The following is a 111,940-nucleotide window of genomic DNA, read 5'->3' as shown; positions in this document are numbered from 1 at the left end:
AACCCGACCGCGACGCGGGTCTCGTCGGCTGTGGAGGGTCCACGCGCCGTCGAATGCGGCGACCCGGACCGCGGCTCGCGTCCCAGCTGCCGATCGGCCCGCCGTCGAGCCGCCAGGCGACCACCACGCCCGGCTTGGCGACGCCGGGTGGTCACAGGCGTTGCCGCAGCGGTACAGGCAGGTCATGGCGGTACGGCTGCCGTGGCGACGGGTGCGCCGAGCCCGTCTGAGCTGGGCTGAACCGAATCGGTTCGTGGCACGTACTCCCCGGCGACCGCACCTGCGCACTCGTCGGAGCGAGGAGACGACCATCAGCGACCACGACGCCCATCTGCTCCGCGCGCTGCACGACGAACACGCGGAGGCGCTCCTCGCGCACGCACTGCGGTTGGTCAACGGGGACCGCCAACGCGCCGAGGACCTGGTGCAGGAGACCCTGCTGCGGGCCTGGCGGCACCCCGACTCGCTGGACCCGCAGCGCGGGTCGGTGCGGGCCTGGCTGTTCACCACCGCCCGGAACCTGGCGATCGACGCCTGGCGTCGGCGGTCCAGCCGCGTCGGTGAGGTGTACACCGACGAACTGCCCGAGCCGCCCCCGGCGGTCGACGAGACGGAGCGTGCGGTGGAGGCCTGGACGGTCGCCGAGGCGTTGAACCGACTCAGCCCCACCCACCGGGAGGTGCTTGTCGAGTGCTTCTACCAGGGGCGATCGGTGACCGAGGCCGCCTCCCGTCTCGGGGTTCCGCCCGGCACCGTGAAGTCCCGCACCCACTACGCGCTGCGCTCACTACGGTTGGTCCTGGCTGAGATGGGAGTGACCGGATGACCGGGTGCGAATTCGCCTTCGACGACGGCGCGTACGTGCTGGGGGCCCTGCCGCCGGGGGAACGGGTGGCGTACGAGCGACACCTGTCCCGCTGCTCGGCCTGCCGGGAGTCGGTCGCCGAGATCGCCGTCCTCCCCGGCCTGCTCAGCCGACTCGACCCCAACGCCGTCGACCAGTTCCTGCCCCCGCCGTCGGAGCCGTCCCGGGTGCCCTCGCTCCTGGACTCCGCGCAGCGGCGCAGGCGCGGCGAACGTCGGCGCAACCGTTGGCGGCATGCGGGCACCGGGCTGGTCGCCGCCGCCCTGGCCCTGGTGGTCGGCTTCGGCGCGGCGACCTTCCTCCAGGAGACCGAGGCACCTCCCTCGGAGATCCGGATGGTGGCCATGCAGCCGGTGGCCGGGACGGTCCCGGTCTCCGCCGAGGTCGGGCTGACCGCCAAGGGCTGGGGCACCGAGGTCACCATGCGCTGCGGGTACGACCCGAACGCCGGCCACGGCAAGGCGTTCACCTTCCGACTGGTGGCGTACGGGCCGGACGGCGCGCAGGAGCAGATCGGCTCCTGGCTCGCCGCCCCCGGCGACGACCTGCGGATCTCCGGGGCGACCCGGTTCACCGGGGCGGAACTGGTCCGACTGGAACTGCTCCGGGCGGACGGGACCGCGGTGCTCGGCTACGACATCAGGTGACCCGCGCCGAACTCGGCGGCGATCCGGGTGACCCGTCGACCCAGGTGGGTCGGGGGGCGGGCAGCGGCGTGGGGGCGACGATCCGGTGCCGCCGGGCGTGCCGTACCGCGTCCACCGTGAAGGCGACGAGCGCGGCCCAGACCAGGACGAACCCGGCCAGCCGGGCCGGCGGCATCGGCTCGTGGAAGACGAGCACCCCGATGCCGAGCTGGAGGATCGGGGCGAAGTACTGCAACAGGCCGAGGGCGCTCAGCGGCAGCCGGTTCGCCGCCCCGGCGAAGAGCAACAGCGGAATGGCGGTGACCACCCCGGCCAGCACCAGCAGCACGGTGTGCCCGGTGGAGACCCGGCCGAAGGTCGTCCCGCTGGTGAGGGACAGCCACCCCAGGTAGCCGAGGGCGGGCAGGGCCAGCGCCGCCGACTCCACCAGCAGCCCCTCGGCTGCCGGAACCCCGAGCCGCTTCTTGACCAGCCCGTACGTGGCGAAGCTGCCGGCCAGGAGTAGGGCCAGGTAGGGCGGGCGACCGTAGTCCACTGTCAGCACCGTCACGGCCACCCCGCCGAGCCCCAGGGCCGCCCACTGGACCCCCCGGAGCCGTTCCCCGAGCAGTGTCACCCCGAACAGCACCGCCACCAGCGGGGTGATGAAGTACCCGAGGGCCGTCTCCACCACCCGCTCGGTGTCCACCCCGTAGATGTAGGTGCCCCAGTTGACGGCGATCAACACCGCCGCCAGGAAGATCCCGGCGACGGTACGGGGTCGGCGCAGCAGCGACCTCAGGAACCCGAGGTTGCGCAGGGCGGCCAACAGCAGGGCGACGAAGAGCACCGACCAGACGATCCGGTGGGCGAGCACCTCCAGCGGGCCGGTCGGGCGCAGCAGCCGCCAGTACAGGGGGAAGAACCCCCAACAGAGGTACGCGGACGCCCCGTACAGGTAGCCCAGGCGAAGTTCGGTCACTCCGTGACTGTAAGGGGCGAGGCGGGTTCTGGTTCCTTATCGGTGACTGGCCTCACCCGCCTGTCGGGTTCCATCCACACACCAGGTGCGACAGGGCCGAAACCGAGCTTCGCGTACACCCCCTGAGCATCGAGGGTGGTCAGCAGGATTCGGCGTACCCCCAGGTCGGCGAGGTGGTCGCGGACCGCACCGGCGAGCCAGGTGCCCAACCCCCGACCCCGCTCGGCGCGGTCGACGTAGACGTCGCAGAGATAGCCGAAGACCGCCCCGTCGGTCACCGCCCGGGCCACCGCCACCTGGCGGTGGTCGGGGGTCGGGGCCGTGAACCGGCCCCGACCTGCCCTCCGGCGGTCAGTCCCGGTCGAGGATCGCCCCGAGGATCCAGGTGACCACGCCGACGAAGAGCGCACCCAGCACCGCCGGCCAGAAACCCTCCACCTCGAACGGCAGCCCGGCCTTCCCGGCGATCCAACCGGTCAGCATGAAGAGCAGACCGTTCACCACCAGCGCGATGAGGCCGAGGGTGAGCAGGTAGAACCCGCAACCGACCACTTTGATGATCGGCTGGAGCACCGCGTTGACCACCCCGAAGATGACCGACACGATCGTCAGCGTGACCACCGTCTCGATCGCCGAGGCGGACTGTAGGTCGATGCCCGGGATCAGCAGTGTCGCCAACCAGAAGGCGACGACTGTGGAACCGAGCCTGATCAGAGGACCTTTCAGCGAATCCATGGCGCGCATGGTGCCACGGTCGGCCCCGAGTCGGGTACCCGTCGTTCCCGCCCGGTCACCGGCGGGTGGGTCTGCCGATCAGCTGTGACTCGATCTGGGTGGGCGAGAGCAGTGCCCACCGCAGCGCGCGCCGGTTCACCACCGCCACCATGTCCGCACGGATCCGGGTCAACCACCCGGCCGACCCGCCCAGCCCCAACGCCGTCCCCGCCAGGGCCGCCTCGTCGGCTGTCAACGGCTGCAACACCGCCAGATCCGCCCGGCCCAGCAGGTCCACGTCGGTCGGGGTCAACTCGTCCCGGACGACCAGGACCGTCTGCCAGGGCGTACCCGGGCCGAAGGCGGCAGGCATCCGACCGGCGTCCACCACCACCAACAGTGGACGCAGGGCGGTGGCGGGGTCACCGGCCACCTGCCGACCCGGCGGCAGCAGGGGGATCGCCGCGCCGGGGGTACCGACGCCCCGGGCGAACGGCTCCCAGCTGCGGGGTCTGGCGGTCTGGACCGCCACCCGGGCACCGGCGGCCATCGCCCGCAGGAGGAGCAGCTGAGCTGCCCGGACCCCACCGACCAGCACGATCCTGGTGGGCTCCGGCCGGAACAGCCGAACCGTCAGCGCCCCACCGTGCCGGTTGGCTCCGACCATCAGACCCGCGTCGTCGAGGGCCGGTTCCAGGTCCGCCGGTTCCGGCCCCCCTGTCGACGGGTGGGCGTTCGGCAGGGCCAGCGGCAGGGTGGCGGCCAACCCGGGGAGGTGTTCCCCGTCCAGGCGGCAGACCTCCCCGCCGGTGCCGGTCACCAGCCGGTGCAGCGCCTGCCCCGCCCCGGCCAACTCGGCCGGATTCCACCCGGCCAGCCGTACGGTCAGCTGCACCGCCGGTGGATCGGTGCCGGTCGACGGGCCGGCGGAGAGGGACACCGTGGTCGACGCGGCGGGCAGGGCGAGCAGCCGGGGGATCAGCCCTCGGCAGTCGGCCGGCCACCGGCGCAGCCGGAAGGTGGCCTGCGACAGTGGACCCGTCCGCACCGACTTCCAGGTCTCCTGCACCGGCGGGTCGACGTCGTGGTGGGCGTACTCGGCGAGGACCCGGAGTGCGGCGTGTTCCCCGAGGGGACGGGCGGAGACCGGGCCGAGTCGGCGGACGCTCCGTCGGACCAGGCCCGCGAGGCGGCGTCGCAGCTCCTCGTCCGACCAGCCGTCGGTACGCAGCACCCTGACCACCAGGACCGCCCGCCCCCACGCGGGCAACCGGCCGTCGGTCAGCTGGCGGTACGACGTGGCCGCCGCCCCCGCACCGGTGCCCACGGCCGGGGCCGGCGCGCCACCGAGCAGGAGTTGGATCCGCACCGGCGGACCGGGGCCGGTCGGCGGGGGCAGCAACTCCGACGGCGAGGGCACCTGCTGTCGGCCCCGCCCCAGCAGGTCACCCGGATCACCCAGCTCCAGCAGGACCGCCAGGCCGGTGGGGTCGTCCACCACGGCCCCGAGTTGGCCCGCCGGATCGGCGGCCTGGATCGTCGCGCCGGGGGCGACCCGGTCGAGCAGGTCGCCCGAGGTGGCCGCCCGACGTCGGGCGAGGTGACCCCACGCCACGCCGAGCCACTCGAACAGCCACCGGCCCCGGACCCGGATCCAGGCCCCGGCCAGCAGGAGGACGGCGCCGGCCAGCGCCACCGCCGTCGACCCGGCCCCCCGACCGAGGGCGGCGACCGGCAGGACCACCGCCACCTGCGCGGCCACCACCTGCCCGGCCCGTACGCCGACCGCCGACAGGCGGCTCGTGACAGTCCACCGGGGAGCGGCCGACGCCGGTCGGGGCGCGGTGACCCGGTCGGCGGACGGGCCGGTAATGGTCACCGTCACCGCTCCTCCTGTGCCGGTCACTCGGGTGGGGTGGGGCTCGTCGACGTCGCCCATCGTAGAGCGCACGCGTGCACTGCGTTGCCCTTCGACCGTACGGTTGTCCACAGGGGGCGGTGAGGGGTGGCAGAACCACCATCCGGCGACTACCGTCAGCGACGAAATCGTACCGATCCGCACCCGGCCGTCGACTGGGGCAGGTGGTGCGTCCCCGCCGGGACGGGCCGGACGGATCGGCCATGACCGATGAGACGAGGTGACTCCGGGTGTCCCAGACCCAGTCGGAAGCTGCGGTGATGCAGTCGACCGCCGCGAAGTTCGAGCAGGTGGACCAGTCGTTGCAGAGCATGCTCACCGGCCTGATGGCCCAACTCCAGGTCCTGCAACAGGCCTGGCGTGGTGCCGGTGGCCGGTCGTTCGAGCAGGTCAAGCAGCAGTGGGGGCAGGACCAGGCGGCGTTGCAGCGGGCGCTGCGGGAGACCGCCCAGGCGATCCGCACCGCCGGTCGGCAGTACGACGTCGCCGACGCCGACGCGGCGGGCCGGGTGTCCGGCACCAACCGTGGCGGCATCCAGCTCCCGCTCTGAGCGTCGTAGGCGTAGGAAACGGCCCGGAATCGAAAAGGGGAACGTCGATGGACAATGGTGTGCTTGTCGTCAACTTCGCCGCGCTTCAGCAGGCGGGCGCGGACATCCAGCGGGCGTTGAACACGCTCGAATCGCAGCTCGGGCAGTTGGAACGGGATGCCGCCCCGTTGGTCGCCACCTGGGCCGGTGACGCGCAGCAGGCCTACCAGGTCCGCCAGTCCCGGTGGCGGACCGCCTCGCAGGATCTCCAGGCGATGCTGCGCGACATCAAGATTGCTGTGGACGACTCCGCGACGGACTACCTCAACACCGAGAAGCGCAACGTCAACCTCTTCCAGTGACGGAGATGGTGGTACCGGTCCACCGGCGTACGGGTGCCACCACCGCCCCCACCACCGGCTGTCCCCGCCCTGCGGGTGGAGCCCAGTCGCGGTCAGGCCGATCCGGCGGGGCGCCACCGGCGTCGTACCCCTCTCGGCAGCACCAACGCGGTCAGGACGGCGACTGTCACCACCGCCGCCGCACCCGAGGCGACAAGTGTCGCCCGCTTCTCGGCCCTCGCCCGTCGGGCCTGGCGCACCACCACCTCCGGGTCGGCCAGGTCGTCCGGCAGGCCCGCAGCCGGGGACCCGGACGGGTGCGGTGACAGTGCGGTCTCGACGATCGCGCGGTACGGGTTCAACACGCCCGCGCCGTACCCGTCCGCCGAACCGCCCGGCGCCGGGTCGACGGTGGCCACGATCCGGCGGGCCACCTCGGCCCCGGTGAGGTCCGGCCGGTACTGCCGCACCAGCGCGGCCGTCGCCGCCACGAAGGGGGTGGCGTAGCTGGTGCCGTCCGCGCTCCGGTGACCCTGCCCCGGTACGGCGAGCAGCACGTCGCTGCCGGGGGCCACCAGGTCCACGTGCGGACCGGTCTGGGAGAAGTCGGCGCGGGAACCGGCCGGGGTGAGCGCACCCACCCCGAGGACCCCTTCGTACGCCGCCGGATAGGGCACCGGATCTCCGCTGCCGTGCAGGTTGCCTGCGGCGGCCACCACGACCACGTCCCGGTCGACGGCGTGGGCCACCGCCTCCCGGACCGCCGGATCGTCGGCGTACAGGACCACGGAGAGGTTGAGCACCTGCGCACCCCGGTCCACCGCCCACCGGATCGCCCTTGCGAACTCGGCCGCCTCGACCGTACGGCCCGACTCCTGCCCGTCGACCACCTGCTGTTCGCTGACCCGGACCGGCAGGATCCGGGCCTCGGGGGCCAGCCCCCGGAAGGCGATCCCGGGACGTGGGGCGGCGGCGATGATGCTGGCCACCCCCGTCCCGTGGCCGGCGCAGTCTCGGGTGCCGTCGCCCGGACGGTCGAGGAAGTCACTGCCGTCGAGGACCCGTCCGGCCAGTTGGGGATGCCGCCGGTCCACCCCGGAGTCGATCACCGCGACCGTCACACCGGCACCGGTGGCGAGCGGGGCGAGCCGGTCGGGGGCGTACCTCAGGTGCGGCCACGGTGCCTCGGTGACCGGGCGGGCGGGCGCGGGCGCAGACGCGCAGCCCGGTGCCGTCCGTTGCGCGAGCGCCGGACCGACGGCGAGAGTGACAGGGGTCGCACCCACCGGGCCGGCGACGGCGATCGTCAGGGCCGTGGCCAGGCCCGCCAGGCCGAGCAGGCGTGCCGGAACCGGGAGAACCGGGCACCGGGACATCGATCGCCTCCGCCTCGTGTCGGCACCGGAACAGGATGTTATCGCTCGGCCGGTCGAGGCGCGGACCGGTGCCAACCGTGGGATTGTGATCTTGTTACTACCTTGTAGGTTGTAGGCGATAGCTATGGCCCGTGCCAGGGAGGAGAGGTGGCCGTGACCGGATGGGAGCCGGCCACCGATGCCGAGGTGGCCATGCGGGACGCGCTGCGCGCCCAGGACCAGGAGCTCTACTTCCGGATCCTGGCCCGCACCGACCTGCTGTTACCGGTGTCGGCGCAGTCGCTCGCCAACCGGACCGCAGCGGGTTGGGGGACCTGGACCACCGGCGGACGCACCCACGTGCTCGCCTTCACCTCCGCCGCCGCGCTGCGCGCCAGCCTCGGCGAGAACGCCGGATCCAGCCGCCGCACCGCCTACGCCGACCTGGCCTCCGGCTGGCCCAACCACGAGTGGTGGCTGGCGGTGAACCCTGGGCTGCCCATCGAGGGCTACCTGCCGGCCTGGTTCGTCGCCCAACTCTCCCGGGGCGACGTCCGGTTGCCGGGCCGCACCATGGGTGCCCGTGCCCGGCTCGAACGGGTGGAGTCCCTGGCCCGGACGCGCAACACCCCCGCCCCGCCGGAACGTGACGCCCCGCCCCGCCCCGCCGGGTATCCACCACCGGCGACACCGGACCGGGCCGAGACCACGCCGTTCGGGCCGCACCGGCCCGCCGCCGGTCCCACTACCTATCCGAACGGGGCACCGGGGGCCACCCCGGTCGGCGGCGAGCAGTTCCCACCGCCCCCCGCGACACCCCCACCGCCACCGGTGACCTCACCGACGGGGTCGGCCGCGCCGCCGCCTACCTCCCCGGCGCCTCCGGCGACACCGCCCACCGACACCGGGCGTACCGCTGTGGCGAACGGTTGGCTGACCAGGCCGGGTCCGCCGAACGCACCGACCTCCCCGGCCACACCTCGTCCCGCCGCCGAGCCCTCGCTCTTCGACCCGGCACCCCGTCGTGAACCGCCTGTCGACCCGCCCCGGCCAGCCCTGCGGGCCACCCCGCCGACGCGTGGCGGGCTCGGCGGGCAGCCCTTCCCGAGCCGTCGACCGGCCGGATCGGCCGCCGAAAACCACGCTCCCGCCTTCCAGTTCGGCACGGACCCGGAGGCCACCAGGGCGCTCCGTTCCCCCGGCGAGGAGGCCCCCCACCCGGCGAGCCCGACGCCGAGGACGGAGGAGGCCACCCGGGCGCTCCGCCCGCCGACCGCTGCCGAGCCGACCCAGGCGCTCCGGCCGTCGACCGCCGCCGAGCCCACCCGCGCTCTCCAGTTCGGATCGGGGCACCCGGAGACCACCCGGGCACCCGGCGTCGGTGGGGAGGTGGGCGAACCCACCCGGGCGATGCCACTCGCCGCCCGGCGTCCGGTCGACCCGGACGCCACCCGTGCCTACCGGGGTGGGATCCCCGCCGACGAGGTGACCCGACCCCTGTCGGCGCGGCGTCCCGGCCCGGCCGACGAGCCCACCCGCCCGTTGTCGGCTCGACGGCCCGGCCCGGGCCCGGCGGAGGACGTCACCCGCCCGTTGTCGGCCCAGCGTCCGGGCCACGGACCGGCCGACGAGGCCACCCGGGCGTTGCCGGCGGCCTGGCAGCGAGCCGACGCCCCGCCCACCGCCGAGGGGCAGAACCGCAGCCCGCAGCCCCCCGCCACCTCGGGTGCGCCGCCCGCGGAACACCCCGAACTCCGGGCGGCGACCACCGGCAACAGCGGGTCGACCAGCTTCTGGGAACCGGCCTCGGTCCGGCGACGGGCGGCCGGGGTGCCACCACCGCAACGCGCGTCGGCGACCGGCCTGTCGTCGACGCCCGGTGCAGCGACGGCCGGTGCAGCAGGGCCCGACCCGTCGGCGGCGACAGGACCAGCGACGACAGGGCCAGCGGCGGCCGGACCAGCGGCGGCCGGACCAGCGACGGCCGGACCGTCGGCGGTGGGCGGTGCGTCGGCGGTGACCGGTGCGGCCGAGCCCACGCGGGATCTCGGTGCCGCCTTCCGCACCGAGTCGAACCGGAGCGTCCCGAACCGGAGCATCCTCGACCGGGACGATGCGCAGCGGGACACCCCGCCGTCGGGCACCGCCGGTCAGGACACCCCCGGTCAGGGCACCGCCGGTCAGGACACCCCCGGTCAGGACACCCCCGGTCCCCGGTTCTCCGCCCGCGACCTGGCCGACCTGAAGGCCGCGCACCTCGACCCCAGCAACCTCGGTCCCTCCGACGAGGCGTCCGTCCCCCAGGCGCCCGTCGACCCCCCGGCCACCCCGGCGGCCGGGCCCCCGGACCAGGCGACGGTACGCATCGTCGCCCCCGACGGCGTAGCCGATGCCATCCCGGCGGACCAGGCGACCGTACGGATCGCCACCCCGCACGAGGAGACGGCGCGGGTCCCGACAGTGGATCCGCCCACCACCGACCTGGCGGAGGCGCAGGAGGCCCTCTCCGAACCAGCCTCGGTCGCCGAACCGGCCTTCGACGTCCCCGCCCCGCGCCGCCCGCCCTCCCCGATCGTGATCGAGGGCACCGTGATCGAGGCCCGGGAACTGCCCGATCTCGACACCGACCCCGGTGCCGCGCAGACACTCCCGGAGGCGGGAACCGATCCGGCCCCGGCCCGGCCGATCGTCGCTGCCGACGGTGTCGAGGAGCCGGGGACCGCAGTGGCCCCGGACTCCCCGGACGAGCCGACCGCTGTCATCGCATCGGATGACCCCACCGCCGTCGTCGCATCTGATGACCCGACCGCTGTGATGGCATCGGACGGTCCGACTGCTGTCATCGCATCGGACGACCTGACCGCCGTCATCGATCAGGACGGGCCGACCGCTGTGATCGCATCGGACGACCCGACCGCAGCCATCGATGCGGACGGGCCGACCGCAGTCATCGACTCGGACGGGCCGACCTCGGCCATGGAACCGGACGGGGCAGCCGAGCCGGAGGCGACGCCGGAGCCGGACTTCCGGCCGGCGAACTCCGTCGAGCAGGACCTGCTGACCGCCGCCGGCAGCGGCAGCACCGACAGCTTCCTCTCCACGCTGCTGCTCGCCCGGGTCCTCCTGCCGGTCGCGCCCCACTCGGCGGCGGGGAGTCGCCCCGGCGATCCGGGTTTCGTCTGGCGCACGGAGCGCCTCGACGGCGAGACGTACGTGGTGGTGCACACCTCGCCGGAGCGCCTGGCCGACCACCACACCGTCACCGTCGACACGGTGCTGGTGAAGTTCGTCCAGCTGATCAGGGCCTGGCCGGACGAGGACTGGCTCTTCGCCGTCAACCCGGGCACCCCGATCGGGGCGAAGCTGCCCGGGGAACAGATCGTCGGGTTGGCGAACTGGGCCGCCGAGGTGGGTCTCGGTGCCGACGTCGAGGAACCGCCGACCGCCGCTGGTGCCGCCGAATCGGCAGTACGCCCCCGGAACACCCCGCCGACTGTCGACGCCAACCTGCCGGTGGTGATGCAGAAGGCCGTCGCCCCCAGTCAGCTCGCCTACTACCTGGAGCGGGGCTACGACCGGGTGTCGGGATTCGTGCACCGGGCGAGCGAGTTGGCCCACCTGAACACCCCGGCCCGTCTGCACGAGGCGCTCGGGCTGTCCTACCCCGACTCGCCGTTCGCCAGGGACGCCGACGAGATCTACGTCCTGCGCTGGCCGGCGCACCGCCCCAGCCTCTACCGGATCCCGTACGGCGGGCAGAACGAGGACGCGATGCGGGCGATGGAGGGCTGGGTGATCGAACGCCCCCCGTTCCGGGGCAACGGGTTCGCACCCGGGGAGAGCAGCGACGTGATCGCCGAGTTCAAGGTGGACAGCGCCAGGTTGCCGTACGGGGCTCAGCTGTGGCGGATCAGCTCCACCGGCACCGAGCACCTGGTGGCCACCCTGGACACCGACGCCCTGCGCTGGCGTCAGGTCGGTGACTCCTGATGCGTGACGGTTACGTCGCCCGGTGGCGGGACCGGGAGTACCAGGCCAGCCCGAACGGGGACGAGGTCCGGCTTTACCAGCCCGAACCGGGGGACGGGTTCGAGGAGATCCGCCCGGGGCGCTACGTCCGGGTGCTGCCCGTCCGCGAGGTCGAGGATCTGGTGTACGTGCGTACCACCTGCACGTGGCAGGGGCAGCCGTTCATCGTCCTGGCCGAGCACGACGGGTGGCTGCGGGTCGAGTACACGGGCGGCAGGTGGCCGGTGGCCCAAGCGATGGGGCTGGAGGCGTTCGATTTCGGCGTCTACCAGGGTTGGGCGCCCACGAGCGAGGTCGCCGACCTACGGGAGCAGCGGCTCTGACCACCCCGGCAGCCGGTCGTCGCAGCCACCGGTCAGGACTTCGCCCAGCGCAGGACCTCGCCGAGGACCAGGTCGGGGGCTTCGAGGTGCGGGAAGTGCCCCACGTCGTCGAGGAGCCGCCACTCGTACGGGGCGGTGACGTACCGGCCGGATCCCTGGGCGGTACGGGGTAGCGACGCCTCGTCGAGTGCCCCGTGCAGTTGCAGGGTGGGGGTGACAAGGGGCCGCTGCATCAACTTGACGAACCGGTACCCGTGTAGACGCAGCACCGAACGGAAGGCCCACCGGTAGCCCTCCATGGCGCAGAACGCCGCCTGGGGGATCTGCATCGCGTCCCGGCACTGTCGGGCGTACGCCGGGAAGTCCGGGCCGGAGACCCAGCGTGCCCCGCCCCACCGCCGCAGGGTCGCCTCCACCTCGGCGGCGTCGTCGCGGGTCAGGACGTGTTCGTAGCGGGGAAGCTGGAACTTCAGCGCCGGGGTGGAGGCGGCGAACTGTCCGCGTGGATCGGCGAAGATCGCCGCGCGGAGGCGCAACGGGTGCGGTGCCCCGAGAACCACCAGTCGGCGTACGAGGGTGGGGTGGAACGAGGCGGCGGTCCACCCGATCTGCCCCCCGGCCCCGGTGCCGACGACTGTCGCGGAGCGTTCCCCCATGCCCCGGATCAGCCCGGCGATGTCGGCGGCGAGGGTGTAGCCGTCGTACCCCCGGGGTGGTTTGTCGCTGGCCCCGTAACCGCGCAGGTCGACGGCGACCGCCCGGAAACCGGCGTCGGCGACCGCCGGGAGCATCTCGTGCCAGGCCCACCAGTGTTCGGGGAAGCCGTGCAGGAAGAGCACCAGCGGGCCCGCGCCGGCCTCGACGACGTGGAACCGGCTGCCGTTGGCCCCGACGAACCTGTGGGTCCACGGCCCGGGCGTCAGCACGCAGGACTCGTCGAAGGGGCCGCCACGCTGCTCGGTCATGCCTGACAGCCTAGGACCCCGCCGCCGTCGGCCGGGGCCGCCCGACCCGCCGGTTCCGCAGGTGCCTCCGGCCGGCGGCTCCGGCACCCCTGCGACCGGGGTGCACACGGGTGCCGCCCGGGCAGGTGACCTGCCCGGGCGGCGATGGTGCGACTGATCGACCGATCAGGAGAACCGGACCTTCAGCGAGGTGCCGTCCTCCTCCACGACCCGGATCTTCGTCCCGGTGGAGGGGAGCTTGACGCCGTGGTTCGGCAGCTCCGCGAACCAGTACTTCTTCGTGTCGTCGAAGAGCGGCTGCGCCGCCTGGCCCCGGATGTACTGCGGCTGGCTGTTCAGGTGCAGCGTGAACGAGTCGGCCTTGCGCAGGCTGAACGGGGCGTCGTACACCTGGATCCGGGCCCGCCACGGCTGGCCGGTCAGGTTGCTGATCGGCTTGGGCCGGGAGTCGATGATCAGGTTCCGGCCCTCACCCGGGTGGGCGAAGGTGTCGTTGTCCGCCCACCGGGTGTTCCAGTACGAGATCAGCAGACCCTCCTGGTACGCGTAGTGGTCCACCCAGTCGGGCTTGGTGTTGGCGTACCCGAAGAAGTACGGGCCGGTCTTGAGGTACTTGTCGTACGAGACGTACGACCGGTGTCCGGCGATGTAGAAGTTGTCGAACAGCCTGGTGTAGGTCTCCTCGGCGATGCTGAAGCCCCGCAACGTCCAGTCACCCGGGCCGTCCTCGGCACCGTCGTCGGCGATCACCTGACCGTCGGCGACCACTGTGAAGGCGTCACCGTAGAAGCCGCCGGCGGAGACGCCACCGTCGGTCTGGTACCGGAGTCGGACCTGGGCCACCTGACCGGCGGCGAAGTCCAGCGGGACGGCGACGTCGACCCACTCGCCACCGGTGCTGCCGTCGATCGCCGGACGCGGGTCCGAGTTGGAGATCGGCGGGATCGCCGTGCCGTCGATGGTGCCCGGCAGGGTGGTCCAGGTGGCCCCACCGTCCACCGAGCCCTCGATGAACAGGTAGTCGTAGTTCTCCTCGATGTCGTACCGGCCCTTGAAGGTCAGGGCCGCCGACGACTTCCCGGTGAGGTCCACCGTCCGGGTCATGCTGGTGTTCAGGTCGTCGTCGTTGCCGGAGAAGAACTGCTTGGTCCCCTCGAACGGCGCACCGTTGTCGAAGGTGTACTCCCGCTTCGGCAGTACCACCACCGCGGCCTGCGGCTTGTCGGAGTTGTACTCCTGCGGGCCGAGCTTCAGGGTGCGCTTCTCGCCGGCCACGACCACCTCGTAGTCGAGCCACCCGAGCTGGAGCTTGTTCCACGCCCCGAGGTCGCCACCGCGCTCACCGATGCCGCCGTCGTTCTTGCCGCCCAGGCGGCTCTGCGCCATCAGCGTCCAGTGCTCGTTGTTGTTGTCCCCGCCGCTGAGGACGTTGTAGTCGTCCGGTAGACCGAGGTCGTGGCCGTACTCGTGGTAGAAGACGCTGCGGCCACCGTTCTCCGGCTGGATGGTGTAGTCACCGATCCAGACGCCGGTGTTGCCGATCTGCGTGCCACCGGCCGGGAAGTTCGGCGGACCGGTCTGACCCATCTGGGTGTTGTAGGCGTACCACCTGTGGCTCCAGATGGCGTCCTCGCCCTGGATCGGGTCACCGTCGGCCATGTCGCCGCCGGCGTGCACGATCTGGAAGTGGTCGATGTAGCCGTCCGGCTCGTTGAAGTTGCCGTCGCTGTCGTGGTCGTACCGGTCCCACTTGTCCATCGCCTTGACGTCCGCGGCGATCTGGGCGTCGGTGCGGCCCTGGGCCTTCTGGTCGACGACCCACTGGTTGGCGGCGTCCCGGACCAGGTCCCAGACGTTGTCGCAGACGATGTCGGAGCAGACCGCCGGGTCGCCCGTCGGGTCGTCGTCGGCCTTCGGGTCGCTGGAGCGGCCGTACCGGGCCTCGTTGTACTTGACCTTCACCCAGTTGGTGACGGTCCCGTCGACGCTGTAGCGACCCGAGGACTGGGCCTCGTAGTACTGCTTGAGCGACTCGTCCCCACGGTCGGTGCCGAAGTAGAGCTTCTCGAAGTGCGCCTGGTCGTAGTCGGCCTGCCAGACGGTGGAGTTGTCCACCGTACGGTCCGGCTCCGGGATCTCGTTGTGCAACGGACCGTCGAACCTGGTCGGCCCCGGCGTGCCGGGGTCGGTGTCCTTGTCCGGGTAGTCCGGGTGCCTGTCGTTACCGAACTCGGCCAGGATCACGAAGATCTGGTCGGTCTGCTCCCGGGACAGCTCGACGTACTGGTCCTTGTTCTTGCCACCGCCCACCCGGGCGGAACGGGCCGCGGGGCCGGTCGGACTGCCGGCGGCCTCGCCGACCTTCACGACGGTGCTGCCGTTGATCCGTTGGGTCTCGGCCCGGCCGGTCAGGACGTCGGTGAGTCCCTTCTGGCGCAGGGCGCGGCGTTTGTCCTCCAACGGGTTGGGCAGGTCGTGCTCGGCGTGAGCGGGCTCAGCGGCCGACTGGGCGGCCACCGGCGACTCCGGCTGCGGCGCGGCGCTCGCGGACGTCGTCGCGACCAGTCCTGTCGCCGTCAGCGAGAGCCCGAGCAGACCCACTGCGACTTTGCGCACGTGGTACCTCCGGTGTGAGGGAACCGGCCCCACGGGGGTGGTACGGGACCGGTGGAAATTGATCCCAGTCATGGGACTCATGGTGAACATAGACACCGGTGGGACGCGTGGGAAGAAGGACACGTCGATTTGTTGCAAGAATTTGGGTGCCCGGTCGCACTCCGTCACATCTGCCCAGGCCGCAGCGCGGGTGGACGGTCGGTGTCGGTCACCTGACTCTGCGTCCGCCGAAACGGGGATTTCGGATTTCCCGCAAAAGCGATGAGTGGCGGTCCAGGTACGGACCGCCACTCACCTACTGGTATGGCCGGGATCGGAGATTCGTCAGTCGTCGTCCGACTTGCCGCCCTGCATCCCCGAGGAGATCAGCTCCATCACCGAGGAGTCCTGCAACGTCGTGACGTCGCCCAGCGACCGGTTCTCCGCCACGTCCCGCAGCAACCGGCGCATGATCTTGCCGGACCGGGTCTTGGGCAGCTCCGGCACCAGCATGATCTGCCGGGGCTTGGCGATCGGCCCCAACGTCCTCGCCACGTGGTTACGCAACTCGACGATCAGCTGCTCACCCGCCGCACCGGAGGTCTCCGCGTTCCCCCGGGGGATGGCGAACGCCACGATGGCCTGACCGGTCGTCGGGTCGGTCGCCCCGACCACCGCCGCCTCCGCCACCGACGGGTGGCTGACCAGGGCCGATTCCACCTCGGTGGTGGAGATGTTGTGCCCCGACACCAGCATCACGTCGTCGACCCGACCGAGCAGCCAGAGATGACCGTCGCCGTCCTTCTTCGCCCCGTCCCCGGCGAAGTAGATCCACTCGTCGCCGGCACCCACCCCCGCACCGAACCGGGACCAGTACGTCTCGACGAACCGGTTGTCGTCACCCCAGATCGTCCGCAGCATCGACGGCCACGGCTCCCGCAGCACCAGGTAGCCGCCCCCGCCGTCGGGCACCGACTGACCCTGGTCGTCCACCACGTCGGCGACCACCCCCGGCAGGGCACCCATCGCGCTGCCCGGCTTCGCGGCCGTCACCCCCGGCAACGGGGAGATCATCATCGCCCCGGTCTCCGTCTGCCACCAGGTGTCCACGATCGGCAGCTCACCCCGACCCACGTGCTGCCGGTACCACATCCACGCCTCGGGGTTGATCGGCTCGCCGACGCTGCCCAGCAGGCGCAGCGAGGACAGGTCGTAGCCGGCCGGGACCTCCTCGCCCCACTTCATCATCGTCCGGATCAGGGTCGGCGCGGTGTACAGGACCGTCACCCCGTACCTGTCGACGATCTCCCAGAACCGGCCCTTGTGCGGGGTGTCCGGGGTGCCCTCGTACATCACCTGGGTGGCGCCGTTGCTGAGCGGGCCGTACACGATGTACGAGTGCCCGGTGACCCAGCCGATGTCGGCGGTGCACCAGTACACGTCCGTCTCCGGCTTCAGGTCGAAGACCGCGTGGGTGGTGTACGACGTCTGGGTCAGGTAGCCACCGGTGGTGTGCAGGATGCCCTTCGGCCGGGCCGTCGTGCCACTGGTGTAGAGGATGAACAGCGGGTGCTCGGCGTCGAAGGGCTGCGCCGCGTGCTCAGCCGGAGCGGTCTCCACCGTCTCGTGCCACCAGTGGTCCTTCGCCGTCCAGGCCACCTCCTCACCGGTACGGCGCAGCACCAGCACCGCCTCCACCGACGGACACCTCTCCACCGCCTCGTCCACAGTCGGCTTCAACGCCGACGGCTTCCCCCGCCGGTACCCGCCGTCGGCGGTGATCACCACCTTGGCCGAGGCGTCCTGGATCCGGTTGCTCAACGAGTCGGCCGAGAAGCCACCGAAGACCACGCTGTGCGTGGCACCGATCCGGGCGCAGGCCAACATCGCCACCGCCGCCTCCGGCACCATCGGCAGGTAGATCGCCACCCGGTCACCGGCGCCCACCCCCAACGCGGTCAGCGCGTTCGCCGCCTGACAGGTCAGCCGGTGCAGGTCCGCGTAGGTCAGGGTCCGGGTGTCACCCGGCTCGCCCTCCCAGTGGATCGCCACCTTGTCGCCCCGGCCCGCCTCGACGTGCCGATCAAGGCAGTTGTACGCCACGTTCAGCTCACCGCCCACGAACCACTTCGCGAACGGCGGGTTCGACCAGTCCAACACCGTGTCCCACGGCTTCGACCAGGTCAGCCGCTCGGCCTGGCGGGCCCAGAAGGCCAACCTGTCGGTGGCCGCCTCCTCGTACGCCCCGGCGGTCACGTTGGCGTGCGCGGCGAGTTCGGCCGGCGGCGGGAACTGCCTCGTCTCGTTCAGCAGGTTGGCCAGTGCCTCACCACTCATGCCCTACTCCTTCTCCGCCGACGTGACCTGGATCTCGATGACGCTGAGGTTAACCGGGTACCCCCTGTCGGGCGACCCGTACGCCGCCAGTCGCGCCGAGCGGCCCCCACACCGCGCCGAACTGTAGGGAAGGGTTCCCTGTCGTCCCCTTCCAGCCTTTTCCGGCTCCGCGGGCCGGCCGGCTCCGGTCCGAGGTGGGCGCGGGGGTCGGGGGGCCGGGCCGGGGGTTTCGCTAGCGTGGCGGGGTGACCGCCGACCCGCTCGCCCCGCTGCTCGAACTCGCCGACATCGCCCCCGCCGTCGCCCGGGCCCGCGACCGGTTCGACAAGGCCCTCTGGCACCGCGCCCTGCGCCGGCACGGCGGCCAGGTCGTCGCCGAGGTGAGCCTGCGGTCCGCCGTGGCCAGCGCCGCCCTCCAGGGGCAGGCCCACGAGCGGGAGGCGGTCCGGGCGGGCACCGTCACCGACCCGGTCCTCCAGGGCGCCCTCCGGGTCGCCGGGGCCGTCCCCGGGCTGGCCGAGCGGTGGCCGACGGCACCCCGACAGGTGCTGGCCAAGCTGCACGTGCTCGCCGCGCGCGACGTCGTACCCGCAGAGGACCTGGGGCGTCCGGTCGCCGACCCGGTGGTCGGTGCCCGACTGGACGGCCTGGCCGCCCTGGTCACCGGCGGGACGTCGGTCGACCCGCTGGTCCTGGCCGCCGTGGTGCACGGCGAGCTGCTGGCGCTGCGGCCGTTCCCCGGACCCGCCCCGGTGGTGGCCCGGGGTGCCGCCCGGCTCGTCCTGATCGCCAGCGGGTTCGACCCGCGCGGCCTGCTCCCCGTCGACGTCGGCCACGCCGAACGGGAACCGGAGTACGTCGGTGCGGCAGGCGCGTTCGCCACCGGCACCCCTGACGGCCTGCGATCCTGGCTGCGACACTGCCTGACGGCCGTCGAGGTCGGAGCCGACCAGCTCACCCAGATCGGCGACGAGGTCCTCGCCGCCGCCTGAGCACCCCAACCGGCAGCGAACCGACCGTCAGGAGGCGGAGGCGACCTTGGTGCGGCGGTGCCGCCCGTACCAGGCGATCCCGATCGCCACGCCGACCCCGACGCCGAGCGCCGCCGCAGCCACCGGAACGGCGGGCCGGTCCCGCAGCCGACGACCGACAGGCACCGGGTTGCGGAACTCCAACACCGGCCACTCGCACTCGGCGGCCAGCCTGCGCAACGCCCGGTCCGGATTGACCACCGTCGGGTGACCCACGCACTCCAACAAGGGCCGATCACTGTACGAATCCGAGTAGGCGTACGAGTCGGCCAGGTCGTACCCCCGCTCGGCGGCGAGTTCACGGACCCCGTCGACCTTGCTCGCCCCGGCCGCGTAGAACTCCACCTCACCGCTGTACCGGCCGTCCTCGACAGCCATCCGGGTGGCGATGACGTCGGTGATGCCGAGCAGCGCCCCGATGGGCCGGACCATCTCCTCGCCGGAGGCGGAGACCAGCACCACGTCCCGTCCGGCGGCCTGGTGCTCCTCGATCAGGGCGGCGGCCTCGGCGTACACGTAGGGGTTGATGAGCTCGTGCAGGGTCTCCGCGACGATCTGGCGGACCTGGTCCACCTGCCAGCCCTTGCACAGGGTGGCCAGATAGTCCCGGGTCCGGGCCATCGTCTGCTCGTCGGTCCCGCCCAGCCGGAACATCAGCTGCGCGTACGCCGACTTGACCACGTCACGGCGAGTGATCAGCCCGTCCCGGTAGAACGGCCGACCGAACGCCAACGCGCTCGACTTGGCGATGACGGTCTTGTCCAGATCGAAAAAAGCGGCACCTCGGCCCACGGCGCGAAAGTCTAGCCCGATCGTCGAGCCTCGGCGGCGGTCCGGGGTGGGGTGCCGACCACGAAGTGCGGAAAGGAGTCAGAATATCACCCTGACCAGTGACCGTCGTCACACTGAGCGAGTGGGAATTCGCAGGGAGTGGAGGTAACGCCACTCGACGTGTACGCCGTGCTCAGGCATGCTTGTCCGCAAGACAAGTTTCCGGGTTCTCTGCCCCGGCCCAGACCCTCGGTGGTCGCACCCCCCGTGACTACCGAGCAGGTTCGGCTCAACCCCCCCGGAGCCGAACCACCCGACGACCCCCGTCACCCCCCGACGGGGGTCGTCCCTTTCGCGCCGCCCACCGCTGCCCAGCTATCGGCCCCGCAGCATAGTCAGCGGGACCCGTCGCCCTCACCGGGAACCGGCGGCACGCGGGGTCGAGTGGGTCGGCGACGGTGCAGGTGTCTCGGGCCGCCACGTCGTTGAAGGTCACCACGAACGCCGCCAACTACTCCTTCGGCGGGAAGGCTACGGTCACCGCCCAGTTGGGTACGACGTACACCAACCGGTCGGTCTGTCTGCACGCCCAGCAGCACGGGGAGTCCAAGTTCCAGCTCAAGTGCGGGAAGGTGAACTCCGCCGGGAAGCTGACCACCACGATGCTCGTGAACCGGCGTACGGTCTTCTCCGCGACCTTCACCGGCGACCACCGGTACGCGCCGGCGTCGGCCTCCCGGACGATCACGTCGAAGGCTATGATGACCTCGTCGGTGGTGAAGCCGTCCTACACTAAGTCGGGTTCGTACCGGGTCTTCGAGAAGAAGTCGAACCCGGTGACCAAGACGTGGGTGTCGCCGAACAACAAGGGTGCCTGCGTGAAGTACACGGTGCAGGCGCACCGGTCGGGCAAGTGGAAGACGGTGACCAGCGGCAAGTGCCGGACTGTGAACTCGTCGAGCCAGGTCACCTACACCTGGACGGGTTCCCGGGCGACCGGGGTGAAGTACCGGGTGCGGGCCACGCTCACCGCGACCACCCGGAACTCGACGTCGACGAGTGACTGGGAGTACTTCCGGTTCCGGTAGGACGACGGTGGCCCGGGTCGTCCGACCCGGGCCACCACGGTCAGCGGATGATCGCGACGGAGGTCGTCCGCCCCGGCTCGAAGCAGACCAACCCCCACCCGTGCCGGTTGGTGACCAACCAGGGATGCCCGACGAAGGTGTGCTGCCGGTGGGTCTGCCCCGGTTCGATGGTCTGGTAGTACCGCCGGTTCCCGCCGTGGTCCAGCCAGAAGATGCGTACCGGATGGCGCCGTTGGTTGACGAACTCGACGTACGTCACCTGACCGCCGTCGACCGAGCGCAGTGACCGTTCCCGCATCGGTGACAGGGCCGCGAGCTCGGGTTTCGAAGGTGCCGGCGGCCTGGTCGTGGCCGACGGCCTCGGGCTGGTGCTCGCCGGCGGCCGGGTGGTCGGCGGTGCCGCCTCCCGGGTCGCGGAGGGCGACGCCGCAGCCGACTCGACAGCGGGCCGGGTGGTGGGCGACGCGGACGGGGTGGGGGACGGCTGCGGGGCCCGGGTGGACAGTGACGGTGCGCGCGCCGAGTCGACGGGCGGGTACGACGGCTCTGCCGCCATCGTCGTCGGGGCGAGGGACTGGGTGCCGACGATGGCGATCGGCGAGTCGGAGGCCGGTGGGGCATCCGACTGCTTCGGGGCGGTGACGAAGGGCAGCAGCCCGATCGCCACGGCGGCGAGCAACCCGACGGCTACCAGCGCGGGCACCAGGTCCAGGCCACCCCGCTCCGACTCGGCCCCCGACGGTTTCCCGGTGGGATCGCCACCGGGCGTGGCCGCCGTGACCACCGGCGACTCGATGGTGTCGACTGTGAACCGAACCAGGGGGGCGGGTGACTGGATCGGTCGGGGCGGCAGCGCCGGCGCCGGAATCACGGGTACGGGCAGGTGGGGGCGCGGCTCGACGGCTCGGGCCGGGGCGGCGGTCAGGAAGGCCCGGGGCCCGGGGGCCGGGGGCAGGAACAGCGACGGCGGGACCCGAGGAACCGGGTGGCTGCCCCGGATCGGAGTCCGGTCATTGTGCGGTGGGTGCGAGTCGGCGCGAGCGTCGTGCGGTGAATCCGCCATGAACCCCGATCCCGATTATCCGGTGTGCCGCCCTGCGTCGTCAGGGTCGGCTCGAAGAAGCTGAACGTGTGGTCAGGGGCGGCGAGGTCGGCCACCGCCCTGGCCTGGTGATCCTAAGCGACGACTCAGCGTCATACCAGATCCACTTCCGTCGTGGTTGTTGTCCACAGCCGACGAAGTTATCCACAGGCCGGCATCTGCGGGCGGCGACGTGACCGACTCCGGCGTCAGGGTGGGGCTCCTGTCACCCGCACCCGCTGGAGGCCGCGATGCCGCCCCGTACCACCGCTGCGCCGTCCCGGCGACCACTGGTCGTGACCGGCGACGGTGACCTCCTCGACAACCTGCTGCGGCTCGCCGCCGCAGGTGGCACCGAGGTCGACGTCGCCGCCGACCCGGCGGCTGCCAGAGCCCGCTGGCAGCCCGCCCCACTGGTCCTGGTCGGCAGCGACCAGGCGCAGGCCTGTCTACGGGCCCGGCTACCCCGTCGACCCCGGCTGGTGCTCGTCGGCCGCACCGGCGAGCTGGACCCCGGCTGGGAGGTCGCCGAACTGGTCGGCGCCGAGCACGTCGCCACCCTGCCCACCGCCGAACCGTGGCTCGTCGACCGGCTCGCCGAGTGTGCCCCGGGTCAGGCCCTCACGACCGGTCAGGTCGTCGCCGTGCTCGGCGGGCGGGGTGGTGCCGGGGCGAGCGTCCTCGCCGGTGGGCTCGCGGTGACCGCCGCCCGAGCGCGCCTGCGGACCCTCCTGATCGACGCCGATCCGCTCGGCGGCGGGCTGGACCTGGTCCTCGGTTGGGAACAGCTGGCCGGACTGCGATGGCCGGCACTCACCGACGCAGACGGGCGGGTCGACCCGCCGACCCTGGTGGGTGCCCTGCCCAGCCGGGGAGACCTGGTGGTCCTCTCCTGGGATCGGGGTGAGCTGCTCAACCTTCCCGCCCCGGCGATGGCCACCGCCCTCGACGCGGCTCGACGGGGGCGGGAGTACGTCGTCGTCGACCTGCCCCGGCAACTCGACGACGCCGCCGTGATCGCCCTCCAGTCCACCGACCAGGCGTACCTGGTCGTCCCGGCGGAGCTGCGGGCCACCGCCGCAGCGGCCCGGGTGGTAGCCGTCGCCGCCCCACACTGCGCCAGCCTGTCGGTGATCGTGCGCGGTCCGGCACCCGGCCGCCTGAAGTCGGCCGAGATCGCGAAGGTGCTCGGCCTGCCCCTGGCCGGGACCCTCCGGCCCGAGCCGGCACTCAGTCGTGGCCTGGAACGGGGCGAGGCACCGGCCGCCGCCGGACGGGGACCCCTCGCGGTCCTGTGTCGACGGCTCGTCGCCGAGGTGACCGGCCAGTCGACGGCGGCGGGGGTGGCCTGATGAGCGGACGTCCCGACCCGCAGGCCCTCTCCGCCCGGGTACGCCAACGGTTCGCCGCCGACGCCACCCCGGTGACCGCCGCCGCCGTCGTCTCAGCGGTACGCGCCGAACCCGCAGCCGCCGTCCTCGGCGACACGGCGTTGCTGCGGATCGCCGATCGGGTGCACGACGACCTGGTCGGGGCCGGACCGCTCGCCCCTCTGCTCTCCGACCCCGAGGTGACAGACGTACTCGTGAACGGAGTTCGGGTCTGGGTGGACCGGGGACGAGGGCTGCAACAGGTGGCGGTGCCGGTGGGCACCGTCGACGACGTACGGCGGTTGGCCCAGCGGCTCGCCGCCGGTGCCGGACGACGCCTCGACGACAGTGCCCCGTACGTCGACGCCCGACTGCCCGACGGCACCCGCCTGCACGCGGTCCTGCCACCGGTGGCTACCGACGGGCCGTACCTGTCCCTGCGGACCTTCCGGCAACGGCCGTTCACCCTCGACGAACTGGTCCGCCAGGGAACCGTCCCCGCCCCGGTGGCGCCGGTGCTGGCCGCCGTCGTCGCGGCCCGCCTCGCCTACCTGGTCATCGGCGGGACCGGTTCGGGTAAGACCACACTGCTCAACACCCTGCTCGGCCTGGTGCCGTCGACCGAACGGATCGTCCTGGTCGAGGATGCCGCCGAGCTGCATCCCGTGCATCCCCACGTCGTCGGCCTCCAGGCCCGGACCTCCAACGTGGAGGGGACCGGGGCGGTCGGGCTGAGCGACCTGGTCCGGCAGGCCCTGCGAATGCGGCCGGACCGGCTGGTGGTGGGGGAGTGCCGAGGCGCTGAGGTGGTCGACCTCCTGGCGGCACTGAACACCGGCCACGACGGCGGGGCCGGCACCCTGCACGCCAACGCCCCGGTCGACGTCCCGGCCCGGCTGGAGGCGCTCGGGCTGCTCGGCGGGCTGCCCCGGGCGGCGCTGCACGCCCAGGTCGCCGCCGCGCTCCAGGTGGTCCTCCAGGTCCGCCGAGGTGCCCGGGGACGGCTCCTGGAGTCGGTCTGCCTGCTCCTTCCGCAGCACCCGGAACGGCTGGTCACCACGGTCCCCGCCTGGGTACGCGGGCACGGCCCCGGCCCGGCGGCCGAGGCGCTCGCCGCACTCCTTCGGTCGCGGGAGGTGCCGGTCCCGACGGTGCTCGGCGCGTCCGGCGGGCAGGGGTCGGCATGACCACCGGAGGTTGGGCGGTGGCGGTGGTGCTGATCCTGGCGGTGACCCTGCCGACCTGGGCGATCGTCCGGGGTCGGTCCCGGACGACATCGGTTCCGGAGGCCAACCCTTCCGCGCGGGAAGCGTCGGACCCCCTCGTCACCTGGGTCACCGAGCTGCGCCGGACGCCGCCCCTCGACCCCGACCAGGACCCACCGAACCCCGCACCTGTCGCCCCATCGAACCCCACACCGGCCGCTTCACCGCCCACACCGGTCACCCCACCGTCCGTACCGGCCGCTTCACCGCCGTCACCGGCTGGTCGGCCCCCGCAGCCGGGCCACCGTGTCACCGCGCCCGTCTCCTCGGCCGGCCCGATCGGTGGGGCGAGTCCGCTCGGTCGGCCCGGAGCACCCGGTCCACGCCGCCCCGGCCGCTCCGGGCCGTCCCGCCCACCCGACCGGCGGGACTCGCGTCGACCACCGTCGGTGGGGGTGTGGCCCGGTGTCCCGCTCTCCCCGCCGACCGCCCCACCACCAGGGCCGACGGCCGGCGGAGGACTCGCACCCTCGCTCACCTCGGTGGCCCGCACCCCCGGCCCGGCCGCCCGACGCGCCACGACTGCGCCCCCGGCCGTCCCGACTGTGCCCCCGGCCGCCCCGACCCTGGTGTCGGTCGCCCCGACCCGGCGGGCCGACGCAGCCACCCCCGGGCCCGCCCGCCACCGACCTGCCCGGTCGCCCGCGCCCGCCGGGCCGCCGTCCGACGGCGCCCCACCCACGGGAGAGTCCTCCGACGTCGCCACCGGGACCGGTTGGCGTCCCCGGCTGACCCGGGCCGTCGGTGGGGTCGTCGACTCGCCGCGCCAGACCATGCTGGTCACCGGTCTCGTCGCCGCCGGAACCGGTCTGCTGCTGGCCGGTCCGGTCGCGGCGGCGGCCGTCGCCGGCTACGGCCTCCTCGGGATGCGGGCCCTGCTGCGGCAGCAGGCCGCCCGGCGGGCAGAGCGGGACCGCCGACGACGCCTGGACCAGCTCTGCGGTCTCGCCGCCGACCTCCGGGCCGGCCTCCCAGTCCCGGTTCCCCTACGCCCCGACGGCGACGACACCTCCGACGGCACCGACCGGATCGAGCAGTTGGCGGTCGCCGCCGTACGCCTCGCCGAACAGACCGGCGCACCCCTGGCCGAGCTGCTCGAACGGGTCGAGGCGGACACCCGGGTCGGTGACCGGGGGCTGGCTTCGGCGGCGGCCCAGGCCGCAGGGGCGCGGGCGACCGCCTGGCTGCTCGCCGCCCTGCCACTCGGCGGCATCGGACTCGGGTACGGCATCGGAGTCGACCCGGTGGCGATCCTGCTGCACACGCCGATCGGGGCGGCCTGCACGCTCGCCGCCGTCGCCCTCCAGGCCGTCGGCCTGGCCTGGGCCGACCGGCTCACCGCACTGCCGGGGAGGGCCGGGTAGTGCCCCAGGCGACCGCAGCTCTCCTCGGCACGGCCGGTCTGCTGGTGACCGTACTGGCAGTGGTCTCCCTCCGACGTCCGCTGCGCCGCCTGCGTCGCCTCCGCGTGGTGGCCACCGGTCGGAGCAGCGTGGAAGCCGTCGGTCGGAGCCGCACCGGACGGCAGGCCATCCGGGACGAGTCACCGGCCGGTCCCGGTCCCGCCGCCCGCCCGGCGTACGCGTGGACGGGGCCGCCCGACCGGATCCGGCTGGCCGCCCTCCTCGGCGGGCTGGCTGTGGCGGTGCTCGTCGGTGGATGGCTGGGCTGGCTCGGCGCGCTGCCCACGGCGCTCCTGCTCGACCGTCTGCTCCGTCGGATCGAGCCACCGGCGGTTCGTCGGCGACGGATTCAGGAGGTCGCCGACCTGCCGCTCGCTGCGGACCTGTTGGCGGCGGTGTTACGGGCCGGTGCCCCGGTGGACCGGTCGGTGCTGGCCGTTGCCGACGCGCTCGGCGGTCCCCTGGGCGAGCGGCTCGGCCGGGTCGGCCGGACGCTGCTGCTCGGTGGTGAACCCGACGAGGCGTGGGCGTACCTGTCCCCGATCCCGGGTGCCGAACGGCTCGTCGCCGCCGCGGTCCGCTCCTCGACCAGCGGAGCAGCACTGACCGGTGCCTTCACCCGGCTCGCCGACGACCTGCGTGCCGACCGATCCGTGGCAGTGGAGGCGTCGGCCCGACGGGCCGGCGTGCTGATCGTCCTGCCCCTCGGGCTGTGCTTCCTGCCGGCCTTCATTCTCGCCGGTCTGGTGCCGGTGATCGTCGCCGTCCTCGGCGACGTCCTCTGAGGAATCCTTCGAGAAGGGAAAGACATGCGCAGAATCGCCGCCCGCCTGCGCGGGGACGCGGGAATGAACACCGCAGAGTACGCAGTGGGAACACTGGCCGCAGTGGCCTTCGCCGGTCTGCTGCTCAAGGTGCTGACCTCCGACAGCGTGCAGGCGGCGCTGGGCGGGGTCATCGACCGGGCCCTGCAGTGATCCGGCGCCGGCAGGCCGGTACGCGTCGACCCGTACCGCGCGTCGTGTCGTCAGTGACCGGGGACCGGGGTTCCTTCACCGCCGAACTGGCGGCCGGCCTGCCGGCGCTCCTGCTGCTCCTGCTGACCGGGCTCACCGCCGTCGAAGCGGTGACCACGAAAGCCACCTGCACGAACGCGGCCCGGGAGGCGGCGCTCGCCGCCGCCCGGGGTGGCGACGGTGAGGCAGCGGGGGCGGGCGTCGCCCCGACCGGTGCCCGGGTCACAGTCGAGGTCGACGCCGACGTGGCGACCGCGACGGTCCACGCCCCGGTCCGGACCCTCGGTGCCCGCCTACCCAGGCTCACCGTGACGGCGACAGTGGTCGCCGCCGTCGAACCCGGTGTCCCGGAGGTCTCCCCATGACGGCAGACCATCCTGACCGCCCGCCGCCCGTCGACCGCCCCCCGACGTCGCCCGGCGGCCCTTCCGAGGCGTTGTCGGGTGGGCACGGAGGCCCTTCCGAGGCGTTGTCGGGTGGGCACGGAGGCCCTTCCGAGGCGTCGTCCGGCGGCTGTTCCGAAGCGTCGTCCGGCTGCCGTTTCGAGGTGGCTTCCGGCAGGCACGGTGACCGGGGCGGGGCGACAGTCTGTGTGCTCGCCGCCGGCTTGGTCCTCGTCGTGTGCGGGACCTTCGGGGCGGCGGTCGCCGCCGCCGGGATGGCCCGGCAGCGGGCCGGGATCGCGGCGGACTTCGCGGCGCTCGCCGGGGCCGCGACCGTCGCCCAGGGGCCGGAGGCGGCCTGTCGGCGCGCCTCGGCGCTGGCCGAGGCGAACGGTGGGCGGCTGGCCGACTGCCGGGTCGACGGGCTGGACGTGCAGGTGACGGCGGAGGTCACGGTGACCGCGCTACCCGGTCTGACCCGGACGGTGAGGATCAGCGCCCGCGCCGGACCGGTACGAGCCTGACCCCCGGTGCCCTGCGCTCCCGGAGCGGGCCGGTCGAACCTGGGGGCCGGGGTGCCCCGCCGACACGCGAGGCACCCGGCCGGGGGCGGTCAGCGGCCCTGCAACGCGTCCAGCGCGATCGCCATGGCGATCACCAGGCGGCGGTCGATCTGCGGGTGCTGGATCTCCACCACGTACCTGTCGCGCAGGCCCCACTTCTTGATCACGGAGAAGACCGGCTGGCCGTCGGCGACGAAGTCGAAGTGGTACGGCAGCCAGGACAGCGAGTCGACGAAGCGTCGCAGCACCGCCACCGGCATGCTCCGCTCCTGACCGGTGACGGCGGGCAGGCCGGGCTGCTCGACGTGCCAGGTCGAGCGGAGCAGGGACTGGGCGAAGTCCTTGCGGAACAGGCCGATCGGGGTGCCGGCGGCGTCGGTGACGTCGTACGTGGCGGCGAGGTCGAGCCGCTGCCGGGCCTTGAACCCGAGCAGGGGCTGCTGCTTCGTGTCGTCGGTGTACAGGGTCACCTGTTCCTTGAAGGCGAGCCGCTTCTGTTGCGCGAACGCGAGCAGCCCACCCTCACCGCCGTCGGGGCCGACGGAGTGCACCTCGTACTGGTTGACCATCATCCGGATGCGCTGCCGGATGTGGAACTGGTGTTGGCTCTGCAAGAAGTCAGGCTGCATGAACGTCTCCTCCGAAGGGTGCGCCGGAGTCTTACACAGCTCGGCAACCATGGTTGTCCCCCGATCACCGCGAGCCCCCGACCACCCCGAGGCCGTGGAGTGCCACCCGCCCTGGGGTGTCAGCAGCGTCCGCTGTCGACCCCGGCCCGCATGACGAAGGTGTTGAGGACCTGGTGGATGCCGCGTAGCCGCTCGCTGATCTGGTCCAGTCGTTCCGCCTGGGCCAGCGCCGCCATCGCGGCACCGAGCGCGATCTGCTGGTCGGGGGTGAGGTGTTCCTGGTCGATCGTGTAGAGCAGGTCGACGGTCTCGGCGATGGTGTCGGCCACGGCTCCTCCTCCGGCGCAAGACAGCGGGTCAGCGATGGTAAGGGGTGCGCGATCTTCGATGGAAGCGCTCCCACGGGCTCAGTGCCCAGCTGGGCCCGGATCTATTCCTCCCCCACCGGCCGGACACCGTCTCCTACCGGCCGGACACCGTCTCCTACCGGCCGGAGAGCGTCCTCCACCGGCCGGAGAGCGTCAGACAGGTTGGCCAGGACCACGTCGAGGACCTGCACCGCCTCCGACTTGGCCAGCGGGTTGTTGCCGTTGCCGCACTTCGGGGACTGGACGCAGGACGGGCAGCCGGACTCACACCCGCACTCGGCGATCGCCTCCCGGGTGGCCCGCAACCAGGCGTCCGCCGTGCCGTACGCCCGCTCGGCGAAACCCGCCCCACCGGGGTGCCCGTCGTAGACGAAGACCGTCGGTGCCTCTGTGTCGGCGTGGACAGCCGTCGAGAGCCCGCCGATGTCCCACCTGTCGCAGGTGGCGATCAGGGGCAGCAACCCGATCGCGGCGTGCTCGGCGGCGTGCAGCGCACCCGGGACGTCGGGCGGGTCGACTCCGGCGGCGGCCAACGCCTGCGGTGAGACGGTGAACCAGACCGCCACGGTCCGCAGTTCCCGGGTCGGCAGGTCCAGCGGTCGGGTGTCGATCACCTCGCCGGAGGCGATCCGTCGTCGCTGGTAGGACACCACCTGGCTGGTCACGTCCACCTCGCCGAGGAAGAGCCCGACCGGCCCGGCGTCCACGTACGACCTGACCGACGCCACCGACAGCGAGGTGACGTCCCGGGCGTGGGTGGACCAGTCCGGCTCCTCCGGGTGCACCAGCGCACACCCGTCGGCCAGGTCCAGTTCGTCGACCACGTACGACACGCCCTGGTGCAGGTAGACCGCACCGGGGTGGAGCAGGAAGTGCGACGACGAGCCGTCGACGGTGCCGAGGAGCCGCCCGGTGGCCGACTCGACCACGCAGACGGGGGTTCCTCCCTCGCCCCGGAGGTCCACCTCGGGGCGTTCCCGGTGTCGCCAGTACCACCCGGTGGGCCGGGCCCGCAGGGCACCGGTGGCGACCAGGGAGTCCACCGCCTCCTTCGCCCCGGTCCCGAACAGCTCCAGGTCGGCGGGGGTGAGCGGGGCCTCGGCGGCGGCGCAGGCGAGCTGCGGTGCCAGCACGTACGGGTTGGCCGGGTCGAGGACCGTCGCCTCGACGGGCCGCCCGAACAGGGCCTCCGGGTGGTGCACGAGGTAGGTGTCGAGCGGGTCGTCGCGGGCGACGAGGACCGCCAGCGCCTCCTGCCCGGAGCGACCGGCCCGACCGGCCTGCTGCCAGAGCGACGCCCTGGTGCCCGGCCATCCGCAGATCACCACCGCGTCCAGGCCGACCAGGTCGACGCCGAGTTCCAGGGCGTTGGTGGAGGCCAGTCCGAGGAGGTCACCGTCGAGCAGGGCCCGTTCCAGTTCCCGTCGCTCCTCGCGCAGGTAACCGGCCCGGTAGGCGGCGACCCGGCGGCCCAGCCCGGGTACCGCCTCGTCGAGGGACCGGCGGGCGTGGGCGGCGACGACCTCGGCACCGCGTCGGGACCGGACGAAGGCGAGTGTGCGTACCCCCTCGGCGACCGTGTCGGCGAGCAGGTCGGCGGTCTCCCGCAGCGCCGACCGGCGGACCTGGGTGAGGTCGGCCCCGGCGGTGGGGTCGGCGGGCTCCGCCGGCAGCAGGGGCGGCTCCCAGAGGGCGAAGGTGACCCCGCCGCGCGGCGAGGCGTCCTCGGTCACCGCTGTCGTCGGCAGCCCGGTGAGCCGTTCGGCGGTGGTCGCCGGGTCGCCGGAGGTCGCCGAGGCCAGCAGGAACACCGGTCCTCGGTCCGGTCCGCCGCCCTGCCGGGGGAGGGCGGCGGGACCGCGCGCCCCGGGGATCCGACCGGATCCGGGGGTACGCCCCGACGCCGCGCACCGGCGTCGCAGTCGGCGCAGCACGTGTGCCACGTGGGAGCCGAAGACACCCCGGTAGGTGTGGCACTCGTCGACGATCACGTAGGTCAGGCGGCGGAGGAATCCGGACCACTGGGCGTGGCCGGGCAGGAGGCCGTGGTGCAGCATGTCCGGGTTTGTCAGGACGAGGCGGGAGTGTCGACGGATCCACTCCCGTTCGGCCCGGGGGGTGTCGCCGTCGTAGCAGGCGGGGCGGATCCCCTCCAGCTCCAGCGAGGTGACGGCGCGGAGCTGGTCGGCGGCGAGGGCCTTGGTGGGGGCCAGGTAGAGGACTGTGGCCCGGGGGTCGGCGAGCAGGGCGGAGAGTGCCGGCAGCAGGTAGGCCAGGGACTTCCCGGAGGCGGTGCCGGTGGCGACCACCACGTGCTGTCCGTCGTACGCCAGCTGCGCCGCCTCGGCCTGGTGTCGCCAGGGGGCCTCGACCCCCCGTCGGCGCAGCGCCTCCCGAAGCTCCTCGGGAACCCAGTCGGGCCAGGTCACTGGCGTCCCGGCGCGGGCGGGCACCTGCTCGACGTGGGTGACCGGGTCGGTGGCGTTGCGGGACCGCAGTCGGCGCAGCAGGTCGGCGGGCGCCGTCACCGGCGCCCGTTCGCGGCCGGCTCGGGTGGCTGCGGGGGTCACGTCCTGCACTCTCGCACTGGTGTTCGGAGATCGACCCACGGACCCCGGGTACGGAGTGGGGGCCGGTGGGTATGGAGTGATCAGCCGATGCTCGGCGGGCCCGATCTCGGCGGGGATGGTTAGATGCCCAGGGGAGTTTACGACTTCTGCGAGGAGGACCGATGGAGCTGTCGCTGGCGACCCACTCCGTGGGGGAGCACACGGTGCTGTCCGTCGGCGGCGAGGTGGACGTCTACACCGCCCCCCGCCTTCGGGAGCGACTCCTGGAGTTGATCGACGGTGGGGCCCGCCGGGTCGTCGTCGACCTGGGTCGGGTGGACTTCCTCGACTCGACCGGCCTCGGGGTGCTGGTCGGTGCGCTCAAGCGGCTGCGGTCGGCCGGCGGCTCGTTCGCCCTGGTCTGTGACAAGGAGCCGCTGCTCAAGATCTTCCGGATCACCGCGCTGGACCAGGTCTTTCCCCTGCTCCCGACGGTCGAGGCGGCGGTCGAGGCCGACTCGACCGGCGCCGGCGCGTGATGGCCACGGTCAAGCTCTCCTTCTCGCCCGCCCCGGTGCACGTCCGCACCGCCCGTCTGGTCGGGGTCGCTGTGGCCCGCCGGGCGGGGGTACGCGAGGACCTGCTGGACGAGGTGCGGCTGGCCATCGGTGAGGCGTGCACCCGGGCTGTCGCCCTGCACCGGCAGTACGGGTTGCCCGATCCGGTGCGGGTGGAGATGTCCGACGACGGGTCGTACGCGGTCCGGGTGATGGATCGGGCTCCGATCGAGGCGAGCATCGGGCTCACCGCCCTTCCGCCGGACGAGTTGGCGAACGAGTCCCTCACCGACGAGGCGCTGACCACCGGTGTGGGCTTCGCCCTGCTCGCCGGTTTCGTCGAGGACCTCCAGGTACGCCCGGTCGACGAGGGTGTCGGCACCGAGGTACGGATGGTGTGGCCGGTCGCCCGCTGACCTTTCAGTTTCCCGCACAGACCGTGTTCGCTCGTCGAACACGGTCTGTGTCGTTGTGGTGACCCCTATATCAGAAAATCTCTCGTAACACAGCGATGAAGATCATCACCTGTGGGTGCCCCCTCGGTGTGACCTCCAACACGACGGAGGGCTACAGTACCCGGGTTGTCAGCAAGTGATCCGCCCCGCAGCCAGCGGGAATGGGTGCTCGTCGCTGTCCCTGTCGTCACAGGTCAGCGGGCTTGCGTTTCCGCATTCAGGGCGCGGGCCGGTGCGTCTCCACCCGCCGCGCGCGTGCACGGTTCAGGAGGACATGGATGTCCGGGACTCTGGCCGCCCAGGGTGGCGAGCTCTCCCTCACCGGTGCCAATCTGACGTACGTCGTCATCGCCGCGGTCGTCGCGCTGGTGGCACTCGTCTTCGCCGCCACCCTGACCAGAACGGTCCTGGCAGCCGGCACCGGCACCACAAACATGCAGGAGATCTCCGGGGCCGTCCAGGAGGGTGCCTCGGCGTACCTCCTGCGACAGTTCAGGACACTGGCCATCTTCGTGGTCGTCGCGGTGGTCCTGCTCTTCCTGCTGCCGGTGCACGACACCGCCGGCAGCGAGACCCTCGTCAAGCTCGGCCGGTCGGCGTTCTTCGTGGTCGGTGCGTTGTTCAGCGCATTCATCGGCGGTGCCGGGATGTGGCTGGCCACCCGGGCGAACCTGCGGGTCGCCGCCGCCGCCCGGGAACGGGAGGGTGGCCGCGAGGCGGCCATGAAGATCGCCTTCCGGACAGGTGGTGTGGTCGGCTTCCTCACCGTCGGCCTCGGCCTGGTCGGTGCGGCCCTGGTCGTCCTGCTGTACCGGGGTGACGCGCCCACGGTCCTGGAGGGCTTCGGTTTCGGTGCCGCGCTGCTGGCCATGTTCATGCGGGTCGGCGGCGGCATCTTCACCAAGGCCGCCGACGTCGGTGCCGACCTGGTCGGCAAGGTCGAGCAGGGCATCCCCGAGGACGATCCGCGTAACGCCGCCACCATCGCCGACAACGTCGGTGACAACGTCGGCGACTGCGCCGGGATGGCCGCCGACCTGTTCGAGTCGTACGCGGTCACCCTGGTCGCCGCGCTCATCCTGGGCCGGGCCGCGTTCGGCAACGACGGCCTGGTCCTGCCACTGATCATCTCCACCATCGGGGTCCTGGTCGCGATCATCGGGGTCTTCATCACCCGGCTGCGCGCCTCGGACCGCAACGGGCTGACCGCGATCAACAGGGCCTTCTACCTCTCCGCGGTGATCTCCGCCGTGCTGGTGGCCATCGTGTCGTTCGCGTACCTCCAGCCGTCCTGGGCCGCCCAGCTCGGCGAGCAGTGGCGGACGACGCTGAGCCTCGACGGCGGCGACCCGCCGTTCGGCCCGCGCGGGACCGTCATCGGCGCGGTCGTCATCGGTATCGTGCTGGCCGCCGCGATCCAGGCGCTGACCGGCTACTTCACCGAGACCACCCGGCGGCCGGTGCAGGACATCGGCAAGAGTTCGCAGACCGGTGCGGCGACTGTCATCCTGGCCGGGATCAGCGTCGGCCTGGAGTCGGCCGTCTACTCGGCGCTGCTGATCGGTGCCGGGGTCTTCGGCGCGTTCCTGCTCGGCGGCGGGTCGATCACCCTCTCGCTGTTCGCTGTGGCGTTGGCCGGGACCGGCCTGCTCACCACCGTCGGCGTGATCGTCGCGATGGACACCTTCGGCCCCATCTCCGACAACGCCCAGGGTGTCGCGGAGATGTCCGGGGACATCGACGAGCACGGTGCCCGGACGCTCACCGAACTCGACGCGGTAGGCAACACCACCAAGGCGATCACCAAGGGCATCGCGATCGCCACCGCAGTGTTGGCGGCCACCGCACTGTTCGGGTCGTACACCGACACGCTGCGCACCGCGTACGCGGACGCGGGCGTCGCCGACGTCGGCACCGAGATCCTCAACTCGCTGAACGTGGCGAACCCGAACAACCTGGTCGGCCTGATCATCGGTGCGGCGGTGGTGTTCCTCTTCTCCGGGCTCGCCGTCAACGCGGTCTCCCGCTCCGCCGGTGCGGTGGTGATGGAGGTCCGCCGACAGTTCCGCGAGCTGCCCGGGATCATGGACGGCACCCAGCGCCCCGAGTACGGCAAGGTCGTCGACATCTGCACCAGGGACGCTCAGCGTGAGCTGATGACCCCCGGTCTGCTCGCCATCCTCGCCCCGATCGCCGTCGGCTTCGGCCTCGGCCCGGGTGCCCTGGCGTCGTACCTGGCCGGGGCGATCGGTGCCGGCACCCTGATGGCTGTCTTCCTGGCCAACTCCGGTGGTGCCTGGGACAACGCCAAGAAGATGGTCGAGGACGGCGCGTACGGCGGCAAGGGCTCCGAGGCGCACTCCGCGACGGTCATCGGCGACACCGTCGGCGACCCGTTCAAGGACACCGCCGGACCGGCCATCAACCCGCTGATCAAGGTGATGAACCTGGTCTCGCTGCTGATCGCCCCCGCTGTGGTGGCGTGGAGCGTCGGGGACGACCGGAACACCCCGCTGCGCATCGGCGTCGCGGTGGCGGCCACGTTGATCATCGTCGCGGCGGTGGTCTTCAGCAAGCGCAAGGGGGTCGCCATGTCCGACGCCGACCCGGACGGCGGCGGTGCCGGACGTCCGGACCAGCGGCCGGAGCGGGTAACCGCCTGAGAGCTGGTCCTCGGGACCCCGACCGGTGATCACGGTCGGGGTCCCGAGCCCGGTACGCCGGCAAACCTGACCGGGGGCGGGCCGCGCCGGAGGCCGTACCCTGCATCGCATGCGTACCTGCCGGGCGAGCCCCGCCGTGAAGATGACGGCTGTCCTGGCCACACTGCTGATCGCCGCCGGTTGCGCGGTCGGCCCCGGAGCACGGGCCTGGGCGTCGACGGTCTGCGCGGCCCTCGCCCCCTGGCGGGCGGAGATCAGCAGGCTGACCAGCAGCACCCAGCAGCAGATGACCGCCCAGACCACCCCGGCCCAAGCAAAGGAGAACCTGGTGCGCCTCTTCTCCGGGGCGGAACAGGCCAGCGAGACCGCCCGTCGGAAGGTCGCCGAGGCCGGGGTGCCCCAGGCCGACCAGGGGGCCGAGGTCGCCGCCGCATTCCAGGCCACCCTGGGCAAGGTCCGGGACGCCTACGGCCGGGCCCGGGACAACATCGACGGGCTGAACACCGGCGAGCCGCCCGCCTTCTACGACGGGGTCCGCGCCGCCGTCGCCAAGCTCAACCAGGACTACGACGCCAGCGCCCTGGACACCAGCCGACTCCACTCCGAAGAGCTCAAAGAGGCCTTCGACGAGGTCCCGGAGTGTCGCTGACCCCGCCCGACCGGGCTGTCGACCAGCCCGTCGACCCGGGTCGGCAGTTGTCGCTGTTCGGCGCGGAGGCTGCGGAACCCTCGGTGTCCGACCTGGCCGGACTGCTCGCCGGGCCGGGCGAGGTGGTGCGGATGGGCGGCACCGCCCGGTTGTCGGTGGTGGTCGACGCGGCCTGGCGGGTGCACGTGCTGGTGGCCGAGTTCGCCAGACGTGGGATCGCCGCGACCTGGGAACCGACCCCCGACGGCCGCTACCTGGTACGGACGTCGTACGCAAGCACCCTGGCACCGTTGGCCACCGCCTGGCGGCGGGCAGGTGTGCAGCGTCCACCCGCCGGATTCCACCTCGACGGTCGGCGGCTGCGGCTCTGGTCGGCCGCCTCGGGCAGCGCCGAACCGGCCGGGTTCCTGCTCGGCCTCAGCCCCGACGAGTCGACGTGGGAGCCGGTCGGGGCGGCGTTGGCGGCACTGGGTCTGCCCGCAGTGCTCCTCGACGGGGCGGCCGGCGGGCCCGCGTACCGGATCGTCGGTCGACGTCGACTGGCCCGCCTTGTCGAGCTGGTCGGTGACCCGCCGTCGACCACCCCGCCGACCCACTGGCCTGCCCCGCCCGCCCGACGTCCCGCCTGATCGGGCGATTCGTGCTGTGATGGTGGTCGCGGTCGTGGTTGGCTGCTGTCGTATCAAGGACAGCTCCCTGGTCGATTTTCGGCAGAAGATGGGCAGGTGGTCGCTCGGTCGGGGGGCCGGCTTCGTCACGGTCACCCACCCGGTGGCCTACCCACGGTGTACGGTGGCGCCGTTCGGGACGACCGGCCCGTGACCGGCGTCGTCCGCCACGCCAGTGGCGGAACGCCGCCGCCCGCGAAACCCGAGAAGCGGACCACGCGTTACGTTGGACGTCCGGGCCGACCGGTGGAGCCGGCGGGGCCCGGAGGCGGGTCCACGGCCGACCGGCCGGCGGGCCACGAGCAGGAGTGAGGTCGGGGAGTAACGTGCCGAGCAACGCCAAGACCACCCGTCTGGTCATCGTCGAGTCACCGGCGAAGGCCAAGACGATCTCGGGTTACCTCGGCCCGGGGTACGTCGTGGAGGCCAGCTTCGGTCACGTCCGCGACCTGCCCCGCAACGCAGCCGACGTGCCGGCGAAGTACAAGGGCGAGTCCTGGGCCCGGCTCGGGGTCGACGTGGACAACGGGTTCCACGCGCTCTACGTGGTCTCCGCGGACCGCCGCCAGCAGATCAGCAAGCTGACCAAGCTGGCCAAGGAGGTCGACGAGATCTTCCTGGCCACTGACGAGGACCGCGAGGGCGAGGCGATCGCCTGGCACCTGGTGGAGACCCTCAAGCCCAAGGTGCCGGTCAAGCGGATGGTCTTCCACGAGATCACCAAGCCGGCGATCCAGGCTGCGGTGGCCAACCCCCGGGAGATCGACAGGGACCTCGTCGACGCCCAGGAGGCGCGGCGCATCCTCGACCGGCTCTACGGCTACGAGGTCTCCCCGGTGCTGTGGAAGAAGGTCATGCCGAGGCTGTCGGCGGGCCGGGTGCAGTCCGTGGCGACCCGGATCGTCGTCGAGCGGGAACGGCAGCGGATGGCCTTCCGCACCGCCGAGTACTGGGACATCCTGGCCACCCTCGCCGTCGCCCCCACCGGCGACGGTCCGCGTACCTTCAACGCCACACTCGTCGCGCTCGACGGCGACCGGATCGCCAGCGGCAAGGACTTCGAGCCGACCACCGGCCGGGTCAAGCCCGGCGCCGGGGTGGTCCACCTTGACGCCGGTGGTGCCCGGGGTCTGGCCGCCCGTCTCCAGGGGCGGCCGTTCACCGTCACCCGGGTCGAGGAGAAGCCCTACCGGCGTCGCCCGTACGCCCCGTTCATCACCTCCACCCTCCAGCAGGAGGCGGCCCGCAAGCTGCGGTTCTCGTCCCAGCAGACGATGCGTACCGCGCAGCGGCTCTACGAGAACGGCTACATCACCTACATGCGTACCGACTCGGTGAACCTGTCGGAGACCGCCATCGCGGCGGCCCGCCGGCAGATCGTCGAGCTGTACGGCGAGCGCAACGTTCCGCCGGAGCCGCGCCGCTACACCGGCAAGGTCAAGAACGCCCAGGAGGCGCACGAGGCGATCCGACCCGCCGGGGACAACTTCCGCACCCCGGGCGAGGTGGCCAAGGAACTGTCGGTCGAGGAGTTCAAGCTCTACGAGCTGATCTGGCGGCGGACCATCGCCTCGCAGATGACCGACGCGGTCGGCTCCAGCGTCTCGGTCCGGATCCGGGCGGTCTCCTCCGCCGACGAGGAAGCGGACTTCGGGGCCACCGGCAAGACCATCACCGACCCGGGCTTCCTGCGCGCGTACGTCGAGTCCAGCGACGACGAGAACGCCGAGGCCGAGGACGCCGAGCGTCGTCTGCCCAACCTCGTCAAGGACCAGCCGCTGACCGCCGACGAGCTGGCCGCCCAGGAACACCACACCCAGCCGCCCTCCCGGTACACGGAGGCGTCGCTGGTCAAGGCCCTGGAGGAGCTGGGCATCGGCCGCCCCTCCACGTACGCCTCGATCATGCAGACCATCCAGGACCGTGGGTACGTCGTCAAGCGCGGTCAGGCGATGATCCCGTCGTTCCTGGCGTTCGCGGTGATCGGGCTGATGGAACAGCACTACCCCCGCCTGATCGACTACGACTTCACCGCCAGCATGGAGAACGAGCTGGACGAGATCGCCGGAGGCGACCACGCCGCCGTCGACTTCCTCACCTCGTTCTACTTCGGCAGCAGCAACGGTGCCGGTGACCAGGCCATCGCCCGGTCCGGTGGGCTGAAGAAGCTGGTCACCGAGAACCTCAGCGAGATCGACGCCCGCAGCGTCAACTCGATCCCGCTCTTCACCGACGACGAGGGCCGCGAGGTCGTGGTCCGGGTCGGCCGGTACGGCCCGTACCTGCAACGGGAGGTGCCGGGCGCACAGCCGGCCGCCCCCGCCGAGGGCGAGGAGGGCGGTACCCCCGGCGACCGGGCACCGATCCCCGAGGGGCTGGCCCCCGACGAACTGACCCCGGAGAAGGTGCACGAGCTGTTCCTCGGCGGCAGCGGCGAGCGCAAGCTCGGCGACGATCCCGCCACCGGGGAGCCGATCGTGCTCAAGTCCGGCCGGTTCGGCCCGTACGTCTCCAGCGGCGAACGCAAGTCGTCCCTGCTGCGCTCCCAGTCGCCCGACTCGCTCACCTTCGACCAGGCGTTGAAGCTGCTCACCCTTCCCCGGGTGGTAGGCGTGGCACCCGACGGCGCGGAGGTGCTCGCCAACAACGGCAGGTACGGCCCCTACGTCAAGCAGGGCGACGAGTTCCGGTCGTTGGACTCGGAAGAGAAGATGTTCACCGTCACCCTCGACGAGGCGCTGGCGCTGCTGGCCGCCCCGAAGACCCGTCAGCGTCGGGCCGCCGCGCCGCCGCTGCGGGAGATGGGCGTGGACCCCCTCACCGAGAAGCCACTGGTCATCAAGGACGGCCGGTTCGGCCCGTACGTCACCGACGGGGAGACCAACGCGTCCCTGCGTCGGGCGCAGACGCCGGAGGCGCTGACCATCGAGGAGGCCTCCGAGATGCTCGCCGAGAAGCGGGCGAAGGGACCGGCCCCGAAGAAGAAGGCCACGAAGAAGGCACCGGCGAAGAAGGCCACCAAGTCGACCACCACCAAGTCGACGGCCAAGTCCACGGCGGCCAAGTCCACGGCGGCCAAGTCCACGGCGGCCAAGTCCACGGCGACCAAGGCGACTGCGGCGAAGAAGGCTCCCGCCAAGGCGACCGCATCGAAGGCCCCCGCCGCGAAGAAGGCCGCCCCCGCCAAGGCCCCCACCTCCACCGACTGACCCCGTCCGGCTGCCGCAAGTCGGACGCCGCCGCCCGTCTGCCGCTGCGCGTCGAGACCTTGGTAAGAGTTGGCCCTCGGAGGGGCCGACTTCTACCAAGATCTACTGCTGAAACGGAGTTATCCACAGGGCCGCCGGGCGCTGTCCACAGGGGCAGCGAAGGAGGGGGCCGTTCAGCGAGAGTCCCTGCCATGACGTTCAGGGCGAGGTACCAGCAGCAGGAGCAGGAGCAGCCGACACCGGCCGTCGGCGACCAGATTCGGGCAGGGGCGACAGGCAGTGACCAGTCTCGGCCAGCATCGACGGATGGAGGCCAGTTTCGGGGGGCCTCGGCGGGCGGCGGACGAGTTCGAGGGGCGTCGACGGGCGGCGACCCGTTTCGGGTGGGACGGGCTGTCGGTGACTGGGACCTGGCGTTGCAGGGTGCCGGGGCGTGGGGGCGGGCGGTGGCCGACGACGCGGTGGGCGAGCTGGACGAGCTGCTCTTTCGTCAGGCGGATGTGATCAGCCGCGACCAGGCGAGCCGTTTCCTGTCCCGTAAGGCGATCCGGTACAGGGTTGCCGCCGGCCGGTGGCGTCGGGTGCACGGGGCTGTCTTCGTCACTCACAGCGGTCCGGTCGGTGCGGCTCAACGGCGTTGGATCGGGGTGCTCGCCGCCGGTCCGGGTGCAGTCCTCGGCGGGCTGACCGCCGCCCAGGACGGGGGGCTGCGGGGGTTCCCGTCTCCGGTCGTCCATGTGCTGGTGCCTGCCGAGCGTAGGGTCGGTCAGCTGCCACCGGGGGTGCGGGTCCACCGTACGGTCTGCCTGTCGGGGGAGGACGTCGTCGCGGCCGGTCGGCCCCGTCGGACCGTACCCGCTCGGTCGCTTGTCGACGCCGCCCAGTGGGCGGACAGTGCCGCTCGGGCTCGGGCGGTGATCGCTGCCGGTTTCCAGCAGCGTCTGGTGGGCGGCGGCGACGTGCACCGGGTGCTCGTACGCCTGCCTCGGGTCCGCCGAAGGCGGTTGATCCTGGAGACCGCGACCGATGCGGCCGGTGGGGCGCACTCCTTGGCGGAGCTGGACTTCCTCGGTCTGGTCCGGCGGGCGGGTCTGCCGGAGCCGCGCTGTCAGCAGGCACGTCGGGACTCCACCGGGCGACGTCGGTACCTCGACGCCTATTTCGAGCGGTGGGGGTTGCACGTCGAGATCGACGGTGGGCAGCACCTCGATCCGCAGGCGGCGTGGGCGGACATGCGTCGGCAGAACGATCTCTGGATCGATGGTGACCGGGTGCTCCGGTTTCCGGCCTGGGTCGTCCGCGTGCACCCTCGTCAGGTCGTCGACCAGGTGCGGGCGGCGCTGCGGCAGGCCGGGTGGCCGGGCTGACGGCGGGAGGCCCGTCCAGAGTCGAGGGCACCAGTGCAAATGGCCGGGCTGCGGTCGAAGGCACGTGCGGAGGGACCGGGCCGCTGTCGAGGGCAGGTGCGGGAGGGTTACGGACCTTCCCGGATCTCCGTAACCGGCGGGCGGGGTCAGGGGCCGAGGAGGGTGGTCAGGTGGGGGTTGGCGAAGACCCGGTGGGGGTCGAGGCGGTCGCGGAGGTGCTGGAAGTCGGCGAACCGGGGGTACGCGGGGGCTAGTGACTCGGCGTCGCGCCAGTGCAGTTTGCCCCAGTGTGGCCGGCCGCCGAGTTCGGTGGCGACCGCCTCGAAGGCCCGGAAGTACGGCTCGTACGGCATTCCGGCGTACTGGTGAACCGCCACGTACGCCGAATCCCGACCGTGGCTGTGCGACAGCCAGATGTCGTCGGCGGCGGTGAACCGGATCTCGGCCGGGAAGAGCACCCTGAACGGGAGGCCGTCGACGATGTGCCGGAGGGCGTGCAGTGCCTCGGGCAGGTTCTCGCGCGGGAGGGCGTACTCCATCTCGGTGAACCGGATCCGACGGGGTGTGCAGAAGACCCGGTCGGAGCGGCCGGTGTAGTGGCGTTCGGTGAGGGCCCGGGTGGCGACGGTGGTGAGGGTCGGGGCGAGGGTGGGCAGCGCCCGGCCGATCCGGCAGAGTCCCCCGTAGAGGGTGTTGGCGAGCAGGTCGTCGTCGAGCCATCGTCGCCACCCGGGTAGCGGGCGGTCGTCGAGGGGCACCCTGTCGTTGGTCTTGACCTGCACCCGGTCGGTGTAGGGGAACCAGAAGAACTCGACGTGGTCGTGTGCCTCGACCAGGGTGGACACCTGTCCGAGTACGGCGGTGAGCGAGTCGGGGCGTTCGTGGGCGTGCAGGACGAAGGCGTCGACGCACTGGAGGGTGACGTCGACCAGGACCCCCAGTGCGCCGAGGGAGACCCTGGCGGCGGCGAAGATGTCGGGGTGTTCGTCGGCGTTGCAGCGGAGGATTTCGCCGACGCCGGTGACCAGGGTGAACGCGACGACCGTGGTGGAGAGGCAGCCCAGGTGTGCGCCGGTGCCGTGGGTGCCGGTGGCGACGGCCCCGGCGACGGTCTGGGCGTCGATGTCGCCGAGGTTCGGCAGGGCCAGCCCGTGTCGGGCGAGGAGGTCGTTGAGGTCGTGCAGCGTCGTCTCCCCCGGCACCGTCACCCGACGCCGTCTGACGTCCACTGTGGCATCCGCTACGGATCGGGACAGCTGGAGTCGGTACCCGTCTGTGCAGGCCAGTGCGGTGAAGGAGTGGCCGCTGCCGACGGGTCGGATCCGCTGTCCCCGGGTGACCGCGTCGCGGATCGCCGCCGCGGTCTCCTCGGCGTCGGCGGGGCGCAGAACGGGGGCGTGGGAGTGCTGGTTGCCGGCCCAGTTGGTCCAGCGGATCGGCGGTGTGGCGGTACCGGCCATCGGAACTCCTCCCGGTAAATGTGAACCAAATTCGTAACAGGAACGTTGTGCCTGGTAAATACCGCAATCGAGGTCGGCTCGTTAGTACCGGTAGTCACGTATTCGTGACGTTCAGATATGTTCATCCGTCGAAGGGGGGTGGCGCCGAGTGTCCACACCAGCCGCCACGACCGGGCCGTTGCGCCGGGTGCCGGTTCAGGGTCGAAGCGTCGCTCGGGTCCAGCGGATGCTGGATGCCTGCGCCGAACTCGTCGACGAGGTGGGGTACGAGGGTCTGACCACCACCCTGCTCGCCGAGCGCGCCGAGGTGGCGATCGGTTCGGTGTATCAGTTCTTCCCGGACAAACGGGCGATCGTGCAGGCGTTGACGCTGCGGACGATCGAGTCCTACCTGCAGCGGCTGGACAAGAGGTTCGCCGCCGACGACCTCACCCACTGGTGGGACGGGGTCGACGCGGGGATCGACGAGTACATCACGATGCACCGTACGGTCCCCGGGTTCCGTACCCTCCACTTCGGCGACGTGGTCGACCTGCATCTGCTCGATGAGAAGCGGGACAACAACGGCGTGATCGCCGAACAGCTCGCCCGGGTGTTGATCGACCGGTTCGGCATCGCCGACGGACCTCGGCTGAGGTTCATCCTGGAGATCGCAGTCGAGGCGGCCGACGCCCTGATCAAGCTGGCCTTCCGCCGGTCGCCGGGTGGCGACGAGGCGGTGTTGGCGGAGGCCAAGGCGTTGATCCGGGAGTACCTGCACCGGCAGGTCGACGCTCCCGCCCACGACGTGGCCCAGACCGGCTGACCGCCCGCCGGAGGGTCGCATCCGTCGACCGACGGCGTGCGCCCACCCGGCGGTAGCCAGTCGACGATCGGCCGGGCCCGCCCTTCTCGTCGAGGGGCGGGCCCGACCGACGCCCACGCCGATCGGCCGCATCACGCCGATCGGCCGCATCACGTCGACCGGCCGCATCACAGGAAGGCCCGTCCCTCGCCTCGGTAGGTGGGGACCGTGGCCACCACCTCGTCGCCGTCCACCAGGTGCAGGTCGTTGACGCGTTCACACAGCTCACCGGCCTTGGCGTGGCGGAACCAGACCCGGTCGCCGAGGTGGAGTCCGGCTGCCCCGGGCCCGGTGAGCGGGGTCTGCACCTCGCCCGCGCCCTCGGCGCCGATCATCGTGAGTCCCTCCGGTAGCCAGGGGGTGGGCAGTCGACTCGCCGCCGCCGGACCGGAGGCGATCCAGCCGCCGCCGAGAACCGTCGCCACCGTCGGGTCGGGGCGGCGGACCACCGAGCAGGCGAAGAAGGCCGCCGGGGTGGGCCGCCAGGCCCGGTAGCCGTCGAACAGGGTCGGCCCGTACAGGCCGGAACCGGCGGTGATCTCGGTGATCGAGGGGTCCGCGCTGGTCGCCGCCACGCTTCCGGTGCCGCCCCCGTTTACCAGTTCCAGGTCGGCGAGGTCGCGGACGGCGGCCACCACCGCGCTTCGGCGGTGCAGCAGTTCCCGGTACGACCGGCGCTGGGTGAACCGGATCGCGGCTCCCAGCGTCGCCTGCCCCGGTGGCGCGTCCCCGAGTCCGGCGATCTGTGCCTCGTACGCCATCAGTCCGACCAGTCGGAAGCCGGGCCGCCCGGCGACGGTGGCGGCGAGGGTGGCGGCGGCCTGCGCGGTGTGTACCGGGGATCGGCGGACCCCGACGTGCACCCGCCCGCCCAGGGGTCGCCAGGAGGCGTCGAGGTCCAGGCAGACCCGGATCTCCGGCCGCCGGTCGGCGGGTTGGACGTCGTCGACCAGGTCGAGCTGGGCGACGTCGTCGACCATCAGGGTGACCGTCTCGGCCAGGGCGGCGTCGGCTGTCAACTCGCCCAGCGACCCTCGCCCGACTGTCGGGTACGCCACCAGGACGTCGTCGGTCAGTTCGGACCGGGCCAGCCAGATCGCCTCGGCGAGGGTGAACGCCATGATCCCGCGCCACCCCGGGGTGTCCAGGGCTCGCCGGGTCAGCTCCCGGCTGCGGACCGACTTGCTGGCCAGCCGCAGTGGCTTCCCTCCGGCCCGACCGGCGAGTGCCGTCGCATTGGCATCGAAGGCGGTCAGGTCGACCACGGCGTACGGCGGGTCGAGGTGGGCGGTCGCCCGGTCGAGTCGATCGCGTAGTTCGTCACGTTCGGTGGCCACTGGTGCACGCTAACTGTCTGGAACGATATGCGAAACAGCCTCACCTCTGACCGGGCTGCGGTCGGTGGCCTCGGCCACCTAGGCTCGGCGAGCAGGCGATGTCCCGGCGGGTCGTCGTCCTGCCGGGACTAGAGTGTCCGAACGGGGTGCCCAGTGATGGGCCGGCACGCGGAGGTACGGCCATCGAAAGCCAGCGCAACGGCGAGCCGTCCGGCGTGTCACGGACCAACGGCCCAGGCCAGGACGATCAGACCCGGTCGGCTGCCGGTCCGGTACCCGCCGGTGACCCGTCGACGGACGTCACCGCCACACCCGGCGACACCGCCCGTACCGGCGACAAGCCCTTCCCCGGCGGCGAGAACGCCGGGGACGCCGCACCCGGGGGCGGCCCGGCCGACCTCTCGGGGTACACGGCGATCCGGTCGGTGCTGCGGATCCGGCCCTTCCGGCGGCTGTGGATCGTGCTCGGTGCCGCCTCGTTCGGTGACTGGCTGGGCCTGCTCGCCACCTCGGTCTTCGCCGCCTCCCAGGTGCAGGGCAGCACCGCCCAGGGTGCCGCGTTCGGTGCCGTCATCGCGGTCCGGCTGCTCCCCGCGCTGGTCCTCGGCCCGGTCGCCGGAGTCTTCGCCGACCGGTTCGACCGCAGATGGACCATGGTCATCTGCGACGTCCTCCGGTTCGCCCTGTTCGCCTCGATGCCTCTGGTCTTCCTCTTCGGGGCAAGCGGGGCGGTGGTCGTCGGCTGGGCCACCATCGCCACCTTCCTGATCGAGACGATCACCCTGCTCTGGATCCCGGCCAAGGAGGCCGCGGTCCCGAACCTGATTCCCCGGGCCCGACTCGAAGCCGCCAACCAGCTCACCCTGATCACCACGTACGGGCTCACCCCGGTCTTCGCCGCGCTGGTCATCGCGGTCCTGGACCGCAGCATCCGGGGGGTCACCGGGGGCGACATGCCCGGCTGGGCGGAGCCCGCGCAGCTGGCCCTCTGGTTCAACGCCTTCTCCCGGCTGGCGACAGCCCTGGTGGTGGCCTTCGGGATCAAGGAGATCAGCCAGACCCGGGCCAGCCGGCAGGAACGCCACGAGCAGAGCATGACCCGGCAGTTCCTCGAAGGCTGGCGGTTCATCGGCCAGACCCCCCTGGTCCGGGGCCTCGTCCTGGGCATCTTCGGCGCGTTCGCCGGCGGGGGCATCGTGATCGGCACCGCCCGGTTCTTCGCGAACTCGCTGGGCGCCGGTGACGCCGCCTTCTACCTGCTCTTCGGGTCGATCTTCATCGGGTTGGCGCTCGGCATCGGGCTGGGGCCGTTGATCGTGCGGGACATGTCCCGGCGTCGCTGGTTCGGCATGAGCATCGTGCTGGCCAGCGCGTCGGTGATGACGCTGGCCTTCGCCATCCACCTGTCCATGGCGATGGTCGGGGCGATCCTGGTCGGGGCGGGCGCCGGGATGGCATTCCTCGCCGGCACCACACTGCTCGGCGGGGAGATCGCCGACGAGGTACGCGGCCGGGTCTTCGCGGTGGTCCAGATCGGCACCCGGATGGTGCTCATCCTGGCGATCGGCCTGAGCAGTCTCCTCGCCGGTGTCGGCGGGTCCAGGCAGCTGAACATCGTCGACCTGGGCATCTCGATCTCCTCGACCCGTCTGCTGCTGCTCGCCGCCGGTGCGGCCGGGATCTTCGCCGGGGTCAGCGCCTTCGGGCAGATGGACGACAAGAAGGGCGTCCCGGTCCTCGCCGACCTGTGGGGCTCCATCCGGGGCAGGCCGCTGATGCCCGCCGAGTCGTTCGTCTCCAACGGCCTCTTCGTGGTCTTCGAGGGGGGTGAGGGGGCCGGGAAGTCCACCCAGCTGGAACGGCTCGCCGAGCGGCTGCGCGAGGAGCAGCGCGAGGTGGTGGTCACCCGTGAGCCCGGGGCCACCCCGATCGGGGTCCGGATCCGCGCCCTCCTGCTGGAGAACTCCGGCACCGAGGCGCCGTCCCCCCGGACCGAGGCCCTGCTCTACGCCGCCGACCGGGCGCACCACGTGGCGACTGTGGTCCGGCCGGCGCTGGTCCGGGGTGCGGTGGTGATCAGCGACAGGTACGTCGACTCGTCCCTGGCGTACCAGGGGGCCGGGCGGACGTTGCCGGTGGACGAGGTCTCCTGGCTCTCCTCCTGGGCCACCGGGGGGCTCAAGCCCGACCTGGTCGTCCTGCTGGACATCGACCCGAACACCGGGCTGTCCCGGGTCGCCGCCCGGGGCGAGGCCACCGACCGGCTGGAGGCCGAGTCGGTAACCTTCCACGAACGCGTCAGGTACGCCTTCCTCGACCTGGCCGCCACCGACCCGAAGCGGTATCTCGTCCTCGACGCGGCCCGCCCGACCGACGAGATCGCCGAACTGGTCGCCAAGCGCGTCGCCGAGCTGCTCGTCGAGCCCGGGGACCTGGTGAAGCCGCGCCAGTCCGAGCCGCCCCAGACCCCGGGTCGACCCGAGTTATCCGACGAGGAGTTGGTGACGGTGAGGCATCCCACCTGATGTCTGACGTCTTCGCCGAGCTGGTCGGGCAGGACGACGCCGTCGACACCCTCCGCCGGGCGGCTGCCGCCGCCGCCGACGTGCTCCGCAACGCCGCCGGGGCCGGGGCGGGGATGACCCACGCCTGGATCTTCACCGGGCCGCCCGGGTCGGGTCGGTCGGTGGCCGCCCGCGCCTTCGCCGCCGCCCTCCAGTGCGTACACGGGACCGGGTGCGGAGCGTGTCCCGGCTGCCACACCACGCTGACCGGTACCCATGCCGACGTCCGGCTGGTGGTGCCGGAGGGGCTCTCCATCGGTGTCACCGAGATGCGGGCGCTGGTCCTGCGGGCCGCCAGCACCCCTTCCGGGGGCCGTTGGCAGGTGGTGATCGTGGAGGACGCCGACCGGCTCACCGAGGCCGCCGGCAACGCACTGCTCAAGGCGGTCGAGGAACCACCACCGCGTACTGTCTTCCTGCTCTGCGCCCCGTCCACCCACCCGGAGGACATCTCGGTGACCATCCGGTCGCGGTGTCGCCTCGTACCGTTGCGGCAGCCGCCGCCCGGCGCGGTGGCCGAGGTGCTGGTCCGGCGGGACGGCATCGCCCCCGACGTCGCACAGTGGGCGGCGGCGGCCGCCCAGGGACACGTCGGTCGGGCCCGTCGGCTGGCCCGGGACCCGCAGGCCCAGCAGCGCCGCTCGGCCGTCCTGGGGGTGCCCCGACGGCTGACCGGGGTCGGCGCGGCCTTCGACGCGGCCTCCGCCCTGATCGAGGCCGCCGAGGCGGAGGCGGAGGCGGCGGTGGCCGAGACCGACGCCGCCGAGAAGGCCGCGTTGCAGACCGCCCTCGGCGCCGGGGGCACCGGCCGGGGCGCGGCCGGGGCGGCGCGCGGGTCCGCCGGTCAGATCAAGGAGCTGGAGAAGCGGCAGAAGTCCCGGGCCACCCGGGCGCAGCGGGACGCCCTGGACCGGGCCCTGGTGGACCTGGCCGGCTTCTACCGGGACGCGGTGACGGCGGCGGTGGGGGCACCCGTCGCGCCGGTGCACACCGACACCGCCGAGCTGTCCCGGGCCGGTGCGCAGAAGTGGACGGCCGAGGGGGCGCTGCGACGGCTGGAGGCGGTGCTCGAATGCCGTCGGGCGATCACTGCCAACGTGAAGCCCCGGATCGCTGTGGAGGCGATGATGCTCGCCCTGTGGAAGGGCTGACCGACCCCGAGGCGTCGTCCACAGCCATCGACAGGCCCGATTGGTGTGCGGTACGGTCCCCGGTGACGCCGCCGTGACGGTGGTGGCACGCTGCGTGAAGCCGCGTCCGGGGGAGGAGTCGCCGATGCCGCGGGGGGAGATCGACGAGGCCTGGATCGAGGAGGCGGTGCGGCGTTACCGCCGGATCGAGACCCTCCAGGCCGAGTTCGACCAGGCGGTGTCGACGGTCGAGGTGACTGTCAGGTCGCCGGACGGGCTGGTCGAGGTGGTGGTCACCGCCGGGGGGCGGATCACCGACGTCCGGTTCCTGGGTCCGCTGCACTCCCGTGACCCGCGCGCCGTCGCCGCCTCCGTGCAGGCCGCCATCACCGCCGCCGGGGACGCCGCCCAGTGGGCCCGGGAGAAGCTGCACAACGAGACCTTCACCGCGTACCGGCCGCTCGCGGGGGCCTGAGATGGATCCGCTACGCGACCTGGCCGCCCGCCTCGACGAGGCCGGCGACACCCTGAACGACCTGGCCCGGCGGGTTCCCGCCACCGACCCGGCCCACCCGGCCTTCGGTGCCGACGCGCCGGGGCGGCTCGGGGAGGTCGGGCGGGCCCTGCACCGGCAGTGGACCGCCGCCACGGACGAACGGGCCCGGGAGGCTGGCACCGCCGCCGCCCGGCTCTCCTCCGCCGCCGGTGCGGTCCGCGACGCCGCGCGGCGCTACGCGGAGACCGACGCCGCTGCTGCCGAGTCCGTCCGGGACGCCCCGGCCCGGCACACCGGATCGGAACCCCCCAGCCGGTACGCCGACCTGGAGTCGGCCCGGTACACCCCACCGGACCCGATCCGGCCCCGGGGGTGGTGATGGACGCGCTGGACCGACTCGCCGAACCCGGACTGGACCTCCTCGACCGGGTCGACACCCTGCTCGCCCGGGGTGCGCCGGAGCACCACCCGGTGTGGCCGCTGCTGCGGCGGCTCCAGGTGCTCCCCGGGGCGGCCCTGCACAGCTTCCTCGGTCTGCACCCGGCCCCGCTGGCCACCGCCGGACACGCCGTCCGTCAGCTCGTCCGGGGCTACGACCAGGTCTGCGCCACCCTCTCCGACCAGGTCGCCTGGTCCGGTCCGGCGGCCTCGGCGTACGGGCGCAGCCGCGCGGCACTGCTGCACCAGCTCGACGAGGGGCCGGACAGCCTGGTGGGGCGGCTGGAGTCGACAGCCGGGTACGCCGACGCCCTCGCCGACTGGGTGGACCGCAGTCGGGTGGCGGTGGCCCGGACCCTCGCCGACGTGTTGGGTTCGGCGGAGGCGGTGGCGGTGGTGGCGGCGACCTCTCCCGGCCGGGAACCGGCCGCCGACGGGGTCGGGGTCGGGGAGGCGGCGGAGATCGCCCGGCGGGTCCTGGCGGTGCTCTCGGTGGCCTACGACGGGGCGGAGACCCTGCTGCGTGAGTGGTCGCCCAGCCTCGGCCCGGCTCCGTGGCGGCAACCCCCGCAGCGTCCGGTGCGGTTCGACGCCCCGACGAGGGTGGGCTGGTGAACGTGGCGGGCACTGCGGTGGGTCACCGGCCGGTGACGGCTGCCCCGCCTGTCGTCGTCGACGCGTCGTAGGGTGGGTTCATGGGCATGCTCTGTGCGGTCAGCTTCAACCGGTACGGGCGTCTCTACTATCTCGACCCCGGTGACCTGCACCCCCAGGTGGGGGACAAGGTCCTGGTGCCCACCGACGACGGGCCGGAGGTGGCCGAGTGCGTCTGGGCCGCGCAGTGGGTCACCGACGACACCGACGGGTTCCCGAAACTGGCCGGGATGGCCGGGGAGGGCGACCTGCGCCGGGACGAGACGTTGCGGCGGCGCAAGGCCGAGGCGAAGGTCGCCGCGAAGCGTCTGATCCGTGAGCACGGTCTGCCGATGAAGGTGGTGGCTGTCGACCACGTCTTCGCCGTCGGCGAGGGCAACAGCGACCGGACCACAGTCTTCTTCACCGCCCCGCACCGGGTGGACTTCCGGTCCCTGGTCCGGGACCTGGGCGCCACCCTGCACTGCCGGGTGGAGCTGCGTCAGCTCTCCGCCCGGGACTCGGCGCGGGTGCAGGGCGGAATCGGCTCCTGCGGCCGGGACCTGTGCTGCGCCACCTTCCTCACCGACTTCGAGCCGGTGACCATCCGGATGGCCAAGGACCAGGACCTTCCGCTGAACCCGTTGCGCATCTCCGGAGCGTGCGGCCGACTGATGTGCTGCCTCAAGTTCGAGCATCCGCTGTACCAGAAGTTCCAGGAGTCCGCCCCGCCGGTCGGCACCCGGGTCACCACCGCCCAGGGAGACGGCAAGGTGGTCGGCCACAGCGTTCCCCGCGACGCCGTGACGGTACGCCTCGACGCCGACGGGTCCCGCTCCGTGTGCTCCCGCGCCGACGTCTGCGGCCCCCGCCGCGCCCACGACAGCCGCGACCAGTCCGCCCCTCGACCGGGCGACCGCCCGGTGACCGACCAGTCCGCCCCTCGACCGGTCGACCGCCCGGTGACCGACCAGTCCGCCCCTCGACCGGTCGCCCGGTAACCGACGGCTCCGCCCGGCGTCGGTTGAGCCGTCAGGTGGTGGCGTCCCCGCGCGCGGAGTCCTGACCGCCTCGCTGGTGGGGGGCGGTGGTGGCGGGCGCGGGACGAACGACGACCGGCGGTTCGGCCAGCCGGGCCCGCAGCGACCCGGCCGGAACCAGCCACGACGACTCCGGGTCGGAGTCCGGGTTGACCCGCCAACGTCGGGCCACCCGGTCCACGGCGATCGGATAGAGGGTCAGGGTGCCGTCCGGGTCGATCCGCATCCGGACGAACGACTTGGCGTCCTCGATCCCCTGCGCGGCGAACAGCTCGTTGAGGTTCACCCCGAACGTCGAGGCGACAAGGAGGTACGCGGCCACGACCTGGGTGGCGACCAGTCCGGCGACCGGCCCGTACGCGACGGCGGCGACGACCGCCGGCAACGGCCACACCCAGTCGTGCACCGGCAGGTGCAGCCACGCCCAGGTGCCGACGACTGCCAACCCGACGTGGGCCAGCCCGTGGCCGACCCCGAGGACCCAGTGTCTGACCTGTCGGCTGCCACTGGCGGTGGGGGGCTTGGCGAAGAATCCCGCCCCGAGCAGTGTCACCACCACCATCACCACCAGGGGGACGCTGAACAGCCGCTGGTCGGTGGTGTTCATCTCCTGGGTCGAGACCCCGGCCATCGCCAGCATCAACAATGTTTGCAGGAGCCCGAGGAGGGTGGCGAAACCGGGGTTCCGTCGGGGCAGCCGGGCGAAGACCCCCCACCCGTACCGGCGGGACCGGTCGGCGGCCGGGAACCGGCCGGCCAACTCGTACTCCCTGGTTTTGCTGGCCCGCCGGGACATGGTGTCGCGGGGCGGGACCTCGATCCGCTCGGGCAGCTTGTGCGTGGGGTAGAGGTACGCGCCCCCGCCACCACAGGTGATCAACTGCCGGTCCGGGGCGGAGTACCTGGCGTAGTGGTGCAGGTCCCCGGTGATGATCACCTTCACCCGGGCACCGGTCGGTGCCACCACGGTACGGATGAAGTAGTCGATCGAGTCGTACGCCTCGGGGTCGCCGGCGGCCTTCACCCACGTCGGGGCCGGAACGGCCAGGATCACCCGGGACTGCGGGCCGAGCCGCTGGGCGACCTGGTGGAAGTAGGTGAGCTGCGGATCGTCGAGGTACGACCCCGACTGGTCGTCGAGGCCCAGCAGCCACCAGTCAGCAGGTAGCTCGGTGGCGAAGTACGACCGGGTCTGCCCGGTGGCCCACCCCCCGAAGTGCCGGTCCCGGGTCCGGACGAACAGCCGCAGGAAGGCGGTCAACCCGTCGTACCAGTCGTGGTTGCCGGGGATCGCGAAGAGGGTCGGCCGCTCCGCCGGGGTGACCGGCAACGCCGCCTGGTACGGCCCCTTGCACCGGTCCTCGTACGCCTCGTACGCCGCCGACGGGTACACCTGGTCCCCACCCATCACCAGGGTCTGCGCCCGGGGCAGCCGGTGCCCGTCGACTGTCAGCTCCGGCTGGGCCAGCAGGTACGCCACCGAGTACGTCGCGTTGAACCCGTCGCCCAGGTCGGCGACGAAGTCGATCCAGAGCCCGCCGTCGGCCCCCACCTGCCGGGGGACCTCGTCCGCGAAGGCCCGCTGCAACTCCCGTTTGTCCAGGTAAGCCCCGAACAACATCGCCAGCAGCGTACGCAGCCCGGTGCTGATCAGCAGCAGCGGCGCGAGCCACGGCACCGGCTTGCGCGGGGTGAACCCCAGCTCCCGAGGATCAGTGCTGCGCGGTCGACGCGCCGCCCGCCCCCCGGCCGCCTCACTGGCCTCCGGATCATCCGGATCGGTCGACCCGGCGGACTCGACCGGCTCGGTCGGCCTGACGGGTTCGCTCGGCTCGGTCGACCCGGCGGGTCCGATCGACCTGGCAGGCTCGGTCGGCCTGGCGGGGTCGACGGGGGAGGTGGGGTCGACGGCGGGGGTGGAATCGTCGCTCACCCGGCGCAGCGTAGTGCGATCCGCTGGGAACCGCTGTCCAGCCGACGACCCACGGCGCGCCGAGCCGACCGATCGACCCGACCCGTGGGGGATCCCCTTCGGCCTCGGGCGCTGTGTGGCGTAGACTTGGCGACCGTTGCCGCCTTAGCTCAGTCGGCTAGAGCGACGCACTCGTAATGCGTAGGTCGACGGTTCGATTCCGTCAGGCGGCTCGGTACATAGAAACGCCCTGGTCATCGAAGTGACCAGGGCGTTTCTATGTACGTTGATCGGCCGGTGCCTATCAGGAAGATCGGCGGCGGCGGCGTTCGGTGACAAGATCAGTGACACTCGCCAGCTTCGGACCCTTCGGCGGGCCGGAGTCCGGCGGCTTCCCGAACATCCCGGCCTCCATCGCGGCGGCCGCCCGGCGCGTCAGCTCTACCCCGACATCCTGGTAGCCCCGGGTCGTCCGGGAGTCCGCGTGCCCGAGCACCTCCTGCACGATGGACAGATCAACACCCAGCTCCAGTAGAGCCGTGGCCGCAGAGTGACGCATCACGTGCACCCGGGCATCCGGCACACCGGCCTCCCGCAGAATGTCCTTCCACTCGCCCCAGTCCACCCGAGGATCGATCGGCCGCCCGTCGCGGTGGCAGAACACGAAGTCGTCCTTCTTCCACCACTTGCCAGCCTCGCGCATCTCCACCTTCTGCGCCTCCTGGTGCTCGCGCAGCATCTGGGCCACACCAGGCGGTAGCGCGACGACACGCGGCCGGGGGCGCCGACGCCAGCCCTTCGGCCGGGTGATCACCAGTCCGCCTTCCTGCTTCTGCGGGCACGTCGACGCGTGCCCCTCACAGTCACCCGGGCACGGCGGCGGACACCCGCGCACCCCCTTGTGCCGCTTGCAGTCCTGCGGGCACGGCTCAAACCGGTGCAGCCCCTTCGGGTTCTTCGGCCGTGGCCGTGCCCCGCAGGCGTGCGGGTCGTCGCAGCCGTGCCGCCAGGTGAGCCGCTGCAGCTGCCACTGGATCGTCACCACCTCACCGTCAAGGTCCAGGTCCGGCCAGCGCAGGCCGAGCGTCTCGCCTTGGCGAGGGCCGATGGCGAGCCCCACGTACCAGCGGGCCCCGTTGCGCCGCCCCCGAGCCGCCTCCAGCACAGCGCGTGCCTCGTCGCGAGACAGGGACTCCCGGGCGACGGCCGGAGCGCCGGGCGGGTCCATCAGCTTGGCCACGTTGCGGGTGACCCGGCCACGGCGCAGCGCAATCTCCAGGCCACGACGGATCACCGCGTGGGTCTTCAGGACGTGCCCCTCGGAGCAGGGCTTCGGCTTCTTGGAGTACATCGCCTTGTAGAGCCGGTCGAGGTCCTCGGTCTCCAGGGCGTCGATCAGGATGCCGCCGAGGTGCGGGAAGACCCAGTTGCGGCAGCGGGACCAGTAGTCGTCGAGGCTGCGCCGGGCGAGCTGCTTCGACCCGTAGGGGGCGATGTCGGTCAGCCAGGTCGTGAACCACGCCTCGACCGTGGGGACCCGGCCGATGCGTGGCTTGCGGCCGGCGTCGACTTCCTTGAGGAGTTTCCGCAGCTTGCCGCGTACTACGGCTTCGGTCTTCCCGGACCGGTGGCGGCGGTCGAGCTGCCCGTTGGGTTTGTGCCCGACGGTCACCTTCGCGTGGTAGAGGCCGTCGGGGCCAAGCGTTACCGGTATCTCCCGCCAGGTCGCAGTGTCCATCAGCCCGCTTCGCCCTCGCCGCCCTCGCCGGGCTCACCGCGGCGGCGGGCTAGGTAGCGGATCATCGCCCGGATTTCCAGCTTCTCGACCTCGGGCACGTTGGGGTCGCGTAGGCGGCGGGCGACCTCCTGCATGTCGGGCTCCAGGTCCAGCGGTTCCGACGGGCGAGGTTCCCCGTCCTCCGACCACCCGAGGAGTCGGTACGCCACCGCCAGGGGCGCGCCGAGCCCGGCGCAGAAGCCTCGGACCTGGCTACCCCGGGGGTCCTTCGTCCAGTCGCCGTTACGCCATCGGTAGAGGGTCGCCGAGCTAACCCCGGTGGCCTTGGCGATGTCCTCGACAGTCATGCCTCGTTGGCGTGCCTCGCGGAGCACGCGGTCGACGAAGCCGCCGAACTTTGCGGCTCTGACCTGGGAAGACTCTGACATGCGCAGACGGTATTTCCCGTGGTCGGGAAGGCTGTCCCGGTTGCGAGAGAATTCCCGATCTCGACGATGTCGAGGGTGGGAAACCCTGCGAAGTGGACGGTCTGGGATGTGGCCACCAAGCAGGACTGAATTCTTCTGCATAGCTTGACCATAGATGGTCACGAGATCATCAAGAACTGGCCGAAAGTATGAGTCATTCCCGGTGTCGAGAATCCGGCCATCCCAGGTAACGTCTTTCTCGAACACGAGAAAGGATTTCCCAATGATTCCCGATACTGAGAACGGCGGTGACACTCGGACCCGGGACCTGTACCCGGTCAACGACGCCGCCTACCGGCTCGGGGTCACGCCCCGGAAGGTCTGGCTGCTCATCCGCGACGGCCGCATCCGCACGAAGCGCCTCGATGGTCGCCGGCTCATCCCCGCCGACGCGCTCGCGGAGTTCGTGGACAGCCTGCCCGACGCTGAGCCGGAAAAGGTGAGCGCGGCATGACGCACCCGGGCGGCGGATCCGGCGGCACGGGCCCCGGAGGCGGGGCCGGTTCCGGTCCTGGCCGGACAAACCCCGTTCCGCCAGATGGCCCGGCCATGCCCAGCGAGGAGCAGGCGGCCTGACGAACGCCCCGGCCTGCCGGGACAAGCAAGACGCGGGCCACCTCCGACAAGGCGGCCCGCGCGTACCGACCTCACCCAACTCCCGAAGGAGCCAAGGTCGATGACCGAAGAGTACAAGCCCGCCCGAGACCTCCACGCAGGCGACCACACCCTGAACAGCCACGGCGTGCACCGCGTCGTCGGCATCTACGACTACCAGGACGCCGACGGCGACCGGGCCGTAGCTGCCACCATGCACCCGGTCGGCCTCGGGTCCGACGGGCCGTGGATCCTCCGGGTCAAGGCCAGTGCACCCGTCCAGATGGCCTCGGCGGCCAACATCGAGCGGGCGGTCGAGGCGGCCCGCCGCGACATCGTCGACCAGGCCCTCGGCCGGGTGGTCCGCACCATCCACAACGCCAACCTGCCCGTGCCGGCGTACCAGACGGTTCTCCAGATCGGCCTCGGCTCGGTGGCCGAGCTGCAGCAGTGGGCGGAGGCCTTCGGCGGCAGGGTGCGGGAGGAGCGCCGGGGCGGACGGATCCACCGGGCCGCGGTGGTCGACATCGGGGGCCAGGACGTGGCGTCGGTGGAGCTGCACCTCATCTGCCCTCCGACGGACGCGGACGAGCCCGAGCCCGAGCCGGTGCAGGAATGGCTGTTCACCTTCGGGTCGGGCCAGCGGTTCGACGGCCGGTTCGTACGGATCGGCGGCACCTACCGGTCGGCGAGGGCGCAGATGATCGCCACGTTCGGCACGGCCTGGTGTGACCAGTACGACTGGAGGCGCTTCGACGCCCTGGGGCTGCTGGAGTCGATGACTGAGCTGCCGGAGTCGGAGTGGCCGACCACCGCCACCGACGCCACCGCGCCGACCGGCGGTGACCGGTGAGCGCCGCAGACGAGCGGGCCGCGCTGATCGCCGGCCTCCGGGAGCTGGCCGCCGCCCTGGAGGCCAACCCCGAACTGCCTCTGCCCGGGGCGAAGATCACGCGCTGCGTGCTGCTCGACGACGACGCGGCCGGGCAGGCTGAGGTGGCCCGCGCTGCCGAGCTGCTCGGCACCGAGGTGGTCTCCGACAACGGCAGCGCCAACACCACGCGGAAGTTCGGCGGGCTCACCTACGAGGTGTTCTACGTCAGCCGTCAGAGGGTTGACGACTACGACGCGCTGATGTCGTACCGGGGCGTGGTCGTGCCCGACAGCACCCCGGTCGGGGCGTGATCGCCGTGGACCTGGCCCAGCGCATCGCCGCCTTGGAGGCGGATGTCGCCCGGTGGCGGAGGCTCGCCACCACGGACCCGCTCACCGGGGTCCTCAACCGGCTCGGCCTGGCCGAGCGGTTCGCCGACCTGGACGACCACCGCCGCTCGCTCGCCGTCGTCGACCTGGACGGCTTCAAGGAAATCAACGACTGGTACGACCACTCCGTCGGCGACCAGGTCCTCATCGCCGTCGCCGCCGAGATGTGCCACCTCGGCGCGGTCGCCCGGCTCGGCGGTGACGAGTTCGCGGTCATCGGCCGGGACCTGCCGCCGGCCGGCCCGGCCTGGTCGTGGCAGATGGTCCTGCCGGGCGGCCCGACCACGATCACCGGCTCAGCCGGCGTGGTCGAGGTCGACCCGGCGGACCTGCCGGGGACTCTCCACCGCGCCGATCAGGCCATGTACCGGGTCAAGCGGGGCGGGCTGCCGGGTGAGGCGTCCGGGCGGCGTCGGGTGCGCGACGCCGTACCGGTCGGGGGGAAGGGCGGGACGGGTGCGGGGGCGCCCGTCCCGCCCGGGGCCGGGTGCGGGTGCGCCGCGTGAACCTCACCGTCGTCGTCATCGACGCCCCGTGGCAGGCCCTCATCGGCGGAGCCCTCCTGATTCTCGCCGGCCTCACCATCCACGCCCTGCTCGTCGCCCCCCTGCACCGGGACGACACCCCCACTGCTCTGCCCTCCCGCGCCGCCCGCCTGGGCGACGAGGCCGAGGCGTTCCTCCGCACCCGCAACAAGGAGTTCTGATGGAGATCACCGTCAACGTCGAGCCCATCGACCTGACCGCCGAGATCGGCGGCACCCGCTGGGACAGCCACGCCGAGGAGGAGGTGCCCCGCACCCTCGGCGACGAAGTCGTCCGGAAGATCGTCGTCGACCTGCGCGACAGCACCGAGCACAGCACCCTGCGCAAGCAGGTCGCCGAGCTGCGCGTCGAGGAGATCCACGCCCAGCTCGCCCCGATCGTCACCGAGGCCATCCAGCAGGGCGTCCGCAAGACCAACGGCTGGGGGGAGCCGGTCGGGGAACCGACGACCCTCCGGGCGCTGATCATCGACGAGGTCGAGAAGCTGCTCCGCAAGCCGGCCGACAACTACAACCGCGACAAGGGCACGTGGATCGAGGCCCTCGTCAAGGACAACGTCAACAAGGTCATCCGGGCGGAGCTGAGCGAGGCCTTGGCCGCCGAGAAGGCGAAGGTCGTCGAGGCGGTGCGGGCGAAGGCCTCCGAGCTGATCGCCGCCGCTGTCAAGGAAGGCATCGGCCGGTGAGCGCGGTGTCGATCGTGGAGCTGCCGCCGCTGGGCGCAGCACTGTGGGCGCTCCGGCCGCCCGCCGCCCGGCCGGAGGATGACCTGCCGGTCGAGGCCGAGGCCCTGACCGAAGGCACCCAGGAACTGCCCGTCGTGGCCGCCGTCGACGCGCCCACCGAGCTGATCGTGACCCCGACCGTCGACGAGCTCGACGCGCCGCTGGCCAGCCTCGGGGACCTGATCCCCGCGCTGATCGCGGACGCGCTGGACGCCGAGCTGGCGGTGGCGCAGTGACCGACACCGTCGACCTGACCGACCGCGAACTGCTCGTCGCCGTCCACCGGTGGGCCCGCGCACACGGGTGGTACCCGTCGGCGTGGATCGGCTGGGCCGACGCGGCCCTCGCCGGAGAGTCCACCCACACCATCACCTGGTCCGACCAGTCGATCACCGTCGCGTGGCGCACGATGCTCGGCTTCTGGGTGTCGGACACGCACCCGGCGTGCTCGGTCGTCCAGGCGGTGGACATCCTCGTCGCTGCCCGGATCCTGCCGGTCGAGCTGTCGTCGGCGTACCGGGCGGGCATGACCCACGCGCTCGACCAGGCCGCGACGGAACTGCCGACCGCCGACCGGGCAGTCGTCAACGCGGCGAAGGTGTGGCGCTGGTCGGGCAACACCCCCGGCCACCACGAGCGGGCCAGGTCTGCCCTCATGGCCGCCGTCGACGCCCTGCCCGGCCGACCCGACCACGGGCCGGACGCGCTGCCCCACGGATACATGCCCGAGGGCTGCGGCGACGACTGCAACAACGGCCAGTGCCCGGCCGGGGACCAGACGCACGACCGGTGCACCGAGGCATGCGTGGCGGGCCGATGACCAGCAGCACCACCCCGGAGGCCGCTCGACAGGACACCCCTGCCGGGCGGCCCTGGGCCGTTTCCACCCCCGACCGAAGCGAGCACCGGCAGTGAAGATCGTCAAGAAGAGCAACGGCCGCAACCACTGGTACGTCGACGCCGACAGCGGAGAGCGCGTCCCCGGCGTCACCACCATCCTCGACCAGGGCCTACCCAAGAAGGCCCTCATCAACTGGTCGGCGAACGCCACCGCCGAGTACGCCATCGACCACTGGGACGAGCTGGGCGCCCTCGCCCCGTCCGCCCGGCTGACCAAGCTCAAGGGCGGCCGGTACGCCGCCAAGGACGCGGCGGCCAACCGCGGCACCCAGGTCCACAAGATGGGCGAGCGGCTGATCCGGGGGGAGCAGGTGGTCGTCCCCGACCTGCTGCGCCCCTACGTCGACAGCTACGTCCGGTTCATGGACGAGTTCCAGCTCCGCGCCCGCTACGTCGAGGGCCTGGTCTACTCCGAGGAGCACCGGTACTGCGGGACCTTCGACATCTTCGGCGACATCCTGCTGCCGGACATGCCCGAGTACGACGACCTGCCCCGGGACGACGACGGGTTCGTGTGCGACGTCCTGATCGACGCGAAGACCAACCGCAGCGGCATCTTCGGCGAGACGGCGTTGCAGCAGGCCGGGTACCGGTACGCCGACTTCCTGCAGCCCGACCCGGACGACCCGGGCAGCGCCTTCCCGATGCCGGAGGTGACGTGGACCGGGGCCTTGTGGATCCGCCCGGACGGGTACTCGCTGGTGCCGGTGGCGGCCGGGCCGGAGCAGCACCGGCAGTTCCTGTACGTGCGTGAGGTCGGGATCTTCGACCAGGGCGCCCGGGACCTGGTCGGTGACCCGATCGAACCGCCGACCGCCTCCCGGTACGTGCTGGCCACGGTCGCCGACGAGCCGGCCGATCCGGTTGGGGCACCGTTCTGATGGCCGCCCCGAAGACCCTCGACGAGGCGCTGATCGTCCTCCAGGCCGACCTGCCGACCCTGGTGAAGGACAAGAAGGGTCAGGTCGGCAACCAGAAGACGAAGTACGCCGACCTGGTCCAGGTCAACGCGGTCGTGCTGGCCAAGCTCAACGGCCTGGGGGTGGTCTACAAGACCAAGCCCACCCTCCGTGAGGCCGAGCCCCGGTTCGTCTTGTCCTACGAGCTGCGGCACGTGGCCTCCGGCACGGCAGAGGTCGGCGACTACCCCCTCAAGCTCAGCGAGAACCCGATGCAGATGGGGTCGGCGATCACCTACGCCCGCCGGTACGTGCTGCTGGCCTTGACCGGGGTGGCCGCCGAGGACGAGGACGACGACGGGCAGACCGCCTCCGGTCGGTACGCCCAGCGCGCCCAGCCGCGCCGGCAGGCGACGGAGGACGGCGACCAGCCGATCGCCCAGCGGGCTCAGCAGCCCGGCCGGCAGGCAGGTGGCCCCCCACTGCCGGGCGAGCAGCAGCGGCCGGGCGCCGGCGGCATCTCGGAGCCACAGTCGCGGAAGCTGCACGCCTGCCTTCGTGAGGCCGGCATGTCCGACCGGGACCAGGCCCTGCTGTACATCTCCGAGGTCGTCGGCACGCCGATCGAGTCCACGGCCCAGCTGTCGAAGTCGCAGGCGGCTCGGGCGATCGACGCCCTGGAGCGGTACGTCAAGCAGCAGGAACCGCCCGGCGGTGAGTCGTGACCGCGCTGCGCCTGGTCGCCCTGGACCTGTCCCTGGCCGCCACCGGGGTCGCCGCCACCCACAACCACCACGGCGAGGCCGGCCTCCTCGCCCGGACCGTGCACACCGCCCGGACCGCCCATGGCGCGACCGACATGGACCACGTCCGGGTCAACGCGGTGCTCCGGGACGTCGCCGCCGCTGTGAAGTGCCGGCCGGACTTGGTGGTCATCGAGTGGCTGCCGCTCTTTGACGGCAAGGGGGCGACCTCGCTTCGCCTCGCCGAGCTCCACGGCGTGGTGAAGCACTGGCTTCACCACCAGGGCCTCACCTACGTCGACGTGCACCCGCCGGAGGTGAAGACGTGGGCCACCGGGAAGGGCTCCGCCAACAAGAAGCAGGTCCAGGAGGCGATCACCGCCACCTACGGGCGGCTGCTCCACATCGACGGCCACGACCAGGCCGACGCCGTGGCGCTGCTGACGCTCGCCCAGGCCGCGTACGGGCAGCCGCTGGCCACCGTGACCGCTCACCAGCGGCGAGCCCTCGGCAACGTGAAGTGGCCGACCCTGGCCACCGAGGCCGGACCGGTGGTGCCGGTATGAGCGCCACCCCGTCCAGCCAGGCGGAGATCCTCGCCCACCTGACCCGCGAGTCCATCGAGATGGGCCTGTACGAGGTGACCCTGCCGGAGCCCGAGGACTCTACTGACCGTCTCCCACCCCTGACGCTGACCCGGGCCGACCGGAACGTGCTCGCCCTGATCGCGTCCCGGGTGCCGACCCGACGGCTGACCGAGCGGTTCGGGTCGAGCCGAATCACCCGAATGCTGGCTGCTGCCGGTGACGCAGCCGGGGCCAGCCGCCTGGTCGCCGCCTACGACCAGGCGGCGGCCCGGCCGGTGCTGGAGCTGCCAGCGCGGGGCCTGCTGCCCGGCCGCCGGGTCGACCCGATCGACCCGGCCCCTGATCCGGTCACGGCAGATGCCGTGACCACCAACCCCACCACTGAGGAGCCAGAAGTGGCAGTGAAGATCGCGGCCCAGTTGACCCGGGCTAACCGGGAGTTCAACGGCCTCGACCGGATCGAGGAACAGTTGATCGCGCAGCCGCGCGGCACCCGGTACGCGCTGATCGCGTACGACATCAAGCGGGTGTCGGACGAGGTCACCGAGGGCGTGAAGATCCCGACGGCCGAGATCATCCACATCGAGCCGGTGGAGGGTGAGCGGGCGGACCAGGTGCGGCAGATGCTGGCCGAGGAGTACGAGGACCGTACCGGGAAGTCGCTGGAAGGCGACCCGACGTTGTTCGACGTCGCACCGGACGACGAGCGTCAGGTGCCGGAGGCCTCCGCCGACGAGCTCATGGCCGAGCGGGCCGAGGCGAAGGCGGCCGAGGCGGAGCGGGAGCGGGCCGGCCGGGCGCCGGCCGGGGTGGCGTTCCTGCCCGGGGCCGAGCCCGACGGGGACGACGCGGCATGACCGCGCCGGCCGTCGACGAGGCGGAGGCCAAGGTCACCGCCGGCCTGGCCTGGCTCGACCAGAACCACCCCGGCTGGCCCGACCGAATCGACCTCGACGTCCTGGACATCGAGGACCCGCTCTCCTGCGTCCTCGGCCAGACCGTCGGGGACTTCTGGCTGGTCCCGATCTCGTACGACGAGGCGACCGCCATGGGCTTCGAGGTGCCCCCCGGCGACCCGGGCCGCATCGAACTGACCGAGGCGTGGCGCCGCGCCATCGAGGAGCGGCAGCTCGCCGGAGCTTCCCGGTGACCCGGGGCCCCAGCCGGCAGATGACCGGTGCCGGCCGGCTGGGGCCCCACCCCTCCATCCCCCACGGAAGGACCCAAGGCGGCATGACCGCTGTCCGAACACGATCACCGAAGACCCGAGTGGTGACCGGCACCGTCGGCTGGCTCGCCGGCACCCCCGTCGTGCACCCCTTCACCCCTGACCGTCAGATGTCCGGCGCCCCGCTGTGCCAGGCCTGCTTCGGGTGGGTCGACGACGTCCGGCACGGGCCGGTGCGCCATGGCTGAGCATCCGACCGAAGCGTGCCGCTCGTGCAAGGCCGAGGTCATCTGGGCGGTCACCGAGCGGGGCAAGACCATGCCCGTCAACGCCGAGCCGGAGCTCGGCGGCAACGTCAAGCTCACCGAGCTGTACGGGCAACTGACCGCCGTGGTGGTGCCCGCCAAGCGCGTGTTCGGGCGCACCGACCTGCGGAAGTCCCACTTTGTCGACTGCCCGGAAGCGGCGCAGTGGAGGCGACGGTGAGCAGCCCGACCGTCCGGGCGCCGGCCGTCGACCCGTGGGTGCGCCGGCACCTCCACCGCTACGCCTGGCCGCACATCATCCGCCGGCGACGCACCCGACACCTGCGAGCCCGCCTGCTCGCCGACCTCCTCAGAAAGGCCAACCGATGACCACCCCGATCGACCCGGCCCGCGTACTCGCCGCCCTCTCCGCACTCGGCTGGCCCGACGACCGCGAAGAGGAGCAGCCTGGCCCCGAACCGGTCGGTCACTTCGAGCTGCGCCGGTACTGGACGGCGGCCGAGAACGTTGTCCGCGCCATCGACAACGCCGGCCAACTCAGCGCGCCGACGACCCCGCCGTACGTCCACCACCTGCTCGACGCCTTCCTGACGGGCCAGCCGTTGAACTTCCGCCGCGACTCGGTGCCGCTCGACGTGCAGCGTCGCCTGGACCACGCCGTGTCCGCCGGACAGTTGGGCACCGTGCCCGACCGCGCCGTGCACGTCCTGACCGTTGCCTCTGGTCGCGAGTGGGAGATCGACCATCCTGCCGACTGCGTCGTGCAGACCCCCACCGGCCCGGCCGTCATCTGCCTCGTGCACGACCTGGCCGTCGAGCAGCTCCCCGCCGCGGCCCTCCCGCCCGGCCAGTACCAGGTCGAGCCCAACGACATCGGCGACAAGCTGTGCATCTTCGACCGCGTCGCCGACCTGGTGCCGGCGGCCGGACGCGGGTGCCGCTGCGAGCCGGGGGAGGGCTGACGTGGACGACGCCCAGCTCCGCAGGGTGGCCGCCACCCGACCCGGGTACGCCACCTACCCCGAGACCGCGCCCGGGTCGCCCTCCTGGTGGGACCGCCCGACGCCCTGCGACCCACTGTCACCGACCACCCTCGGGCCGCCGCGACCAGTCTCGTTCGCCGCCGACCTGGTCGCCCGGCACGGTCAGCCGATGCGCGAGGAGCTCGACGCCGCCCGGACTCGGTACGAGACCGCGTTGCGCCGCCACCGTCGGCCGAGTGTGTGGCGGCGGCTCGCCCGCTGGCTGGGGGTGACCCAGTGACCCGCTACCGCGCTGGCGACCAGGTGACCGCGACCGTCGACGACACCACCGGGCAGACCGTCACCGCCGTGCTCACGATCGACCGCGTCCACCGCCTCGGCTGCGGTTGCGACCGGATCCTCGCCACCCGCCCCGGCCCCAATCCCAAGCCGCGCGACGTCACCCTGCTCACCGGCTGCACCTGGCACGACCGGCAGGTGGGCTGACCCATGCCCCAGGGCGCGCTGATCCACGACGGCCGAGGCGGCATCTGGCGCAAGTTCCGGCTCGACAACACCCGCGCGATCAACGCCGCCCCCTGGCTGGACGCCCTCGCCCAGCGCCACCCGGTCGGCACCTGCCGCCCCTGCGGTGGCCACCTCTGGCCCGGTCAGCCGTACACCGTCGGCGGCCGGCAGCTCTACCCCGCCACCTGTTCCGCCTGTAACCGCGAGGCCGTCGCCCCAGGCCCCGCACCCAAGCGCAAGAGGAAGTGACATGGCCCGTACCCGCATTCGCCGGATCCTGCCGAACCTGCTCGTCGAGGCCGACCCCACCGCCTGCCTCTGCCCGACCGGCCAGGGCATCCCCGTGGCGACGTTCGAGCGCGAACGGCTGGTGGAGGTCGAGCGCCGACACCTCATCGCCACCGGCTGCGGTCGCGGCTCGGAGCAGGTGCCCGTCGCCGCGTTCCTGGCCGGCATCCGGATCGGACGCAGCTGACCAGCCACTCCGCCGACCCCCGGACCCGCACGACGGCTCCGGGGGTCACGCGCACCACCAGCACGATCACGAGGGAGCCCAGGTGACCACCCCAACCGACGACCGCGAGCTACGCCCCGCCGGGCGATACGAGTGGGAACAGATCGTCCGCCGCGCCAGGCTGGACCCGGTCATCACCGGCAGCGGCCGTACCGGCAAGAACGGCCGCGCCACCCGGGGCGGCATGAGCGGCACCACCTTCACCGGCATCGCCCTGGCCTGGGCCAGCTACGGCAACGACAAGGGCCGCGAGATATGGCCTGGTGACGCCACCGTGGCGATCGACATGGAGACCACCATCGCCGCCGTCCGGCAGGTCAGGCAGGCCCTGGTACGGCTGGGCCTGATGCAGATGCTCCGCCGCCGCCACGGCAGCCGGGGCGACGAGTACCGGCTGACGATACCCACCGACCTCCTCGACCAGGTGGAGGTGCTCACCCCGGCGCAGCACAAGCTGGCGGCGAACCGGCTCCGGGAAGCAGCCCGGGGCAAGCCCCGTGGGTGCTCCGACGGACCACCCAGCGACCCCGATTCGGGTACTCCGGTGGACCACCCAGCCGACGACGCGGGTACTCCACCGGACCACCCAGAAACGGACACCGACCCGGCTGTGGGTACTCCACCGGACCACCCACACGACGCCGACACCGCCGGCCCTGGGTACTCCGGTGGACCCCCCGGAACCGCGTCTGGGTACTCCGGTGGCACGCGTCTGGGTACTCCGGTGGCACCGCATACCGACCACGACCGCACCACTACTGCGACCGGCCAATCTGACAGAGACCTTCGTACGGCCGTCACCCATCCGCGCGAGGGCGCGGCCGTCGACGAACCCGAAACCGATCCCGCCATCGAGGAGACGACCCCGCACCGGCCGGGCCGTCGCCGGGCCAATTGCCCCGACCACCCCGGGCTCGACGCCGGGACCCGGCCCGAGGATGGGCGACCGCGCTGCCCGCTCTGCCGCCGAGGAGCACCACCCAGCCCGCCGCCCGACCAGGACGCCACGGTCATCCAGTTCCGCCCACGCACCGCCTGAGGAGCCCCGTGCCCAGCTGCACCGTCTGCGACAAGCCCGTCGACGACCCCGCCGCGTACGCCTGCACCAGCTGCACCACCAACGCTCGGCGGCACCTCGACGACATCGCCGACACCACACCCGCCGCCCGCGACGTCGCTGGCGGTGCCACCCGACGCGGCACACCCACCCGCAGCAACGGCGACGCCCGGCTCCCCATCAACCTCGGTGCCAGCGCACGCCTCGACGCCGCCCAGACCGCCCTCACCACCTGGGCACGGCACGTCGCGGGCGAACGCGGCATCCAGCCACCCACCGGCCCCGACCCGCTCCACGCCGCCGCCCAGTGGCTAACCCGGCACCTCGACTGGCTCCGCCACCGCCAGGAGGTCCCCGAGGCGTACCGCGACATCGCTGCCGTGCGCCGCATCGTCACCGGCATCGTCGACCGGCCCGCCGGCCGGGTCCTCGTCGGAGCCTGCGACTGCGGCACCGTGCTCTACGCCAAGGCCACCGCCGCCACCATCGGATGCCGCACCTGCGAGCGGGCCTGGGACGTCGCCGAGAGCAGAGACATCCTCCGCCAGGCCCTCGACGACAAGCACATGACCGCGTCGCAGATCGCCGCCCTCGCCGTCGTCGCCGACCCCGACCTCGACCGCCAGCGCGTGCGCCGGCTCGTCAACGTCTGGGGCCACCGCCACGCCGTCGACGTGCGAGGTCACAGCGCAGACGGAGACCCGCTCTACCGACTCGGGGACGTCATGGATCGGGTGCTCGCAAGCCGCCCTGTCCAACCCGGGTGATCGTCTGTTATCGTCTCGTGCCAGCGGATGAGGTGTCGAAACAGCCCGGTGAGCGTGAGCTCCCGGGCTGTCGTCGTAGGGACCAAAGCGTTACTTCGCCCTGGTCAGCGTCTTCTCGACGTTCAGGAACGTGTACGGGTCCCGGATGCCCTCCTCGGTCGGAGGATCGGCAGTCACCGTCAGCAGACCCAACTCCTTCACCGGTAACTCGAAGGTCTGGGTGAAGATCACCTTCGACCCTGGCACGATTCGGGTCGGGTCGTCCGAGGACAAGCCCTTGCGCTCCTGCTCCTCGGGGTCGTCGTACGAGTACCCCGTCGGCCCGTCCACCTCCGTCCGGTTCTCGCCGTAGAACAGCGACATGTGGCTGCTCTCCGGAACCACCGGCAGTGGCCCCTCACCCTCGTTGCCGACCTCCAGGCGCAGCCGGACCAGCGCCATGCTGGCCGGCACGTCCACACCCCACGAGTTGGGCACCCGCTCCACCGCCGCCAGTCGGGCGGTGATCCCGTCCGGCCAGCGGGCCGTCGACCGGGCATCACCCTCCAGTACCGGCGCCGGGCCGGTCGGGTCGACGGCATCCCCCACCGGAGTCGGCAACGACGACGAGGCGGCCGGAGCGGCCCCAGGCGCGGCGTCCTCACCGGACCCGCACCCCACAACGGACAACGCCACCAGGACCAGCCCGGCAGCGATACGAGATCTACGCATCCGGCCAGGATCGCCACCCGGCGATGCCCGGTCCAGCCCGGGACGGAAAGCCGACAGTGGAGGCGAGATGGCCAAAGGCAGCACCAGCGCCCGCGGCTATGGCCATCACCACCAGAAGCTCCGCGACCGCTGGCGACCCAAGGTCGACGCCGGGCTCGTCGACTGCGCCCGACCCACCTGCGGCAAGCCCATCCTGCCCGGACAGGAATGGCAGCTCGGCCACGACGACAACGACCGCAGCCGCTACCACGGACCCGAACACCGGTACTGCAACGAGAGCGCCGGCGGACGCAAGGGGGCAGCCATCACCAACGCCCGCCACCAGACCACCAACCGCACCTCCCGCGACTGGTGACCCTCTACGTCGTCATCGGCCCACCCACCGGTGGGAAGAGCACCTGGGTACTCCAGCAGGCCGGCCCCCTCGACGTGGTCATCGACTACGACCGCCTGGCCGTCGCCCTCAGCGGCCGACGCGACGACGACCACCAGCACGGACCCGAAGTGAAGGCCACCACCAAGGCGGCCCGACTCGCCGCCATCGACGCCGCCACCGCCCACGCCGACCGGGTCGACGTCTACCTCATCCACTCCAACCCCGGCCGCGCCCGCCTCGCCCAGTACGCCCGGCAAGGCGCCCACATCATCACCATCGACCCCGGCCGCGACGTCGTCCTCGACCGAGTCAGACGCCAACGGCCAGCACGGATGTTCGCCGTCGTCGACGAGTGGTACCGCGACCGGGCCACCACCGGGACCGCCGCACCACCCGCACGAGCCAAGGCATCTCGCCCTTGGTAACCGTCACCGCCGGTCACCAGCCACGGCGGTCACGGAGCGTCAGAATCTCTGACCCCCTCCCCAGGGGGGACCCCCGCGCCGGTCTGGGGCCTCTCTCCCTGAGTGACCGCCGGCCGTTTTTGCCCCAGAGCCCGTGACCGAGCGTGAGGGGAGGCCGATCATGGCCGAGCGCCCCAGCCCGCCCGAGGGCCTGTCGGACGCCTCCCGGAAGCGCTGGGAGACCTTCTGGCGGTCACCGGCGGCGAAGAAGGTCGACCGCCTGTCCGACATGCCGCGCCTGGTCCGCTGGATCGAGCAGTCCGACGAGTACGACCAGGTCGCCGCCCTGTGCCGCCGTGAGCGGATCGTGAAGGGCTCGACGGGGCAGCCCCGGCTGAACCCGCTGATCGGGTACCTGGCGCAGCTCGACGGGCAGCTCGCCCGCACGGAGGCCGAGTTCGGGATGACCCCGCTGGCCCGCCAGCGGCTGCGAGAGGACCTGCGGCCGCCGCTGCCCGAGACCCCGACCGCCGACGGCGTCGACGAGCTCAACGCCCGGCGGAAGGCGAAGGCCTCCGGTGGCTGACCTGGTGACCCCGGCGCACCTGTGGCTGCCGGAGCGGACCGGGTCATACGGCGACGAGGCGATCGACCTGGCGGCGATGTACGGGCGGGTCCTGGACGACGAGCAGCGCCTGGCGGTTGACGCCATGCTGTCCTACGGGCCGCGCGGCCGGTGGGCGGCCTTCGAGTCGGCAGTGATCGAGGCCCGGCAGTGCGGGAAGACCGGCGGGATCATCCTGCCGGTCACCCTGTTCGACCTGTTCCTTCTGCCGCCGGACAAGATCGTCTGGACGGCGCACCTGTTCCGGACCGCCCGGGAGGCGTTCAACGACGTCGTCGGCATCATCGACGGCTGCGCCGACCTGTCCCGCCGCGTCAAGAAGATCAGCTACGGCAACGGCGAAGAGGGCATCTACCTGCACTCGGGGGCGTCGCTGGAGTTCCTGGCCCGCTCGAAGGGCGGCGGCCGGGGCATCGGCGGCAAGCGGGTCGTCATGGACGAGGCCCTGTACCTGGCCGGCGAGGCGATGGGCGCCCTGATCCCCACCCTGGCGGCCCGATCGGTGTCCGGAGACCCGCAGATCGTGTACGGGTCCAGCGCCGGGGTGCTCGGCTCCGACCACCTCCGGTCGGTCCGCGACCGCGGCCGCCGCGGCGGTGACCCGTCACTGGTGTACGTCGAGTGGTGCGCCCCGGGCAGCTGGGACGACCCGGGGTGCCAGGCCGGACCGGAGTGCGCGCACGGCCTGACCGCCGAGGGCTGCGCCCTGGACGACGAGGTCTTGTGGCGGGCGGCGAACCCGCCGCTCGGCCGTCGGATCTCGGTGGTGTACATCCGCCGGGAGCGGCGGGCGCTGCCGCCGGCGGAGTTCGGCCGGGAGCGGCTCGGCTGGTGGGACGACCCGGTCAGCGGGTCGGTGGTGCCGCTGCAGAAGTGGATCGACTGCCTCGACGCCACCTCGGCGCCCGCCGGCCGGCCGGTGTTCGGCATCGACGTCGCGCCCGGGTCGCGGTCGGCGGCGATCGTGGCCGCGATGTGGCGCGACGACGGACTGCCGCACCTGGAGGTCGTGGCGTACGGGCCGGGCTCCGACTGGGTACCGGCCCGGGCCGACGTGCTCCGCAAGCACCGGCCCCTGGACTGGGTGCTCGACCCGACCGGCCCGGCGGGCGCGCTGCTGCCCGGCCTGGCGGCGGTGGGCATCGAGCCCCGGCAGATGAGCAGCCGGGACCTGGGCCAGGCCTGCGAGGCCTTCGCGGCCGCCGTGACCAACGAGACGGTGCGGCACCTGGGCGACGAGCTGATGACCCGGGCCATCAAGGGCGCCGGGCGGCGGGAGATCGGGGACGGCCTGTGGGCCTGGTCCCGACGCAAGAGCGACGTGGACATCTGCCCGCTGGTCGGGGGCACCGAGGCCCTGTGGGCACTGTCGGTGGTGCCGCCAGCGACGCCCGCCCCGCCGGCCCCGGTGGTCGCGGACCGCGCTGACGGGTGGTCGGAGACGAACGAGCTGGCCGAGGCCGGCTTCTGACGGGAGGTGACCAGGTGACGGCACCATTGACCGAGATCGGGTACGCGACCTCCTCGCCCGGGACGATCTGGTGGCAGGCCGTCGAGGACGAACCCACCCTGGAGCTGCGGTGGCCGGACTCGGTGGCCGTCTACGACGCGATGCGGTCGCAGGACTCGCAGGTCACCTCCGTGCTGCGGGCGGTGACCCTGCCGGTGCGGCGCACGCCGTGGCGGATCGACCCGGCCGGGGCCCGGGACGAGGTGGTGCAGCTGGTCGCCGACGACCTCGGTCTGCCGATCCTCGGCCAGCCCGACGAGCCGGCCCGCCGCAACCGGGACCGCTTCTCTTGGCCCGACCATCTGCGCCTCGCCCTGCTCATGCTCCCGTTCGGCCACGCCTTCTTCGAGCAGGTGTACCGGATCGACCCGGTCACCGGCCGGGCCCGGCTCCGCAAGCTCGGCGAGCGGCTCCCCCGGACGATCGAGCGGATCGACGTCGCCGACGACGGGGGCCTGATCTCGATCACCCAGACGTCGTCGAAGGTCGGCAAGCTCCAGGGGCCGATCCCGGTGTCCCGGCTGGTCGCCTACGTCCACGAGCGGGAGGGCGGCAACTGGGTCGGCAGGAGCCTGCTCCGCCCGGCCTACAAGAACTGGCTGATCAAGGACCGGTTGCTCAGGGTTCAGGCCCAGACGATCGAGCGCAACGGGATGGGCATCCCCCTGTACGAAGGCGCCCCGGGTGAGGACGACTTGTCGAAGGGGCTGGAGACGGCCACCCGGTGGCGGTCCGGCCAGTCTGCGGGCGCAGCGATCCCCCACGAGGCGCGGATGCGGCTGGTGGGGGTGGAGGGGGCCCTCCCGAACGCCGACCCGGCGATCCGCTACCACGACGAGCAGATCGGCCGCGGCGTCCTGGCCCACTTCCTCAACCTCGGCACGCAGACGGGGAGCTGGGCGTTGGGCAGCACGTTCGCCGATTTCTTCACGCTCAGCCTGCAGACCTTGGCTCAGCAGGTCGCCGACGTGGCCAACCAGCACATCGTCGAGGACCTGGTCGACGTGAACTGGGGCGAGGACGAGCCGGCGCCGAAGCTCGTGCACGACGAGATCGGCAGCCGCCAGCAGGCCACCGCCCAGGCGATCAAGCTGCTGACCGACGCCGGGATCCTCCTGCCGGACCGGTCCCTCGAGGAAGCCGCCCGGCAGCAGTTCGGTCTGCCGCCGAAGGATCCGCTGCCGGCGCCGCCGGCCAACCAAGGGAGTAGCTGATGAAGGGACAGGCCGACCTGCTCGACCTGCTCCGCCCCGACCTCGCGCGCCGCCCCAGCGTGGTGCGGGCCTCCGCGCAGCGGGCCACGGCGTTGGCCGCCGGTGACAAGCCCCCGGCCTGGTACCAGATCGGACCGGTGCAGGCACTGGCCGACGGGGACGGCGGGGACGGCGACGGCGGCAGCACGGCGACCAGCGCGGACGTGTACGTCTTCGACACCATCGGCGGGTGGCTGGGCCTGACCGCCGACGACTTCGTCCGCGACGTCGCAGGCCTGGACGTCGACCAGATCGTGCTGCACCTCAACTCGCCCGGGGGAGACGCATTCGAGGGCGTCGCCATCGCCAACGTGCTCCGCGCGCACCGCGCCCGAATCGTGGTGCGGGTCGACGGGATGGCGGCCAGCGCGGCATCCGTCATCGCGATGGCCGGCGACGAGGTCGTCATGGGCATCGGCACCCAGATGATGGTTCACGACGCCTGGGGGGTGGGCATCGGCAACGCTGCCGAGCTGACGAAGTACGCCGAGCGACTGGCGTCGACGAGCAACGCCATCGCCTCGGCCTACGCCGCGAAGGCCGGCGGCACCACCGAGCAGTGGCGAGCCGTGATGCAGGCCGAGGCCTGGTACACCGCGGAGGAAGCCGTCACGGCCGGCCTCGCCGATCGGATCGCGGCCACCGATGAGACCGGCACCGCGTCGGGCGAGCAGATCACCCCCGGCGGCTCGTCGAGCTTCTGGGACCTGTGGGACTCCCTGCGCGACCCCGACCGCTTCGACCTCAGCGCGTTCCGGCACCCCGGCCGCGCCCACGCACCGGCTCCCGCGCTCGCGGCAGCCCGGACCACCCCGGCCGCCGATGCGGTCGGAACATCCACCGATCAGGAAGGGAGCACCGCCGTGGCGATCAGCGACGAGCAGCTCACCACCCTGCGGCAGCGGCTCAACGTCGCCGACGACGCGGACGGGGCCGCCATCCTGGCCGCCCTGGACTCGACGCTGGCGAGCCGCCCGCAGGCCACCCCCGGCACGGTCGTCCTCGACGAGGCCCAGCACACCCAGCTGCTCGCCGACGCCCGCGACGGCCGGGAGGCCCGCGCCCAGCAGCTCCGCGAGGAGCGGGAGCGCACCGTCCAGGCCGCCGTCAACGACGGCCGGATCCCGCCCGCCCGGCAGGACCACTGGATCGCCCAACTGGAGGCCGACCCGGGCGCGGCCGAGACCCTGGCCGGACTCAAGCCGGGTCTGGTGCCGGTCGCCGAGATCGGCTACGCGGGCGAGAAGCCGAAGGCCGACCCGGCCGGCGGCGACGACTACTGGTTCGCGGGCGTCGGCGCCCCGACCCGGAAAGGGGACTGACCCGTGGCCAACGAGTGCATCCCGTTCTACGAGCCCGGACGCCGGCTGACCGGTCACGCGACCGCCACCGTCACCGGCTGCCGGTTCGTCATGATCTCCGGCAACCGGCAGACCGACGGGTCGATCAGCGTCTCCCACGCCACCGCCGCCACCAAGGCGTTCGGGGTCGCGGCCTACGACGCGGCCATCGGCGAGAAGGTCGGCATCCTGCGGGGCGGCGGCTTCATCGTCCCCGTCACCGCCGCCGCGAACCTCTCCGCCAACCAGCGCGTCGAGGTCGGCACCAACGGCCAGGCCGCCGCCCTGGCGTCCGGCATCGCCGTGGGCACGGTCGTCACCGGTGCCACCAGCGGCAACCTCGCGCAGATCGCGCTGGACTGAGAAGGCAGGACCCGATGCCCACGCAGCAGACCGCGTACCCGCTGGCCCCTCCCACGGTCAGCGGCAACACGCTCACCGTCGACACCGCGCTCAAGCAGCCGACCCGGATCACCCGCCGGATCATGGACATCACGCTGCAGCGGTTCATCGTCGACCGGATCTTCGCCACCCCGGGCGGGGTGTCCGGCGGATCGGTCGTCTACGACCAGGCCACCACCAACGAGCTCTACACCGACAGGGAAATCGAGAGGGTCGGCCCCGGCGACGAGTTCCCCATCGTCGGCTCGCAGCGCACCACCCCCAAGGTGGCGCTGGTCGAGAAGTGGGGTGGGAAGTTCTTCCAGACCGACGAGAGCCGCGACCGCAACGACATCACCCTGTTCAACAACAACGTGACCCAGCTGGGGAACACGATCGTGCGCCGGGTCAACACCCGGGCGGTCGAGACCCTGGAGGCGGCCATCACCGCCCTCGGCGGGGCCGGGACGTTCGTGGGTCACAACTGGTCGTCGGTGGTCACCGGCGGCTCGTCGCAGACCAACAACAGCGGCTGGCCCGCCGCGGACTTCGCCCAGGCCCAGTACCTGGCCGACACCGACGAGCTCGGCGTGGTCTACGACATGTGGCTGGTCAACCCGAAGCAGAAGATGGACCTGCTGACGGTGTACGGCAGCAGCCTCCCGGAGGTCCTGGCGGCCGCCGGCATCGACGAGCTGTTTGCGTCGAACCGGGTCGCCAACGGGACCGCGTACGCGCTGGCGCGGCAGCAGGTCGGCGAGCTGCGGGTCGAGAAGGCCCTCGGCACGGAGACGTGGCGGGAGCAGGGCACCCAGCGGACCTGGGTCCAGTCCGACGTGCGGCCGGTCATGTACGTGACCAACCCGTACTCGATCAAGAAGGTGACGGGACTCAATGGCTGAGAAGGTCATCAAGCACGCCAGCTTCTGGTACGTCACCGCCGAGGGGGTCCACCAGACCGCCCTGCGGGGGGACACCGTCGACATCGAGCGGCCCGAGGACCAGGCGCGCGGCGAACGGCACGGGGCGTTCGCCACGAAGGAGGACCTGGCGGCGGGCACGCCCCTGGCGGCGTACATCGCGTCCCGGGAGGCGGCGGCCGGGCCCGTACCGGCCGCCGGCGACCCGGCCGACCCCGAGCCCGATCCGGACCCTGCGGCGGGCGAGGAGGGCGCGATCGGCTCCGACCGGCCGGCCCTGTCCGCCTCGAAGGGGGACTGGGTGGCGTACCACGTCGCCCAGCGGCCGGACGACGTCGACGAGGACACCGCCCAGGCCGAGGCCGAGGGGTGGACCAAGGCGCAGCTGGCCGAGCGCGCCGGCCGGCAGTACGGGGCCGACGGCGACCCGCCGTCGAGCTGACCGGTGCCTGACCTGTTCGACCTGGGGGACCTGCCGCTCTGGCTGCAGGTCCCCCAGGTCAAGGAAGAGTCGGCGACGCTGTACCGGCGGGCGGTCGACGGCTGGCTCCGGACGGCCACCGGGCTGGCCGAGTGGCCCGACCCGGTGCCGGACGACCTGTGGGGCTGGGCGATCGAGCTGGCCGGCATGGTCGTCGAGAACCCGACGATGGCCAGCGCGGAGACCGTCGGGGGCGTCCAGACGCAGTTCGGCAACCGGGCCCGCCGGGCCGAGATCCTCGCCGAGGCCCGCCGCACCTACAACGCGGCCGGCAAGCCGATGCACTCGTTCCCCGCGCCGGACTGGACCTGGGGGCGGATGTGAGGCTCCGCGACGAGGTGACCCGGGTGCGAGCTCCGCTCGTCGACGCCGCGTACGGCAACCGCCGGCGGGACTGGGCCGTCGCCGAGCGGGTTGCGTACCCGGCGGAGATCCGGCCGGTGTCCAGCACCGAGGACGTGGTCAACCAGCAGGAGACCACCACGAGGTTCCGGCTCACCCAGCATCCGGAGCCGGACCTGCTGTCCACCGACCGGGTCGAGTGGAACGGCTCCACCTTCGAGGTCGACGGGGACGTCGAGCCGTGGACGCGGCGGGGGCAGCTGCACCACCTGGAGGCGGTGCTGCTGCGGGTCACCCTGGAGGAGGGCTGAGCGGTGCCGATGCCCGACGTCGACCAGGCCCTCGTCGACTACCTCCGGACCCACCCGACGCTCACCGCGCTGCACGCCGGCCGGGTCGCTACCCGGCTCGCGGCGGGGAGCACCCCCGCCGTCCGGATCACCAGCCTCGGTGGTGGCCAGCCGTGGCCGTGGGAGGGCCTGCCGGAGTACCAGGTCGAGTGGTGGGGCGGCGACGAATCGGAGGCGAAGGCGCTGGCCCGGGCCGGCGAAGCGGCGCTCTGGGGGCTCCCTGCGGCCGTCTCCTGGGTCACCGGCGTCGCAGTGCAGCTCTCCATGCTCTGGTCGCCCGACGACACGTCGGGGCGGCCGCGAGTCATCAGCCAAGTGCAGTACCGAGTTTCGGAGGAATCGTGAGCGACCGCGTGGTCACCACCGACATCCCCCTCGGCGACCCGGGCCGCGGCGTGTTCGCGTTCCGGGTCGGCGACCGGGTGCCGGAGCAGCAGGTCAAAGAGAACGGGTGGGAGGCGTACGTCGCCTCCCCGAAGTCGGCGGCGGGCCAGCAGGCCGCCGCCGAGGCCGCCGGCACCGCGCCGGCGAAGAGCGGCGGGAGGGGCTGACCGATGGCTGCACCGACGATCGCACCGGGCCAGATCAAGACGGGCCCCGGAGTCATCTACTACATGTACGGGTTGACCACCATGCCGACGCCGACCGCCGCCGGCAACAAGGTGGTCTTCGACTGGTCGACCGACCTGTGGCTGCAGGTGGGCGCCACCGACGAGGGCCTGACCTACACCGAGTCGACCGATACCTCCGACATCACGGTCGCCGAGTCGCTGTACCCGGTGGGGACGGTGACCACCGGCAAGGCCGGCCGGGTGGCGTTCTCCATGTCGCACATCAGCGACGTGAACTGGAAACTGGCGATGAACGGGGGCACGATCGCGGTCACCGGCACCGGCGCGACCAAGCTCAGCGCGTACGTGCCACCGCTGGTCGGCCAAGAGGTGCGGGTCGCCCTGGGCTTCCACAGCATGCAGGAAGACGAGCTGATCATCTGGCCTCAGGCCTTCAACGTCGGCAGCGTCGAGACGGCCCGGTCGGCATTCGACAACAAGCACCAGCTACCGACCGAGTTCGCCATCGAGCTGCCCGACCCGGCGATCCTGACCACCCCGTACAAGCGGTGGACGGCCGGGGCCCTGGCCCAGGCGGCGGGGTCCTGACGTGGCGAGTCTGGGCACGTTCGGTGCCGCCCGCCGCGAGGTCGAGGAGGTCGCCGGCACCGCCGAACCGACCACCTTCGACTTCTGCGGCGAGACGTTCACCGTGCAGGGCCGCATCCCCGCGATGCTGATGCTGCAGATCGGGGCCGCCTCCACCGGCCGGGTCGAGGAGACCGAAGGTCTCGTGGCCCTGTGGGAGGCGATGCGGGTATCGCTGACCATCCCCGAGCGGCAGCAAGCCGACGGGGAGACCGTCCCGGCCGACCCGGCAGCCTTCCAGCGGCTCTACCGCCTCGCCGTGGCGCAGGCCGTCGACCTCGACGAGCTGATGCGGCTGGCCATGGCGCTGTTCGAGGCGCAAGCCGGCCGCCCTACCGAGCGGCAGCCCGACTCGCCGGATGGGCTGCCGAGCACTTCGACGAGTTCGAGTGCCTCGTCCTCGGTACACCCGGCCTTGCAGGGCATGACCCCGGTCGCCGCGGTCTTGGGTGGCTGACCACCGTCTCGCCGCGGCTCCTGCTGTCCCTGGTGTACGTGCACCTGCGGGGACGGCAGGAGCACGGCGAACGGTGCACCGACCGGGCGTGTGAGACCGGGTGCGGGTACCGGCGGCTGGAGGACTGGCTGGCCGGTCCGCTGACGGCGGCGGACGTCCGGGCCGAGGAGCGGTACCGGCAGCGCCGTGAGGCCCTGTGGCGGGGCGAGATACCTACATAGGGGGTGCGTGGTGGAGGTCGACAAGAAGCCGATCCGACCCCAGGTCCTGGCCGCCCTGTCGCAGGTGCCGGAGGTGGCCCGGCAGGTCCGGACGGTGGCCAACGCGATCCGCCGGGACGCCCGCGCCCTGGCCCCGAAGGACACCAAGAACCTCAGCCGCAACCTTCAGGTGGAACGGGTGTACGACTCGGCGACGGGCTCGGTGCACTTCATCGTGGGCTGGGGCCCGGCCGGCTGGTACGGCTGGATGGTCGAGTCGGGATCCGAGGACCACTCGCCCCAGCCCCACTTGGTGCCTGCCGCGATCAAGAACGGTGCGGTCGCCGGGGGTGAGCAGTGACGGTCCTGCGGACGGCCTGGGTGGCCGTCATGCCGAAGACGGACGCGTTCGGTCCGGAGCTGACCAAGCGGATCCAGCGCATCGACGCGAAGGCGGCCGCCGGCCGGCTCGGTGCCCGGATCGGCGCGACGATCCGCGAGCAGATGAGCACCGGCCTGGCGGCCGCCGGCCTTGGTGCCGGGATCGGCGCCGCCGTGGGTGCGGGCATCGCCAGCACCCTGAACATCGGGGCGGCCAACGACAAACTGCGGGCACAGCTGGACCTGACCGCGCAGGAGTCGGCCCGGCTGGGCAAGGTTGCCGGGGAGCTGTACTCCAGCAACTACGGGGACTCGATGGCCACCGTCAACGAGGCGATCAGCTCGGTGATCCGCAACGTACCGGAGCTGCGCAACGCCTCTGCCCCGGTGTTGAAGGAGATCAGCGCCGGGGCGCTCGACATCGCCCGCGTCTTCGACCAGGACGTGGGCGGGGTGACCAGCGCGGTCAGCTCGATGCTGAAGTCCGGGCTGGCCCCGAGTGCCGAAGCGGCGCTAGACATCCTGACGAAGGGTTTTCAGTCCGGGGCCGACAAGGGCCAAGACTTGTTGGACACCTTCACCGAGTACTCGGTGCAGTTCGACAAGCTGGGACTGGACGGGCCCCGCGCCCTGGGCGTCATCAACCAACTGCTCGCCGGCGGTGCCCGCAACGGCGACCTCGCCGCCGACGCGATCAAGGAGTTCTCACTCCGGGCGATCGACGGCAGCAAGACCTCCGCCGAGGGCTACAAGCTGCTGGGGCTCAACGCCGAGCAGATGACCAAGACGATCGCCGCCGGCGGCCCGGCCGCCCGGACGGCGTTCGGCGAGGTCGTGTCGAAGCTCAACGCGATGAAGGACCCGGTCGACCGCAACACCGCCGGCGTCGCCCTGTTCGGTACCAAGTTCGAGGACTTGGGCGCCAGCTTCCGCAAGCTGGACGTCGACGCGTTGACCGACGGCCTGGGCAAGGTCGACGGGGCCACCAAGGGGCTCGCCGATCAGTCCGACCAGGCCCGGATCAACGGCTTCATCCGCACTCTCCAGCAGGGCTTCGTCGGCGTCATCGGCGGCGAGGTCCTGCCGGCGGTGCAGAAGTTCGCCGCCGAGAACAAGGACCAGCTGACCGCCGGCCTCGAAGCCGCGAAGCAGGCCGGCCAGGACATCCTGCCCGCCCTGAAGGACTTCGGTGGGTTCCTGGTCAACGACGTGGTGCCCGCCCTGGCCTCCACCGGCAAGGCGGTCGGCGACGTCGTCGGCTGGTTCCGCGAGCACGACACCGTGACCAAGGCGCTGGTCGGCACCCTGGCCGGTGCGGTGATCGCGGTGAAGGCCTACCAGGCCTGGGTGGTCATCTCCGGGGCGGCCACGGCCGCCTGGTCGGTGGCGACCCGGGCGGCGGCGCTCGTGCAGGCCGGCTACAACGCCGTCTTGGCGCTCGGCAACAGCACGTTGGCGGTGTGGCTCGGGGTCAAGGCGCTGGAGTTCGGGGCCTGGGTACGGACCACGGCCGCCACCGTGGCGGCCACCACTGCCCAGGTCGCCTCCCGGGTGGCGATGATCGCGGCCCGCGGGGCGACCCTGGCCTGGGTCGGCGTGCAGTGGGCCCTCAACGCGGCGCTCATGGCGAACCCGCTGGGCCTGGTCGTCGCGGCCGTCGCCGCCCTGATCGCCGTGGTGGTCCTGGCCTACCAGAAGAACGAGACCTTCCGGGGCGTCGTGCAGGCGGTCTGGGCAGGGATCAAGGCGGCCGTGTCGGCGACGGTGTCCTGGTTCACCGGCACGGCCTGGCCGTGGATCAAGAAGTTCATCGACCTGATCGTGGCCGGCTTCCGGATCTACCTGTCGGTGGCGAAACAGGTCTGGTCGGCGGTCTTCTCGGCCGTGGCCCTGTACTGGGGTTTCATGCGCGATCGGGTCTTCACGCCGCTGAAGAACTTCGTGACCAAGACGATCCCCGAGGCCTTCCGCTCCGGCACCATGGCGGTCGGGAAGGCCTGGTCGAAGCTGGAAGGGCTGGCGAAGAAACCGGTCAAGTTCGTCGTCGAGACCGTGATCAACCAGGGGGTCATCGGGACCTTCAACAAGGTCAGCGGCTTCTTCGGCGGGCCGAAGGTCAAGCCGGTCGCCCTGCCCAGCGGCATGGGCGACGGGCACGGCCACGGTCCGGCCGGGCCGGGCACCGGCGACGGCCTCGGCGGGATGCTCGGTTTCCTGCGGGGGCCCGCCAAGTGGGTCAAGGACCGGGTCGGGTCAAAGATCAAAGGCCTGACCGACAAGTTCGGCAGCAACCCGCTGACCAAGACGCTCGGCGGGATGGGCAACAAGCTGGTCGGCAGCCTGGTCGAGAAGGCCAAGTCGCTGATCGGCTCGTCGGAGTACGGCGGCGGCGGGTCGGTCGGCGCCGGCGGTCTCCGCTCGGGGATCGCCGGGGTGCTCGGTGCCCTGCGGTCGGCGTTCGGGTCGGTGCCGCTGGTCTCCGGCCTCCGGGTCGGGTCGCGGACCCTGACCGGCAACCGCAGCTACCACGCCGACGGCCGGGCCATCGACATCGCCCCGGTGCATGCCTGGGCCCAGTTCATCCGGGCCGCCTTCGGTCCTCGGCTGCGGGAGTTGATCACCCCGTGGCAGTCGCTGAACCTGAGAAACGGCAGGCCGCACACCTACAGCGGTGCCGTCTGGCGTCAGCACAACTTCGCCGGTGGCAACGCCCACATCCACGCCGCCATGGCGAAGGGCGGCGTCATCACCGAGCCGATCTTCGGCATCGGGCAGTCCGGCCGCACGTACAGCTTCGGCGAGGGCGGCCGGCACGAGTCGGTGGTGCCGCACACCTCGCCGCGTGGGTCGGTCGTCGAGGAGATCCGCCAGCTCCGCAGCGAACTGGCCCGGGGCGCCGGCGGGCCCCTGATCGGTTCGCTGACCCTGGCCCCGACCTCGGAGCGGGTCCGGGACCAGGTCGACGAGGTGACGTGGGCGCTGCGGCGGATCGGGCGCGGGGGTGTGTATGCAGGACCATGAGTGGTCCCTGGTCTACCCGGGGACCGCGCTGACCTGGGGCCCCCGGCACCGGCCGGTGATCAACCGGACCAAGCCGGAGATCACCGGCCCGGAGCTTCGGGTCGACGACGCGGACCTTCCCCGCGGTGACGGCCGCATGTTCGGGCAGGACTTCCGCTCCGGCGCGGCGATCGTGTTCAACCTCGGCATGATCGCCGCCTCCGAGCAGGCGGTCCGGGACCTGGCCGCCGAGGTGACGGCGGCGTGGCGGGGCGACCGGGTCCGGTCGGTCCCGGGTGCGGTGGCCGAGCTGCGGGCCCGGTACGCCGGCCGGGAGCGCACCACCTACGGCCGGCCCCGGCGCTGCGACCTGGACTACCGGTTCGCCGAACAGGGCGTCATCACCGGCATCGCCGAGTTCGCCATGGTCGCCGACTGCTGGTACGGGCCGACCGAGTCCACCTCGGTGGGCATCGCCCCCGGGGTGGGTGGCGGCCTGGTGGCCCCGCTGTCGGCGCCGTTGCTGACCACCCAGGACTCCGACCGGTCGGCGGCGGTGACCGTCACCGGGCTGCTGCCGGCCCGGCCGGTGCTCACCGTCCTGGGCCCCATCGTCAACCCGACCGTGGAGCTGGTGGGTCTGTGGTCGATCGGGCTGCAGACCACCCTCGCCTACGACCAGGCGGTCACCGTCGACACCCGGCCGTGGGCGCGGTCGGTGCTGCGGTCCGGCGGCGGGTCGGCGGCCGGGGCCCTGACCCGGCAGTCCCCCCGCCTGGCCGACGCCACGATCCCGGCCGGCGTGCACGAGCTGGTGCTGCGTGGCACCGACGGCACCGGCACCGCCCGGGCCGAGCTGTCGTGGCAGCCCACCTACCCGAGTCTGTGAGGAGCGATCGTGGCTGTTGATCCTGTGCCGTGGTTCGTGGGCGGCGGGGCGATCCACTCGCCGGAGGTCGCCCGGCTGCTCGCCTTCACCGCGTTCCGCGGCAACGAGGGCATCGTCGGCCCGATCGACCTGCGGGTGCGCGCCCTGTCGGTGCCGGGCACGTCGGTGCGGGTCGGCCCGGGTGCAGCGGCGATCCTCAACCGGGCCGCCGGCGGGGCGTACCAGTCGTACGCGGGCCGGATCACCTCCGACGAGCAGGTGGCTGTCGCGGCCACCGGCTCCGGGTCGGGCCGCTCCGACCTGGTCGTGCTGCGGGTGGAAGACCCGTACATGCTGGGCGAGCCCTGGCAGGATCCGGAGGATCCGGCTGTGGGCCCGTACGTGTTCCCCCGGCTCATCAGCGGCGTCCCGAACACCACCCGCACGGTCACCCAGCTCGGCCTCGGCTACTCCGCGATCCCCCTGGCGAGAATCGACCTCCCGCCGTCGACGGGCACGATCACCGACGGCATGATCGTCGACCTGCGCCGGGTGGCCAACCCCCGCCGGGAGCGGGTGGTCGTCACCGGCAACCCCACCGTCGTCTACAACCTCACCGCCACCGCGTGGGTGAGCGCCCCCTGGACCAACGTCCAGCCCGCCGTGGACGTGCCAGCGTGGGCGGTCCGGGCGATCGTTCGCACCAGCATCAACGGGGTGTCCATGACGACCGGGAACGCCTGGGGCGGGCTCCGTGCCCGGGTCGGTTCGGTCACCACCCAGGGCACCAGCTGGGACGAGCAGATCGAGACGACCAAGGACCGCGGCTTCTGGCGAGACAGCGACACGATCGCGATCCCGGCCGCGATGAGGGGCACCACCCAGACGGTCAGCCTGGAGGCCTACAAGAACTCGGGCTCCACCTCGACCGTGTCCGCCGACACCGCGACGTCCCTCGACTTCGACATCGAATGGGTCGAGGCGGCCGCGTCGTGACCTGGCGGTACATCGCCCAGCGGGCGACCACCCGCGAATGGCTCGACTGGGACCTGGACCTGCGCCGCGACGAGCTGACCCGGGCCCTGTCCGGCCCGGGCTCGCTGCGGGGCACCCTCAGCCCCGACGTCGGCCGGCTCCGGGCCCCCGACGGCCGGCTGCTCCTGGAGCCGTGGGGGACCCTGCTCTACGCCGAGGCCGACGGTCAGATCCGCTGGGGCGGCATCGTGGTCAGCTCCCAGACGGCCGGGGCCACCTGGTCGATCGAGGCGGCCGGGATGACCACCTACCCGCACGGCCTTCCCTACCTCGATGAGTGGTCCCGGGTGCAGGTCGACCCGGCCAACGCCATCCGGGAAATCTGGCGGCACGTCCAGGACCAGCCGGACGGTGACCTGGGCATGATCGTGGATCCGACCACCACCCCGGTGCGGCTCGGCACCCCTGGGGTCCCCTCCTACCAGGAGGTGCAGCTCGACGGGGCCTGGGTACGCCGAGACTCGGTGCCAGCCAGCCGGATCGTCCCGTCGGCGCAGGCCAAGCTCGCCGCCGGCATGGACAACAACGACACGACCCTGACCCTGCAGGCGATCGACAAGTTCGACCAGCTGTCGCCGCCGTACCTGGTGACCATCGGCTCGGAGACGGTCCGGGTGAACGGGCGGAGCGGGCGGAAGCTGACCGGCCTGCAGCGCGGGATCGGCTCGTCCACGGCCGCTGGCCACGGCAAGGGCGTGTACGTGAAGCACGCCGGGACGCCGGTCCGGACGGTCGACGCGGTGCCCGCCGAGCCGTACCTGCTCGCCTGGTGGGAGGCGCAGGACTGCGGCGGCGAGATCGACACCATCGCCCGCGAAACCCCGCTCGACTACGCCGAAGAGCACGCCTGGGCGGGCGACCAGGTCGAGCACCGGCTCCGCCTCGGCTACCCCCGCCTGGGTCGCCGCCGCACCGACCTGGCCTTCGAGCAGGGCGTCAATGTCGTCAGCCTGGTCGGCGTCGACCGCGACGGCGCCGAGTACGCCAACGAGGTCATCGGGCTGGGCTCCGGCGAGGGCCGCAAGGCGCTGATCCGCCGGCACCCCACCCGCGACGGCCGGCTCCGCCGCGCCGCCGTCTACACCGACAAGAGCATCCGGCACGCGCCCCGCCTCGACTCGATCTGCCGGGCCGAGCTGGGCGCCCGCCAGCACATCGACGCGATCACCTCCGTGGAGGTGGTCGACCACCCGCACGCCCGCATCGGCTCGTGGCAGATGGGCGACGACGTCCTGATCCGCGCCCACACCCCGTGGGCTGGCGAGGTGTCCCTGTGGCACCGGATCGTCGGCGACTCCCTGCTCAGCGACACCCGAGCCAGCCTGACGTTGCGTCGCAGCGACAGCTTCAACTACGGCACCTACGGAGACGCATGAACAGCATCCAGGCCCTGGCCGGGCAGCTCGCCGACCTGCACCGCCGGCTCACCGCCGTCGAGCGGGGCAGCCAGATGCCCCGCACCTCCATCGAGGGCGGCACCCTCGTCGTCAACGACGAGACCGGCCAGCCGGTCCTCATGGTCGGGCTGCAGCCGGCGGGCGGGTACGCGGTCGCCGGCGCCAACGGCGGCCAGGTGATCGCCGACGCGGTCACCCCCGAGACGCTCGACCAGCTCCGCGAGGACCTGGAGCTGGCCGAGGAGGCGGTCACGGAGGCGATGATCGCCGTCGGAGCCATCACCACCACCAAGCTCGCCGACGACTCGGTCACCACCCCGAAGTTGGTGGCGGGCGCGGTCCAGGCCGGGACGATCGCCGCCGGGGCCGTGCAGACCACCCACCTCACCGCCCAGGCCGTCTCGGCGGACAAGCTGGCCGCCAACGCGGTGACCACGGACAAGCTGGCCGCCAACGCCGTCACGGCCGGCAAGCTGGACGTCGACGCGCTCACAGCCAAGAACTACTACTCCGGCCCGTCCAGCGACCACCGCATCGTGATGGGGCCGAACTACTACAACGGCGAGTGGCCCGGGATTCGGTGGGACACCGACGCTGACGACTGGACCGAACCGCAGATCATCGGCGGCAAGTCCGGCACCGACGGGCGGTTCCTCAGGGTGGCCGGCCCGTCCGGCCCGGGCCGCGTGGACCTGCTGCTATCCGAGCAGGGCGGCCCCGGCTACCGGGTACAGGTCACCGTCTCCGACAACACCTCCGGCCAGCACCAGCGGGTCGACGTCCTCGCCAAGGGCATCCACCTCCACAACACGCACGCCAACGACGCCACCACGGCGGCCGGCAACGTGCCGATGTTGATGATCGGCGACCGCACCAGTCGGCATCTGCGGATCGACGGCCGGCGCGTCATCGCCATGGCCGGCAACAACATCGAGGGCGAACTGGAGGTCAACCGCCTCGTCGTCGCCGGCTCGCCGGTCGTCACCGAGGACGCGTTCGGCAGCTGGGATTCGTGGGTGCCGACGTTCTCCGGCCTCGGCCTCGGCGCGGTGTCCACGTCCGGTCGGTGGGCGCGGATCGCCCGCAAGACGGTGTCGTTCACCGTCAACTGGACGGTGACCACGACCGGCACCGGGTCCAGCAACGTCACCTGGACCCTGCCGACCGCACCCAGCCGTGCCCGCCGGTGGACGTTCGTGGGCGGGCACGAGGCCGGCATCGTCCGACCCGGCCTCTACGCCACCACGTTCACCGGCGGCACCGGGGCGGTGGTGGACCGGATGCGGTTCAGCGGCACCTCGAACGTCATCGGAAACATGATGGAGTCCGCCCAGATTTACCAGTTCAGCGGCATCTACGAGGAGGCATGAGCAGCATGGTGCAGCAGCAGTTCGCAGTGCCCCTGGTCGCGCTGGTGCAGTACGACGGCACCAACGCCGCCGAGATCGCCGACTGGGTCGGCATCCAGCTGGGTGAGGTCGACGACCTGGTCATGCGGTTGGTGATCGCCCACGACGAGACGCTGATGATCCCGGTCGGCTACTGGGTGATGTCGTCGCTACCCGCGTCGGAACGCCGCGTGTTCGGCGGGGTCATCTCCGACTGGGAGCTGCGGCAGCGGTACAGCATGTGGACCGCCCCGGTGGTTGCGCCGCCGGGCGAGCCGGAGCCGGACCCCGGCATGATCGAGGACCAGCCGGAGCCGACCCCCGACGAGCCGGGGGAGCCCGACGAGGACGGCGGCACCGGTGACGAGCCGCCGGCCGACCCGGAGCCCGAAGGCGGACCGGAGTGACCCGCGCGCCGGAGAACCTGCTGGCGGTCCGCCGCCTGCTGATCGACCGCCTCGACGCCGACCCGGCGCGGGCCCGGGATGCCGACCTGGAGCCCAACGAGGTCGGCATCGTCGGCGACGCCGCTCACCGGGGCGGCTACCACTGTGGCTCGAACCGGGTGGGCACCAACGACTACTCGGTGGTGGAGTCGCCCCGGGACCGGACCGGGTTGACCTTGGACGCGTCCGCCCTGGACGTCGGGTGGTTCTCGGTGCGGTCGGGTGGGGCGACTCACGACCTGCGGTCGTTCTCCGTCTGGTGCGTGGCGCAGTGCGTCGCGGGGACGGCCGACAGTCGGGACATTCGGGAGATCATCTACTCGCCGGACGGCAAGCGGGTCCTCCGCTGGGACCGCCTCGGGCGCCGCACCTCCGGGGACAACTCCCACCTGTGGCACACCCACTTCAGTTTCTTCCGTGACTCCACGAAGGCGGGCCGGGACCAGCGTCCCCTGTTCCGCCGCTACCTGACCAGCATCGGTCTCATCAAGGAGGTCCACGTCATGGACAAGGCTCAGGAGGCCAAGCTCGACCGCGCCCTCAAGCTGCTGGAGGACGTGCCCAAGCAGCTGGCGGACATGCCCAAGCGGGTCATCGAGGGTGATTTCGTTCCGGCGGCCCGCCCGCCGTACGCGAACGCCGACTACGACCGCAACCCCGAGTGGAGGTTGGGGTACGGCATCCAAACCAGCGTGGAGGGCGCTCGGGCGACGCTCGCCGAGGTGACCGCGCTGCGGGCCGAGCTGGCGCAGGCATCCGGCCGGACCGCTGAGCAGGTCATCTCTGGTGTGCTGGCCGGGCTGACCCCGGAGGCGATCGCTGCGGCGATTCCGACCGACATCGCAGGGCGGGTCGTCGACGAGCTGTCCCGCCGCATCCAGGCGTAGGCCGGTGCTCGATGCGGCCGTCGCTGACCTGGCAGCCAAAGCAGGCCCCGTCGGGCTCCTCAGCCTCGTCATCGTGCTGATCCTCCTGGGACGGCTCCTCCCGCGCAGCGCGCACGAGGACCGCGTCGGCGACCTGAAGGAGCGGATCACGTTCCTCCAGGACACCCTCGCGACTCGCGACGAGGAACTGAGGGTAAGAGGAGAGCAGGTCAGCAAACTGCTCGGCCAGGGCGACATGTCGGTGCAGGTGCTGCAATCCCTGGCCAGGGAGGCGGGCAGCGATGACGCGGTGGTGGAGTAGACGACGGCAGGGCCCGTCGCCGGAGACCATCGCTGCGCGCCGACGCCTGGAGCAGGCCCGTGCCGACCTGGCGGCCGCCGAGGCGGACAACGACGCAGTCGACCAGGTCGTCGAACGCGTCGACGAGCTGCGCCGCCGCAACCACTTCGGCCCGACCATCAGCAAGGCGTTACGGGGGTCGAGATGATCAGAGACGCTGGCACGATGCTTGCCGCCATCGGCGCGGTGGCGTGTCTGTACTTCGTCGTCGCCTATCAGGTGTCGACGTCGGGGGACTGGCGGCACTCGCCGGTCGGGCGGCACCTGATGCAGTTCACCGGCTGCCTCGGTCTGCTGATGGGGCTGATCGTGGCGGCCCGCCTGTGGCCGGAGTACCCGGGCCGGGACCAGGTGACGCTGCTCGTCTTCGCGTGGTTGGTCGTCCAGGTGATCTGGCGGTCGGTGCTTCTGCACCGCGCCCAGCACGACCAGGAGCCGGTCCGCCGGTAGTCCGCTACTCGCCATCCGGTCCGCACCGGTGCCGGGCCTGGGTGGTCCGGCCGCATCCGGGCCGGCGGCACCTCCACTGCCTACCCATGACCCGGCACTCGGACTTCGTGCAGGCACCCCACCCGGGGCTGGTTTCCGGCTGCCCCCGCTCGTCACGGTGCCCGGCTGGACACGCCTCGGGCACCTCAGCGATGCCGCCACCAGGCATTTTCCTGTACCGCACCATCCGACCGTACCCAGGAGGTACGCAGCATGACCCTGACCTCACCACCCACCCAGACTCGGCACCCCTGGCGGGCCACGGTCCGGACCTTGTTCGCCGGCACCGTAGGCGCCGTCTCGCTGATTCCCACCGTCGCGGTCACTGCCGGGATCGATACGGTGCCCGCCGTCGCCCAGGCCGTCGTCGTCGCTGGCGCGATCACCCGGGTCCTCGCGCTGCCGGGCGTTGACGCCTGGCTGCGGCAGTTCGTGCCGTGGCTGGCGGCCGCGCCAGCCGCCGAGGCGCCCCGGTAGCTTGCGTTCTTCCTGCTAGCTCCGGCGAAATCGCCCCTGTTCGCCCTGCTGTTGAGCAGGGCGAACAGGGGCGATTTCGCGCATCCAAAGAAGCGAAGTTCAGCATCACCTGAGAAGATCCTGTCGTACCCTGGCACGCTGTGGCACCCTGGCAACATGACGACGGCGCTGCGAGTAACTCTGCCTGGCCCTGATGGGTCAGCGGACGCGCGGCGCTCCATTGGGGTCCTAGAGCGCTTTCTCACCCTGCTTGGTCGTCTTGAAGACACAGTTCTTGACAAAGAGTCGTCGACTGACCACACGGCCTGGGGAATCACTGATGTGCGAATCGGAAGTCTCGTCACCACGCTGACCCCCAATCGGCTCTCTGAAGGTGCCACCTCAGTCACCATGAAGCAGGTCGCAGGCAACGTCGTCGCTGGCCTCGCTCAGGCCGAGGAACAGGAAGGTCTGCCCCCGGGCTGGAACGTCAAGGCTGCCCAGGCCGCCGTTGACCTGGCGAAACCGCTCGGACTGTTGGCTGCTGACGGCATGGTGGTGGAACTCTTTCACGACGGTGCGCTCACCCAACGAATCAATGTGACCCGTCAGGTCGCCGAGAACCTCTCCGCAGCACTCAAGGTGCGACGCCAGTCGATCGGCTCTGTTATCGGTACGCTTGACTCCATCTACTTGCACGGTCAACGTCGCGCTGGTCTGTGGCAGGAGCGCACCAACCGTCGCCTTGAGGTCACGTTCACAACGGCGCAGACGGATCAAGTGCGAGCCGCGCTCGGGCACAGAGTGGAAGTGGCGGGCCGGGTTATCCGCGCTATTGATGACTCACTGGTCAGCGTTAAGATGCGAACCCTGGAAGTCCTCGGGCATGGGGCGGTCTCGGACCTGATCGGCTTGGATCTCGACTTCACGGAAGGCGTAGACCCGGTGGACTACGTGAGGGAGATCCGTGGCGCGTCCTGACAACCCCGCCTCTGTCTATCTGGACTCGAACACGCTGATCAAAGCCATCATCAAGGAGCCTGGCTGGGAGCCTGTCGCCGCCGTCCTGCGCCTGGCAGAGGCCAACAAGCTCGCTCTGATGATCTCAAATCTCACCTACGTTGAGGCAAGAGGCTGGCGCAAGGGAGAGCCCTATCCGCCAGAGCTTGACCAGCGTTGTTTGGCTGCGCTGGACAGCCCTTGGATGATCCGGGTCGAACTATCCAGGCGCACTGCCCTGAGGGCCCGTCGGTACGCCTACAGCCATCGTCTGGGGAACTACGATGCCCTGCATCTTGCTTCGGCGGTCGAAGCCGAGGCCGACGTCCTCATGACCACGGACAAGGAGCTTCTGAGGGTTCAGTACGTCGACGGCGTCTGGATTGGAGAGCCCTACCAGCTCGGCGACCCAACACTCTTCGACGCCTGATCGCGACCCCGAACCAGTCGGCGAACTCGAATAGATGACGATGCGCCCCGCCTTCGAGAAGAGGCGGGGCGCATCGTCATGCCCAGAGTTAGGAGATCCCCACGATCTTGCACTCCACGGTGCCCGTCGGGGTCGCGTTCAGGATCGTCGTCTCCTCACCGCGGACCGTGTCGCCGGCCGGCACCTCGCCCACCCGGGCTGTGTCCGTGTCCACTCGGGCGCCCGTCGCGTCCCGGTACTCCAGCTTCAGGCTGACCCGGCGGGCCGCGCTGCCGTTGTTCGTGACCGTGTACCCGATCTTGCCGATGCCGATCGTGCTGATCTCACACGCGGTGAGCTGGGCGTCGATGTCGTCCAGGCCCCGCCGGTCCATCGCGGCGCCGGCGGCGATGACGCCACCGCAGATCAGCATGGTCAGGGCCAGGCAGCCGATGCCGGTCAGGGTGAGGATCCCGGCCGTGCTCTTGGCCCAGCTGGTGGGGCGCGGGGGCGGCGGGGTGGGGTGGTACTGCGGGGGGTATGGGTGCGCCGGCGGCGGGCTGCCGGGCGGGGGAAGCGTGGTCATGGCGGGACACCGTACCGGCCACCCTGGACGGTGGCGGCACCTCCGTCGGGTAGCCGACTGCGCTGGCCCGCCCCACCTATCGGGGGCGGACCAGCGGACGGTCATGCTTGGGCGATCCTGGCCGCCCGGGTGTCCCGGATCCGGCGCTTCGCCGTCGACTCCGACACCTCGTGCTCGTCCATCACCTGCTCGACGATCCGGGCGTACGGCACGTCCCGGTCGAGCAGCTCCTCGATCGTCTCCTCGATCGTCAGCGGCTCATCGTCCTCGTCGACGTCGTTGTCCAGGTCCTCGTCGACGACCCGGACCCGCCGCCCGCCGACGGTGGCGATCCGCCCCCACCAGCCGGTGTCAGGCTCGGTGTCATCGGTGTCAGACACCTCGCTGACCTGGCGGTTGACCCTGACACCGGGGGTGTCCCCCTCGTTGGGGGAGAGGGCCCCGGATGCCTTCCGGTGCTCCACGATCCCCATGACGATCAGGAAGGCGGCCAGGGCGATACCGAGGGCGGCGGGCCCGCCCCAGCCCCGGGAGGCCTCGGCGGCAGCGATGGTCATGTGCATCAGACGGCTCCGAACAGGAAGGCGGGAACGGGGGCGATGATCGCGGTGGCGATGTCGAGCAGCACGTGGGTCATCTCGCCGATGAACCCCTTGGAGAGGTCGGACATCAGCCCGAGCGGGACGGCCGCGGCCCACAGCGGCAGGTTGAGCCGGTACAGGCCGGACGGCTTGAACTGGAGGGTGGCGAACCTGCCCAGCTTCTTGCTGGCCTTGACGGGCAACATGCACCCGACGACGTAGATCCACAGGACGCCGATCAGCGCGCCGATGATCAGGTTGATGCTGGCGCCGGCGATGTAGGCGTCACCGGTCTGGTCGAGCAGGCCCTGGATGATCCCGCGGAGCTGCTCGACGGTCCACACGTCGAGCGGCGAGCCGTTGAAGCCCTCACGGATGGCCGTGACCGCCATGAGGAAGGCCAGGCGGTCCCGGATCGAGTTCGGCCCGATGCTCATGTAGTCGACGAGCAGGGCGAGCAGCAGCACGATGAACACGGCGGTCGGGGACACGTCAGACCCCCGGCCGGTCGACGAGGAGCTGCCCGGTGGCCGCGTCGCGGACCTCCAGGCGCGGACGGTCCATCGGCTCGCCGTCGGCGAGGGCGGCCCGGGTGAGCTGCTGGAGGTGCAGGTCGAGGGTCATGTCGATGCTGGGCGAGTCGAGGTCGAGGGTGACCAGGTGCTGGCGGCGGTGGAGCACCTCGTACCGGCCGTCGAAGATGTGGAGCCGGCACCGGCGGGGGCCGGCCGGGTTGGTGGGGTCGTGCGTCATCATGGTGGTCCTGCCTTTCGAGGTGGGGGCCCCGGGGCGCGGCGTGCTGTCCAGGCCGAGCCGCGCCCCGGGGAGCTACTTACTGAGCCGGGCTTACGCCCGGTGGTCCGCTTCGCGTACCAGGTGGGCTAGGGCCGCCCCCATGCCGAGGACCGCCACCGGCAGGCAGGCGACCAGCATGGTGATCCACCACGGAGCCCGGGTCTCCCCGGCGGCGACGAGCAGGTGGTACGCGACCTGCCCGAGCGACCCAATGCCGAGCGACCCGAGGGCGGACCACTTGGCGAAGGTGCGGGCCCGGACCGGAACCCGGCCGGACAGCCACACGTAGAGGGCGTACGCGCCGTAGGTCTCGACCCCGATCGGCAGGGTGATCGCGCTGTCGATGGTCGCCCAGGACCCGGGCTCGACGATCCCGGGCAGCAGGTCGACCATCCCGAACCCGGTGAGCTTGCCCAGGCCCACCCACCCGGACCAGACCGCGACGAACGCGGGCAGGGCGAGCAGGACCACCGGCCACACCGACACCGGCCGCACCCGGCCGGGCTCGGTGGGCGTACCCGGGTGTCCGTCGCCCGCGACCTGCGGCTCCGACTCCCGAGCGGGGGCGTCGGGGGCGTGGTCGGGCAGGTCGACGTCGGGGTGGGTCTCGGCCGGGGTCGGCTCGGCCGGCACCGGGTCCGGGCCGATGGGCTCGGCGTGCACCCACGGGTCCGAGGTGGGCTCATCGGTGGGCTCGGCGAGCGCCTGGACGTGCTCGGCGACCAGGAGGCCGCGGAGCTCGTTGGCCTTGGGCACGCCGATGCGGAGTTCCTTCATCAGTCGGTTCCTCGAGGGGATCTCGCCGAGCCGCTTGGAGAGGGCCTGGGCGTCAGGGAGTAGGTCGGCGGCCGAGCGGGGGTAGATGCTGGCGGCCACGGTCACCGGGCACCCCCGACGACCTCGGACCGGCAGGGGATGCACCGGCCTGCGGGCTGCCCGACGTGGCCGGGTCGCTGGCACCGGTCACCCCCGGGCGGCGGCGGGAGGGCAGCCCCCCGGCGCTCCGGGGTGTTCTTGTTCTTCGGGATCCACTGACGCCAGTTTCCGCGCTCGCGCGGCTTCTTCTTCACCCCTTCACCACTTCGGGTGTCACCCTGGCTGTCACCCCCGGCGGCCGAATCTGACACCCCCGCGCCCTGGTTTGGCACCCCCGGCCCGGCATTCGTCACCCCCTGGACGGCGGCGGCGACGAGCCGGTAGACCCGGGTGGCCCGGCCGGCGACCTGACGCCAGACGATCCGGCCGGCGGTGACCAGCTTGGCGATGGCCCGCTGCACGGTGCGCTCGGAGCAGTCGGCGTACTCGGCGATGGTGGCCACCGACGGCCAGGCGTCGCCGGCGGAGTTCATGTGGGCGGCGATCGCCACCGCGACGTTGCGCTCGTTCTTGCCCAGGCCCTTGGTGGCGAGGAGGGCTGCCTTCACGTGCTGGCTCACCGGGCACCCCCGGCGGTGGCCGGGCGGACCAGGGCGGCGCCGGTCAGCAGGGCGGCCCGGAGGCCGGAGACGGGGCCACCGTAGGCGGCCACCAGGCGGCGGCGGGGCGGGGCGGTGTGCGCGCACGGGCGCACGTCAGCCAGAATGGCCATGGGTCAGGACCTCTGTTCCTGATCAAGGGCCCGGCCGGAGCTGCAATCTCCGTGTCCGGGCCCGACTTGCGTCGGGTGTTCAGTTGTTGGGTTGCTCGGCGTACTGCTCCAGCAGCCGTGTGACGACCTCGGCGAACCGCTCGCCTCGCTGTTTCGCTCGGGCACGGGCCGCGTCTTGTACTGCCCTCGGCACCCTCACGGTGAGCAGCGGGGTCAGGCCGGTGGCCGGTCGTCCCGGCCGGCGTCTTGCCTCGCTCATGCGGGTAAACGTACGACACTAATCCGAGTGATGCAAGTCAAGATCTGGGGGTCCGGGCCCGGACCGTCGGTGACCTGCTGACCAGAGCCGCCCCGCCACCCGAGGGCGCGGCCGGCGGCTGGAGAGTGGCCGCGCCGACAGGCATCACCCTGCACGCCACAGGCCGGGCCCAGCAACCCGCCTGACCCCGGCCTGTGGATAACCCCCGCCTGTGGATAACCGCCTGATCACGACCCCGGTGTGCTACCGGCTACCGGCCACCGCGTCGTAGAGCACCTCGGCCCGGACCGCGACCCGCACGCACCACGCCCGGGCACACGCGCCCGCACCCGAGCACTCCGGCAGGTGCCCGCGAACCCACACCATGCCCACCGGTGCCCCGCCGGCCGAGGCCACCGCGACGGCGACCGTCCGCACCTCCAGCGGCACCGACCCCGGCAGGCCGAGGTGGCTCGCCCAGTCACCGGCGGCCAGCGACAGCCGGAGCCCGGCCGGGACCGTCAGCGCGGTCACCGTGCGCCGTCCAGGCCGAGTGCCTCCCCCAGGGCAGTCAGGCGCGGATCCGGTCGGCGCGTCCGGCGCAGCACCGTCTCCAGTAGTGCCCGACCCGCTGGCCGTACCCGCACCTCCCCCGGAGCGATCAGATCGGCCTCCAACAGGGCAGCCCCGGCAGCCGTCATCCGCCCCAGGTGCGCGTACCCCCGGGCGGCGTCGACGAGTTGCTCGGCCCGAGCCCCGGGCGGCTGCGCTCGCCAGCCAGGTCGTTCGATAGCCCGCTGGTGGGTGTCGATCGCACTGTCGGCGTTCCCGAGCTCCACCGCCGCGGCGATCCGGACCCGGTCCACCAGCGCAGGCCCGAACGCCGTCCAGTGATAGTTCTGTCCGTCACCGATCCGTTCGGCGATGTCGTCCGCCTGGTCGACGAGCTCGGACACGGTGAGGTCGTCGTCCATCTGCGAGGCGCTCATGGCCGCCTGCAGCAGCAGGCTGCCGTACACCGACAGGTGCTCGTCTGCGGCTCGGTGCGGATCGGGTGGGGCCATCCGGTGGGCGACCGAGACGCACAACTCGAAGGCTCGGCGCGGCTGCCCCATGTCGCGGACCACCCCGCCGAGCGGAACGGCGGCGCAGGCCGCGAGCAGCTGGTCGCCGGTGTCGTCGGCAGCGGTGAGAGCGCGGTCGGCAGCGATCCACGCCAGATGGGCCTGGCCGAGCCGTCGCAGCACCGTGGTGGTCAGCTGGTACGCCTGGCTGACCGTGCTGGCCGACTCGGCGGTGCCGGTCTGGCGTCGGTGCCGTTGAGCAGCGCGCAGCAGCACGGGCAGGGTCTGCAGGAGCTGGTCGTAGCGGCCGTACTGCAGGGCCAGCCAGCCATGCGCGGTCGCCTTGGCCAGCTCCCTGACCGGCCGGTCCGGCCCGTCAGCCGGGCCGACGACCGCGTCGTAGCGGGTGAGCGCCTCCGCGATCGCCCCGACCTCGCCGGGCACGCGGACCTCGTCCATCTCCTGGGCGTTGGTGAGGAGAGCGACGTCGACGCCCAGGGCGTCGGCGACGTCCTGCAGTACCGACATCTTGTCGAGCCGGCGGACCCCGCGCTCGACCTTGTCCACCCACGACTTCGACTTCCCGATGCGGTCGGCGAACACCTGCTGCGACAGGTTCCGCCGGCTGCGCCAGTATGCGACCCGCCGCCCCACCGGGACGGAATTGTGGTCAGGACCGGCCACGGCGTCCCACCCGGACAGCTCGGGTGGTGTCGTCGAGCGGCGTTCGCTCGGCCTCGGCCAGGTCCAGGATCCGCTGCTTCGCCGCCTCGTGCTCGGCCGCCTGGACCTCCGCCCCGGACACGGGCGGATCGACAGCCTTACGGGTACGTCTGATCATCGCCATCCCCCTGCGACTGGTGGCCGGGGACGGCTCTACTAGGCGCGCGCCCCGGAGATTGGGGGCGACGGTGGCTGCACACATCGCTGGATTCGGATGGGACCACCGCCGCCCAACTCCGAAGATAGGGCGACGTCAGTGCGGTGCTCGTAACAGTCAGTTAGGAAATGTCAGGGTCCAGCGGGTCGATCCCCACCCGGACCGCGAGATCCCGCAGCTGGTCCGAACCACGTCGACGCGCGTCCCGCACCATCTGCCCCGTGATCTCCCGCACCGCTGCCCGCGACCGCAGCTCCTGCGACGAGATCTGGTCGGCCGCAAGGAACTGGCGAACAGCCCGGTCGGAATCGCCAGCAGCGTAGTGGCCGCGCCCCGCGTCGATGTGGAGCCGGGCACGCCGCTGCGCCCCCCGCAGCGCAGTCTGGTCCACCTGCCGCGCGTACACCGGAGCTCGCTCCGGCTCCCCGTTCTCCAGGGCAATCCCGACCCGCCATGTAGCCACGTTGGCCTGCGAAAACTCCATCCGCCACCGATCCGGGCCGTCGGCACGGCGCAGCGCCCCTTCCGCCTCCGCGTAGTGGGCAGTGGCGTCATCACCCCGGCCGAGCGACGCTGCGGAGATCGCGGCATGAAGACGCAGCAGCCCGTACCAAGACGCAAGGTCGCCGGTCGCGATGTCACCGACCTCGTCGGCCGCCGCCGCCGCGAGCGTGTATGACCGGCGCTGCGACCCACCGGTCAGCGCCACCTGCGCGACGGCGAACGCGGCTGCGGCGATCTCGTCGGGATTCCCGAGCCTCTGCGCGGCCAGCTCGGAACGCTCCGCCAGTCGCATCGACAGGTCGACATGCCCCAGGCTCTTGAGGCCTACCGCCCCGGTGAACGCCACCCGGGCCAGCAGCGCCAGGCCGGCCTGCTCAGTCTCGTCGGCGTTGGCCAGGTGCCGGGCGTCCTCCACCAGGGCGGGAAGCAGGCTGGCGTAGGTCACGTAGTCGCACGACATCCGGGCGTGCAGGGCGGCGTCGGCGCGCCTGGCCACGTCGCCGACGTCCGGAAGCGGCCCCTCCGGGTCTTCGTCGAGCGCGCGACGAATGCCGGGCACCGCAGCGTAGACCGCAAGGTCGGTAGCGTCCCGGGGCTGGATGGGCTGGGCGGTGAGGTCCTCGACCCGCACCCCCAGGGCGGTGGCCAGAGCGATGATCAGGGACCGCTTCGTGACCGCCCGCTTCCCACCTTCGATCATGGTGATGTACGCGGCGCTGACTCCCACCCGGTCAGCGAGCTGCTGCTGGGTCATGCCGCTGGTGGTTCGCCACTTCGCGATGCGCAGTCCGATGTAGTCAGCCACGGAGGCCCTCCCGCACGAGGGTGACCAGATCCCCGCACGGATCCAGCGCTGTAACTCGACCGTACGGGGTGTCGTCGATGGCTGCTACTGTGACTCGCGCGCAGGGGGCCGGACCGCACATCCGGCCCCCGTTGCTGTTCCCGGGCCCCCTCGTTGTCGAGATTGAGGTACCCGGGTACCTGAGGGGCCTCACGTTGGCCTCCGCCTACGGTGCGTGCGTGATCTACCCCGGGCGCGGTCCGATCGGCTACGTGGAGCTGGCCGACATCGTGCGCGCCCTCATCACGTCCGGGCAGCTCAAGCCCGGTCAGCGGCTGCCCTCAGAGGCATCCCTGTCGCAGACGTACGGCGTGTCCATCAAGACCGCCCGAGCAGCGCTTCGGGAGCTCCGGTCGGAAGGCCTGGCGGTGTCGGTGCGAGGTTACGGGGTGGTCGTGCGCGAACAGTTCGAGCCGACCCGGATCCTCCTGGAGGCTGGAGACGAGGTGTCGGCGCGACAGCCCACGCCCCAGGAGCGCGAGGACTACCAGGTGCCCGAAGGGGTGCCGCTGATCGTTGTGCATCACCGGGATGGATTGCAGGATCTTTACCCCGCTCATCTGTACCGGGTGGCCACTCGGTCAGATTCGGGCAGCTAGGGAGATCCCGCTCCTGACGGACAGGTGGGCAGGTTACACGATCCGGCACCGAAGGTGCGCTATTTGTAAAGAATCTGGCGTCACCGTTGCCTCACCCCGTGTCCCATAGACGAAACTCCCACGAATGGAGAGCACGTGGGGGACACGAGGCCACGAGCCTCAATTGACATCGGGACTCAAGCTCGAGCACGGCTACCTGTACCTGGCCTTGGTGCTCGCCGGAGCTGCTGCAGCCGCAGCCGGCGCCGTCGCGCGACGCGATGGCGTGGTGGCCAGGGTCGACCAGGTGCTGGCGCGGCTCGACCAGGTGGGCGAGCGGCGACGCAAGTCGGACGCGGACATCTGGTGGAGCGGGTACGCGGCAGGCTTGGAGGACGCGGCAGGGGGCGGCAGTGGCCGGCTGGCCGGTGTTGTTGTGCCGATGCGGCGCGGTGACAGGAGCGGTGACACTGGACGACGAATGAATGGATCAGATATGCATTGAATAGCTTGCGGATTCCTGCTCTGACCTGCGCACACGTCAAGTAGTTCGGAACGGTTCGGACCGTTCCGACCTACTCGTAATGCGTAGGTCGACGGTTCGATTCCGTCAGGCGGCTCGGTTCAGAAGCCCAGGTCAGGCGACCTGGGCTTCGCCGTTTCCGGAGCCGGGCGTGCCTCGTCGCCGGTGTCGGGTTGCACGGGTAGTTGCAATACGTCGCGTGAACGACCGGCTGCGGGCAGGGGCGGCCGGGGGTCACGCCGACGTGCGCCCCGCAGACGGAGCAGGAACTCTGAGGTGCCACGACTGGACTCCTTCGGGGAACTGGTAGTCGGGGTGCTTGTCGACCTCTGGCTCGGCCCCGGACCCGCCTGCCGACGTACCACGGAGGTAGGTCACCGAACCGTTACCGGCGGTGATCCTGATCGCGGCGGCGACCGGCACCTCTACACCCGGCTGGCCGCACAACTCCCACGCGGTCAGCTGCTCGGGGCGGGTCGCGTCGAGAAGCCGGTGGGCGAAGACGAGCGCGCGGGCTGCGCGTAGCCGGGGCGGCGGCATCTCGTCGGGCAGTGGCACGGCTCGGGCGTCGCGCGGGGGCACTGCCACCCACAGCATCGCCGACGACCCGGACCGATGGCTGATCTTGATCCCAGCCGGTGACTGGCCCCCGGGCTGCGTGTCCTGGCCGTACCGCTCGACGGCGGTGACGTCCGGGTGCTCGGCTGCCTCGAAGAGGGCCTGCATCATGTCCAGGACCTGGGATACCTGCACAGGGCCTCTCCTGATCTTCGGGGATTCGGGGGCAGCTCACGGGCGGGGTAAGTGTATCGGTGGGGGCGTGGATCCCTGACGTTCACCGGGCCAGGTGGGCGGTGAGGCCGCACGCTTCGGCCAGGCGTACCAGGAGGGGGTCCGGTCTGGGGGTGCCGCGCAGGACGGTCGTCAGGACGGCGTGGGCGTGCGGTCGGAGGCGTACCTCGGGTGGGGCGATCCGGTCCGCCGCGAGCAGTGCCCGACCGGCCGCCGGTAGGTCGTCGAGGTGGGCGTACCCGTGGGCGGCGTCCACGAGGTGGTCCGCCCGGGTGCCGGGCGGCAGCCACCCGTACCCGGGTCGGGTCCTGGCCTGTTCGTGGCGGGCGACGGCGGTCACCGGGTCACCCAGCGTGACCGCCGCGGCGATCCGGACCCCTTCGACGAGGGGCGGACCGAACGCCGTCCAGTGGTGGTTCTCCCCGGGGCCGACCAGGTCGGCGACGTCACCGGCCTGGTCGACCAGCTGGGCCACGGCGCTGTCGTCGCCGAGTTGCGCCGCGCACATCGCCGCCTGCAACAGCAGGAACCCGTGGACCGACCGCCACTCGCCGACCGGCTGGTCCGGCGCGGCCAGCCGGTGGGCGACGGTCACGCACAGTTCGTAGGCGCGGCGCGGTTGACCCAGTTCCCGGACCACCCCGCTTAAGGTCGACACCGCCCGCGCGGCCAGCACCTCGTCACCGACGGCACCGCCGACGGCCACCGCCCGGTCGGCGGCCACCCACGCGACCGGCGTCTGCCCGACCTTGCGTAGCAGAACGGCAGTGAGTTGGTACGCCTGGCAGAGCAGCACCGCCGACTCGGTGTCCCCGTGTCGCCCCCGGTGTGCCTGCACCTCGGCGAGCAGGCGGGGCAGCCCACGGAACAGCCTGTCGTAGCGCCCGTACTGGAACGACAGCCACCCGTGGGCCACCGCCTGCCGCAGGTCGGTGACCGGAGGATAGGACGGGCCGGACGGGGTGACGATGGTGTCGTACCTGGCCAGGACCTCCCGGATGCGGGCCACCCCGTCGCCGACCTGCGCCCCGGCAGGCGGCTGCGCACCGTCGACGGCGAGGACGAGTTGGGCCACGTCGATCCGGAGCGCGTCGGCGATCTCCCGCAACACCGACACCCGGTCCAGCCGACGTACCCCACGCTCGACCTTGTCCACCCACGACTTCGACTTCCCGAGCCGGTCGGCGAACACCTGCTGCGACAGCTGCCGTCGAACCCGCCAGTAGGCCACCCGCCGACCCAGCGGCACACTGTTGTCAGGACTGAGCATCACGCCACCGCCGCTCCGGTACGGCCTGGGTGGTGTCCTCCACCGGCGTCCGCTCCGCCTCGGCGAGCTGGAGGATCCGCTGCTTCGCCGCCTCGTGCTCCGCCGCCTGGATCGCCGCCCCGGACACCGACGGTTCCTTGCGGGTACGTCTGATCATCGCCATCCCCTGCGCACAGTGTGATCGGCTGCGTGATCGTTTGATCACACACCGATTCTTCGAGAGGCGACGATCGTTGTCAAGATTGGTCTAGACAACTATGCCAATTTAGTTCTCAGGGGTCCTATCTAACCTTCGGGTGTGATCTATCCGGCGTCTGGCCCTGTCGGTTACCAGCAGGTGGCCGACGTCCTGCGCGCCCAGATCACCTCCGGCGAGCTGCGCCCCGGCCAGCGACTGCCGTCCGAAGCCGCCTTGGCGCAGACGTACGGCGTGGCGCGGCTGACGGCCAGGGAGGCGCTCAGGATGCTCAGGGGTGAAGGGCTGGCGGTGTCGGTCCGGGGGTACGGGGTGGTGGTGCGGGAGCCGGTCGAGTCGGAGCCGGTCCACGCCGACGTGGACGACCGGATCTCGGGGCGGATGCCCAGCCCTCGTGAGCGGGAGTCGCTCGACGTGCCAGAAGGTGTTCCGCTCCTCGTGGTGACCCATCCCGACGGTTCCCAGGATCTGTACCCTGCCGACCGGTACCACGTGACCTTTCGGCGGCGGTGAGGATCGGTCCGGGGACGGGCCACCCACGAGAGCGGCGGTCATGAGCCTCAGGCGCCGGAGCCACCGGAAGCCATGAGGAGGGCGACGCCCACGAAGTACAGGATTCCGAGCACGGTGAAGGCGTAACCCAGGACGAGCCCCACGGTGGCCAGACCGTTGCCCTGCTCGCCGCTCTGGCGGATCTGCCGCTTGGCCATGTGGCCCAGCACGATGCCCACCGGAGCGAAGACGAAGGCGAAAATCAGTGACAGGAGCGCCAGAAGATTCGTGCCCCCGAGAGTGGTCGGTCGGCTCGCCGGGGGCGCCTGGTGCTCGCGAACGGCAGTCTCACTCATCGTTACCTCCTCTGTGGTCTTCACTTCCCCCAGTGATCTCCAATCTGGCCGGTCCGGAAACCCCGGGCGGAGGGGAGAGGGCTCTTGAGATCCCCTCGCCGGATCACCCCGCACGCCTGACGGTTCCGAAAACGGCGCCGCACGATCGGGGCGGTCCGACAGCTCAGCATCCGAGATATAGCATCGATGCTATGACTTGGGGTAGTGTCGAGCTGGAACCAGAAGTCCGAGAGTGGTTGGAGGGGTTGTCGAGCGCAGACTTCGCCAGAGCGGCGTTCTACGTCGATCTTCTTGCCGGCAGAGGGGTATTTCTCGGCGAGCCGCACACCAGGCAACTCGACGGCAAGTTACGGGAGTTGCGTTTCTACCTGGAGCGCGACGCGGTCCGCGTTACCTACTGGATAGCCTCCGATCGGAGAATCGTCCTGCTGACCGTGTTCCGCAAGACACGGATGCGGGAGTACCAGGAGGTCGAGCGGGCGCGGCGGGCGCTCGACCGTTGTGCGGCGGAGCGGCACACCGTGAACGAGGGGGCAGAGGGATGAGTGGTCGGGTCGACTGGAACGAGATACGCGACCGGCGGATGACGGAGCCGGGCGCTGCCGAGGCGTACGAGTCCACCCGGATCGCCTTCGAGTTGGGCCGGGAGGTGAGGCACCTGCGTGAACACAACGGCTGGAGCCAGACGGAGTTGGCTCGGGCGGCTGGAATGACCCAGTCGGCGGTCGCTCGCTTCGAGGCGGGCGGAACAGTGCCGACGCTGCCGGTGCTCGAACGCCTCGCCAGAGCGTTGAACATGAGACTCGACGTCCGGTTCGCGCCGAACGCCGATGCAGCGTGACGGCCGCTTCCCCGAGCCTGCTCCGGTAGCTTTCGGGCCACGCCCCAAGTCGGCAGGGGATTCCACCGTCACGTGATCGTCTCGTCGGCGTTGACCCCGGTGACAGCGTTCGGGCGCTCGCGATTCGCCGGCGGCAGCCGGGGTACCACGTCGAGGACGCCCCAGTGTTCGCGAGCAGCAGTGGAGACCCGCCATGGAGAGCCGTCTGAAGGTGCTGGGCCATCCGGTCCACCCGATGCTCGTGATGTTCCCGGTCGCGCTGCTTGTCACCACGGTGCTCTTCGACGTGGTCGACGTGGTCGGCGGGCCGGACTTCCTCGGCGAGGTCGCGTACTGGAATCTGAGCGTCGGCCTGGTCGGCGGCCTGCTCGCGGCGGCGGCCGGGTCGTTCGACCTGCTGGCGATCCCCTCCGGTACGCGGGCCAAGCGGGTCGCGTTGACCCACGCCGCCGCGAACGTCGCGGTGATTCTGCTCTTCGCCGCCGTCTGGGTGGTACGCCTCAACGCCGACTCCCGGGCGGCCGGGGGTGCGCTGCTCGCCATCGAACTGGTCGGGTTGGCGATCCTCGCGATCAGTGCCTGGCTGGGCGGGGAGCTTGTCGACAGGCTCGGTGTCGGGGTGGACCGCGACGCCCACCTGGACGCCCCCAGCTCGCTACGCCCCGCCGGTGCGGCAGGTGGCCCCGGCCCGTCCGGCGGCCCGGGTGCCGACGGCGGACCCGGTGCGGGTGGGCACCGGACGGGGGAGGGGCGGTGACGGGTCGGGGTGCCGGTGACGGGCTGCCCCGGGTCGGCCCGCCGGAGATCGAGCTGACCGAGGCCGCCGACGGGTGGCAGGTGATCGTACGGCTGCCCGGGGTGGCACCCGAGGAGGTCGCCGTCGAACTCCACGACCGGGAGCTGTGCGTACGGGCCCGCTCCGAGGCGGAGGTCAACGCCGACCAGGGGATACCCGGCGGGTCCGAGACCCGGGGGTTCGAGCATCTGATCGACCTGCCCGCCCCGGTGGACCCGTCGGCCATCGACGCGGTGATGGACCACGGGTTGTTGCACGTCCGGCTGCCCCGGACCACCCCCCGGACGATTACCGTCGGCGGTGCCCGTCGGACCCCAGGCCCGGTGGGCCGCACCGTCGACACCGTCGACCCGGCCGCCGACCGGGAACTACACGCCCCCGACCCGCCCCCGGGCGACCCCGACCGCCGGTGACCGGCCCGACGACGACCCCGGCCGTCGGGTCACCCGGCCCGGCCGGTGCAGTCGGTCCACTCAGCTCACCCGGCTCGCTCGGGCCGCTCGGTCCACTCAGCTCACCCGGCTCGCTCGGGCCGCTCGGTTCGCTCGGTTCGCTCGGTTCGCTCGGGCCGTTGGGGGATCTGGTGCCGGGGGTGGAACGGATCGCCGTCCTGCGCGCCAACGCACTCGGCGACTTCATCTTCGTACTCCCCGCACTCGACGCGCTGCGCGCCGCGTACCCGAAGGCGGAGATCGTGTTGCTCGGTGCGCCGTGGCACGCGAACCTGCTCCGCGACCGGCCCGGCCCGGTGGACCGGGTCCTGGTGGTGCCGCCGGCCCCCGGGATCCGGGTCGCCGACCCCGGTGAGGCCGACGGGCAGGTGGACGGCTTCCTCGCCGAGGCCCGCGCGGAACGCTTCGACCTGGCGTTGCAGCTGCACGGCGGCGGGGCGAACTCCAACCCACTGGTCACCGGAGTGGGCGCCCGGGTCACCGCCGGGCTGCGGGCCGAGGACGCGCCGCCGCTGGACCACTGGATCCGGTACGTCTACTACCAACACGAGGTGCTCCGCTACCTGGAGGTCGTGGCGCTGGTCGGGGCGGGCGCGACCACCCTCGTACCGAGGTTCGCGGTGACCGACGCCGACCGGAACGAGGCCCGCGCGGTTCTCGGCGACCCCGACCGCCCCCGGGTCGCCCTGCACCCCGGGGCCTCCGACACCCGCCGCCGCTGGCCCGCCCACCGGTTCGCCGAGGTCGCCCGGGACCTCACCGGCCAGGGGTACGACGTCCTGATCACCGGTACGCCAGCAGAGCGGGACGTCGTCGAACGGGTGGTCACCGAGGCCGACGCCCCCGTCCGCCCCCTGATCGGGGCGTTGAGCCTGGGCGCGTTGGCCGCCTGCTACGCCGACTGCGCGGTGGTGGTCTCCAACGACACCGGCCCCCTGCACCTGGCGGCGGCCGTCGGGACCCCCACCGTCGGCGTCTACTGGGTGGGCAACCTGATCAACTCCGGGAGTCTGGTCCGCGCCCGGCACCGGCCGATCGTCTCCTGGACCGTGCACTGCCCGGTCTGCGGGGCGGACTGCACCCGGGGCCTCTACCCGCACCGGGAGGGCACCGGCGAGTGCCCGCACCGGGACTCCTTCGTCGCCGACGTCCCCGTCGCCGAGGTCCTGGAAGCCGCCCGCGAACTCCTCCCCTGACCCGCGTCCCGCCCCCCCCTGCTGCGTCGGCGGTCGCGGCGGCGGGTCGCGGCGGCGGGTTGCGGCGGTTGCGGCGGCGGGGGTTGCGGCGGTAAGGAGGGGACCCTTCTATACCGTATGCGTTAATAGGGGGCCCTTCCTTACGGCAGGTCGGGGAGGGTGGTGTGCCAGGCTTCGGGGCCGCGGTCGGTGACGGTGGTGGGGGATTCGAGGTGGTACGCCCCGCTGGGCAGGACGCCTGCGCCGCCGTCGCGCGCCAACACAGCGAGTTGGGCGGCCACGTCCTCGCCCTGGTGGTCGGCGGGGACCCGCCGCCAGAAGTCGAACCCGCCCGCGTCGACGAGTTTCGCCCTGTCGAACAGGACACAGCCACCGATCCAGGACACCTTGTACGCCCGCCACGTGTCCGGTGGGATGTCCAGTTCGGCGGTGACGTGGAGCAGGTTCGCCGCCGAGTGGATCTGCGCCCGGTCCCACTCCGGGGTGTCGGGGCGTACCCGTTCGGGCACCGGCCGCCCGGTCCACTGCTCGTAGTGCCGGTGGGTGTCGGGGCGTACGTCGTCGAGGTAGGACAGCCCGTGGACGGCGTTGCCGACGAACCCGCACCCCAGCTCGTCGAGGGCGGTGACGAGTCGGCGTACGCTGCCCGGTTCCAGCCACACGTCGTCGTCGAGGCAGAGGACGTACCGGGCTGCCGAGGCGGCCAGCAGGTACGCCCGGTGCTCGGCGAGCCCGCGCCGGGGCAGCCGTCGGGTCAGCAGCACCGGGTGCCCCCGGTGGCGTAGCGCCCGGACCATCGTGGCCGCCGCCGGGTGGGCGTACGCCGGGTCGTCGTCGGACTGGTCGCTGACCACCACCCCGAATCCGGGTACGCCCTCCTGGGCGGCCAGCCCGGCCAGGGTGACAGCCAGTTCGGCGGGGCGGTTGCGGGTGGGGACGAGCACGTCGAGGCGACGTTCCCGGCGGAACCCTTCTGGCGTACCGGGGTCGAGGGGCCGGTTCACTGTGACGGGTCCGGTACGGTCCGACCCGACGCCACCCCCTCCGTGCCGCTCGAAAGCCCCTCGCCTGCCGGAATCCGTTCGCCCGCCGGAATCCGTTCGCCCGCCGGAAGTCGTTCGCCCGTCTGGGGCTGTTCCACCGCCGGAATCCGGTCACCGGCTCGGATTCGTTCGATGATGGCCGAGGTGGAGCGGTCCGGGGTGTACCCGAGGGTGCGGACCTGACCGCCGAGCCGACGTACCAGCGGTGCCTCGGGCACCAGCTCGGGCGGGTAGTCGCCGCCCTTGACGTACACGTCGGGTCGGACCACCCCGATCAGTCCGGCCGGTGAGTCCTCCCCGAAGACCACCACGTGGTCCACACAGGACAGTGCGGCGAGCAGTGCGACCCGGTCCTCGACGGGGTTGACCGGCCGGTCCGGCCCCTTGAGCCGCCGTACGCTGTGGTCGGAGTTGACGGCGACGACGAGCAGGTCACCGAGGGTCCGGGCCTGTTCCAGGTAGCGGACGTGGCCGGGGTGCAGGACGTCGAAGCACCCGTTGGTGAAGACCACCGACCGCCCGGCCTCCCGCTGCCCGGCGACGATGGTCGCCAGTTCGTCGGCGTCGACGACGACCGGGCGGGTGTCGTCGCCCGGGTTGCCGCCCAGCGCCCCGAGCAGGTCCTCCCGTCGGCAGACGCAGGTCCCGGTCTCCGACACGGTGATCGTGGCGGCGAGTTGGGCGAGCTGTGCGGCGATCGGCAGGGGCGCGTCGGCGGCCAGGGCCAGGGTCATCGCCGCCAGGTAGACGTCGCCCGCGCCGACCGCGTGACTGGCCGGGACGGGGGTGCTGTGGCTGCGTCTCGGGGTGCCCTCGGCCCCGCCGACGATCGCCCCGTCCGTGTCCAGGGTCACCGCCACCACGTCGGCCCCGGTCCGTCGGCGCAGTTCGGCGAGGCGTGCCTCGGCCAGGACCGCCCTGTCGACGCCCTCCCCGGTCTCGGCGTTGACTGTGACCCCGGTGCCGGTCACGCTCAGCCCGTCCCCGGTCATCGCCACCCGTCCCTCGCCGGGCGTCGGTTCACCCCGGGGACCGGTGTCCGAGGGTCCGGGGTCCGAGGGTCCGGGGTCCGAGGGGCCGGTGTCCGAGGGGCCGGTGTCCGAGGGGCCGGTGTCCGACCCGCCGGTGTCCGACCCGCCGGTGCCCGCGAGGCCGGTGCCCGAGAGTGCGGGGTCCGAGAGTGCGGGGTCCGAGGGGCCGGTGTCCGACCCGCCGGGGGCGGTGCCCACTGTCAGCTCGGACGGGCCGTCGGTCGGGTCGTGTCCGGGGTGGTCGAGGTGCAGGTCGTCGGGGGCGGTACGGCGTACCCCGGGGCCGCCGACCCGGGCCAGCAGCCGGGTCGCCTCGGCGAAGCTGGGGGTGACCACCGTCGGGGCGAGCCCGTGCCAGTCGGCCAGGTCGTGGGCGTCCAGCGCGACTGTGGCGTACCGGTCCCGAGCGGTGATCAGCCAGGCCCGCACCGGGGCGGGCAGGGCACCGAGCCCGTAGTCGCAGACCACGAGGGTGGGCGCGGCCCCTGCGGCGGCGGCCTTCAGCTCCTCGGTGGCGCAGTCGAGGGCGGTGAGCAGCCGTTCCACCCCTTCGGCGGTCAGCGGGTCCGGGTCGCCGGAGTCCTCGCGGAGCAGGATCTGGTCACCGGCGAGCATCCGTCGTTTCACCGGGGTCGGTCGACCCGGTTCGTTGACGGTCCGGTCCCAGACCCCCGCCCGGTCCAGGCAGTCGTGCAGCTCGTCCCCGGCGGCGTCCCCGCCGACGGGCGCCACGAGTACGGCCCGTCCGCCCAGCGCGGCGACGTTGACGGCGGTGTTCGCCGCGCCGCCCGCCGCCGAGATCCGACGTCGGAGGGTGAGTACGGGGGCCGGGGCCTCCCGGCAGAGCCGTTCGGAGTCGGCGAACCGCCAGTCGTCGACCATGGCGTCCCCGATCACCAGTACCGGTCGTTCCCGCCAGCTCTGCACCACTGAGGCGAGCCGGCCCTGTCCCGCAGCTGCGTGCGCCATGGGCTGCGGGTCCCCCGGCCCGCCCCGGTCAAACCTGTCGACGAGGGCACCCCGCCGGGGGTGTTTCGGGGCACCGGGGCAGGGAACGGATTTTGTCGGGACACGGAGAGGAGAACTCGGATGACATCGACGACGTTGCAGGGCAAGCGGATCGCGTTCCTGGCCACCGACGGGGTGGAGGAGGTCGAGTACGTCCAGCCCCGGGAGGCGGTGGAGCAGGCCGGGGCCAGTGTCGAGCTGGTCTCCCTGAAGCCCGGCACGATCAGGTCCTTCGACCACCTCGACCACTCGAAGGCGTACGACGTGGATGTGACGGCCGCGGACGCCGACCCGGGCCGGTTCGACGCGCTGGTGTTGCCAGGTGGGGTGGCGAACCCGGACTTCCTGCGGGCCGACCCGGACGCCGTCGCCTTCGTGAAGGCGTTCTTCGACGCGGGCAAACCGGTCGGGGTGATCTGCCACGGCCCGTGGACCCTGATCGAGGCGGGGGTGGTCGGGGGCCGCCGGATCACCTCCTGGCCGAGCCTGCGTACCGACCTGACGAACGCCGGGGCGAACTGGGTGGACGAGGAGGTGGTGACGGACGGCGGACTCGTCAGCAGCCGCAAGCCTGACGACCTGCCTGCCTTCTGCGCCGCGATCGTCGAGGAGTTCGCCGGGCGGCGCTGACCCCACGCGCAGGGGCGTCGCCGGTGGCGCAGGCGTGGCCACCGGCGACGCCGGGCCGAAGGGCCTCCTGGGCCGGGACACCGGCGTTCGACGTGCATGATCCGGGGCGTTCGGGAAATCCGGTCCGGGTGACGACGAGCGACGCAGCCCCGGTGTTGAATCCGCGACAGATCCGCCTGCTGATGGCGGGCCTGATGACAGGTATGTTGCTCGCCGCGCTGGACCAGACGATCGTCGGTACGGCGCTGCCCACCATCGTCGGCGAGCTGGGCGGGATCGACCACTACTCGTGGGTGGTGACCGCGTACCTGCTCGCCTCGACCGCCTCCACCCCGCTGTACGGGAAGATGGCCGACCTGTACGGCCGCCGCCCGGTGTTCCTCTTCTCCATCGTGACGTTCCTGGTGGGTTCGCTGCTGGCCGGTCTGTCGCAGAACATGACCCAGCTGATCCTCACCCGGGGGGTGCAGGGCATCGGCGCTGGTGGCCTGATGACGTTGGCGTTCACCATCATCTCGGATGTGGTGTCGCCCCGGGAACGGGGCCGCTACCAGGGGTTGTTCGGGGCGGTCTTCGGGGTGTCGTCGGTCGCCGGACCGCTGGTCGGGGGCTACTTCGCCGAGACCAACTGGCGGTGGATCTTCTACATCAACGTGCCGTTGGCGATCCTGGCCATCGCGGTCTGCACCCGGGTCCTGCGGCTGGTGCCGTTCACCAGGCGGGAACACGCAGTCGACTGGCTGGGGGCCACCCTCCTGGTGGCCGGGGTGAGCTCCCTGCTGCTGGCGCTGAGCTGGGGCGGCAACGAGTACGCGTGGGGAAGCCCGGCGATCGTCGGGCTCTTCGTGGCCGGGGCGGTCCTGGCGGTGCTCTTCGTCGTCAGGCAGGCCCGTGCCGCCGAGCCGATCCTGCCCCTGCGGCTGTTCCGGAGCCGGACCTTCTCGCTGGCCAACGTGGCCGGGTTCGTGCTCGGTCTGGTGATGTTCGGGTCGATCATCTTCATCCCGCTGTACCTCCAGATCGTCAAGGGCGCCTCCCCGACCCGCAGTGGTCTGCTGATGCTCCCGATGATGGTCGGGATCATCGGGACCTCGATCCTCACCGGTCGGGCGATGAGCCGGTTCGGCAGGTTCAAGTGGTTCCCGGTGGCCGGGTCGGTGGTGCTGGTCGCCGGAATGCTGCTGTTCACCAGGCTCCAGGTGGACAGCTCCCTCGGGCTCGCCTTCGGGTTCATGCTGATCATCGGCGTCGGGCTGGGGTTGTGCATGCAGTCGCTGATCCTCGGCGCGCAGAACGCGGTGGACCCCCGTGACCTGGGTGCCGGAACCTCGTCGGCGACCTTCTTCCGGTCCCTCGGGGGCGCGTTCGGGGTGGCCATCCTCGGCGCGGTGCTCTCCGCCCGGCTCGGCTCGGCCCTCGCCGAACGGCTGCCCGGGGCGATCGCCCAACTCCCGCCGGACCAGGCGGCCGAGGTGGCCGGGGCGGGCGGCACCGACATCTCGATCAACGCACCGGAGACCATCCTCGCCCTGCCCGATCCGGTACGCGCCGCAGTGCAGTCGGCCTTCGTCGACTCCCTGCACCTGGTCTTCCTGACCGCCGGGCTGGTCGCCGTGGTGGCGGTGCTCGTCACCCTCGCCCTGCCTGACGACAGGCTGCGGGGCGCGGGACCGCAGGGGGCCACCGGCGGGGCGGATCCGCTGGGCGGCCCGGCACCCGCAGCCGGGGGCAAGCCGCTGGCGAAGGAGTCGAAGGGGGAGGCCGCCGCCGACATGCAGTCCAAGAGTCAGACCATGATCTGAACCCCGGCTACTTGAGGATCAGCCGGTTGGTCTGCTCGAAGACGTCCAGGTCGGCGAGGGTCTCCGGGACCGACAGGGAGAGCGGTTCGGGCAGCTGCCCCGGCCGGAAGAAACCCGCCTCGGTGGTCTCGTCGGTACGCCGCATCAGCTGCCCGTCCCACTCGTCGACCCGGAACGCCGCGGTGAGGACCTGGTACGTGTGGCCGTACATGTTGGTCTGGATCCGGTCCGGGCCGGTGTAGAGGGCGAAGGCGCTGACCCGCAGGGCCCGCAGGCCGGTCTCCTCGCGGACCTCGCGGACCGCACAGTCGCCGATGGACTCGCCCAGCTCCATCGCCCCGGCGGGCAGCGCCCACTGGCCGTTGTCGGAGCGGCGGATCAGCAGGACCCGCGCCGCGTTGTCCCGGACGACGGCACGGGCACCGACGAACATCAGGGTCCGGTCACCGGCCAGCGCGCGGAGTTGCCCGACATAGGAGTCTGCCCAGGAAATACTCACCCGGACAATCTAGGGAAGTTTCTCCGCCCCGGTCCCGGATTTCGGGGAAGGGCGGCCCCGGCGTTCGCACCGCGCCGGGGCCGCCCGTCGTCACGGGGGTGTCCCCGCCCTCCCATTGTTGCGAAAGTTCCTCGCGGGTGTCGCGTCGACCGGAAAACCGGTCCGAACCGATCGGCCGACGATCACTCGCCGGTGGTCACCAGCACCTTCCCGACCGCCCCGCTCTCCACCGCCCGGTGCGCGTCGGCCGTCGCCGTCAGCGGATGCAGGTGCAGCGGCAGACCGGCCGCCTCACCGACCCGGACCGCCCCCTGCGCCACCGCCGCCGACACGTCGGACACCGCCCGCGCCTTCGCCGCCGACGGCTCCGTGTAGACCAGGACGAACTGCCAGCGGGCGTTCGGCACCATCGAACGCCGGATCGGCACCCGGACCTCGTCCCCGCCGTCGTCGGCGTACACGCAGACCGCCCCGCCGGGGCGCAGCAACGCCACGTCGGCCTCGGCGTTGCGCGCGGCGGAGACCTCCACGATGGTGTGCACCCCCTCCGGGGCGACCGCCCGGACCTCGGCCACCACGTCCTGCTCCCGGTAGTTGACCACGTGGTCGGCCCCGGCCGCCGCCGCGAGCCGGGCCTTCTCCGGGCTGCTGACGGTGGCGACCACAGTCGCGTCCGCCCACCTGGCCAACTGGATCGCCGCGTTGCCCACCGCCCCCGCCCCACCCTGGACCAGGACGACGTGGTCGGCCAGCGCCCCGGCGTGCAGGGCGTCCGGCACGAACTCCCCGGCGGTCAGACACCGGTGGGCGGTCAGGAACGGGATCCCCAGAGCCGCTCCCAACTCGAACGAGGCGTCCCCGAGCGGCACCGCCTGCCGGGCCGGGACCACCGTGTACTCGGCGGCGGTGCCCCACTGCCGTTGCCAGGCGGCCTCCCACACCCACACCCGTTCCCCGGTCAGCGCCGCGTCCACCCCGGCACCGACCGCCTCGACCACCCCGGCACCGTCCTGCCCGGGGATCTGCCAGTCACCGACGGCCGGCCCCTGTCGGCGGGACTTCCAGTCGGTCGGGTTCACCCCGGCCACTGCCAGACGCACCAGCACCTCACCCGGGCCGGGCTCCGGGACCGGCCGGTCCACCAGTTGCAGGACCGAGGCGTCTCCGCCGGTGTCGTACACGATCGCTCTCATCCGTACCTCCCGTCGGTATCGCTACCCGGATCGTCCCCGGTCCTGCCGCATCCGGCGACCCCGCCGGACAGGTCCGCACCGCCTCGCACCACCGACCCCGGCGACCCGGTCCGCACCGGGCCGGGTCGCCGGGGGTACGGAATCAGTCCGTCGCCGACGCCCGGGTGATGTACTCGATCATCTCCGGGCTCGGGCCGCTGTACTCCTGACGGATCTGGTCGGCGTTCTCCCCGTACATCTTGTACAGCGAGTCACGCAGGCCCGGGTCGTTGCCGTGGAACTCCGCCAGCAACTCCATCCAGCGCTGCGCCAGCGGGCGTACCCGAGGGTCGGTCGGTTCGGTGCCGGCCTCCATCTCGGCCTGCACCTGCGCGATCAACCTCGGCCACTCCTGCTCCACCGCGCGGATCGCCTCCTCCCCGAGGGTGGCCCGCCGCTGCTCCAGCGCGCCCATCTGCTCCTCGGTGAAGTAGTTGCGCATCGTGTTCTCCACCTTCTTGACCTCCTCGATCACCGCGAGCAGGTCGACGGACGTGGGCCGCCCGGCCGCCTGGACCGCAGGCAGCAGCGCCGCCAACCGGTGACGCAGGCTGCCGAGTGCGGCGAGCTGCCGGTCCACGTGAGCCAGGTGGTCCCGCAGCAGCGCGACCAGATCCCCGCCCGTCCCGGACCCGCCCGTTCCCGGTGCGGCCGTTCTCGACCCGGCCGTTCCCGGTGCCGTCGCTCTCGACCCGGCCGCCCTGGACGGTGCCGTCCTCGGCCCGGCCGGGTCGGTCCCCTCCGGGTCGCCGTCGAGCAGCGCCGCGATGGTCTCCAACGACAGACCCAGCTCCCGCAGGGCGACGATCCGGTACAGCCTGTCGACGTCCCGCTCGTCGTAACGCCGGTGCCCGGCCGACGTACGGGTCGACGGGCGCAGCAGCCCCACGTGGTCCCAGTGGTGCAGCGTGCGGACCGTCAACCCGGTACGCCGACACAGCTCACCGATCCGCCAGCCCGATTCCACGTCGTACTCCCTCTCGCACCACCGCGATCTGCGGTGGCAGGAACCGACGGTAGGACCTGACGTGGCGTCAGGTGCAACCCCGGAACCGGCGCACCGAGAGCGAGCCGGGCCGGACCGAGCCGATGGGCCGGGCCGGGCCGAGCCGATGGGCCGGGCCGGACCGAGCCGATGGGCCGGGCCGGACCGAGCCGATGGGCCGGGCCGGACCGAGCCGATGGGCCGGGCCGGACCGAGCCGATGTGACGAGCTGAGAACGGAAGAGCACACTTCG

At 72.0% G+C, this 111,940-nt stretch carries 127 protein-coding genes, 1 tRNA gene and 4 pseudogenes; 92 read left to right on the top strand and 40 right to left on the bottom strand.

What is annotated here, in order from left to right; all coding sequences use genetic code 11:
• The first annotated feature begins 310 nt into the window (after positions 1-310).
• Both ABT336_RS00660 and ABT336_RS00655 read left to right on the top strand, forming a co-directional pair.
• Positions 311-826: a sigma-70 family RNA polymerase sigma factor gene (locus ABT336_RS00660; RefSeq protein WP_350894395.1), complete on the top strand. Its 516-nt coding sequence runs from the start codon at positions 311-313 to the stop codon at positions 824-826.
• Complete coding sequence (locus ABT336_RS00655; RefSeq protein ID WP_350894335.1) at positions 823-1,512, top strand: anti-sigma factor family protein; 690 nt, start codon at positions 823-825, stop codon at positions 1,510-1,512. The genes ABT336_RS00660 and ABT336_RS00655 overlap by 4 nt, the downstream gene beginning before the upstream one ends.
• On the opposite strand, the gene rarD is transcribed toward ABT336_RS00655, so the two are convergent.
• From rarD to eccE, 4 genes and pseudogenes are all read right to left on the bottom strand, one after another.
• A complete protein-coding gene (gene rarD, locus ABT336_RS00650; protein ID WP_350894334.1) occupies positions 1,505-2,473 on the bottom strand; it encodes an EamA family transporter RarD in 969 nt (322 codons plus the stop codon). The two genes, ABT336_RS00655 and rarD, sit on opposite strands and share 8 nt — an antisense overlap.
• Positions 2,470-2,784, bottom strand: a pseudogene (locus ABT336_RS00645) (GNAT family N-acetyltransferase); the annotation flags it as partial. The pseudogene ABT336_RS00645 and the gene rarD, both read right to left, overlap by 4 nt.
• Positions 2,785-2,824: 40 nt before the next feature.
• Positions 2,825-3,208, bottom strand: coding sequence for a phage holin family protein (locus ABT336_RS00640; RefSeq protein ID WP_350894333.1), 384 nt, complete (start codon positions 3,206-3,208; stop codon positions 2,825-2,827).
• 55 nt (positions 3,209-3,263) lie between these two features.
• Positions 3,264-5,072 (bottom strand): type VII secretion protein EccE, encoded by a 1,809-nt coding sequence (gene eccE, locus ABT336_RS00635; RefSeq protein ID WP_350894332.1) that lies wholly within the window; start codon positions 5,070-5,072, stop codon positions 3,264-3,266.
• Between the two features lie 263 nt (positions 5,073-5,335).
• Between eccE and ABT336_RS00630 the strand changes: the two genes are divergently transcribed.
• Positions 5,336-5,656: a WXG100 family type VII secretion target gene (locus ABT336_RS00630; protein ID WP_350894331.1), complete on the top strand. Its 321-nt coding sequence runs from the start codon at positions 5,336-5,338 to the stop codon at positions 5,654-5,656.
• A 47-nt stretch (positions 5,657-5,703) separates the two neighbouring features.
• Complete coding sequence (locus ABT336_RS00625; protein WP_350894330.1) at positions 5,704-5,997, top strand: WXG100 family type VII secretion target; 294 nt, start codon at positions 5,704-5,706, stop codon at positions 5,995-5,997.
• 92 nt (positions 5,998-6,089) lie between these two features.
• On the opposite strand, the gene mycP is transcribed toward ABT336_RS00625, so the two are convergent.
• Complete coding sequence (gene mycP / locus ABT336_RS00620) at positions 6,090-7,352, bottom strand: type VII secretion-associated serine protease mycosin (RefSeq protein WP_350894329.1); 1,263 nt, start codon at positions 7,350-7,352, stop codon at positions 6,090-6,092.
• A gap of 153 nt (positions 7,353-7,505) precedes the next feature.
• Between mycP and ABT336_RS00615 the strand changes: the two genes are divergently transcribed.
• Both ABT336_RS00615 and ABT336_RS00610 read left to right on the top strand, forming a co-directional pair.
• Complete coding sequence (locus tag ABT336_RS00615; RefSeq protein WP_350894328.1) at positions 7,506-11,321, top strand: SseB family protein; 3,816 nt, start codon at positions 7,506-7,508, stop codon at positions 11,319-11,321.
• Positions 11,318-11,683: a UCP033725 family protein gene (locus ABT336_RS00610; RefSeq protein ID WP_350894394.1), complete on the top strand. Its 366-nt coding sequence runs from the start codon at positions 11,318-11,320 to the stop codon at positions 11,681-11,683. The genes ABT336_RS00615 and ABT336_RS00610 overlap by 4 nt, the downstream gene beginning before the upstream one ends.
• Before the next feature lie 32 nt (positions 11,684-11,715).
• Here the strand turns inward: ABT336_RS00610 and ABT336_RS00605 are convergent, their stop codons facing one another.
• The 3 genes from ABT336_RS00605 to acs all read right to left on the bottom strand — a co-directional run bounded on the left by ABT336_RS00605 (position 11,716) and on the right by acs (position 17,580).
• Positions 11,716-12,648, bottom strand: a complete 933-nt coding sequence (locus tag ABT336_RS00605; RefSeq protein ID WP_350894327.1) for an alpha/beta fold hydrolase — start codon at positions 12,646-12,648, stop codon at positions 11,716-11,718.
• A gap of 165 nt (positions 12,649-12,813) precedes the next feature.
• Positions 12,814-15,249 carry an immune inhibitor A domain-containing protein gene (locus ABT336_RS00600; RefSeq protein WP_350894393.1) on the bottom strand — a complete coding sequence of 812 codons (2,436 nt, stop codon included), beginning with the start codon at positions 15,247-15,249 and terminating at the stop codon, positions 12,814-12,816.
• 339 nt (positions 15,250-15,588) lie between these two features.
• Positions 15,589-17,580 (bottom strand): acetate--CoA ligase, encoded by a 1,992-nt coding sequence (acs, locus tag ABT336_RS00595; RefSeq protein WP_350894326.1) that lies wholly within the window; start codon positions 17,578-17,580, stop codon positions 15,589-15,591.
• A 245-nt stretch (positions 17,581-17,825) separates the two neighbouring features.
• Between acs and ABT336_RS00590 the strand changes: the two genes are divergently transcribed.
• Complete coding sequence (locus tag ABT336_RS00590; protein WP_350894325.1) at positions 17,826-18,572, top strand: Fic family protein; 747 nt, start codon at positions 17,826-17,828, stop codon at positions 18,570-18,572.
• A gap of 27 nt (positions 18,573-18,599) precedes the next feature.
• Here the strand turns inward: ABT336_RS00590 and ABT336_RS00585 are convergent, their stop codons facing one another.
• Complete coding sequence (locus tag ABT336_RS00585; RefSeq protein ID WP_350894324.1) at positions 18,600-19,403, bottom strand: HAD family hydrolase; 804 nt, start codon at positions 19,401-19,403, stop codon at positions 18,600-18,602.
• Between the two features lie 437 nt (positions 19,404-19,840).
• Between ABT336_RS00585 and ABT336_RS00580 the strand changes: the two genes are divergently transcribed.
• Positions 19,841-20,470 carry a hypothetical protein gene (locus ABT336_RS00580; protein ID WP_350894323.1) on the top strand — a complete coding sequence of 210 codons (630 nt, stop codon included), beginning with the start codon at positions 19,841-19,843 and terminating at the stop codon, positions 20,468-20,470.
• Positions 20,471-20,510: 40 nt separating this feature from the next.
• On the opposite strand, the gene ABT336_RS00575 is transcribed toward ABT336_RS00580, so the two are convergent.
• A complete protein-coding gene (locus ABT336_RS00575) occupies positions 20,511-21,533 on the bottom strand; it encodes a VHL beta domain-containing protein (RefSeq protein ID WP_350894322.1) in 1,023 nt (340 codons plus the stop codon).
• A 314-nt stretch (positions 21,534-21,847) separates the two neighbouring features.
• On the opposite strand from ABT336_RS00575, the gene ssd reads away from it, so the two are divergent.
• From ssd to ABT336_RS00540, 7 genes are all read left to right on the top strand, one after another.
• Positions 21,848-22,903 carry a septum site-determining protein Ssd gene (gene ssd / locus ABT336_RS00570; protein WP_350894392.1) on the top strand — a complete coding sequence of 352 codons (1,056 nt, stop codon included), beginning with the start codon at positions 21,848-21,850 and terminating at the stop codon, positions 22,901-22,903.
• Complete coding sequence (locus tag ABT336_RS00565; RefSeq protein ID WP_350894321.1) at positions 22,903-24,108, top strand: TadA family conjugal transfer-associated ATPase; 1,206 nt, start codon at positions 22,903-22,905, stop codon at positions 24,106-24,108. Before ssd ends, ABT336_RS00565 begins: the two co-directional genes overlap by 1 nt.
• Positions 24,109-24,581: 473 nt before the next feature.
• Positions 24,582-25,550: a hypothetical protein gene (locus ABT336_RS00560; protein ID WP_350894320.1), complete on the top strand. Its 969-nt coding sequence runs from the start codon at positions 24,582-24,584 to the stop codon at positions 25,548-25,550.
• 128 nt (positions 25,551-25,678) lie between these two features.
• Complete coding sequence (locus ABT336_RS00555) at positions 25,679-26,374, top strand: type II secretion system F family protein (RefSeq protein WP_502891071.1); 696 nt, start codon at positions 25,679-25,681, stop codon at positions 26,372-26,374.
• Between the two features lie 24 nt (positions 26,375-26,398).
• Entirely contained in the window at positions 26,399-26,566 is a 168-nt protein-coding gene (locus ABT336_RS00550) for a DUF4244 domain-containing protein (RefSeq protein WP_350894319.1), read from the top strand.
• A 44-nt stretch (positions 26,567-26,610) separates the two neighbouring features.
• A complete protein-coding gene (locus ABT336_RS00545) occupies positions 26,611-26,970 on the top strand; it encodes a TadE family type IV pilus minor pilin (protein WP_350894318.1) in 360 nt (119 codons plus the stop codon).
• A gap of 182 nt (positions 26,971-27,152) precedes the next feature.
• Positions 27,153-27,512, top strand: a complete 360-nt coding sequence (locus ABT336_RS00540) for an Rv3654c family TadE-like protein (protein ID WP_350894317.1) — start codon at positions 27,153-27,155, stop codon at positions 27,510-27,512.
• Positions 27,513-27,601: 89 nt separating this feature from the next.
• Here ABT336_RS00540 and ABT336_RS00535 read toward each other — a convergent pair whose 3' ends face one another.
• From ABT336_RS00535 to ABT336_RS00525, 3 genes are all read right to left on the bottom strand, one after another.
• The gene (locus tag ABT336_RS00535; RefSeq protein ID WP_350894316.1) at positions 27,602-28,180 is read right to left on the bottom strand and encodes an LURP-one-related family protein; all 579 of its coding nucleotides are present in this window, start codon (positions 28,178-28,180) and stop codon (positions 27,602-27,604) included.
• A 119-nt stretch (positions 28,181-28,299) separates the two neighbouring features.
• A complete protein-coding gene (locus ABT336_RS00530; protein WP_350894315.1) occupies positions 28,300-28,509 on the bottom strand; it encodes a hypothetical protein in 210 nt (69 codons plus the stop codon).
• Positions 28,510-28,610: 101 nt separating this feature from the next.
• Positions 28,611-31,199, bottom strand: a complete 2,589-nt coding sequence (locus ABT336_RS00525) for a DEAD/DEAH box helicase (RefSeq protein ID WP_502891070.1) — start codon at positions 31,197-31,199, stop codon at positions 28,611-28,613.
• An 80-nt stretch (positions 31,200-31,279) separates the two neighbouring features.
• Between ABT336_RS00525 and ABT336_RS00520 the strand changes: the two genes are divergently transcribed.
• The 7 genes from ABT336_RS00520 (at position 31,280) to ABT336_RS00490 (ending at position 40,665) form a co-directional block, all read left to right on the top strand.
• Positions 31,280-31,636: an STAS domain-containing protein gene (locus ABT336_RS00520; RefSeq protein ID WP_350894313.1), complete on the top strand. Its 357-nt coding sequence runs from the start codon at positions 31,280-31,282 to the stop codon at positions 31,634-31,636.
• Entirely contained in the window at positions 31,633-32,070 is a 438-nt protein-coding gene (locus tag ABT336_RS00515) for an ATP-binding protein (protein WP_350894312.1), read from the top strand. Before ABT336_RS00520 ends, ABT336_RS00515 begins: the two co-directional genes overlap by 4 nt.
• Before the next feature lie 317 nt (positions 32,071-32,387).
• Positions 32,388-34,772 carry a sodium-translocating pyrophosphatase gene (locus tag ABT336_RS00510; protein ID WP_350894311.1) on the top strand — a complete coding sequence of 795 codons (2,385 nt, stop codon included), beginning with the start codon at positions 32,388-32,390 and terminating at the stop codon, positions 34,770-34,772.
• 109 nt (positions 34,773-34,881) lie between these two features.
• Positions 34,882-35,421, top strand: coding sequence for a hypothetical protein (locus ABT336_RS00505; RefSeq protein ID WP_350894310.1), 540 nt, complete (start codon positions 34,882-34,884; stop codon positions 35,419-35,421).
• Positions 35,412-36,050 carry a hypothetical protein gene (locus ABT336_RS00500; protein ID WP_350894309.1) on the top strand — a complete coding sequence of 213 codons (639 nt, stop codon included), beginning with the start codon at positions 35,412-35,414 and terminating at the stop codon, positions 36,048-36,050. The genes ABT336_RS00505 and ABT336_RS00500 overlap by 10 nt, the downstream gene beginning before the upstream one ends.
• A 365-nt stretch (positions 36,051-36,415) precedes the next feature.
• Entirely contained in the window at positions 36,416-39,298 is a 2,883-nt protein-coding gene (gene topA, locus ABT336_RS00495; protein ID WP_350894308.1) for a type I DNA topoisomerase, read from the top strand.
• Positions 39,299-39,681: 383 nt separating this feature from the next.
• Positions 39,682-40,665 carry a DUF559 domain-containing protein gene (locus ABT336_RS00490; protein ID WP_350894307.1) on the top strand — a complete coding sequence of 328 codons (984 nt, stop codon included), beginning with the start codon at positions 39,682-39,684 and terminating at the stop codon, positions 40,663-40,665.
• 146 nt (positions 40,666-40,811) lie between these two features.
• Here ABT336_RS00490 and ABT336_RS00485 read toward each other — a convergent pair whose 3' ends face one another.
• A complete protein-coding gene (locus ABT336_RS00485; protein WP_350894306.1) occupies positions 40,812-42,125 on the bottom strand; it encodes a D-arabinono-1,4-lactone oxidase in 1,314 nt (437 codons plus the stop codon).
• 226 nt (positions 42,126-42,351) lie between these two features.
• On the opposite strand from ABT336_RS00485, the gene ABT336_RS00480 reads away from it, so the two are divergent.
• On the top strand, positions 42,352-42,930 hold the full coding sequence (locus tag ABT336_RS00480; protein WP_350894305.1) for a TetR/AcrR family transcriptional regulator: 579 nt from the start codon (positions 42,352-42,354) through the stop codon (positions 42,928-42,930).
• A gap of 167 nt (positions 42,931-43,097) precedes the next feature.
• Here ABT336_RS00480 and ABT336_RS00475 read toward each other — a convergent pair whose 3' ends face one another.
• Positions 43,098-44,306 carry an amino acid deaminase/aldolase gene (locus ABT336_RS00475; protein ID WP_350894304.1) on the bottom strand — a complete coding sequence of 403 codons (1,209 nt, stop codon included), beginning with the start codon at positions 44,304-44,306 and terminating at the stop codon, positions 43,098-43,100.
• A gap of 425 nt (positions 44,307-44,731) precedes the next feature.
• Here ABT336_RS00475 and tmk point away from each other — a divergent pair, with 425 nt between their 5' ends.
• From tmk to ABT336_RS00445, 6 genes and pseudogenes are all read left to right on the top strand, one after another.
• The gene (gene tmk / locus ABT336_RS00470; protein WP_350894390.1) at positions 44,732-46,831 is read left to right on the top strand and encodes a dTMP kinase; all 2,100 of its coding nucleotides are present in this window, start codon (positions 44,732-44,734) and stop codon (positions 46,829-46,831) included.
• Positions 46,831-48,021, top strand: a complete 1,191-nt coding sequence (locus tag ABT336_RS00465; RefSeq protein ID WP_350894303.1) for a DNA polymerase III subunit delta' — start codon at positions 46,831-46,833, stop codon at positions 48,019-48,021. Before tmk ends, ABT336_RS00465 begins: the two co-directional genes overlap by 1 nt.
• Positions 48,022-48,145: 124 nt before the next feature.
• Positions 48,146-48,475 (top strand): YbaB/EbfC family nucleoid-associated protein, encoded by a 330-nt coding sequence (locus tag ABT336_RS00460; protein ID WP_350894302.1) that lies wholly within the window; start codon positions 48,146-48,148, stop codon positions 48,473-48,475.
• Between the two features lies 1 nt (position 48,476).
• A pseudogene (locus tag ABT336_RS00455) lies at positions 48,477-48,755 on the top strand (hypothetical protein); the annotation flags it as partial.
• Between the two features lie 119 nt (positions 48,756-48,874).
• Positions 48,875-49,549, top strand: coding sequence for a hypothetical protein (locus tag ABT336_RS00450; protein WP_350894301.1), 675 nt, complete (start codon positions 48,875-48,877; stop codon positions 49,547-49,549).
• A gap of 80 nt (positions 49,550-49,629) precedes the next feature.
• Positions 49,630-50,466: pseudogene (locus ABT336_RS00445) on the top strand (PSP1 domain-containing protein); the annotation flags it as partial.
• A 205-nt stretch (positions 50,467-50,671) separates the two neighbouring features.
• On the opposite strand, the pseudogene ABT336_RS00440 reads toward ABT336_RS00445, so the two are convergent.
• Positions 50,672-52,462: pseudogene (locus ABT336_RS00440) on the bottom strand (metallophosphoesterase family protein); the annotation flags it as partial.
• A gap of 216 nt (positions 52,463-52,678) precedes the next feature.
• On the opposite strand from ABT336_RS00440, the gene ABT336_RS00435 reads away from it, so the two are divergent.
• Positions 52,679-52,752, top strand: a tRNA-Thr gene (locus ABT336_RS00435).
• A 71-nt stretch (positions 52,753-52,823) separates the two neighbouring features.
• Here the strand turns inward: ABT336_RS00435 and ABT336_RS00430 are convergent.
• Together ABT336_RS00430 and ABT336_RS00425 are read right to left on the bottom strand one after the other, a co-directional pair.
• The gene (locus tag ABT336_RS00430) at positions 52,824-54,257 is read right to left on the bottom strand and encodes a tyrosine-type recombinase/integrase (RefSeq protein WP_350894300.1); all 1,434 of its coding nucleotides are present in this window, start codon (positions 54,255-54,257) and stop codon (positions 52,824-52,826) included.
• Positions 54,257-54,685 carry a helix-turn-helix domain-containing protein gene (locus tag ABT336_RS00425; protein WP_350894299.1) on the bottom strand — a complete coding sequence of 143 codons (429 nt, stop codon included), beginning with the start codon at positions 54,683-54,685 and terminating at the stop codon, positions 54,257-54,259. The genes ABT336_RS00430 and ABT336_RS00425 overlap by 1 nt, the downstream gene beginning before the upstream one ends.
• Positions 54,686-54,947: 262 nt before the next feature.
• On the opposite strand from ABT336_RS00425, the gene ABT336_RS00420 reads away from it, so the two are divergent.
• The 22 genes from ABT336_RS00420 to ABT336_RS00315 all read left to right on the top strand — a co-directional run bounded on the left by ABT336_RS00420 (position 54,948) and on the right by ABT336_RS00315 (position 66,241).
• Positions 54,948-55,178 (top strand): helix-turn-helix domain-containing protein, encoded by a 231-nt coding sequence (locus ABT336_RS00420; protein ID WP_350894298.1) that lies wholly within the window; start codon positions 54,948-54,950, stop codon positions 55,176-55,178.
• A gap of 222 nt (positions 55,179-55,400) precedes the next feature.
• The gene (locus tag ABT336_RS00415) at positions 55,401-56,171 is read left to right on the top strand and encodes a hypothetical protein (protein ID WP_350894297.1); all 771 of its coding nucleotides are present in this window, start codon (positions 55,401-55,403) and stop codon (positions 56,169-56,171) included.
• On the top strand, positions 56,168-56,503 hold the full coding sequence (locus ABT336_RS00410) for a hypothetical protein (protein ID WP_350894296.1): 336 nt from the start codon (positions 56,168-56,170) through the stop codon (positions 56,501-56,503). The genes ABT336_RS00415 and ABT336_RS00410 overlap by 4 nt, the downstream gene beginning before the upstream one ends.
• Complete coding sequence (locus ABT336_RS00405; protein ID WP_350894295.1) at positions 56,500-57,087, top strand: GGDEF domain-containing protein; 588 nt, start codon at positions 56,500-56,502, stop codon at positions 57,085-57,087. Before ABT336_RS00410 ends, ABT336_RS00405 begins: the two co-directional genes overlap by 4 nt.
• Entirely contained in the window at positions 57,084-57,287 is a 204-nt protein-coding gene (locus ABT336_RS00400) for a hypothetical protein (RefSeq protein ID WP_350894294.1), read from the top strand. The genes ABT336_RS00405 and ABT336_RS00400 overlap by 4 nt, the downstream gene beginning before the upstream one ends.
• A complete protein-coding gene (locus ABT336_RS00395) occupies positions 57,287-57,811 on the top strand; it encodes a hypothetical protein (protein ID WP_350894293.1) in 525 nt (174 codons plus the stop codon). Before ABT336_RS00400 ends, ABT336_RS00395 begins: the two co-directional genes overlap by 1 nt.
• Positions 57,808-58,086 (top strand): hypothetical protein, encoded by a 279-nt coding sequence (locus tag ABT336_RS00390; protein WP_350894292.1) that lies wholly within the window; start codon positions 57,808-57,810, stop codon positions 58,084-58,086. The genes ABT336_RS00395 and ABT336_RS00390 overlap by 4 nt, the downstream gene beginning before the upstream one ends.
• Positions 58,083-58,670, top strand: a complete 588-nt coding sequence (locus ABT336_RS00385; RefSeq protein WP_350894291.1) for a hypothetical protein — start codon at positions 58,083-58,085, stop codon at positions 58,668-58,670. Before ABT336_RS00390 ends, ABT336_RS00385 begins: the two co-directional genes overlap by 4 nt.
• 91 nt (positions 58,671-58,761) lie before the next feature.
• On the top strand, positions 58,762-59,631 hold the full coding sequence (locus ABT336_RS00380) for a hypothetical protein (RefSeq protein ID WP_350894290.1): 870 nt from the start codon (positions 58,762-58,764) through the stop codon (positions 59,629-59,631).
• Positions 59,631-60,374: an ERF family protein gene (locus tag ABT336_RS00375; protein WP_350894289.1), complete on the top strand. Its 744-nt coding sequence runs from the start codon at positions 59,631-59,633 to the stop codon at positions 60,372-60,374. Before ABT336_RS00380 ends, ABT336_RS00375 begins: the two co-directional genes overlap by 1 nt.
• Positions 60,371-60,958: a crossover junction endodeoxyribonuclease RuvC gene (locus ABT336_RS00370; protein WP_350894288.1), complete on the top strand. Its 588-nt coding sequence runs from the start codon at positions 60,371-60,373 to the stop codon at positions 60,956-60,958. The genes ABT336_RS00375 and ABT336_RS00370 overlap by 4 nt, the downstream gene beginning before the upstream one ends.
• Positions 60,955-61,836 (top strand): hypothetical protein, encoded by an 882-nt coding sequence (locus ABT336_RS00365; RefSeq protein ID WP_350894287.1) that lies wholly within the window; start codon positions 60,955-60,957, stop codon positions 61,834-61,836. The genes ABT336_RS00370 and ABT336_RS00365 overlap by 4 nt, the downstream gene beginning before the upstream one ends.
• Positions 61,833-62,129 (top strand): hypothetical protein, encoded by a 297-nt coding sequence (locus ABT336_RS00360; protein ID WP_350894286.1) that lies wholly within the window; start codon positions 61,833-61,835, stop codon positions 62,127-62,129. The genes ABT336_RS00365 and ABT336_RS00360 overlap by 4 nt, the downstream gene beginning before the upstream one ends.
• Before the next feature lie 258 nt (positions 62,130-62,387).
• Positions 62,388-62,633: a hypothetical protein gene (locus tag ABT336_RS00355; protein WP_350894285.1), complete on the top strand. Its 246-nt coding sequence runs from the start codon at positions 62,388-62,390 to the stop codon at positions 62,631-62,633.
• Entirely contained in the window at positions 62,630-62,782 is a 153-nt protein-coding gene (locus ABT336_RS00350) for a hypothetical protein (RefSeq protein ID WP_350894284.1), read from the top strand. Before ABT336_RS00355 ends, ABT336_RS00350 begins: the two co-directional genes overlap by 4 nt.
• The gene (locus ABT336_RS00345; protein ID WP_350894283.1) at positions 62,779-63,375 is read left to right on the top strand and encodes a hypothetical protein; all 597 of its coding nucleotides are present in this window, start codon (positions 62,779-62,781) and stop codon (positions 63,373-63,375) included. Before ABT336_RS00350 ends, ABT336_RS00345 begins: the two co-directional genes overlap by 4 nt.
• Before the next feature lies 1 nt (position 63,376).
• Entirely contained in the window at positions 63,377-63,676 is a 300-nt protein-coding gene (locus tag ABT336_RS00340) for a hypothetical protein (protein ID WP_350894282.1), read from the top strand.
• Positions 63,673-63,882: a hypothetical protein gene (locus ABT336_RS00335; RefSeq protein ID WP_350894281.1), complete on the top strand. Its 210-nt coding sequence runs from the start codon at positions 63,673-63,675 to the stop codon at positions 63,880-63,882. The genes ABT336_RS00340 and ABT336_RS00335 overlap by 4 nt, the downstream gene beginning before the upstream one ends.
• Positions 63,883-63,885: 3 nt before the next feature.
• Positions 63,886-64,152 carry a hypothetical protein gene (locus ABT336_RS00330; RefSeq protein ID WP_350894280.1) on the top strand — a complete coding sequence of 89 codons (267 nt, stop codon included), beginning with the start codon at positions 63,886-63,888 and terminating at the stop codon, positions 64,150-64,152.
• A 1-nt stretch (position 64,153) separates the two neighbouring features.
• Entirely contained in the window at positions 64,154-64,378 is a 225-nt protein-coding gene (locus ABT336_RS00325; RefSeq protein WP_350894279.1) for a hypothetical protein, read from the top strand.
• Positions 64,379-64,460: 82 nt separating this feature from the next.
• A complete protein-coding gene (locus ABT336_RS00320; RefSeq protein WP_350894278.1) occupies positions 64,461-65,456 on the top strand; it encodes a hypothetical protein in 996 nt (331 codons plus the stop codon).
• Between the two features lie 8 nt (positions 65,457-65,464).
• Positions 65,465-66,241, top strand: a complete 777-nt coding sequence (locus ABT336_RS00315) for a DUF1922 domain-containing protein (RefSeq protein WP_350894277.1) — start codon at positions 65,465-65,467, stop codon at positions 66,239-66,241.
• A gap of 90 nt (positions 66,242-66,331) precedes the next feature.
• Here the strand turns inward: ABT336_RS00315 and ABT336_RS00310 are convergent, their stop codons facing one another.
• On the bottom strand, positions 66,332-66,952 hold the full coding sequence (locus ABT336_RS00310) for a hypothetical protein (protein WP_350894276.1): 621 nt from the start codon (positions 66,950-66,952) through the stop codon (positions 66,332-66,334).
• 67 nt (positions 66,953-67,019) lie between these two features.
• Here ABT336_RS00310 and ABT336_RS00305 point away from each other — a divergent pair, with 67 nt between their 5' ends.
• The 30 genes from ABT336_RS00305 (at position 67,020) to ABT336_RS00160 (ending at position 88,906) form a co-directional block, all read left to right on the top strand.
• Positions 67,020-67,307, top strand: a complete 288-nt coding sequence (locus ABT336_RS00305) for a hypothetical protein (RefSeq protein ID WP_350894275.1) — start codon at positions 67,020-67,022, stop codon at positions 67,305-67,307.
• Entirely contained in the window at positions 67,304-67,753 is a 450-nt protein-coding gene (locus ABT336_RS00300; RefSeq protein WP_350894274.1) for a hypothetical protein, read from the top strand. The genes ABT336_RS00305 and ABT336_RS00300 overlap by 4 nt, the downstream gene beginning before the upstream one ends.
• Positions 67,754-67,913: 160 nt before the next feature.
• Entirely contained in the window at positions 67,914-68,318 is a 405-nt protein-coding gene (locus tag ABT336_RS00295; RefSeq protein ID WP_350894273.1) for a P27 family phage terminase small subunit, read from the top strand.
• The gene (locus tag ABT336_RS00290; RefSeq protein ID WP_350894272.1) at positions 68,311-69,828 is read left to right on the top strand and encodes a terminase large subunit domain-containing protein; all 1,518 of its coding nucleotides are present in this window, start codon (positions 68,311-68,313) and stop codon (positions 69,826-69,828) included. The genes ABT336_RS00295 and ABT336_RS00290 overlap by 8 nt, the downstream gene beginning before the upstream one ends.
• 14 nt (positions 69,829-69,842) lie before the next feature.
• Positions 69,843-71,081, top strand: coding sequence for a phage portal protein family protein (locus ABT336_RS00285; protein WP_350894271.1), 1,239 nt, complete (start codon positions 69,843-69,845; stop codon positions 71,079-71,081).
• On the top strand, positions 71,081-72,442 hold the full coding sequence (locus ABT336_RS00280; RefSeq protein WP_350894270.1) for a head maturation protease, ClpP-related: 1,362 nt from the start codon (positions 71,081-71,083) through the stop codon (positions 72,440-72,442). Before ABT336_RS00285 ends, ABT336_RS00280 begins: the two co-directional genes overlap by 1 nt.
• A gap of 3 nt (positions 72,443-72,445) precedes the next feature.
• Positions 72,446-72,823 carry a DUF2190 family protein gene (locus ABT336_RS00275; RefSeq protein ID WP_350894269.1) on the top strand — a complete coding sequence of 126 codons (378 nt, stop codon included), beginning with the start codon at positions 72,446-72,448 and terminating at the stop codon, positions 72,821-72,823.
• Between the two features lie 14 nt (positions 72,824-72,837).
• Positions 72,838-73,743 (top strand): major capsid protein, encoded by a 906-nt coding sequence (locus ABT336_RS00270; protein ID WP_350894268.1) that lies wholly within the window; start codon positions 72,838-72,840, stop codon positions 73,741-73,743.
• Positions 73,736-74,203 carry a hypothetical protein gene (locus ABT336_RS00265; protein ID WP_350894266.1) on the top strand — a complete coding sequence of 156 codons (468 nt, stop codon included), beginning with the start codon at positions 73,736-73,738 and terminating at the stop codon, positions 74,201-74,203. The genes ABT336_RS00270 and ABT336_RS00265 overlap by 8 nt, the downstream gene beginning before the upstream one ends.
• A gap of 3 nt (positions 74,204-74,206) precedes the next feature.
• The gene (locus ABT336_RS00260) at positions 74,207-74,566 is read left to right on the top strand and encodes a hypothetical protein (RefSeq protein ID WP_350894265.1); all 360 of its coding nucleotides are present in this window, start codon (positions 74,207-74,209) and stop codon (positions 74,564-74,566) included.
• 23 nt (positions 74,567-74,589) lie between these two features.
• Positions 74,590-74,895: a phage head completion protein gene (locus tag ABT336_RS00255; RefSeq protein WP_350894264.1), complete on the top strand. Its 306-nt coding sequence runs from the start codon at positions 74,590-74,592 to the stop codon at positions 74,893-74,895.
• Positions 74,896-74,898: 3 nt separating this feature from the next.
• On the top strand, positions 74,899-75,279 hold the full coding sequence (locus ABT336_RS00250; RefSeq protein ID WP_350894263.1) for a hypothetical protein: 381 nt from the start codon (positions 74,899-74,901) through the stop codon (positions 75,277-75,279).
• Positions 75,276-75,485 (top strand): hypothetical protein, encoded by a 210-nt coding sequence (locus tag ABT336_RS00245; protein ID WP_350894262.1) that lies wholly within the window; start codon positions 75,276-75,278, stop codon positions 75,483-75,485. Before ABT336_RS00250 ends, ABT336_RS00245 begins: the two co-directional genes overlap by 4 nt.
• Positions 75,486-75,488: 3 nt before the next feature.
• Positions 75,489-76,094, top strand: coding sequence for a hypothetical protein (locus ABT336_RS00240; protein WP_350894261.1), 606 nt, complete (start codon positions 75,489-75,491; stop codon positions 76,092-76,094).
• 1 nt (position 76,095) lies between these two features.
• Entirely contained in the window at positions 76,096-76,590 is a 495-nt protein-coding gene (locus ABT336_RS00235) for a hypothetical protein (RefSeq protein ID WP_350894260.1), read from the top strand.
• Positions 76,591-76,622: 32 nt separating this feature from the next.
• Entirely contained in the window at positions 76,623-76,811 is a 189-nt protein-coding gene (locus tag ABT336_RS00230; protein WP_350894259.1) for a hypothetical protein, read from the top strand.
• A 7-nt stretch (positions 76,812-76,818) separates the two neighbouring features.
• The gene (locus ABT336_RS00225; RefSeq protein WP_350894258.1) at positions 76,819-77,151 is read left to right on the top strand and encodes an HK97-gp10 family putative phage morphogenesis protein; all 333 of its coding nucleotides are present in this window, start codon (positions 76,819-76,821) and stop codon (positions 77,149-77,151) included.
• Positions 77,152-77,180: 29 nt separating this feature from the next.
• Positions 77,181-80,192: a phage tail tape measure protein gene (locus ABT336_RS00220; protein ID WP_350894257.1), complete on the top strand. Its 3,012-nt coding sequence runs from the start codon at positions 77,181-77,183 to the stop codon at positions 80,190-80,192.
• Positions 80,179-81,060 (top strand): hypothetical protein, encoded by an 882-nt coding sequence (locus tag ABT336_RS00215; protein WP_350894256.1) that lies wholly within the window; start codon positions 80,179-80,181, stop codon positions 81,058-81,060. The genes ABT336_RS00220 and ABT336_RS00215 overlap by 14 nt, the downstream gene beginning before the upstream one ends.
• 9 nt (positions 81,061-81,069) lie before the next feature.
• A complete protein-coding gene (locus ABT336_RS00210) occupies positions 81,070-82,035 on the top strand; it encodes a hypothetical protein (protein WP_350894255.1) in 966 nt (321 codons plus the stop codon).
• Positions 82,032-83,450 carry a hypothetical protein gene (locus ABT336_RS00205; protein WP_350894254.1) on the top strand — a complete coding sequence of 473 codons (1,419 nt, stop codon included), beginning with the start codon at positions 82,032-82,034 and terminating at the stop codon, positions 83,448-83,450. The genes ABT336_RS00210 and ABT336_RS00205 overlap by 4 nt, the downstream gene beginning before the upstream one ends.
• Positions 83,447-84,841, top strand: coding sequence for a hypothetical protein (locus tag ABT336_RS00200; protein ID WP_350894253.1), 1,395 nt, complete (start codon positions 83,447-83,449; stop codon positions 84,839-84,841). Before ABT336_RS00205 ends, ABT336_RS00200 begins: the two co-directional genes overlap by 4 nt.
• Complete coding sequence (locus ABT336_RS00195) at positions 84,838-85,266, top strand: hypothetical protein (RefSeq protein WP_350894252.1); 429 nt, start codon at positions 84,838-84,840, stop codon at positions 85,264-85,266. Before ABT336_RS00200 ends, ABT336_RS00195 begins: the two co-directional genes overlap by 4 nt.
• A complete protein-coding gene (locus tag ABT336_RS00190; RefSeq protein ID WP_350894251.1) occupies positions 85,263-86,192 on the top strand; it encodes a hypothetical protein in 930 nt (309 codons plus the stop codon). The genes ABT336_RS00195 and ABT336_RS00190 overlap by 4 nt, the downstream gene beginning before the upstream one ends.
• Positions 86,193-86,196: 4 nt before the next feature.
• Complete coding sequence (locus tag ABT336_RS00185; RefSeq protein ID WP_350894250.1) at positions 86,197-86,493, top strand: hypothetical protein; 297 nt, start codon at positions 86,197-86,199, stop codon at positions 86,491-86,493.
• Positions 86,474-86,680 carry a DUF7620 family protein gene (locus tag ABT336_RS00180; RefSeq protein WP_350894249.1) on the top strand — a complete coding sequence of 69 codons (207 nt, stop codon included), beginning with the start codon at positions 86,474-86,476 and terminating at the stop codon, positions 86,678-86,680. Before ABT336_RS00185 ends, ABT336_RS00180 begins: the two co-directional genes overlap by 20 nt.
• The gene (locus ABT336_RS00175; protein ID WP_350894248.1) at positions 86,677-86,982 is read left to right on the top strand and encodes a putative phage holin; all 306 of its coding nucleotides are present in this window, start codon (positions 86,677-86,679) and stop codon (positions 86,980-86,982) included. The genes ABT336_RS00180 and ABT336_RS00175 overlap by 4 nt, the downstream gene beginning before the upstream one ends.
• 312 nt (positions 86,983-87,294) lie before the next feature.
• On the top strand, positions 87,295-87,498 hold the full coding sequence (locus ABT336_RS00170; RefSeq protein WP_350894247.1) for a hypothetical protein: 204 nt from the start codon (positions 87,295-87,297) through the stop codon (positions 87,496-87,498).
• 156 nt (positions 87,499-87,654) lie between these two features.
• Positions 87,655-88,458, top strand: a complete 804-nt coding sequence (locus ABT336_RS00165) for a hypothetical protein (RefSeq protein WP_350894246.1) — start codon at positions 87,655-87,657, stop codon at positions 88,456-88,458.
• Complete coding sequence (locus ABT336_RS00160; protein ID WP_350894245.1) at positions 88,445-88,906, top strand: type II toxin-antitoxin system VapC family toxin; 462 nt, start codon at positions 88,445-88,447, stop codon at positions 88,904-88,906. Before ABT336_RS00165 ends, ABT336_RS00160 begins: the two co-directional genes overlap by 14 nt.
• A gap of 88 nt (positions 88,907-88,994) precedes the next feature.
• Here ABT336_RS00160 and ABT336_RS00155 read toward each other — a convergent pair whose 3' ends face one another.
• The 12 genes from ABT336_RS00155 to ABT336_RS00100 form a co-directional block, all read right to left on the bottom strand.
• Complete coding sequence (locus ABT336_RS00155; protein WP_350894244.1) at positions 88,995-89,471, bottom strand: FxLYD domain-containing protein; 477 nt, start codon at positions 89,469-89,471, stop codon at positions 88,995-88,997.
• Positions 89,472-89,572: 101 nt separating this feature from the next.
• Positions 89,573-90,034, bottom strand: coding sequence for a hypothetical protein (locus ABT336_RS00150; RefSeq protein WP_350894243.1), 462 nt, complete (start codon positions 90,032-90,034; stop codon positions 89,573-89,575).
• Positions 90,034-90,543 (bottom strand): hypothetical protein, encoded by a 510-nt coding sequence (locus tag ABT336_RS00145; protein WP_350894242.1) that lies wholly within the window; start codon positions 90,541-90,543, stop codon positions 90,034-90,036. Before ABT336_RS00145 ends, ABT336_RS00150 begins: the two co-directional genes overlap by 1 nt.
• Position 90,544: 1 nt before the next feature.
• A complete protein-coding gene (locus tag ABT336_RS00140; protein ID WP_350894241.1) occupies positions 90,545-90,805 on the bottom strand; it encodes a hypothetical protein in 261 nt (86 codons plus the stop codon).
• Positions 90,806-90,898: 93 nt separating this feature from the next.
• Complete coding sequence (locus ABT336_RS00135; protein ID WP_350894240.1) at positions 90,899-91,729, bottom strand: ABC transporter permease; 831 nt, start codon at positions 91,727-91,729, stop codon at positions 90,899-90,901.
• Positions 91,726-92,283: a helix-turn-helix domain-containing protein gene (locus tag ABT336_RS00130; RefSeq protein ID WP_350894239.1), complete on the bottom strand. Its 558-nt coding sequence runs from the start codon at positions 92,281-92,283 to the stop codon at positions 91,726-91,728. The genes ABT336_RS00135 and ABT336_RS00130 overlap by 4 nt, the downstream gene beginning before the upstream one ends.
• Positions 92,280-92,435 carry a hypothetical protein gene (locus ABT336_RS00125; RefSeq protein WP_350894238.1) on the bottom strand — a complete coding sequence of 52 codons (156 nt, stop codon included), beginning with the start codon at positions 92,433-92,435 and terminating at the stop codon, positions 92,280-92,282. The genes ABT336_RS00130 and ABT336_RS00125 overlap by 4 nt, the downstream gene beginning before the upstream one ends.
• A gap of 79 nt (positions 92,436-92,514) precedes the next feature.
• Positions 92,515-92,694: a hypothetical protein gene (locus ABT336_RS00120; RefSeq protein WP_350894237.1), complete on the bottom strand. Its 180-nt coding sequence runs from the start codon at positions 92,692-92,694 to the stop codon at positions 92,515-92,517.
• A gap of 243 nt (positions 92,695-92,937) precedes the next feature.
• Positions 92,938-93,207 carry a hypothetical protein gene (locus ABT336_RS00115; protein ID WP_350894236.1) on the bottom strand — a complete coding sequence of 90 codons (270 nt, stop codon included), beginning with the start codon at positions 93,205-93,207 and terminating at the stop codon, positions 92,938-92,940.
• Complete coding sequence (locus tag ABT336_RS00110) at positions 93,204-94,391, bottom strand: helix-turn-helix domain-containing protein (RefSeq protein WP_350894235.1); 1,188 nt, start codon at positions 94,389-94,391, stop codon at positions 93,204-93,206. Before ABT336_RS00110 ends, ABT336_RS00115 begins: the two co-directional genes overlap by 4 nt.
• A 16-nt stretch (positions 94,392-94,407) precedes the next feature.
• A complete protein-coding gene (locus ABT336_RS00105) occupies positions 94,408-94,578 on the bottom strand; it encodes a hypothetical protein (protein WP_350894234.1) in 171 nt (56 codons plus the stop codon).
• Positions 94,579-94,738: 160 nt separating this feature from the next.
• The gene (locus ABT336_RS00100) at positions 94,739-95,926 is read right to left on the bottom strand and encodes a helix-turn-helix transcriptional regulator (protein ID WP_350894233.1); all 1,188 of its coding nucleotides are present in this window, start codon (positions 95,924-95,926) and stop codon (positions 94,739-94,741) included.
• A gap of 218 nt (positions 95,927-96,144) precedes the next feature.
• Between ABT336_RS00100 and ABT336_RS00095 the strand changes: the two genes are divergently transcribed.
• Both ABT336_RS00095 and ABT336_RS00090 read left to right on the top strand, forming a co-directional pair.
• Positions 96,145-96,564 (top strand): winged helix-turn-helix domain-containing protein, encoded by a 420-nt coding sequence (locus tag ABT336_RS00095; protein ID WP_350894232.1) that lies wholly within the window; start codon positions 96,145-96,147, stop codon positions 96,562-96,564.
• A 124-nt stretch (positions 96,565-96,688) separates the two neighbouring features.
• Positions 96,689-97,048 (top strand): hypothetical protein, encoded by a 360-nt coding sequence (locus ABT336_RS00090; protein WP_350894231.1) that lies wholly within the window; start codon positions 96,689-96,691, stop codon positions 97,046-97,048.
• A 252-nt stretch (positions 97,049-97,300) separates the two neighbouring features.
• Here ABT336_RS00090 and ABT336_RS00085 read toward each other — a convergent pair whose 3' ends face one another.
• The 3 genes from ABT336_RS00085 to ABT336_RS00075 all read right to left on the bottom strand — a co-directional run bounded on the left by ABT336_RS00085 (position 97,301) and on the right by ABT336_RS00075 (position 99,285).
• Positions 97,301-97,819: a hypothetical protein gene (locus ABT336_RS00085; RefSeq protein ID WP_350894230.1), complete on the bottom strand. Its 519-nt coding sequence runs from the start codon at positions 97,817-97,819 to the stop codon at positions 97,301-97,303.
• Positions 97,820-97,901: 82 nt separating this feature from the next.
• Positions 97,902-99,128: a helix-turn-helix domain-containing protein gene (locus ABT336_RS00080; RefSeq protein ID WP_350894229.1), complete on the bottom strand. Its 1,227-nt coding sequence runs from the start codon at positions 99,126-99,128 to the stop codon at positions 97,902-97,904.
• Entirely contained in the window at positions 99,115-99,285 is a 171-nt protein-coding gene (locus tag ABT336_RS00075) for a hypothetical protein (RefSeq protein ID WP_350894228.1), read from the bottom strand. The genes ABT336_RS00080 and ABT336_RS00075 overlap by 14 nt, the downstream gene beginning before the upstream one ends.
• A 141-nt stretch (positions 99,286-99,426) precedes the next feature.
• Between ABT336_RS00075 and ABT336_RS00070 the strand changes: the two genes are divergently transcribed.
• Positions 99,427-99,837 carry a GntR family transcriptional regulator gene (locus tag ABT336_RS00070; protein WP_350894227.1) on the top strand — a complete coding sequence of 137 codons (411 nt, stop codon included), beginning with the start codon at positions 99,427-99,429 and terminating at the stop codon, positions 99,835-99,837.
• Between the two features lie 47 nt (positions 99,838-99,884).
• Here the strand turns inward: ABT336_RS00070 and ABT336_RS00065 are convergent, their stop codons facing one another.
• Positions 99,885-100,172 (bottom strand): DUF4190 domain-containing protein, encoded by a 288-nt coding sequence (locus ABT336_RS00065; RefSeq protein WP_502891067.1) that lies wholly within the window; start codon positions 100,170-100,172, stop codon positions 99,885-99,887.
• 191 nt (positions 100,173-100,363) lie between these two features.
• On the opposite strand from ABT336_RS00065, the gene ABT336_RS00060 reads away from it, so the two are divergent.
• From ABT336_RS00060 to ABT336_RS00040, 5 genes are all read left to right on the top strand, one after another.
• Positions 100,364-100,717 carry a type II toxin-antitoxin system RelE/ParE family toxin gene (locus ABT336_RS00060; protein WP_350894226.1) on the top strand — a complete coding sequence of 118 codons (354 nt, stop codon included), beginning with the start codon at positions 100,364-100,366 and terminating at the stop codon, positions 100,715-100,717.
• Positions 100,714-101,013, top strand: coding sequence for a helix-turn-helix domain-containing protein (locus ABT336_RS00055; RefSeq protein WP_350894224.1), 300 nt, complete (start codon positions 100,714-100,716; stop codon positions 101,011-101,013). Before ABT336_RS00060 ends, ABT336_RS00055 begins: the two co-directional genes overlap by 4 nt.
• A gap of 193 nt (positions 101,014-101,206) precedes the next feature.
• Positions 101,207-101,770, top strand: a complete 564-nt coding sequence (locus ABT336_RS00050) for a DUF2231 domain-containing protein (protein WP_350894223.1) — start codon at positions 101,207-101,209, stop codon at positions 101,768-101,770.
• The gene (locus ABT336_RS00045) at positions 101,767-102,222 is read left to right on the top strand and encodes an Hsp20/alpha crystallin family protein (RefSeq protein WP_350894222.1); all 456 of its coding nucleotides are present in this window, start codon (positions 101,767-101,769) and stop codon (positions 102,220-102,222) included. The genes ABT336_RS00050 and ABT336_RS00045 overlap by 4 nt, the downstream gene beginning before the upstream one ends.
• Positions 102,223-102,380: 158 nt before the next feature.
• Positions 102,381-103,457 (top strand): glycosyltransferase family 9 protein, encoded by a 1,077-nt coding sequence (locus tag ABT336_RS00040; RefSeq protein ID WP_350894221.1) that lies wholly within the window; start codon positions 102,381-102,383, stop codon positions 103,455-103,457.
• 140 nt (positions 103,458-103,597) lie between these two features.
• Here the strand turns inward: ABT336_RS00040 and ABT336_RS00035 are convergent, their stop codons facing one another.
• Positions 103,598-104,461 (bottom strand): glycosyltransferase family 2 protein, encoded by an 864-nt coding sequence (locus tag ABT336_RS00035; RefSeq protein ID WP_350894220.1) that lies wholly within the window; start codon positions 104,459-104,461, stop codon positions 103,598-103,600.
• Positions 104,458-106,500 carry a D-glycero-beta-D-manno-heptose 1-phosphate adenylyltransferase gene (rfaE2, locus tag ABT336_RS00030; protein WP_350894219.1) on the bottom strand — a complete coding sequence of 681 codons (2,043 nt, stop codon included), beginning with the start codon at positions 106,498-106,500 and terminating at the stop codon, positions 104,458-104,460. The genes ABT336_RS00035 and rfaE2 overlap by 4 nt, the downstream gene beginning before the upstream one ends.
• Positions 106,501-106,620: 120 nt before the next feature.
• Here rfaE2 and ABT336_RS00025 point away from each other — a divergent pair, with 120 nt between their 5' ends.
• Together ABT336_RS00025 and ABT336_RS00020 are read left to right on the top strand one after the other, a co-directional pair.
• Positions 106,621-107,169, top strand: coding sequence for a type 1 glutamine amidotransferase domain-containing protein (locus ABT336_RS00025; RefSeq protein WP_350894218.1), 549 nt, complete (start codon positions 106,621-106,623; stop codon positions 107,167-107,169).
• A 152-nt stretch (positions 107,170-107,321) separates the two neighbouring features.
• Positions 107,322-108,971 (top strand): MDR family MFS transporter, encoded by a 1,650-nt coding sequence (locus ABT336_RS00020; RefSeq protein ID WP_350894217.1) that lies wholly within the window; start codon positions 107,322-107,324, stop codon positions 108,969-108,971.
• 7 nt (positions 108,972-108,978) lie between these two features.
• Here the strand turns inward: ABT336_RS00020 and ABT336_RS00015 are convergent, their stop codons facing one another.
• From ABT336_RS00015 to ABT336_RS00005, 3 genes are all read right to left on the bottom strand, one after another.
• On the bottom strand, positions 108,979-109,470 hold the full coding sequence (locus ABT336_RS00015; RefSeq protein ID WP_350894216.1) for an NUDIX domain-containing protein: 492 nt from the start codon (positions 109,468-109,470) through the stop codon (positions 108,979-108,981).
• A 182-nt stretch (positions 109,471-109,652) separates the two neighbouring features.
• Positions 109,653-110,663 (bottom strand): NADPH:quinone reductase, encoded by a 1,011-nt coding sequence (locus ABT336_RS00010; RefSeq protein WP_350894215.1) that lies wholly within the window; start codon positions 110,661-110,663, stop codon positions 109,653-109,655.
• Between the two features lie 142 nt (positions 110,664-110,805).
• A complete protein-coding gene (locus tag ABT336_RS00005; RefSeq protein WP_350894214.1) occupies positions 110,806-111,669 on the bottom strand; it encodes a MerR family transcriptional regulator in 864 nt (287 codons plus the stop codon).
• Positions 111,670-111,940 lie beyond the last annotated feature (271 nt).

The organism is Micromonospora sp. NPDC000207, from assembly GCF_040300925.1.
Taxonomy (GTDB): domain Bacteria; phylum Actinomycetota; class Actinomycetes; order Mycobacteriales; family Micromonosporaceae; genus Micromonospora.
Note: the sequence above shows the minus strand (reverse complement) of the source record. Positions and strands in the feature narration are given on the sequence as shown.

Bases quoted from the DNA above. Each gene is read 5' to 3' on its own strand.
- ABT336_RS00655 (WP_350894335.1), top strand. From the start codon at position 823: ATGACCGGGTGCGAATTCGCCTTCGACGACGGCGCGTACGTGCTGGGG.
- ABT336_RS00640 (WP_350894333.1), bottom strand. From the start codon at position 3,208: ATGGATTCGCTGAAAGGTCCTCTGATCAGGCTCGGTTCCACAGTCGTC.
- ABT336_RS00625 (WP_350894330.1), top strand. From the start codon at position 5,704: ATGGACAATGGTGTGCTTGTCGTCAACTTCGCCGCGCTTCAGCAGGCG.
- mycP (WP_350894329.1), bottom strand. From the start codon at position 7,352: ATGTCCCGGTGCCCGGTTCTCCCGGTTCCGGCACGCCTGCTCGGCCTG.
- ABT336_RS00605 (WP_350894327.1), bottom strand. From the start codon at position 12,648: ATGACCGAGCAGCGTGGCGGCCCCTTCGACGAGTCCTGCGTGCTGACG.
- acs (WP_350894326.1), bottom strand. From the start codon at position 17,580: ATGAGTGGTGAGGCACTGGCCAACCTGCTGAACGAGACGAGGCAGTTC.
- ABT336_RS00575 (WP_350894322.1), bottom strand. From the start codon at position 21,533: ATGGCGGATTCACCGCACGACGCTCGCGCCGACTCGCACCCACCGCAC.
- ABT336_RS00565 (WP_350894321.1), top strand. From the start codon at position 22,903: ATGAGCGGACGTCCCGACCCGCAGGCCCTCTCCGCCCGGGTACGCCAA.
- ABT336_RS00550 (WP_350894319.1), top strand. From the start codon at position 26,399: ATGCGCAGAATCGCCGCCCGCCTGCGCGGGGACGCGGGAATGAACACC.
- ABT336_RS00535 (WP_350894316.1), bottom strand. From the start codon at position 28,180: ATGCAGCCTGACTTCTTGCAGAGCCAACACCAGTTCCACATCCGGCAG.
- ABT336_RS00520 (WP_350894313.1), top strand. From the start codon at position 31,280: ATGGAGCTGTCGCTGGCGACCCACTCCGTGGGGGAGCACACGGTGCTG.
- ABT336_RS00510 (WP_350894311.1), top strand. From the start codon at position 32,388: ATGTCCGGGACTCTGGCCGCCCAGGGTGGCGAGCTCTCCCTCACCGGT.
- ABT336_RS00505 (WP_350894310.1), top strand. From the start codon at position 34,882: ATGCGTACCTGCCGGGCGAGCCCCGCCGTGAAGATGACGGCTGTCCTG.
- ABT336_RS00485 (WP_350894306.1), bottom strand. From the start codon at position 42,125: ATGGCCGGTACCGCCACACCGCCGATCCGCTGGACCAACTGGGCCGGC.
- ABT336_RS00480 (WP_350894305.1), top strand. From the start codon at position 42,352: ATGCTGGATGCCTGCGCCGAACTCGTCGACGAGGTGGGGTACGAGGGT.
- ABT336_RS00465 (WP_350894303.1), top strand. From the start codon at position 46,831: ATGTCTGACGTCTTCGCCGAGCTGGTCGGGCAGGACGACGCCGTCGAC.
- ABT336_RS00460 (WP_350894302.1), top strand. From the start codon at position 48,146: ATGCCGCGGGGGGAGATCGACGAGGCCTGGATCGAGGAGGCGGTGCGG.
- ABT336_RS00450 (WP_350894301.1), top strand. From the start codon at position 48,875: ATGGACGCGCTGGACCGACTCGCCGAACCCGGACTGGACCTCCTCGAC.
- ABT336_RS00430 (WP_350894300.1), bottom strand. From the start codon at position 54,257: ATGGACACTGCGACCTGGCGGGAGATACCGGTAACGCTTGGCCCCGAC.
- ABT336_RS00425 (WP_350894299.1), bottom strand. From the start codon at position 54,685: ATGTCAGAGTCTTCCCAGGTCAGAGCCGCAAAGTTCGGCGGCTTCGTC.
- ABT336_RS00420 (WP_350894298.1), top strand. From the start codon at position 54,948: ATGATTCCCGATACTGAGAACGGCGGTGACACTCGGACCCGGGACCTG.
- ABT336_RS00415 (WP_350894297.1), top strand. From the start codon at position 55,401: ATGACCGAAGAGTACAAGCCCGCCCGAGACCTCCACGCAGGCGACCAC.
- ABT336_RS00395 (WP_350894293.1), top strand. From the start codon at position 57,287: ATGGAGATCACCGTCAACGTCGAGCCCATCGACCTGACCGCCGAGATC.
- ABT336_RS00375 (WP_350894289.1), top strand. From the start codon at position 59,631: ATGGCCGCCCCGAAGACCCTCGACGAGGCGCTGATCGTCCTCCAGGCC.
- ABT336_RS00365 (WP_350894287.1), top strand. From the start codon at position 60,955: ATGAGCGCCACCCCGTCCAGCCAGGCGGAGATCCTCGCCCACCTGACC.
- ABT336_RS00360 (WP_350894286.1), top strand. From the start codon at position 61,833: ATGACCGCGCCGGCCGTCGACGAGGCGGAGGCCAAGGTCACCGCCGGC.
- ABT336_RS00355 (WP_350894285.1), top strand. From the start codon at position 62,388: ATGGCTGAGCATCCGACCGAAGCGTGCCGCTCGTGCAAGGCCGAGGTC.
- ABT336_RS00345 (WP_350894283.1), top strand. From the start codon at position 62,779: ATGACCACCCCGATCGACCCGGCCCGCGTACTCGCCGCCCTCTCCGCA.
- ABT336_RS00330 (WP_350894280.1), top strand. From the start codon at position 63,886: ATGCCCCAGGGCGCGCTGATCCACGACGGCCGAGGCGGCATCTGGCGC.
- ABT336_RS00325 (WP_350894279.1), top strand. From the start codon at position 64,154: ATGGCCCGTACCCGCATTCGCCGGATCCTGCCGAACCTGCTCGTCGAG.
- ABT336_RS00310 (WP_350894276.1), bottom strand. From the start codon at position 66,952: ATGCGTAGATCTCGTATCGCTGCCGGGCTGGTCCTGGTGGCGTTGTCC.
- ABT336_RS00305 (WP_350894275.1), top strand. From the start codon at position 67,020: ATGGCCAAAGGCAGCACCAGCGCCCGCGGCTATGGCCATCACCACCAG.
- ABT336_RS00295 (WP_350894273.1), top strand. From the start codon at position 67,914: ATGGCCGAGCGCCCCAGCCCGCCCGAGGGCCTGTCGGACGCCTCCCGG.
- ABT336_RS00280 (WP_350894270.1), top strand. From the start codon at position 71,081: ATGAAGGGACAGGCCGACCTGCTCGACCTGCTCCGCCCCGACCTCGCG.
- ABT336_RS00270 (WP_350894268.1), top strand. From the start codon at position 72,838: ATGCCCACGCAGCAGACCGCGTACCCGCTGGCCCCTCCCACGGTCAGC.
- ABT336_RS00265 (WP_350894266.1), top strand. From the start codon at position 73,736: ATGGCTGAGAAGGTCATCAAGCACGCCAGCTTCTGGTACGTCACCGCC.
- ABT336_RS00240 (WP_350894261.1), top strand. From the start codon at position 75,489: ATGGCTGCACCGACGATCGCACCGGGCCAGATCAAGACGGGCCCCGGA.
- ABT336_RS00220 (WP_350894257.1), top strand. From the start codon at position 77,181: ATGCCGAAGACGGACGCGTTCGGTCCGGAGCTGACCAAGCGGATCCAG.
- ABT336_RS00215 (WP_350894256.1), top strand. From the start codon at position 80,179: ATGCAGGACCATGAGTGGTCCCTGGTCTACCCGGGGACCGCGCTGACC.
- ABT336_RS00200 (WP_350894253.1), top strand. From the start codon at position 83,447: ATGAACAGCATCCAGGCCCTGGCCGGGCAGCTCGCCGACCTGCACCGC.
- ABT336_RS00195 (WP_350894252.1), top strand. From the start codon at position 84,838: ATGAGCAGCATGGTGCAGCAGCAGTTCGCAGTGCCCCTGGTCGCGCTG.
- ABT336_RS00180 (WP_350894249.1), top strand. From the start codon at position 86,474: ATGACGCGGTGGTGGAGTAGACGACGGCAGGGCCCGTCGCCGGAGACC.
- ABT336_RS00175 (WP_350894248.1), top strand. From the start codon at position 86,677: ATGATCAGAGACGCTGGCACGATGCTTGCCGCCATCGGCGCGGTGGCG.
- ABT336_RS00165 (WP_350894246.1), top strand. From the start codon at position 87,655: ATGACGACGGCGCTGCGAGTAACTCTGCCTGGCCCTGATGGGTCAGCG.
- ABT336_RS00155 (WP_350894244.1), bottom strand. From the start codon at position 89,471: ATGACCACGCTTCCCCCGCCCGGCAGCCCGCCGCCGGCGCACCCATAC.
- ABT336_RS00150 (WP_350894243.1), bottom strand. From the start codon at position 90,034: ATGCACATGACCATCGCTGCCGCCGAGGCCTCCCGGGGCTGGGGCGGG.
- ABT336_RS00140 (WP_350894241.1), bottom strand. From the start codon at position 90,805: ATGACGCACGACCCCACCAACCCGGCCGGCCCCCGCCGGTGCCGGCTC.
- ABT336_RS00125 (WP_350894238.1), bottom strand. From the start codon at position 92,435: ATGGCCATTCTGGCTGACGTGCGCCCGTGCGCGCACACCGCCCCGCCC.
- ABT336_RS00120 (WP_350894237.1), bottom strand. From the start codon at position 92,694: ATGAGCGAGGCAAGACGCCGGCCGGGACGACCGGCCACCGGCCTGACC.
- ABT336_RS00105 (WP_350894234.1), bottom strand. From the start codon at position 94,578: ATGATCAGACGTACCCGTAAGGCTGTCGATCCGCCCGTGTCCGGGGCG.
- ABT336_RS00090 (WP_350894231.1), top strand. From the start codon at position 96,689: ATGGAGAGCACGTGGGGGACACGAGGCCACGAGCCTCAATTGACATCG.
- ABT336_RS00080 (WP_350894229.1), bottom strand. From the start codon at position 99,128: ATGCTCAGTCCTGACAACAGTGTGCCGCTGGGTCGGCGGGTGGCCTAC.
- ABT336_RS00075 (WP_350894228.1), bottom strand. From the start codon at position 99,285: ATGATCAGACGTACCCGCAAGGAACCGTCGGTGTCCGGGGCGGCGATC.
- ABT336_RS00065 (WP_502891067.1), bottom strand. From the start codon at position 100,172: ATGAGTGAGACTGCCGTTCGCGAGCACCAGGCGCCCCCGGCGAGCCGA.
- ABT336_RS00060 (WP_350894226.1), top strand. From the start codon at position 100,364: ATGACTTGGGGTAGTGTCGAGCTGGAACCAGAAGTCCGAGAGTGGTTG.
- ABT336_RS00055 (WP_350894224.1), top strand. From the start codon at position 100,714: ATGAGTGGTCGGGTCGACTGGAACGAGATACGCGACCGGCGGATGACG.
- ABT336_RS00050 (WP_350894223.1), top strand. From the start codon at position 101,207: ATGGAGAGCCGTCTGAAGGTGCTGGGCCATCCGGTCCACCCGATGCTC.
- rfaE2 (WP_350894219.1), bottom strand. From the start codon at position 106,500: ATGGCGCACGCAGCTGCGGGACAGGGCCGGCTCGCCTCAGTGGTGCAG.
- ABT336_RS00025 (WP_350894218.1), top strand. From the start codon at position 106,621: ATGACATCGACGACGTTGCAGGGCAAGCGGATCGCGTTCCTGGCCACC.
- ABT336_RS00010 (WP_350894215.1), bottom strand. From the start codon at position 110,663: ATGAGAGCGATCGTGTACGACACCGGCGGAGACGCCTCGGTCCTGCAA.